Consider the following 115,343-nt stretch of genomic DNA (forward strand, 5'->3'; position numbering starts at 1 on the left):
AGATTCATCCTATTTTTTTGACATTTTATCTGCTGCAAAACCGACGTTAACCCAGCCTTAACCCACCTTGTCGATACACTCGGCTCCATCAGACTGACGAAACCCCAAGATGTCGTCGGTCCCGGATTTAGACAAGGAACCTGCCATGAAAATCGCCGCAACACTCTGTGTTATAACCAGCTTGCTTACCCTTTCAGCTTGTAGTGACACCACACAAAGTCAACGTTCTGCGCCCCGCGCCACCGCCGTTAGCGCAATTACGATAGCCGCACAAACATTCCCAATTACCCGCACGCTGCAAGGTCGGGTTGTTGCACAACAAACCGCTCAGATTAGGCCACAGGTGGGCGGAGTACTCGAACAGCGTTTGTTTGAAGAAGGCAGTTTTGTAGAAAAAGGACAACTACTCTATCAGATTGACGATTCGACCTATCGCGCCAGCGTGAACGAAGCAAAAGCAGACTTGGTAAGCGCCAAAGCGTCTGTGGAGTCAACCCGGCTTATTGATGAGCGCTACCAGAACTTATTAAAAATAGAAGGCATTTCCCAACAGGATGCCGATAACGCCCATGCGGACTATCTGGTCGCGCAGGCCTCACTGGCGAAAGCCCAGGCAGCGCTGGATTCTGCCAACGTTAATCTTGCTTTCACCCGTATCACTGCCCCCATCAGTGGCCGTACGGGCATTTCTAATGTGACCGAAGGCGCATTACTGACTCAGGGGCAGGACACGGCGTTAACCACCATTCGCAAGCTCGACCCGATTTATATTGATATGACCGAAACCAGCGAAGGTGTACTTGCCCGCCGCGCCATGATGCAGCGGGATGGCGTAACATCTGGCTCCCGGGACGTGGTCGCCATGCTGGAAAACGATACCGAATATGACGAAACCGGATCTTTTACCATGCATGAAGTGGCTGTTGATGAAGCCACCGGCTCTATTACCTTGCGGGCAACGTTTCCTAATCCGGACGGCATTCTCATGCCTGGCATGTTTATCCGCACCAAAGTCACCGTGGCGGTAGACGAAAACGCGATTCTTGTACCCCAGCAAGCCGTGCAGTTTGACAATAAAGGCAATGCTTTTGCTTGGGTAGCTTCCGGGAATAAAGCAGTGAAAAGGCCGCTGACATTGCAGGAAGCCACCGGTAATAAATGGCTGACTGAGTCCGGCATCAAGGCCGGTGAAAAAGTGATAGTGGAAGGCATCGACGGTTTACAGGACGGTACAGACATCACCGTTACTGAAGTCACGCTGAACGAAGATGGCAGAGTGGCAGCGCCGAAAGCGAAAAATCAGGGAGGAAATGAGTAATGTTCGCCCGATTCTTCATCGACAGACCGGTTTTTGCCTGGGTCATTGCGATTATCATCATGCTTACGGGCGCTGCCTCTATCATGTCAATGCCAATTTCCCAGTATCCCGATATTGCACCTCCCACGGTCAATATCAGTGCAACTTATACCGGCGCTGACGCCGAAACAGTGGAAAACAGCGTTACACAGGTACTGGAACAGCAGCTTACTGGTCTTGACGGATTGTTGTATTTTTCTTCTACCAGTTCATCTGCCGGCAGTGCCAGCATCTCACTGACTTTTGAACAAGGAACAGACGCCGATTACGCGCAGGTCCAGGTTCAGAACAAAGTACAGCAAGTGAATTCCCGACTCCCCTCCTCTGTCCAATCACAAGGGGTCACGGTCACCAAATCTCAATCTGACATGCTATTAATTGCTTCCGTCTATGACGATTCCGATACTGACTCCGTGTTCGATATTTCAGACTATATTGCGTCGAACATGCAGGACACCATCGCGCGGGTAAGTGGTGTGGGTAATATTCGTGTATTCGGTTCGCAATACGCAATGCGGATCTGGCTGGACCCGGGCAAACTCGCGGGCTACGAGCTGATGCCTTCGGATATCACTTCAGCACTGGAAGCCCAGAATGTACAGGTGCCGGCAGGAAGTATTGGCGCGATGCCTTCAAATAATGAACAGGAACTGAATGCTACCGTCACCGCGCAGTCCATGTTGCAAACTGTAGATGATTTTAAAAATATCGTCATCAAGTCAGATTATGCCGGTACCGATGTCCGCCTTTCTCAGGTGGCGCGGGTAGAAATGGGCAGCGAAACATACAGTTCCGTTCCACGCATGGACGGTCATCCGGCATCCGGTATTGCTATCATGCTGGCTCCGGGAGCAAACGCAATGGACACCTCTGAGCAGGTTAAGTCGGTGTTAGCTGATCTGCAGAACAATTTTCCAGATAACTACAAATTGGCATTTCCCAAAGATGTCACCCCGTTTATCAAACTTTCCATACTGGAGGTCGTCGAGACCCTGCTTATTGCTATCGTTTTGGTAGTACTGGTGATGTGGCTGTTTCTGCAAAATTGGCGGGCTACTATCATCCCCACAATTTCTGTACCTGTGGTATTACTTGGTACTTTCGGAGTCCTGAGCCTCTTTGGCTACTCCATCAATACGCTGACCATGTTTGGCATGGTGTTATCCATCGGTTTATTGGTTGATGATGCTATTGTTGTCATCGAGAATGTTGAGCGGGTAATGAATGATGAAGGCCTGCCTCCCCGCGAAGCAACAATCAAGTCCATGGGTGAAATTACTTCTGCACTGGTTGGTATCGCTGTGGTACTAAGTGCGGTATTCCTGCCCATGGCATTTTTTGGAGGTTCAACGGGAGTAATCTATCGTCAATTCTCCATAACAGTAATTTCTTCCATGCTGCTTTCAGTGCTGGTAGCACTGACGCTCACACCTATGCTTTGTGCCACCATTTTAAAACCCACAGGCTCAACGCACAGCACCGGAGGCTTTTTCGGCTGGTTCAACCGTGCTTTTGATAGCACGACTCAGCGCTACACCGCGCAAACTAACAAAGTTATTCAGCACCCCAAACGCTGGGTTGCTGTGTACTTGTGTATCGTGGCGGCCATGGGCTATTTAATGATGTCATTGCCAACCAGCTTTCTACCGGAAGAGGATCAGGGTGACGTTATGATGATGGTGAACTTACCTACTGGCGCGTCTATTGAACGCACAAAGGCGGTGGCAGAACAAATTCAGCAATACATTAACGACAACGAATCCGATCTCGTAGATCATACCTTCACGATTTCAGGTTTCAGTTTTTCAGGGAATGGTCAAAACACTGCCATGGGCTTCTTATCGCTGAAAGACTGGAGTGAGCGAGAGAATGACAGTCAAGGGGCAAGGGAAATCGCAAACCGGTTGATGATGAACCTGTCGGGTATTAAGGATGGCACCGTCATCGCCATGTTGCCTCCTACTATTCATGGCCTTGGTCAAAGTAATGGTTTTACCTTCGAGCTCCAGGCCACTGCAGGAACGACCCGGGAAGAACTCACTGACATTAAAAATCAGATCCTTCAAAAGGCCAGAAGTAGTCAGCTCCTGACCAGCGTCCGGGAGGGTACGCTGAGCGATACACCGCAACTGGATATTGATATCGATAACGAGAAAGCACTGGCGATGGGTTTAAGTCTGCCTGACGTCGCCGACACACTTACTACCGCCTGGGCTGGCAGCTATGTGAATGATTTCATCGATGATGGTCGGGTAAAAAAGGTGTATGTCGAAGGAGATAACACTTTTCGTTCCAGTCCGGACGATCTGCGTCAATGGTATGTACGCGGTACGAACAGTGACGGTGACAGCACGATGACGCCATTCTCTGCATTTTCCACTGCCAGCTGGTCTCAAATGCCCCAGACACTCAGCCGGTTCAATGGCCTGGCATCTTTTGAAATTCAGGGAAGTGCCGCTGACGGTGTAAGTTCAGGCGAAGCCATGGATGAATTGGAAAAGCTTGCTCAGGAAATTGGTGGTAATAAAATCTCTTACGCTTGGTCAGGTTTGTCTTACCAGGAAAAACTGTCCGGTGGCCAGACCGGATACCTGTATGCTGTATCAATACTGGTTGTATTCCTGTCGCTGGCAGCACTGTATGAAAGCTGGTCTATCCCGTCATCTGTGATGCTTGTTATTCCGCTCGGCGTAATCGGAGCTGCGCTGGCCGCTACGTTCCGGGGCCTGGAGAACGACGTGTATTTTCAGGTAGCGCTACTGACCACCATCGGCCTGTCAGCAAAAAATGCCATTCTGATTGTTGAATTTGCCGAGGCAGGTTATCAACAAGGAAAATCCGCCACTAAAGCAGCCGCAGAGGCGGCCAACCTGCGCCTTCGCCCAATCATTATGACGTCGCTGGCATTTATATTCGGTATTCTGCCCCTGGCAGTAGCCAGTGGCGCAGGAGCAAACAGTCGGATATCCATAGGAACAGGTATCTTGGGCGGTACGCTAACCGCGACTTTGCTGGCCATATTCTTCATTCCCATGTTTTTCGTACTGGTAAGAACCGCGTTTCCGGCCAGAAAGCCCGTCTATGACACTGCTGCGGATAAGGAGTAATCAATGCAACCTACACGTCATTTTAGCAAGTTATCTCTGTGCGCCGTCGTTGTCGCCCTGTCGCTGAGCGGGTGTGCAACTCTGGCGCCGGACTATGAGCGCCCTGCATCACCGGTGCCCGCTGAGTGGCCAACAGGCGAGGCTTACACAGATACAACGAAGGTTGATCAAACTTCGATGCAGGACGCTGACACCAAGGAAGACAACGCCATTTTACAGCTGCCCTGGCAGTCGTTCATTACTGACGACAGAATGCAGAAAGTGATTCAGACGGCACTGGATAACAACCGCGATTTGCGACAAACCCTTGCAGATGTAGAGGCAGCAAGAGCCACCTATCGCATTCAGCGGGCTGAATTGTTTCCTACTGTTAATGCAAGTTTAACCGGTACGCGGGCGAAATCGTCAGACGGTTCTGTAAGTACCAGTTATGAAGCGGATGCTGGCTTAAGCGGATATGAAATTGATCTTTTCGGCAAGAACCAGAGTGCAACAGAAGCCGATAAGCAAAGTTGGCTTTATTCTGTGGAGACCGCTAGAGCGGCAAAGATCACGCTGATTGCCGAAACCGCCAATGCCTGGCTGACACTAGCGTCGGACCAAAGCTTACTGAAGCTGGCAGAAGAAACCGCAGAAAACGCGCAGAAAGCCATGGAGATCACCCGCCGCCGTAATGAACTGGGCGTGGACTCAAAAGTCGATGTACTGGATGCGCAAACCACCTATCACACCGCAATGGCAGATATTGCCAGTTATACTACGCAGGTCGCGCAGGATATTAATGCCCTCATGTTGCTTGCAGGCAGTGGCGTAGACAAGCAATGGTTGCCTGATGGCCTGCCAGAAAGCGATGATTTCATCAGCGTGATCCCGGCAGGGTTAACTTCAGACATTCTGCTTAACAGACCAGATATTCTGGCCGCTGAGCATAACCTTAAATCGGCCAATGCAGATATCGGCGCCGCCAGAGCAAACTACTTCCCGTCTATTACGCTAACCGCTACCGGAGGGCTGGCCAGTAATGTGCTTGCTGACATTTTTACCGGTGGTGCTTCCACCATCTGGAGCCTTATCCCTTCTGTTTCGGTGCCCATTTTCACCGGTGGCGCCAACGATGCACAACTTGATTACGCCAAGGCAAACCGGGACAAAATGGTTGCCGCCTATGAGTACAGCATCCAAACCGCATTTTCTGACGTGGCAGATGCGCTGGCAAGACGGGGCACCATTGCCCGTCAGCTTGGCGCGCAGCAGGATTTAGTCGATGTAGCATCAGACAGTTACCATCTGTCACTGGCCCGCTATGAAAATGGTGTGAACAGTTTTCAGGATGCCCTCACCTCACAACGCACTCTTTACAGTGCTCAGCAGTCACTGATTTCTACGCAGCTAATTGATTTAAGTAACCGCATTACTCTTTACCGGGTGATGGGTGGTGGTTTAGGTGACTTCGATGATGGCAGTGCAGAAACTGCCGGTGAGTAACAACTGAGGCTTGTTGTTTTTACGTGTATAAAAAAACCGCCGTAGAGACGGCGGTTTTTGTGCTTTATCTAAGTCAACTTAGAAGGTGTAGCGAACACCAATACGCATGAACCACAAAGAAGAATCCTGATTGATACGCTGACCTTGGTCACCATCGAAGTTGGTGTACAGGTAAGTGCCATCGTCAAGCAGTGATGCATCAACAACAGGGTTGTTGTATTCGAAGTTAACCTGACGGTATACACCCCACTCATCATTCAACAGGTTGCCCAGGTTTCTGATGTTGAAGAAGATTTCGCCTTTGTGACCATCCATCAGCCCAGGAACTTCCTGAGTGAATTTAAAGTCAACGCGAGACCACCAGTCAGAGTTTTGCTCGTTACGGTCTTGGATACGACCACGCTCTAAGCCATTCTCAGCAACGAATGCGTTGAATGCTTCCAGGTCGAAACCTTCACCGTAAGATACGATTGGATCGTTCTCCAGTGGAACGTACAGCAGGCTGCGGTCTTCCCAAGGCGTTTGGTCACCAAAACCTGGATCGTAGTCGAAGTTATAGCTGTAAGGCTTACCTGCTACGCGTTGAGCGAAGATGGTGAAACGAGAAGCATAACCTTCAAACAACTCAGTAGAGTAAGTCAGGTTCAATACGAAACGGTGCTTAGTTTCGTAGTTACTGGTTGCTACGCCTGGTTCGTTGTAATCAACAACAGACTGGTTACCGTAGTTAGAAGAAGCTGTTGAACTGGTCATTGGGCTACCTTCTTCTGCATCAGTGTATGCATACGAGAAGTTAGTGCTCAGACCAAACTCGAAGTCTTTCTTCACGAAGAATGAACCAACAAAGCTATCGCCATCTTCATCTGAGTTAGTCAGCAGGAAGTCTGTTGCAGAACGGCTGCTACAATCAGCAGAATTTACATCAGCAATACATGCTGGGTCCAGCATGTCGGCATTGGTGTAGATGATACGACCATCAGCACTACGCTCACCGGTATCGATAGCGTTAAGCGCGATAGTTTTCGCAGTGTTCTTCAGCTTAGAGTAGATTACGTCAGCACCAACAAGTACTTCATAACCCAGTTCTTTTTGAACACCTACGTTAAATTTCCAAACGCTTGGTACTTCGAAATCAGGGTCTAATGCATTTACAGCACCGTCACCACCTACCAGTTGCGTTTCTAAGTAGCCAGGAACTTCGTAACCGAAGTTAGCAGTGTTAGAAGCGTCAAGAGCGGCCAATTCCGCCGCAGTATTACCTTCACCACGAGTTACGGTAGTAGACAGAATGCGCATACCATCGTTTGAATAGTTGTTAGACAACCAAACATTTGGGTTACCGCCAGCGAACAGACCGACACCACCGTATACAAAGGTAGAGTCGTCAACGTTATAGTTGAAGTTGAAACGCGGTTGCAACAGGTCGAAATCAGGCTTGGTACCGTTAGTGAAACCGTAGCGCTGTTCAAAACGGCTGTTAGCGTCTGGCGCATCATCACTAGACCAGCTGTCGTAACGCAGACCAAAGGTAACAGACAGATCAGGTGTTACGTACCACTTGTCTTGTAGGTAAACAGCCATGTTCTCGAATGTGAAAGACGCAGCTGCATCGTTCGTGTCAAGTGAACCAGGGATGCTCCACTCGATTTCTTGAGCCAGGCCAGCTTCAAAGTCTTCAAGAGTAGCAAATGTGAACAGACCTTCTGAACCAGGGTTAAACAGGTTAAATACGTCTGTTGAACCGTATTCGATACCACCAAGAATGGTGTGATCGCCAGTGTAGTAAGTACCTGCAAATTTCGCGCTGGTTGTGTCGTAGTTCAGAACGTTAGACTGACGATATTCGTCTGCACCGAAGTGAACTTCGTAACCATTTACGTCTTCAATCAGGAACTCACCAAAGTCTGGGTTGTCAGTGAATGAACGCTGACCATTTTTAATCTTCAGGTGACCTAAACGCATTTCAGTTTCGAAATCGTTAGTCCAAGTAGAGAACAACTGTGCAGACCAAGTAGTCAGTTCGTTACCGCGCTGATAGAAGTGGTCAGTAAATGCGTAACCGTAAGAACCAGAGTCAGTAGTAGAAACGGTATTACCGTCTGTGTTCTGGTAAGTCAGTGATGCACGGTGGTCATCATTGATGATCCAGTCCAGTTTCAGAAGTACTTTTTCTTCTTTCTCAGCACCAGAGCTAGCGATTGGACCTACAGTGTAACCGTATTGGTTCTGAGCAATAGAAGCGATTTGCTCCAGAGTTGCGGTAGTCAAACCGTTCAGAGGGTTAGCGAAATTACCGTCTTCAGGGCCAAACTCAAAAATTTCGGTTGGGTCGTGCTTTTCGTAAGCACCGAAGAAGAACAGTTGATCTTTAAGAATAGGCAGACCAAGCGTTACACCGTAACGGCTTTCGTCATAATCAGGAACGTCAATGTCACTACCGTCAATGCTGTCGCCTTGCATGCTGTCGCTAGTGTAATCGTAGAACACGCTACCGTGAATCTCATTGGTACCAGAACGGGTAACAGCGTTGATTGCACAACCTGTGAAACCACCGTACTCAACGTCAAACGGAGCAAGCTCAACAGAAACTTGATCGATTGCATCGAATGGGAAAGGTAGACGCTCAGTAGGGTAACCGTTGCTGTTCAGACCGAAGTTATCGTTCTGTTGAACACCATCAACACTCAGGCTGTTGAAGCGGTTGTTTGCACCACCACACTGAATAGCGTTGGAGTTTGTTTGGTCGATAGTGATACGTGGGTCAAGTGCCACGATATCTTTAATATCACGGTCAACTGTTGGTTGTGCTTGCAAGTCTTCAGCAGAGAAGAAAGAAGCAGGACCGCTGGTTTCAGTCATCATGGCAGAAGCACGGCCAGTAACTGTGATTTGCTCAACGTCTGTAGAGTTTTCTAATTTAACCGTAAGGTTAAGAGGCTCACCCAGGTTCAGGAAAACATCTTCAATGATGCGCGAACCTTGTGCATCTTCAACTTTCAGAATGTAAGGACCACCAACACGAAGACCACGAGTGTTAAATACACCGTCGGAATTACTAGTTAGTGTTTTTACAGATCCCGTACGGGTATCAAATAAGGTAATAGTTGCGCCGCTTACAGATTGACCTGAAGCAGATACAACCGTACCGCTGATACCAGATGATGTTTCCTGAGCCATTGCTGCTGTGGATAAACCAACAGACATCGCCACGGCCAAAGCTACACGATTTAGCTTAGACTTGTTAAACATGTGTGTGTTTCCCTATCGTAATAAAAATGTACCTGAACGTTGGCTAATTATTGTTGTCCAACATTACGAGATAACTTCTCCCCGCGATTTTGAGCATTCATAATGTCAGAAATGTGACATTGTTTGGTAATTTTTTGCCCGAAATTCACGCAATCCTCTTAAAATCAGAACATATTCCCAGGCTGACTGCCTTGTTTATAATGAGCTGATTTTAGAAATTCTATCTAGTCCTAGTTTTGCAGATACTTGCCAATTCCAAAGATAAGGAAAATGACCAGCCATCCTTGCGAATGGCTGGACTAAGTTTCTGACGCCAGGTGACCATAATTCTGACCACATTGGCTGCTACGGGTCGGCTTCTTTTAGTAATGGTGTGCGCCCGCATTGTGACTATGACCCAGGAAAAGTCATGCACTTTGGATAATTGACTTTTCCTGAGGTCAGAATCAACAAACGGTAACAACATCAAAACAGAAAAAAATGTTATTACCGGCATAGACTGATAACCGGCAGCAATTCTTATCGAGTTTTATTTCAGCTTTATGACAGTGGAGAAAAGATATTCAATTCTAACGCACTGACTATACTGATTTTTTTATTATTTTTCCGAACACTTGGTCTGGAAAATTTACGCAAAAGCCCGAGAACTAACTGCATGCTGTCAGCTAGGCTTATTCAACGATTAAATTGGTTAGATAAACACCGTTTATTGGAATTCAGCTTTATTGATTAAAAAACCAATAAATACAAAACCTTACCCAACTAAAATAAACTTACCTATTGCATTAAATAAGCTTAACTGGTGAAATCCCCTCATTAAATAAGGCTACGTAACTTAAATCCGTTGAGCAGTTTTTCATTTCTACGCCAATTTCGCACGTCACTAACAATACTCATTGCAGTTTGTTGCGTTGTGGTGGGATTTTTTCAAAGATATGAAGAATTTCCTGAGATTTCTCCGCAAACTGGTGAAATTATACGCTGCAATGAACGCCTTTCTATTAATGGCGATGACTTCGACGTGTATCTCACTGAGCAAACATTCTCGGAGAGTATATTAACAGCCCTATGCACAAACTCAGTGATAAAGCGACAGTTCGGCGATGTGAAAATCACCGTTGGGCAAAATGACTACGACACTTTTCGTTATATAAATCATGGCGTTAGTGATTTAGCGCTGGTAAAGAACAATGTGGTGAATGCGTTCGGCGCCAGTGAAATATACGGTTACCAAGAGCTAGCCTCCCATCCCGACTACACCGCTTACTTCATAGCGTTGCGAGAAAAGCCCGAGCTTTCTAAAGAGTATTTATTAGGAAAACGTATCGGTATTCTCGATTATCCCAGCAGCCGCTCCGGGCATATTGTTCCTAAAACCGTACTCAAATCACTCGATTTAAACGACAATAATGTCAGCCTTCACTATTACAGCTCGCACAAAGAATTACGCCGTGGTTTGTTATCTGGGGAAGTCGATATCATTTCTTCTTATTGGGATAAGAATGATGCTGAGACGCTGTCGAAAAGCTACATTACTGCGCTTGAAAGCAGTGTCAGTGGGATGCGTTGGTACCTCAAAATGCAAACCCGCAACACCGACTTAAAATGTGCCGTTCAGAATATTATTAAGGAAGTGGCTGCGACACAAACTAAAAAGTACTACCAACAAGTAGATATAAAGGAGCCATGTGCTGATGCAAACGCTCAGTGAAATGACCGCATCCCAATGGAGTAAAGCGGCCGCGGTTGCTTTATTACTGTTTGCACTGTTTCAAACTTTTATAATGCTGGGCCAGACCGTTGGCGCCTATACTGAGCGTCACAATGCCCTTGATCGGATTGAGCGTCGGGTAAGCCTCGACCTCGGCTACCTGGATGTGGGCAATCAAACACTCAACACGCCGGTAAACGATGCCGCTGTTCTGCGCTACTTATCAAGAATTAACGGCTATCTCTACGAACAAGACTATCCCCTTTATCTTAATCAGATTCAGCATGTCAGTATAGATAATCAAACGGGTCACGAATGGTCATCGACCATGTTGATGAAACTGCAGACAGCCGAGCAGCAAATCATAATCGGCCTCACTATGAAGCCTTTATACGCTTCGGTAAGCCTGCACCCGTTAGCGATTCTAGCGGCGTTAATAATGGCCCCCATACTCGTGGGCGTTAAGCCAAGAACGCGAAGCAAAAAAGCGGCCCTGAAGGATATTCCACCGCCGCCCGAACCGAAGTTAATTATTGATTTAAATACAAAATCAATTGGCAATGGAGTGGATGGCCGGGCCATTCTTATGCAAAACAAGCCGTTTTGCTTCTACACCGCTTTAGTGCGTTACTGCATTGAAAACCCCGATGCCAACCTGCCTCAGAACAAAGATGTTCCTCAGGAACTGATCAATCTCGCTAATCGCGTTTTCTTACGTCTGATCGAGTTGGGGCATACCAAACGTAAAAAACCCGACTTTAATGCCAATCTCGATAAAACCTTAAGTGAAATACGAGCAGCATTAGACGAAACCTTCGAGCCGTTCCTTGCTGAGAAGGAAAAGTATTACCCGCCTAGAGCACAGGGCGAAGGCTCTCGTTCTAAGCAGCATTCTTTTGCGTTACCGCCGATTACTGAAGAGGACATTATTGTTATCGGAAAATAGTTAACGAACACATAACCACACCTAAATACAGCAAAAATAAGCGTTCAGACTCTCTTCACTGACACGCAAAGTTAGCTGTTCTTCCATCTTATCGTGAATTTTACATTGATTCGCGAGGGTCAAATGCGTATCTTTGCAAGAGATAAATTTTCCCTCTTGAGTTATGCAGTCACCATTAATTATTGCTATTTCCGGCGCTTCGGGCTCTGGTAAGTCACTTTTTACAGAAAATCTGTTAAATGCATTTAGCGCGCAAGGCCGCCCTGTACAGGTACTTCGCGAAGATCATTACTATCGCGCACAAGATCACTTGCCCATGGAAGCCCGCGAGAAGAATAACTACGATCACCCAAATGCATTTGAGCACGAACTACTCAAAGCGCATTTACAAGCGTTGCGTAAAGGCGAACCCATTCATTATCCGCATTATTGCTTTAAAACGCATACCCGGTTACCCGATACTGAAAGGCTTAATCCTGCTCCAGTAATAATTCTTGAAGGTATTATGCTACTAGCAAGACCTGAATTACTGCCGCTTTACGACGTCAAGATTTTTGTCGACACACCACTCGATATTTGCTTAATGCGCAGAATGATGCGAGATGTGAAAGAAAGAGGCAGAACCATGGAATCCATCGCCAAGCAGTATGAAGCGACCGTGAAGCCCATGTATCATCAGTTTATTGAACCCAGCCGATTCACAGCGGATGTGGTTGTCACCCAAGGTGGCAAAAACCAAATAGCCCTGGATGTGATCAAGTCACACATACAACAGGCATTACAATAACAAAGGAAAATCAATATGGTGAGTTTACTGGGCATCGTGCTTTTGCTCGGCATTGCGTTCCTGCTGTCCTCAAATCGTAATAAGATTAACTGGCGCACGGTAGGCGGAGCATTTGCAATTCAGGCGTTAATAGGCGCCTTCATTCTTTACTTCGAGCCTGGTATTCAGATGCTGCTGGCGATGACTGAGTTCGTCGGTGACATAATCGGTTACAGCCAACAAGGTATCGATTTTGTTTTCGGTGCTGTGGGCAATAAATCTCTCGGCTTTATTTTTGCTTTTAATGTGCTGCCGGTCATCATCTTTTTCTCCTCCTTAATTGCCGTACTTTACTATCTCGGCATTATGAACTGGGTTATTCGCCTCATTGGCGGCTTTTTACAAAAAGTACTCAACACCAGTCGTCCAGAATCGATGTCTGCCGCGGCCAATATTTTTGTTGGCCAGACAGAAGCGCCGCTGGTTGTTCGCCCGTTTATACCGCACATGACGCGTTCTGAATTGTTCGCTGTAATGGTAGGCGGACTCGCGTCTATCGCCGGGTCGGTTATGGCGGGTTATGCCGGGATGGGCGTAGAGTTAAAGTACCTGCTTGCTGCTAGCTTCATGGCAGCGCCGGGTGGACTGTTAATGGCAAAAATTATGTTGCCCGAAACAGAAAGTGCTAAAGACGACCTTAAAGATATTGATGCGTCTGAAACCAGCTATGCGAATGTTTTCGATGCAGCCGCCAGTGGCGCAGCTTCAGGCTTACAGCTGGCTTTAAACGTGGGTGCTATGCTGTTGGCTTTCGTCGCGCTGATTGCCATGCTTAACGGCCTGATTGGCTGGGCCGGCGCACTATTTGGGTATGAAGATGTCACTTTCCAGGGCATTCTCGGCTATGTGCTTCAGCCGCTTGCATGGGCAATTGGTGTACCGTGGAACGAAGCGCAGCTTGCTGGAAGTTTTATCGGTCAAAAGTTCGTGGTAAATGAGTTCGTTGCCTACCTTGACTTCCTTCAGCATCAACAAGAGCTCTCTGAAGTATCACAGGCTATTATTACTTTTGCGCTTTGTGGCTTCGCTAACTTTTCATCTATCGCTATTTTAATGGGTGGCATTGGCGCCATGGCGCCCACAAGACGAAAAGAAATTGCGCAATTAGGACTGAAGGCCATCTTTGCCGCCACCTTGTCCAACTTGCTGAGCGCCTCGTTGGCCGGTTTCTACCTTTCACTAGGCTAATACGACAGAAAATCTGAAGAAGTGAGCAGTGCTCACTTTTTTAGCACTATAAATCAGACTAACTGGTCAGCTTTTGTAACGAAAACTGGCCATAGATAAGGCCCGGAATTGACTTATGTCAACCGCATAACCTTTTCGGAAAGGCCGGTATTACCTATAATTCGGCATTCATTTTTTTGAGGGTATCGTAATGCAATTAGAAGCTGTTGATTATCAGGCTCCCAATGCCCAGGAAGCGTTTGTGGAATCACTACGCGAAACCGGATTTGGTGTACTGAAAAACCACCCAATCAGCCAGGCAATGGTTACCGGAATTTACCAGAACTGGCAGACATTCTTCGATAATGAAGACAAGAATAATTATGTTTATAACAAAGGGACGCAGGATGGCTTTTTTCCGCAAAGCGTTTCTGAAGTTGCCAAGGGCTTCACTAAAAAAGACATAAAAGAATATTACCACTTCTACCCGTGGGGTCAGTGCCCAGAAGCGCTGCGTCCACAACTGGCTGAATACTATGACAAAGCCAACGATCTGGCTCGCGAATTGTTAGGCTGGATTGAAGATCATTCTCCAGAAGATGTCAGTAAACTCTACAGTCAGCCATTGTCGAATATGATAAAAGACAGCGATCAAACGCTACTGCGTGTACTGCACTATCCACCGCTGCAAGGCGATGAAGAACCTGATGCGATTCGTGCTGCCGCCCATGAAGATATTAACCTTATTACCATTCTGCCGGCAGCGAACGAGCCTGGTCTGCAGGTAAAAGGCAAAGACGGCAATTGGATCGACGTGCCCTGCGACTTCGGTAACCTGATAGTTAACATTGGAGATATGTTGCAGGAGGCTTCTGGTCATTACTTCCCATCAACCACACACCGGGTAATTAACCCTGCGGGCACCGATGTGACTAAATCACGGATCTCACTGCCGCTGTTTCTGCATCCGCGACCTGATGTTGTGCTGTCAGAACGTCACACGGCGAAATCCTACCTGCATGAGCGCCTGAAAGAACTGGGCGTGATCTAAAGGGCACTTTGCAAACTGGGCAATTTGCTCAAATAACGCTTCTCATCGTGGCGGCCTGGTGCAAACCGGGCTGCCAACTTTATATACGTTGCCGCCTTATCAATTTCACCCAACTCGAAATACGTTTTACCCAAGCCAAAAAGTATTTCATGGCGCTGCCGATTTAAACGCATAGCGCGGGAATAATGCTTTAACGCCAATTCCGACTCCCCCAACTCGTACGCTTCTTCGCCAAGCATAAAATGATAAAACGGATTGTTATCGCGTTTGGCTTTCAGCGTTGTCATTATTTCTTCAGCGTCGCTATTTTTGCCTTGCAGTTCGTAAAGCAGCGCCAAGTTTTCCCACGCCGTAAAATTCTCTTCGTCTAAGGCTATGGCCTGCTGATAACTCGCTTCAGCAGCCCGATAAGCGCCTGCACGTCGATAAAGCACACCGAGATTAGCCCAAGTACCACCGAACCCCGGATACACTGTAGCCGCCTCAGAAAAATAACGATAAGCCAATGATTCATCACCAACCAGTAGCGCATCCGCTCCCTTGTTGTTATAGAACATCGCAAGAATCTTTTGCTTACTGACCTGAATGCGAGGGAAACGTTGTCGAATCGTTTGTGGATCGAAATCTACATCGACATAATTTTTAGAAGGTACTGTTTTACGGATCCCTGTAGGCACTGTAATGCGTAAATTGACATGACCATTAAGTAAGCTGGTGCCTTCCCGTCGAACCCAGTATTCCGGAATTTTGACTTCATATAAAGTAGGATAGAAGCCTGCAAACTCGGCCATGGCAAACGCCATAATAGTCAGTGACAGACAATTGGCCTCGCGGTTCGCAAAGGTATCTGCAGCAACCGTATTGGCATTGGTGAGATAGCGTATGCCCGCCTGCTCTTCATCAAAAAAGGCCTGTACCAGCCCGCGAATATTCTCCAATTGTTTTTTATTGGCATTTTGTGAGTTTATAACGAATTGCTGTGCTTCCGGGCTGAGTGAAAACACCTGCTCTGCAGTTTCAATTGCATGATTTTGGGCGTGCGGGAAATACCCATCTTTCAAGAGTGCCTGTTGGTCAACTGTAGATAGGCGCCCTGCAGTGCAGCCGCTAATTAAAAGTAAAAGGCCGGTCACTAAAATAGCTTTTAAAACTTCAAACATAATTGCTACCTTTATTCTCGAGCACTCAGTAAGTATAACCAGTCAGAGAATAATTAACATATTTATTACATTAAGCCTAAAAAATGCCTTTCACTGGTCATATCCTGATTTTTTTCATTCATATCTAACTGGCCACCTTTACAACGGCCGCCAAAGCTGTGCATATTTTAAACTTGAAACTCACATTCTCACCGAGGGACGAGATGAAGCGCGTTGTGTTTAATCAAAAAGGGGGCGTGGGCAAATCCACTATCAGCACGAATCTGGCTGCTGAAAGTGCCCGCAATGGCCTTCGCACGTTACTGGTAGACCTAGATGCGCAAGGCAACAGCACACACTATTGTGGAATAGACATTAACGATGATGGTGTGACGGTGGCTGATATGTTCAAACAGGTAGTTGGATGGTTTTCTAAACCTCAACCTCCCTCGGCATTTGTGCGTCCAACCGCATTCGAAAACTTATATGTTCTGCCAGCTCATCCAAGCCTGACAGAGCTAGAACGGGAACTTGAAACCCGCTACAAAATGTTCAAGTTGAAAGAGACCTTACAGGCACTCGAAGCAGACTTTGACCGGGTTTACATTGATACCCCGCCAAACTTTAATTTTTATTCAAAGGCTGCACTGATTGCCGCCGACAGTTTCGTTATCCCTTTCGACTGTGACGATTTTTCCGTGCAAGCGATAGATCGCTTACTTGATAATGTTCTTGAACTCCGTTCTGACCATAACCCGGAATTGCAATTAGAAGGCATTATCATCAATCAATTCAACCCACAGGCAAAACTCCCCACGACTTTGATTGACTTGTTAAAGGAGAAATCCCTGCCTGTCATGGAAAGTAAGATAAATAGCACGGTAAAGGTGAAGGAATCGCATTCTAAACGCGTGCCATTACCCTTTTATGCACCGTCTCACAAAGTCAGTCAGCAACTCGCTGCACTGTGGAAGGAGCTAGAACACGTAGATTAAACTATGTATTAGTTCAGGCCGCCGAAGATCCGAGGCGTTAGGCAAACTTTTCAGGCAAACTTTTCAGGCAAACTATCGTAGATAATGTTAGCGCGGCTTTCCCGACTTTTAGATGCGCACCATTTCAACACAACAATATTCTGGAGGTATTATGCCAACCATACATCAGTATCTACACTGTCCATTCTGTGTTCGCGCCGATATGGCAGCCAATTACTTTGGTATTGAGCATAAGAAAAATTACCTGCTTAATGACGATGCGGAGACCTGCGACAGACTTATTGGCGCGAAAATGGTGCCGATCCTAGAATTCGATGACGGTACCGCCATGGGTGAGAGTTTAGATATCGTTGCCAAACTTGAAGCAATGGCACCAGAAGATAAAAAACTGCTGCCTAAGGTCGAACCGGAGAAATATACCCGTCATCTCGATAATGTCAGTGGTGAAATCAATGGCTTGCTGTTTCCCCGCAATGTTATGATTAAGCAGCCTGAATTTGCCACTGAATCAGCAAAAGATTATTTCCGAACAAAAAAAGAAAAGACGCTCGGCATGTCTTTTGATGAAGCATTCTCGAATTCCACCAGTTACAAAGAGCGTGTTGAAGCTGCACTTGCTGAAATGCCTGTGCCGCCGCTCCCTGCGCAGCAAATGAATCAGCTAGGCTGGAACGACATTATGGTATTTCCAATTTTGCGTAACCTGACTATGGTTAAAGACATCAACTTCCCGGATGCACTAGACCAATATGTTCATGCTGTAGCGGATTTAACAAAAATTCAGCTCTACACAGACGTCGCGGTTTAAACGGCGACAGTAATTAAACACTCAGTTCAGGCAGAGTAGATTCTGCCTTTCATGAGAAGAGGAGGTACGTGTTTGTACAATAAGAAGACTTCCCGAACCCTGCAAGACTGCAATGTTCTCATTGTCGACGACCAGACGGCCAGCAGACTCATCATGACGACGCTGTTGGAGCCGCTGTTTACTTGTCACTCGGTAGATAGTGCGTCGGAGGCTATAGAATTTTGCCGTGAGACACCGCCTGATTTGGTGCTCATGGATGTTTATATGCCCGATATGGATGGCCATGAAGCCTGCATTATACTTAGCAACGACTCCCGTACCGAGGATATTCCGGTAGTATTCGTTACGGCATCAATATCTGATGAAGAGCAAGAAAAGTGCTGGAATGCTGGCGGCGCGGATTTTGTGCAAAAGCCGGTTAACGCCACCACGCTGATTAATCGTGTAAAATTTCACTTAAGCAGTAAGCTCAAAACTGATTTACTTGAACAGCTTATTTATACCGACAGACTTACAGGTTGTTTTAACCGTCACTACCTAGAAGAGCATCTTCCACAAATGGTGAAGGATGCAGAGCGGGAAAATCAGGCACTTTCTGTCGCAATCTTCGATGCGGATCTGTTCAAGCAATTTAATGATCATTATGGGCATATCAAAGGTGACTCCTGCTTGTGGAAAATTGCTAAATCGCTACAAGAATCCCTATTACGGCCTCGTGATAAACTCATTCGCGTAGGCGGTGAAGAATTCCTCATCCTTCTTCCCCATACCAGCGAACATGGAGCGCGTACGGTTTGCGAGCGCATCTTGCAAACCATTTCACACCAGTATATTGAACACTCTGCGTCTCCCACCGGTTACCTTACTGTCAGCGCTGGCGCAGCCACCTACCACCCCAACACCGATACCAGTATTGATAAAGCGCTCATGGACGCCGACAAGTGCCTGTATCACGCTAAAGCAAATGGGCGAAATTCTTATGCTTTCATTGATGAACATGGCGACATGCTAGTAGGCGCAGGATAGGATGACAGAATTAGCGGTTCTCGATGCAGAGCAAGCGTTATATCGGTTAGGGAATCATCACGTATTGTATTCACGTTTGCTGGCGTTGTTCGAACAACAAGCCGGAGAACTGCTGGCACAGCTTGAGAACAATCAACCTATTACGGTGTTAAGCGCACACACGCTCAAAGGCTCAGCAGCAGAGATCGGTGCTGAGAATTTACGTAACGTCATGCAACACACTGAAGAAGACTTAAAGGCGAACAAGGCTTTAAGTTCGCAGCAACTTGCGCAAATTAAAGAGGCGCTCACTTTGACTCAGCAAGCTGTTATTACCTATCAACACAGATAAATGCTTAGTGTACATTAAGCTCTGAGTTTGACCTGTGTATCTAAGCGGCGCGAATTTTTCACTTCGCTGCAAATCTCCACCAGCTTTTCAAATGAATCAGGCTTAGCGATGAGATACCCCTGGAAATAGCGACAACCCAACCCGGCCAATTTGTTCAATTGTGCTTCGGTTTCAATGCCTTCTGCAACAACGTGGTATTGACAAATCCCAGCAATAGATACGATTGCATCAACAATTACAGCACTCTTCTCATTGTCTAGCGTCCATACAAAACTGCGATCGATCTTAATTTCATCAATAGGCATGTTTAACAAATGCTGAAGCGACGCATGACCAGTACCAAAGTCATCTAAGGACAGTTGTACGCCAAGATCGCGAATTGCCTGAATAGACTCAAAACAAATACCATTTACATCCAGAAAGAAGGTTTCCGTTACTTCCAGGCACAGTTGTGACGGGGTGATATGGTATCGTGTGATGAGGCACCTCAGCTCTTCAGCGAATTCAATATCCATGAGCTCCCGGGACGAAATATTCACTGCCATGACAAAGTCTTTTTGATTCAACTTCTGTAAGGCTTTCATGGCCTCCTCCAGCACCCACAGATCGATCTCCCTTATCAAACCAGCCTGTTCGGCCACCCGCACATACACTTCCGGAGAGAAACTCTTAAGCGGTAAATGGGAAGTACGCAATAGTGCCTCAGCACCACAAATACGCTGTTCTGCCGCGTCATAAATAGGCATAAATGCTAAGTGAAACGCTTTTTGCTTGAGGGCAATTCTGAGTTCTTGTTCGACAAACCGTGCCTGACGCCATGCCTTTCGTAACTCTGGATGATAAAGCTTGTAACTAGCTTCACCTTCATTAATAGCATCGATGGCAATCGTGCTTTGGGCAAGCAATGCCTCCATGGTCATGCCCTTCTCTCCTTTGGCAATCCCCATTTTCAGGTCCAGTCGCAGGTGCCCTAGTGACTCCATTTTGATGCCTTTTTTGGATGCTGAAATGAGCTTGCCAAACAACGACTCATCGCAAGCACCTCCAATCAACAGAATGTTTTCGTCTTGCAGCTTCACCATTAATAGTCGCGCCCCTTGCTCTGAGGTGAAGGGTTGAAACGTTTGCTGAATAAGACTGAAGACGGTTTGTCTGGAAAACTCTTTTTGTAATGAGAAGAAGTTATTTACCCGAATATTAATCACGGTTACGGGTAACGTCAGTTTCCCAGGATATAAGCGACGCAGTCCACTCATATTCATCATGCCCGTTTCAGGGTCGGTATCGCTCTGTACACTGAGCTGATGCACCTCCGCACGTTTCATTAACAGGTAATGGGTGAGAAAAACAAGCATGGCCGTAGGCCAAACTAACGCCAGAATGAGGTTCACTGAACCGGGGGAAACTAAGTGCTGATTGAACATCAACCGATCAATAGTGACTTCATACCGGCCTGGTTGCAATTCAGCAGAACTTTCCAGATATAAAGACAATCCAGTTACGCTCGATAGGTCAGACGCCTCCAGCGCGGTGGATATATCAAACTGTTCGTTCCACCAGCTATCTGGCACAACACGTTCCCGAGGCAGTAATTGCGGTGTATTGGACATAAAGTGCGCCGACTCATAACGAATGGATCGCAAACCATTAAGCTGTCCCATCGAATTATGGCGAGCAAGATGAAAAGTAAGGGTAACCGGAATGTTTACCAGCACACCATCTCGGCTCGCAGACACACTAGCATTAATGGTTTCAAGATTAGCAAAAGACGGAAGCGCATCGATGGAAGCCGAACTGGCGGCTTTTACAAAATCAAATTCCAATCCGCATTTCTCATTAGGCAGAACACTTTGAATGGCACAGCTCAGTATGATGCTACCATTTTGATCCACTTCAAATTGGCTTCCCGCCCGATAGCCGGTCACATCAATACTTTCCTCTTCCGTCAGCATATTAAATTCGCTGTTGTTAAATGAGGAGTAGTTAAAGACGATCAGCAAAAGGCTAATTAGCGCCAACACTAAGAATGCATAGCGATAGAAAAGCAGTGACGTAGCTTTAAATTGTAGAAAGGGCGACGAACTGAAAACCATTTCCTTTAGAATTTCTCGGTAGTATTTAAAAAAACCAATGCAAATTGGTAAGGATCTATGATTCTACTGAGGTAATTTTTTTATAAAGTATGATTTTCAATAAGTTGTTATTCGCGACTAGACGAGGAATTAGCCTTTAGTCTAATTTAAAGGGAGATTTATTAATGACTATAGTCAGTTACGAAAACCTGTACTTTTGCGCGCTATAGACACGAATGACAAAAAATTTAGTAATTTAGACAGTTAACTTTGGATATAACGAAAAAGATCAATGAAACCAACACCCTAAACGGGTTGATTTATAATCAGACGATAAGTTTTTATTTAAAGCACTTGCGGACGCAAGAAGAAGAATGGTGCCCAGGGGCGGACTTGAACCGCCACGCCCGTTAGAGCACTAGCACCTGAAGCTAGCGTGTCTACCAATTTCACCACCTGGGCATTACTTACGATACTTGGTTTGTTTCTAAACCCCGTCTCGTTGTGGGTGCGCAATTTACGGATATTCGATGCACTTGTCAATCAACAAATTCAACTTTTTTCCATTTTTTTGCAAGAAACTGCCTGAGTGTGCATTAAGTCGCCAATAGCGATATTTTTTGCGCGATTCAGCGCCTGATTTTGCGCAAACCAGAGTTGCATGGTTGCCATGGCGTCGTCTAACGCATTATGAGCGGGCGCAGCAGGAAGGCCCATGCGCTGACGACAAACAGATAAATTCGCACTGTTTGATGGCAGTACCTCATGGTGCTTTTTCAATTGGTACACAGCTACCTTTAATGTATCGAGCACGACAATGTCTGGGCAAACGATGCCCGTATTATTAAATACCCGTTTTAATATTCCAAGATCCAACGCCGCATTATGACAAAGCCATAGATGCGTCTCGGCAAATGGCACCAGTTCAGCCAGCACGTCGCGAATATGCATACCCTCGGTGAGCGCTTCCTCGGTGAGACCATGGATAACCGGGCTCTGCGCCAAATCACCGGACGTTCTAATCACGTGATAGCCGCAGCGTTCGATATTGATACTGTTGTCGCCCCCCTCTACCCAGCCAATAGAGGTTACCTTCGCCTCTGCAATGTCTAAAGACGTGAGTTCCAAATCTACTGCCAATAGCGGCGTATCGCGAATAAGCTTTTCTGCCCAGCCTTCAGGAAGCGCGGGCGTGCCACTCAGCCAACGTTTTAACTTTGCAAACATAAACCTAGCTCATACCACCTGAAAAATTCATCACTGCGCCTTGCTGCGCTCTGTCGATAGCTTTGAAGGCAGCTTTTAACTGATGTCGTTCAATAGAAGATAATTCTGAGACCGATACCCTGTTGTCTGTTACGTTGTTGGTAAGCTGATGACGCCAGCGCAGGCGATTGAGGAACAACCAAATATCCCGCAGATTCTGCGCGTCTTTGGTGGAGAGCCCTGAACCTGACGGCAACGCTGCTAGTCGTGCCAGTGTGGACGGCATAGCCAGACCATTTGCCAACGCATAGATACGTGCCAGATTATTGATAATTGCAATCGCTTTAACTTTCAGGTCGATAAGATCTTTCTGCTCATAGCCTTTTTCATACACAAACTTCTGGAACACAGAAAGGGGAATGCCTATATCATTATTGTGGCGCGCCAATGCGGCCAGAAACATTTTCTGTTTCAGCAATGGCCCGCGAGCGAGTTGCATGCGCCGGAACAGATCAAGATCTCCGGCTGCACAGCGGGCATCCAGGAAAATATTAAAATGCATGATCGCCATGGGCGTAGGTTGCCTCACCCATTCCCTCGCCTCAGCCTGGGCCTCTTCGATGGATAAGCGCAATTCTGGGTTTGAGGCCATAATATTGCCGTCGCACAATTTAATGCCGCACTTCGCCAAACCATTACATACATACTCGGCCATCTCAGCAAAATAGCGGGCTTCTGACTCGTTGGGTGTTCTCTCCATGAGTAAGCCGTTATCCTGATCGGAACCCATGGTCTGGTCTTCCCTTGCCTGCGACCCATAAACCACCCAGCTATATTTCATCGGCTCGGCCCCATGCTCCCGCTGAAAAAAATGGATGAGTTTGCGGGTCATGACATCCGTGGCCTGCGACAGCACTTTTCCGGCAATATCAAAATCGCCCGGGCGTTTGGCATGAGAAGCAAAATAATGCGGCATTTGCCAGGAAAGGCGGGTAAGCTCGTATAGGTTTTCTGCTTTAGCAAGCTCACCGATAATGTAAAGTACATTGCCCCGTTGGTGTCTTACCACGTCAGACGCCGTAATCATGCCCATGGGTTGACGACTGTGACGGTCGATGACAGGCAGGTGATGAATGTTACGCTCGCTCATCATAGACATAGCATCAAACATAGTGCGGTACTGATGAATCATAGCCGGGCCTTCAGTCATAATGGCCGATACAGGCAGCGACAACGCTGTCCCTTTTGCTACCACACGGTTTCTGAGATCCCGGTCGGTCACTATTCCCACCAGCTTATCTTCGCGGGTGATCAACAGCGACGACACTTTATTCTCTGACATAATTTGTGCGGCCTGCTGTATGGTGACGTCTTCCGAGGCCTGCACCGGCGCATGGTCAATCACTTCGTGAACCGGCTTGTACAGCCACATAGAGTTGGAATCTACCACGGCCTGGTTCTGCAATGCGTCAGTGCGGGAGCCATGAAAGAAGTCAGCAATTGCAGGATAACTGCATGCTTGCTCAAAGGCGTTAGCGGTAAAACAGTAAACCAAGCCTGGTTTGTCTACGGTGACTTCAAGCTGATAATCCACTTTGTCGAGCAAGGCGTGATAGCCAAAGTAATCGCCTTCACTAAGATACCTTTCACTCTGCCCTGAGTCTTTCACCGAGAACTGTCCGTTCTGAATAAGGAAAAGCCGTCCTGCGTTTTCCTTCAGTAACGATGATTTATTGTCATCAGTAAGATAAATTAAATTAGCCTGTTTAGCTAAAGCAGTCATTTCGTCGTCGTTCAGTTGATCGAACGGCGCTGACGTTTTTAGAAAATCAATTACCTGCTGGGGTACGACACTCATTGAAAATCCCTCCCAATAAAAAAGAGCCCACCTTCACAGGTGAGCTCTATTCACTGTCGTTATTTAACGCGTATTGTCAAACTTAGTGACCTGAGGCTTCACCCGCACCTTTAGGGAAACGGATACTTTCAACCATATCCTGAATTTCCTGAGGCGCTTCACCTGTCATCTTGTACACAACGAATGCCACTACAAAGTTAACCATCATTCCCATGGTACCAATACCTTCAGGTGAGATACCGAACCACCAGTTATCAGGCGTATTCGCAGCAGGGTTCACAAACTTGAAGTAAATGATGTAGGCCGCGGTGAAAGCAATACCTGCAATCATACCGGAAATCGCACCTTTACCATTCATACGCTTGCTGAAGATACCCATGATAATTGCAGGGAAGAAACTCGATGCCGCCAGACCGAAGGCAAAGGCCACCACCTGCGCCACAAACCCGGGCGGATTAATACCGAAGTAGCCTGCAATCACGATGGCGACACCAGCCGCCAGTCGGGCATAGAACAGTTCTGCTTTATCGGTAATGTTCGGTGCAAAGTTACGTTTCAGCAAGTCGTGTGAAACCGAAGTTGAGATAACCAGCAGCAGACCCGCCGATGTTGACAATGCTGCAGCCACACCACCGGCAGCCACCAGTGCGATAACCCAGGCAGGCAGATTCGCAATTTCAGGGTTAGCCAGTACCATAATGTCGCGATCGACATCTACTTCGTTAGCGCTAGCAGGATCAGACGCTTTACCCGCGCTGTAGTACATCTTGCCATCGTTGTTCTTATCATTAATGGTGATAAGACCGGTTTTCTCCCAGTTGCGGATCCATTCTGGACGCTCAGAGATCTCCGTACCCGCCATATCTGGGCCGTTAATGGTTTCAATCATGTTTACACGACCGAACGAAGCCAAAGCAGGAGCTGTAGTGTACAGAATAGCGATGAACAGTAGCGCCCAACCTGCAGACTTACGAGCGTCGCGTACTTTAGGTACGGTGAAGAAACGTACGATTACGTGAGGCAGACCAGCTGTACCTACCATCAGTGCAAAGGTGATGAAGAATACGTCAATCGTGCTCTTACTGCCGTTGGTGTATTCCGTAAAGCCGAGATCCACCGAGAGTTGGTCGAGCTTGTCGAGCATATATATCCCCGACCCGTCAGCCAGCGTCGCACCGAATGCAGTTTGTGGCAGAATGTGACCAGTAACCATCATGGAAATGAACACACAAGGAACCAGATAAGCAAAAATCAGTACACAGTACTGGGCAACCTGGGTATAAGTGATACCTTTCATACCACCAAGTACGGTGTAGAAGAATACAATCGCCATACCGATAACCACACCGGTGACAATGTCGACTTCGAGGAAGCGGCTAAATACCACACCAACACCACGCATCTGGCCTGCTACATAGGTGAAGCAAACGAAGATGGCACAGAATACCGCCACGGTACGGGCAGTCTGTGAATAGTAGCGGTCACCAATGAAATCCGGTACAGTGAACTTACCGAATTTACGCAGGTAAGGTGCCAGACAGAGCGCCAGCAGTACGTATCCACCGGTCCAGCCCATGAGGTAAACGGCACCGTCGTAACCCATAAAGGAAATCAGACCGGCCATAGAGATAAACGATGCGGCAGACATCCAGTCGGCGGCCGTTGCCATACCGTTCATAACGGGAGGTACGCCACCACCTGCAACGTAGAAATCGGTAGTCGAGCCAGCACGGGCCCAAATAGCAATTGCAATGTAGAGCGCGAAGGACGCACCTACGATGATAAAGGTCAGTAATTGAACATCCATGGGCCTACTCCTCGTCTACGCCGTATTTTTTGTCGAGCGCGTTCATCTTTGCCATGTACACAAAAATGAGAACCACGAACACGTAAATGGAACCCTGTTGCGCAAACCAGAAGCCCAGCTTAAATCCAAAGAATCGGATTTCGTTAAGTGCATCGACGAACAATATGCCTGCGCCGAAAGATACTACGAACCAAACTACCAACAATTTGGCTAGGAGGGAGAGGTTCTCCTTCCAATATGCCGCTTTGTCGTCATCATTTTTAAATGCCATCTTTCCGTCCTCACTGTCAGGTTAAGTGGATGTTTTATTTTTACATTTATCTAACGACCAGGTTTTTGTGTGATCTCAGTAACGTTTTTATTGTTTACTTTTTTTAGGAAACCACGCAAAAACCCTGTCGCACCTTGGTTTTTACATACTCTAGTCGCGGCTAGGCAATCAAGGAATGAGACCATGGTCGTAGGTAGTAGGATTGGAAGGTGAGTATAATACATACAGATATGTTAAAGGGATGTATATAAACCAATGACGTTCGCCTGGGTTTCACTCGCATTAGTCTATTTATTTTTTCTGTTTTACATTGCCAGTTGGGGAGATAAAAACTCCCCCACCGCGAGATGGCTTACCTCTCATCCGGCAATCTATTCTCTGGCACTGGCAATTTATTGTACCGCCTGGACTTTTTTTGGTGCCGTGGGCTCTGCCAGCCGCGATACCTGGATTTACCTACCCATTCTTTTAGGGCCGGTATTGGTTTATGTGCTGGGATACAAATTTATTTATAAAATGACGTTGGTGAGCAAGAAGCAACACATCAATACCATTGCTGACTTCATCGCCTCGCGCTACGGCAAACGTCAGGGAGTGGCACTGCTGGTAACGCTCATTGCTCTATTAGCTACGGTGCCCTATATCGCGTTACAACTAAAAGCCATTGGTTCAACATTCCAGCTACTGACACAGCAACCTAACAGCCATTTCATTATTATTGTGGCTACCCTATTTATTGCTATCTTCGCGATTTACTTCGGCACCAAACAAACCGATGTTACGGAATACCGCCGGGGGCTAATGCTGGCCATTTCTTTCGAATCCAGCATTAAACTCACCGCGCTGGTACTGGTTGCCATTGTGGGTTATAGCGCTTGGCAAGCCACCGACAACCCTGAGCAATTTAATACATTTTTCAGCGACGAAGCGTTGTCTCAGTTTGGCTCCTATTCGTTTATATCCCAAACCATAATGGCCGCCGCAGCGGTAGTTTGCCTACCAAGACAATTTCACGTGGCCATCATAGATAACCTGAGCTTGGGGCATTTGAAAACAGCACGCTGGCTGTTTCCACTTTATCTGGGGATCACCGCCGCGGTCATTCCCGTCATCGCCATTGCTGGTAATGCCATATTTGCAGGCCAGAATGTAGAGCCAGATACTTATGTACTGAGCATGGCGATTTACTCGGAATCGGCGCTGTTGCAGATCATCGTATTTATTGGTGGATTATCCGCAGCTACCGCAATGATCATTGTTGCCACGCTAACACTCAGCACCATGCTGACCAACGACGTGATTCTGCCCCGCGTGCTGTTAACCAAACACAGTAATCCGGGCAATAAAGATTATGGCCGACGTATTCGACTTATTCGGCGTATCGTTATTGGCCTTATTCTGTTACTTGCGTTTCTCTACCACCAGCAGATGACCAACAGCCGCTCGCTCCACTCGATTGGTCTTATCGCCTTTTCACTGGTCATACAGCTTATTCCCGCCATTGTGGGTGGTCTTTACTGGAAGCGTGCCCACGCCCATGGCGTATATGCAGGCCTGATTGCGGGCTTGGTTACCTGGATGCTATGGCTGGTTCTGCCATTGGTAAACGACGGCGCTACTACCCTGGAACAAAACGAACAACTCAGTCAGGGCGCCCTCATAAGCCTGGCGATGAATTTTGTGGCCTACTACGGCTTTTCGTTATTTGCGCCAGCAAGACTCATTGACCGCATTCAGGCGGAGGCTTTTGTCTCTCCCACCGATGTCCGCAGTGTTTCTACCCGCAAACACAGCACCGACGTTATTGTGTCTGACCTCATTACCCTGCTGTCGACATTTATGGGTAGTGGTCGCTGCGAACAATTGCTAGAGGAATATCAGCACCTCAACGACTGTAAAATTAACCGCGATGAAACGCCGGATGAGTCATTCCTGGCCTTTGCCGAACGCGCTTTGGGCGGGGTAATTGGTGCCGCCAGTGCCAAAGCCCTGATTGATTCAATCCTCAAAGGTAAAAAGCTCGACTTTACAGAGATCATTAATTTCTTCGATGACACTACCCAGGCCATGCAGTTCAACATGACCGCCCTGCTCACTTCTCTGGAGAATATGGATCAGGGGATAAGCGTTATCGACAAACACCTTAACCTGGTGGCATGGAACAAGCGTTACACCATGCTGTACAACTACCCTGAAGAGTTGCTTGCTGTAGGTACACCGATAGAAAAGTTGGTGCGATACAACGCGGAGCGGGGAGAGTTTGGCCCCGGCGATGTGGAAGCAAAAATTGAAAAGCGTCTGGAGCACCTTCGTTCCGGCACGCCTCACCGATTCACCCGCCAGCGCGTGGATGGCCGGGTAATTGAAATGGTCGGGAATCCGCTACCAGGCGGTGGCTTCGTAACCAGCTTTAACGACATTACCGGCCATATTGAAATTCAGCAGGCACTGGAAGAATCCAACATAAACCTGGAAGCACGTATTAAAAAGCGGACGGAAGAAGTGCATTCCATCAATGCGGAATTAAGGCTGGAAATTGAACGGCGCTCCGAAGCGGAAAAAGAGCTTATTCGGGCGCGAAAGGCCGCGGAAGATGCCAACGCCAGTAAAACCCGCTTTCTTGCGCTTGCCAGTCACGATGTTCTACAGCCGTTGAATGCTGCCAAACTTTACGTGACCGCGCTAAACGAGGCCGATGTGTCAGACTCGGTAAAAGAAATCGTGACTAAGCTCAATCACTCAGTAACCTCCAGTGAAGCGCTGATTGGTACCTTGCTTGATATTGCGCGACTAGATCAGGGCGAACTTAAGCCGTCTACCGAAGCCATTCATCTGAGTGCCCTGCTTTCGCCGCTATTGGACGAAATGCGAATGAGCGCAAAAGAGAAAGGTTTAGAACTTCGTGCCCGGGTGCGGGATTGCTGGGTGCTGGGAGATAAAACCTTCGTTTATCGTATTGTGCAGAACTTACTTTCTAATGCCGTAAAATACACTGCCAAGGGGAAAGTGCTGTTTACCGTACGCCCACGGGGAGATCGGGTTTTAATTGAAATCAGAGATACGGGTATCGGTATTTCAGAAGAGCAGCTGGGCATGATTTTCAGCGATTTTTATCGTACCCATGACTCTACTGAGCACGGCGTAGGTTTAGGGCTTGGCGTGGTTCGTCGTCTTAGCCAGCAAATGCAAAGTAAAATCCAGGTTAGCTCCAAAGCCGGTAAAGGCAGTTGCTTCACACTGGTGATGGGCAAAGCCGCACCACGCCGACACAGCGACCCGACAAAGCTCTCCCGCGTTCAGTCTTTCCGAGGATTACGCGTGCTATGTGTTGATGACAAACAAGAGAACCTGGATGCTTTACAAACCCTACTTGAAAAATGGGGCGTTACCGTTGTTCTTGCTAATAATTGGGACGATGCCATTCGCCAGGCTGATATCTTCTCGCCACAAATTCTATTAATGGATTATCAGCTTGGTCCTGATCAGAATGGTTTAGATTTGATAGAGGCTATCAGGCAACATCTCGACATTGTGGTACCGGCTTCTCTGGTTACCGCAAATCACGAAGAAGACTTGATAGCTCAATGCCGTGAACAAGGCGTAAATTACCTGACCAAGCCGCTTAAGCCTGCCAAGCTCAGAGCCTTATTACAGAGCCTTTCCCGGAATATTAAAGACAGCAGGGTAAAGCCGCGGTAGGTGAGCTGCAAAAGCTCTGGCTGAAATCTAGGCTAAAGCCTAGGCTCAGTGGTTTTTTCGGCGCTTGCAGCAACGGGCTGAGAGCTTGCCGCGGTTACTTTACCCAGCGTGCCCCAACGTCCTTTGGGGTTCACCAATACCGGCCTGGTAAGGATTAGGTTATTGGGATACAGCACCGTTTCGCGATCTTGCGTCACTAAGCGGGTACTGAATAAATTGATGTCGGCAATAAAGCCCTCAATAAAATTGTCGCCATCGAGAATGCGCACATAGTTACCCCGACGGTAGGTAACGTTAGTCAGCAAAATAAAATAGGCAGTGATGTTACTGATCAACGACCAGTTTGCGAACAAGGCTACCCCTAGCAGCGTGAGGATAGATGTAGACAACACCAACAGGCCAGATATATCCACACCCCAGGCGATGAGAATGAGCGCTAAAGTCACCGTGGCGCTGAGAATGCGGGCAGTGAATAACCCCTTCAGTGCACTCGAAGATTTAAGCTTGCTCTTCTCGACATTTTTCTCAAGCCGTGGAATGGCGAAACGCGTCATCAACAGATAAAGAAGCAGCATTACCACAGTCCAAATTACATTGGTCTGGTAGGTAATAAACCAGGCAGAAATTTGTTCCAGCCACATCATGGTAAGTTCCTGAACAGCAGAAGATTTGTCATTTGTTGAAGGCATAGTTCCTGCTCGTGGAGGTCATGCATCGTTGATTACGGAGAAATTGATCCAGATAGTACAGAACGACAAATAAAAGTTATCGATGAATCAAAAAATTATATCACCTCTTTTTCGAGGTTCGTATTATATTATCAGATTAACATGTTGATCCGTCGGGCACGTTTCCGCAAGGGTCACACTCTTTACCACGACAGGTGAAATTTTTATTATGCGTATCGCAATACTCTCCCGTAATCCCAAACTTTATTCCACTCGCCGGTTACTTGAAGCGGGACTGGAAAAAGGCCATGAAGTCGACATTATCGACACCATGCACTGTTACATGGACATTACCAGTGCAAAACCTTCGGTACGCTATAAAGGTAAACGCCTGCCATTTTACGATGCCGTTATCCCGCGCATTGGCGCTTCTGTGAGTTTCTATGGCACTTCGGTAGTGCGCCAGTTCGAAATGATGGGCACTTACAGCATCAATGAATCGGTAGCAATCAGTCGTTCCCGTGACAAACTGCGTTCGTTGCAACTGTTATCGCGTAAAGGTATTGGCCTGCCTCGTACCGGTTTTGCTCACCACCCTGACAATATTGAAGACTTGATCAAGAACGTGGGTGGCGCACCAGTGGTAATTAAACTGCTCGAAGGCACGCAGGGCATTGGCGTGGTATTGGGTGAAACACAAAAAGCCGCTGAATCCATTATTGAAGCCTTCATGGGCTTGAATGCCAGTATTCTGGTACAGGAATATATTAAAGAAGCGGGCGGCTCAGATATTCGTTGTTTTGTAGTTGGAGACAAAGTGGTCGCAGCTATGAAACGGCAAGCGGCGCCGGGCGAGTTTCGTTCAAACCTGCATCGGGGTGGATCAGCAAGCCTGGTGCGTTTATCACCGGAAGAGCGTAAAACGGCGGTGTCAGCCGCCAGAACCATGGGCTTAAACTGCTGTGGTGTCGACATTCTTCGCTCTAACCACGGCCCGGTGGTGATGGAAGTGAACTCATCTCCAGGTCTCGAAGGTATTGAGTCTGCGACGAAAAAAGATGTTGCCGGCATGATTATCGACTTTATCGCTAAGTCAGCAAAACCACACAATACGCGCACCAGAGGCAAAGGTTAATGGCAGAAGATATTCTGGAAATTGGCGGCCAGAGCGTTCGTCCCGGGGAATCGAAAAAAATCGAGCTCGAGATGCCTCCGTTGTATACGGCCACCAATATGAGTATTCCGGTTTATGTGAAAAGAGGAAAGCGTCCAGGGCCGACAATGTTTGTCTCTGCCGCGATTCACGGCGATGAGCTTAACGGCATTGAAATCGTGGGACGGTTAATTCATTCAAAAGCCATTGAGCGTTTGAGAGGCACGTTAATCGCAGTGCCTATGGTGAATGTGTATGGCGTACTAAACCAATCGCGCTACTTGCCGGACAGACGGGATTTAAACCGTAGTTTTCCGGGAAGTAAGAAAGGCTCCCTGGCCGGACGCCTTGCTAATTTGTTTTTTAAAGAAATCGTGAGCAAGTGCGACATTGGCATCGACCTTCATACCGGCGCCATCCACCGCAGTAATCTACCGCAGATTCGTGCGAATCTGGACGACCCGGAAGTACTGGGTATGGCCAAGGCATTTGGTGTTCCTGTGCTATTAAATGCAGATTTGCGTGACGGCAGCCTGCGCCAATCAGCCAGCGAAGCCGGTGTGAAAATATTACTGTATGAAGCCGGCCAGGCGTTGCGTTATGACGAATTTTCAATTCGTGCGGGGGTTCGAGGCATTATCAACACCATGCGCCACGTAGGTATGCTGAATAAGAGTCGCAGCAAGGGCCACGACATCAAACGCTTTATTGCGCGGGAAAGCGGCTGGGTTCGTGCTCCGGAAAGCGGTTTAGTTAATCATATTTCGCAGTTAGGCGATCATGTGGCGAAGGGTGACAGACTCGCGACTATTTCAAACCCCTACGGCGAAATTTTAGAAACCATGTACAGCCCGACAGACGGCGTAATTGTCGGTAAGCAAAATATACCGCTGGCCCAGGAAGGCGAAGCAATTTATCACATCGGCTACTTCAAGCAGCCCGACACCGTTGCTGAGCACGTTGAGTTACTGCAGGATAACCTCGTAACCACCGACCAGCCTCAGCCGTAGCGAGAGGATATTTGATGGAACAGCAAAAACGACTTATTGGCGCGCTGGAGTATTGCGATTTACCGGAGCTCACCATAAATGATCTGACCATTCGTGTGGATACAGGCGCAACAACGTCGTCGCTTCATGTCGACAACATTGATGAATTCGAGCGTGACGGTGATCTGTGGGTGAGTTTTGATATTCACCCAGACATTCACAACGTGGAAAGCATCGTGCGCCGTGAAGCGAAGGTCGTGGCGCGAAAGAAGGTTAAAAGCTCTACTGCGACACTGGAACGTCGCTACGTTATCGACACCGAAGTGGTTATGTCGGGCGAGCGTTGGCGCATTCAGCTTACCCTGACAGATCGCCGGGAAATGACCTACCTGATGTTATTTGGCCGTGAAGCCATGAACGGCCGCTTTATTGTCGACCCTGAGCATGAGTTTATCCTCACCGCCAAACGGCCAGCAGAATAAACTACTTGGGTGGTTCTAGTTCCAGCTGAGAGGCAATCAGTACCGCTTGTGTACGGTTATTAATTCCCAGCTTTTTGAAGATGGCCGTGACATGGGCTTTCACGGTCGCTTCAGCAATATCTAAATTGTAGCCGATTTGCTTGTTCAGCAAGCCATCCCGCATATAGCAAAGGACTTTGTATTGTGAGGGCGTGAGCGTCGCTATTCGGTCAGCCAATTCAGAAAATTCCTCATCGACTTCTTCCAACTCTTCGCTCACCGAATCTGGTAACCAGATATCACCATCAAGAATAGACTGTACCGCATTCGCAATATCACCGGAGCTAGCGGTTTTCGGAATAAACCCTAACGCCCCTACCCCGACTATCTTAGAAATTAATGTCGCATCTTCGGTACCGGAGACCACGGCAACAGGCAATTCAGGGAACAGTTTGCGGATATGAAGCAAGCCAAACATATCGTGGCTGCCAGGCATGTGGAGATCAAGGAGAAGCAGGTCGATATCCTCTTTTTCAAGAATATCGACCGTGGTGTTCAGATCGCCGGCCTCTCTGAGGATAAGGTCCGGCAGGGTTAACGATAACGCCCCCCGCAAAGCATCCCGGTATAGCGGATGGTCGTCAGCAATCAGCAGCGTTATCATTATTTTCCCTTATTTGTTTAAGCGCTCCTCGATGAGTGTATCAACAACCGACGGATCAGCCAACGTTGAGGTATCACCAAGTTGCTCGTGCTCGTTGGCAGCAATCTTACGCAGAATACGGCGCATGATTTTACCAGAGCGGGTTTTCGGCAGGCCGCGTGACCACTGAATCATATCCGGCGTGGCAATTGGGCTCAGTTCCTGACGTACCCAGGCACGCAGTTCTTTAGTTAGTTCATCATCAGGCTCGATGCCTTCATTCGGTGTAACATACACATAAATGCCCTGACCTTTGATATCGTGCGGGTAACCCACTACGGCAGCCTCAGCCACTTTAGGGTGAGCAACCAACGCGCTTTCAATTTCCGCAGTACCTAAACGGTGACCAGAAACGTTCAGTACGTCATCCACACGACCGGTAATCCAGTAGTAACCGTCTTCATCGCGACGGGCACCGTCACCGGTGAAGTAAACGCCTTTGTAAGCACTAAAGTAAGTCTGAATGAAACGCTCGTGATCGCCATAAACAGTTCGCGCTTGGCTAGGCCAGCTGTCCTTGATAACCAGGTTTCCTTCAGCTGCGCCTTCCAAATCGTTACCGTCGGCATCGAACAAGGCAGGCTGAATACCGAAGAATGGACGGGACGCAGAGCCCGGCTTCAGCGCAGTCGCACCCGGCAGAGGCGTGATCATCATGCCGCCGGTTTCAGTTTGCCACCAGGTATCCATGATAGGACAACGGCTCTCACCAATTACACGGTAGTACCATTCCCACGCTTCAGGGTTGATTGGCTCACCCACTGAACCAAGCAGGCGCAGTGATGACAAATCACATCCTTCCACCGGTGCTTCACCGTGTGCCATCAACGCACGAATTGCGGTTGGAGCGGTGTAGAGGCTGTTTACTTTGTACTTTTCAACAACCTGGGCAATACGACGCACGTCAGGGTAAGTCGGTACACCTTCAAAGAATACCTGTGATGCACCGTTAATGAGTGGCCCGTAAACCATGTAGCTGTGACCAGTAATCCACCCCACGTCGGCGGTACACCAATAGATATCGTCTTCACGGTAATCGAATGCATACTTGAATGTCATCGATGAATACAACAGGAAACCACCGGTGGTGTGTACCACGCCTTTTGGTGTACCTGTAGAACCAGAGGTGTAAAGAATGAACAGTGGATCTTCTGCGTTCATGACTTCGGGTTCGCACTGTGCAGAACAATCTTCTACCAGTTGATCCCACCACACATCCACATCGCTGTTAAATTTAACATCACCACCAGTCAGTTTGTGTACCACAACATTGGTGATGGATGGGCATGCACCGTTTGCCAGCGCTTTGTCTACATTAACTTTCAACGGCACAGAACGACCAGCACGACGGCCTTCGTCACAGGTAATGACAACCTTGGCTTTACTGTCGTTAATACGGTCGGCAATAGCGTTTGGCGAGAAACCGCCGAAGATAACAGAGTGAATAGCACCAATACGGGCACAAGCCAGCATGGCATAGGCAGCTTGTGGCACCATTGGCATATAAACCGCAACACGATCGCCTTTGCCAACACCCAGTTTTTTCAGGCCGTTAGCAAGTTTACATACTTCATAGTGCAGTTGTTGATAAGTAATTTCTTCGTTGTCTTCTGGCGAATCACCTTCCCAGAAAAGGGCAACTTTCTTGGCATTTTCAGCCAGGTGACGATCGATACAGTTGTAACTGGCGTTGATCTCGCCATCTTCAAACCATTTGATAGAGACGTCGTCTGCACCAAAGTGCGTATTCTTAGTTTTTGTTGGATTCGTGTACCAATCTAATGTCGAAGCGTACTCGCCCCAGAAGCCTTCAGGGTCTTCTACCGACTGTTTGTACATCTTCTCGTACTGTTCCTGAGTCAGATGTGTTTGTTCTAGAATATTTTCCGGTACAGGATACGTCTTGCTGGCAGTCATGGATTTATGCCTCCGATGTCATGTTAATCCAGTAATAATTGTCTGTTAAACAGAGTAGCTATTCCCTGATAAAGCAAAATGAGACTTTGGTCTTAGCGATTTTGCTCTTTTAAGACAAAAACATAGTACCTTAGTCTCATGATCTAACTGGTTAGTTCAGATTGCCTGCGCATTGCTCCGGCTGACCGGGGAATAAAGCGGCACACCCTGCATTTTTTTCCGCTATGCCACCGATTCATGTTGGCTATAGGGACGAACAGGGTGAACCTTGTCTCACCAATACAGGTTAGAACTTGAAGACCACACCGGCGCGAATAACGGCCGTAGTAAAGCTCTCGTAGTCTGAACCATACTCGGTATCGAAGTGTGATAACTGCGCAAAAGTAGTCAGCCCTTCTGTGGCCTGATAACCATAGTTAATATAAGCCGTGCTGTTTTCATTCAGGCTGGTTGCAGACAAACGATCGCGATCGCCCGAGTCTACAGAAGCACTACCGTAACCCACTTTAATATTGTGACCTGCTGCTGGTGTCCAGCTCGCGTATAGCATGTAACCACTTTCCGAGAAGCTTTCACTTACCATACCACTACTGATAGTTACCGCAGGCGCCACACCCAAAGCGTTTTGGTTATTCAGAGCTTCCCCGGTGTAGTATTCACCGTTCAAACTTACTGTTCCAAAGTTCAGGGTTGTATACACTTTAAAGAGGTTTGCGTCTTGGTTTCCGCCGCCAACATAGCTGGGTTCATCTTCAAATTGCAGCTCAGCAACGTGGGCTGCAAAACCAAATACATGGCCAGATACTTTGTAGTTAGCATCGATTGCAAATCCAGGCATACCGCCCAGTTCATTGTTGTTTACACCGCTGCTGCTCAGGTTACGGCCTTTACCCGTAACGGCGCCGGTGAGTGTCAGGTTATCAACCTTATAGGTCGCACCGGCTTCCATCGCCAGGAAGCCTGTATTACCGGCGCGGAAACCATTACCCACCCAGTTATAGCTGCCGCTGGATTTTATACCTGCCGCGGTAGACCATTTTTGGCCAGCAAACAGTGTCAGGTTATCGCTGTAGTCGTAATAAAGGGTCGCTAAGCGCAGTCGTGGCTCCTGAGCCTGCAGCGCGGTTTGGTTGGTAAAGCCGTCTTCACCGTCGATGAAATCGAGTTCCAGCACACCACGGATTTTATTGTGCTTCATATTCAGGGAGAAACGGGACTGGGCTGCCTGGAAAGACGTCGATTGGGATTCTAGGTAGTTCGTCTCCTGATCGGTAGCAGGCGCTCCATTAAAAATATCAGTTCTCAAAGCGTGGGTAGGTGCAACATGGCTATAAGTGCTGCCGTAACTTCCGACACCTTCAGTGGACGCAACGACTTCTGTTTTAATCATACCTTTAAAACTAAAATCAAAGGCACTTGCCTGAGTACTTGCCAATGCCAGTGCGCAACAAGCTGCAATACGTGTATACATGTGTTCTCTCCCGATTAATTTTACAAAAATCAGATTTATTTTACGTGTGTGAATGGATCTCTCAGAGGGACACCAGTCAAATGACGTTCTCAACCAGCCCCTAACCAAAATTTAACATCAATGAAACAAATTCATTGTGTGACAAAATGTGGGGAATTACTCCATAAAATATGGATGCTGCGACCAAAGTCTTACGATTCAGGGACTAGAGCGTGGTGAGTCATGGCTCTCTGCACTATGTATATAGCAGAGTTCGGCGAAAATGCGCGAATTGGTCGCGATCCATTGCCATTTAAAGCAAAAAGTTCAATAACGTGTTAGGAAGTACCAAAAAGAGGCGCAATTTGACGCTGACCGGGACAGTCAGCGCCATGCAAAAAGTTATCGCGAAAGGAAAATAACAGAGAGCGGAACGACGAAAAATAGTCCGGCAATATAGGCTGCACCGTATAATTTTTGTTCAGCGGCCAGGTTCGCCAGTCCTGATGACAGCTTTAAAGGTACGTCACGCAGTATGGGCAGGCCAAATATCAGCACTACCGCAAACACGTTAAACAGTAAGTGCACGAGAGCTATTTGCATTGCCAAACCGGCGGTCGACCCGGTAACGGCAAGCGCAGCAATCACAGCGGTAATACACGTACCGATATTAGCGCCGAGGGTAAAAGGGTAGATATCTTTGGCTTTGAGAATGCCGTTGCCAACCAATGGCACCATTAATGATGTGGTCGTTGAAGAAGATTGCACTAGCACGGTTACCACAGCACCAGAGGCGATACCAGAAACCGGACCTTTGCCAATACTGGTATGCAAAATATCTTTGGCTTTCCCTACCATCAGCGTTTTCATTACTTTACCCATAAACGTGATGGAGGCAACAATTAGCATCACCCCAAGGATTATTTTAATAACCCCTGCATACTCAGCGGAAAGAAAGCTTAATGCGTCTGAAACCATATTCACCACCGGTGCAGTGATAGCTTTTATCGGATTAATCCCTTCTACCGCTACCACTGAATCCATATGGAATATACCCACCAGGTAACTGCTCGACTTTTCCAGTAAACCGGTAAATATCTCCAATGGTAAAAACACCATTACCGCCATAACGTTAAAGAAGTCGTGTACCGTGGCCGCGTGAAAGGCACGTCTGAAATCATTTTTATTAGCCACATGACCCAAACTCACAATCGTGTTGGTAATGCTGGTGCCGATATTTGCGCCCATGATCATGGGGATCGCCACTGTGATAGGTAATCCACCCGCAACCATGGCAACGATGATTGATGTCACTGTACTCGACGACTGCAACAGCGCCGTACTGACCATACCAATGATAAGCCCCATTACCGGGTTGGAGGCAAACTCGAACAGTCCGCTTGCATGATGAGCAGTAGCCAGTTTGAAGCCGCTGCCGATCATCGATACAGCCAGCAACATGAGATAAATAAGAGAAAGGAGTAAAAACCAGTTCTTTGAAGACTGACGGGGCGTACCTGCCGCAACGCGTACGTCCACTTCTGTGTGGGAAATCGCCATAATACATACACTCACTGAATTTATAGCAGTGAGTGTATGGCGAATTTATGACAGTGAAATGACTAACCCATCATTTAGAATGGTTGTGGGTAGGTGCGGTAAACCTCGTCAATCTGACGTAAAATGGCAACGTCCAACGTGATATCAAACGCTTTTATATTTTCTTCGAGCTGGTTGGTGGTGGTTGCACCGATAATGGTAGAGGTTACCCCTGGCACTTGCTGACACCAGGCTAAGGCAAGTTGCGACGGTGTGATACCCGCACGACCTGCAATTTCAACATAACGCTTCGTTGCGTCATGAGCTGATTGCTTGTCGCGAAACAGTCCCTGACGTTGTACAAACGTCCAGCGAGAACCTTTTGGTCTGTCGCCATCCATGTACTTGCCTGCCAGCATACCGGTCGCTAATGGCGACCACGGTAAATAAGCAATACCTTCCAGGTGACACATTTCAATTAAATACGGCCAATCTTTCCCGTGCAACAAACTGAATTCGTTTTGAATCGATACCGGTTTGGGAATATTCATCTCGTCACACAAACGCAGAAACGTGTGGATTCCCCAAGGCGTATCGTCAGACAAGCCCCAATGACGGATTTTACCCGCGTCGATAGCCGCTTTAAGACCAGTAAGAATATTGCGCATCCCTTCTACTTCTTGCTCGCGGTTCGTTTTCGTGGGGTTAACCATGCCAGGCCAGTGCTTGGCGAAATGAGGAGAAGTGCGATTTGGCCAGTGTAGTTGATATACATCGATGTAACTGGTCTGTAAGCGCTGAAGCGAACCTTCAATGGCCGCAGCAATATTCTCAGCATTAATAATATCGCCGTCACGAATCCAGCGAATACCACTACCTGCGATCTTGGTCATAATAATGAGTTCATCACGCTGGTTTTGGTTGCGACTTAACCAATCACCTAGCTGACGCTCTGTATCGCCGGAAGTCGGCTCGTTCGGCGGAATCGGATACATTTCAGCGGTATCGAGAAAGTTAACGCCTGACGACAACGCAACGGCCATCTGAGCATCGGTATCTTGCTGTGTATTTTGAATGCCCCAGGTCATGGTGCCTAAACATACTTCTGACACTTGCAAGCCACTATTACCTAGTGATGTATATTTCATATCCTGTTAAAACCTTTTCTATCGTACCTGCTAGTTGGCAGGCGTGTTATGTTCTTCGAGTTTTGCTTCAGCTTTAGCCAGTTTCTTTTCAATATCGCGGCGCGACTCAACCATCTCATTGGCAAGCTCCGCCAGAGACTTAAACTCAGCAAATCCCAGCTGACGGGTGTCTATTTTCTGATATTGCCGCTTACAACGGTAAAAGAACATGACGAAATTAGCAAAGGCACGATGAAATGTGGCAAAACTTTTCACCAACAACAAGATAAGCGCCAGCGACGTAGCAGCGGCAATAGACAGGCTATAAACCCGCACCTGCTGTTGTTGTGCTTCGATTAGCGGTTGCAGTGCCACTTCAATACTATTCAGTTTGTCTTCCACATCGTGGGCCTGGCGACGGAATTCACCGCGAAGACCTTCGTTGTGACTCAACCCCATAGAGAATATGGCTTCAGAAAGTTGATTAAAGTTACTCGCGTAATTATCAATTAAAACCCCCGCCGCCTTATTATTGCTAATAGCCGCAGACTGACGAAGTTGCTCTAAGGCTTGAGCCACTGTCTGACGGTAAAAGCCTTCGTGGGTCAGTAAATAATTACGGGTAGCCAGTTGAAGAATTACCTTTTGCTGATAAGCCGGTTTTCCGTAATCAAAAAACGCATCCCGCTCCATACTGGTTTCAATTTCAGTGAGCTTGCCTTGCAGGCCACTTTGCCGGGTGAGCCCAATCTGGCTTTGCAAGGTGACCACTTTCTGAAACAGGCGCTGGTAGTCGTCCATGCTTTGGGCAAGAACGCCTGTTTGCTCAACAGGAAGCGCGTAATCTTCTAGCAGAGGTGACAACCTCACCAAATCTTGTGCGAAGCGCTCAGAGCGCGCGGTAAACCGGTGGTAATAGTCCATTTGATGGCGCAAAAGGAAGTCTTTCTCGTGGCGCCTGAGCTGCAACAATTCCTGCTCGAGATGCAGCAGTAAGTTATGTTGCTCGTGAAGCTTGAACAAGTGCTTAGTGAATACGTGCTGATTCAGCACTAACAGTGTCATACCAACAACACAGATCAAGGTCATTAGCATCAGACGGGATTTTATAGAGTCAAAGCGCATGGCAAACACCACTTTATTTATCAACAGCTCAAAGTAACGCAGCTTTGTTAAGAGAATGTTTCAACTTCAACCGTCATAGCGTCCTTATTGCTCTAGTGACATGGTGATCTGGGTGTAACCCCCTATAGCGGCGCAAAAACCAAACAGCGACACTGGAAGCATAACAACGACAAGGCCATCTGTAACGGCCAGTAAACAACATGTGGTGGAGCGACGAAGATGAAAAAATTTACCCTCTCAGCCTTAGCGGCGGCGATGATAACACTTCCTGCACAAGATGCACTTGCTGATGCTTATATTGGCGAACAATTACAGGAAACCCTGCTGACCTTAGCAGACAACCAGCCCGTCATGGCGGTGGTTACCTACGAGCAATTAGATCCTTTGGCTGAAACCCAACTTCAGCAGCTCCTTGACCTCGGGATTACTGAGGGCGTTCAGTTCAACACCCTGCCAATCATTGGTGTGCTGGCAACAAAAGCGCAAATTTCTGAGATCGCGGCCATGGACGGTGTGCGGTCTGTTTTTGCCAACCGCACGGTCAAGTTCTACAACGAAGAATCCCGACAAATCACTGGGGTCGACCAACTGCAAAGTGAAGATTTCATTAGCCGAAATGGTATGGCTTACACAGGGAAAGGTGTAACCATCATGGTGAATGATTCGGGTATTGATGCCACCCACCAGGATTTATTCTTTGGCGACAAGGTTGTCGAAAATGTTCAGGCCGTTACACACGCATCTGCATTATCTCTCACTGGCGTGACCAACGGCTTTACCTTAACTGGACAGCCGAATACCGATCTCAATTCCGGTCACGGCACACATTGTGCAGGAACCATTGCCGGTACAGGCATGATGTCTGATGGTAAACACCAAGGCGCAGCGCCTGATGCTGATCTTATTGGCTATGGCTCCGGCGGCGGCGTATTAATACTCGACTCACTGGGTGGTTTTGATTTTGCTATCAGCAATCTCTACAGCTATGACAGCCCCATAAAAGTGATCAGTAATTCCTGGGGTTCCAGTGGTAAATACGATCCACTTGGCCCGGTTTCTATGGCCACGTATAAAGCACACAAATTAGGGATTATGAGTGTGTTTGCAGCGGGTAACTCTGGCCCGGGTGAAGACTCACACAATCCTTATGCACAAATTCCCTGGGGCATCTCTGTTGGTGCTGGTGATAAAACAGGAAAACTTGCCGATTTCTCATCCCGGGGTTTAGCGTCTGAATCAGGTACGTTTACGATGCCAGACGGCACAGAGTGGACCTACAACAATGACGTCACCATTGTTGCACCCGGCGTAGATATCATTTCTACCCGGGCATCCACTAACCTGGTCGCCAACGGCGGGGACGCTGATCTTGCAGCCATTGAGCCTGAATACATTCCTTTCTACACCATGATTTCCGGTACCTCAATGGCTACGCCCCATGTAGCCGGTATCATTGCGTTGATGCTGGAAGCGAACCCTGAACTGGATAACCTGACCATCAAAAAGTTACTCCAAGAATCTGCCACCAACATGCCTGGCTATGAGCGCTGGGAAGTGGGTGCGGGTTATGTTAATGCTAAAGCTGCCGTTGCCGCCTCGCTGAATTACGACATGAACTATGACGTCACAGTGAATAATCTCGAAGACAAAACCTTCAATACCAATGCATTAACAACCCCTTCTGATGATGTGACCACACTGGATGTATTTTATTCCCCTGTGGGCGAACCAGAAATTCAATATTTCGAAGTGGCCGAAGACGTGGCGCTGGTTAAGGCTGCAAGTAGTACCCTTGCCAACCTGACCAAACTGGTACTGGTTGCTCCTGACGGTACAGAATATTTTGGCAACCTGACAACACCGGTACTGACTGAGAGCATGCGCGTGTCTGCGCCAGGCATGGCGGGAACGTGGGGCGTTTATGTATATGGCCTAACATCACTATCTGGCGTAACGGCCGATCCACTTGGGTTAACAAATGGCCCGGGCCTGCCTGAAAACTTTTCTGTTGATGTCACTTACGAGATATCAGGTGGTTTCCAGGGTCTCGATGACGTTGAAGGCCACCCGTACGCCGGTGCTATTGAGTTCGCTATCAGTGAACGTCTGGTTGACGGTTTGAATCACCGCAAATTCTTCCCGGAAACGCGGTTGAAGCGCAGCGGATTTGCTAAATACGCGACCATGGGCGGCGCGGTAAGACAATATAGAGATTTGTTAAACGAACCATTGCCAGCAGCTTCTGGAGTGCCTGCTGCGCACCGTCCATTTATGGAAGCGGTATTAAGTCCTGGTGCGGCACTCAAAGACATGACAGGTTCACAGGCGCCGCTGTTGCTCTCGCCTTCAGGCACTGCTGATAGCAACGGTTTATATACCAAACTCGATGCGGCTTACTCATTTGTACAAATGTTAGGGCTCGAAAATTCAGCTACAACATTTGATCCTATCAATGATATAGTCGTTGAATATAGAGGAGAGCAAATAGTTTTGGCCGATCAGGACAGCATCCCTGATGAATTAAAAGGGTATGTACAGTTAGCCATCGACTTGTCACTGGTTAACGTTGAGTTTGGTATTGAACAGGGAGCGTTTGATTTATCGCCTACTTTCACTGCCACATTCTCACCTGAAGAAGCGGTAACACGCGCACATTATGCCGTGTTGGCTTCACGCTTTTACACTCAATACTATCAATGAGTTAGTTTCCGGTGCAGCCCGTTTTAGTGCTGCACCGGACGTGATTAAGTAAACCGTTTTTAATGAGGTGATAATATGCAAACAAACATTGTGCGATCGCTCACCGCCGTAGCGGCGATGTGTTTTACCTTGGTATCGGCGGCAAAAGCCGACGTCGTATTGCCCCAAACGCTAAATTATTCTGATAACGCCGTCACCGCCTCTATCCAGGTAACTGACACAATTGCCGTCGACCTTTCCATCGAGTTTGAAAAAGTCGTAGGACTGAATCCTGAAACATTCACTATTAGCGCTGAAATGCTCTCCCCCAATGCGTTATCTATTACTGAGCGTCTGAATTCGCTGCTCGTCTCGCCCACAACTGCGTTTCCCGTTGTGGTGTCTATTACCCCCGATCCTGACAGCGGCTTTGCGTTTGAAGGCGTGGCAACAGTAGAGCTATATACCAAAGCTATTCATTACACCCCTGATTTACCGCTGCGTCTATTTACCTCTCACGCTGATGGTACATTCACTGACATGACCACGCTGGTTTCTGCCGGCAGTATTCGGGCCAGAGGCAACACGGGTAAATTCTCTGATTTTATGATCATGCTAGATACCCGCACACCTGCCAATATTGTAAGTGACAAGGTATCAGATATTGAGAGTTTCCTATCTCTGCATGGCAACCTTATCCAGCCAGTTACACTTGCAGCCATTGAACATAGCATGACTTTATTGTCTTTCGCCGTGTCTGATCAGGATTTTGATAGTGCACTGGAAGAAGTAGACAGTCTGGTAAGCCTTATCAGTGCGGCTCCTGCTGGTGCAATGCCTGATGTATGGCAAGCGTCTGATACGCTGGTAAATGTTGAAGGTGAACTGAAGTCAAAATTCTCCAGTTTACGGTATGCCCTGCGGGTAATGTAATCTGACCGGAGCAGATAATTATGCCTTTGCAGGTTGCCCTTGCTGAACAAAATGGGATTGTCACCCAAAGAACACTGATGCCGGGACGACATTATGTTCTCGGCCGCAGTGAACTAGCTGATATTGTTATCCCTCATCCTCAGGTGTCACGTCAGCATGCCATTCTGATTGCCCAAAATGACGACCGCTGGAGCCTCCAGGATACCAGTACCACGGGTTGTTTTATCCATGGAAAATCCGTTTCGTCGTTGATGCTGGATTCCTCTGTTGTTTTACACTTTGGTCCGGTAGCGTGTGAGCTAACAACCACCAGTGTTGATTCTGAAATGCAGGCTGCTTCGCTTGATATCTGGCAGCAATCCAGACTCAAAGCACTGAAGTCTGCGCTCTCTGATTGCGCGGACACCCAGTCACTCATCGACATGGCGCAAAACTGTTTCGCTCAAACGCTTCGTTGTGAACGAACTGCGGTACTCCTTTGCGATAACGATGCGAATATTTCGCAGGCTACGGGCTACCAACCCTGGATGGATGAAAGCCGATTTACCGGCAGTCGAACCGTAATAAGGAATGCCATATCCCAGAAGCAACCGCTTGCACTGGGTAATATCATGCAGCTTGACGATTACAATACGCAGCAAAGCGTTATCGCGAATCGAATTCAGGCAGCCGTTTGCATCCCCCTTTTTGACGAGTCCAATGTCATTGGCGTGCTATATGGTGACAACATTTCCGGTAGGCAGTATTTCACCGAAAACGAAGTTGCCTTCGCGCGACAGATTGCTGATTTATTATCTTTGCGATTGTTATTCCACTCTATCGAACATAAACTGAACCTGATACGTCAATCCTGACAGGTGCCCCACTGGGCAATTACAGGGTAAGTTTTGCATAATAATAAAGGTGCTTCCCAAGCGGATGCACTACATACACAACAATTGCAAAACGCTTCCTTACCGGAGGCAGGTTTAGTCCTGTCTGATCGTTTCAAGGTCATCCGTCAGCTTGGAAAAGGCGCTCAAGCCAGTGTTTTCCTTGCCTATGACATGTTGCTCCAAACAGATGTTGCGCTGAAGTACATTCCCGACGCGAATACGAACCCTGCCGGCATGGAGGTGCTTCGCAACGAAGTGAACATAGGTAGAAAGTTACAACATCCCCGCATCATTCGCATTCACGACGTCTACACCCATTTTAACGATGCCTTTTTCACCATGTCGTTTGTGCCGGGTAACCCGCTTTATCTGCGCATGGAAAAGCCAGTATCGTTAGCCCGTTATCAAGTATGGCGGGATCAATTACTTGATGCACTCATGGCCTGTCACATTGCCGGTATCAGCCATGGCGATATCAAACCGGATAACATTCTCATTGATGAACACGATGAGCTGCTGTTAATTGATTTTGGTATCGGTCACGAGGCCAGCCAGAATGAACACACCAGCGGTCATGTTGCATTCACCGCACCTGAAGTCATCGCTACGGGTAAGGCGTCAGCGACCTCCGAGATTTATTCTGCTGGCAAAGTGCTTGAACAGGTTCTCGACGCTGTTACTGTAAACACAACGGCGGATAAGCGAAGCCTGAATGCTGAACGTAAATTACTCAGCAAATTGACCAGCCATTCGCCTCAGGCTAGGCCGCAATATAGTGATTTCCCGTCAATTAAAGACGGAAGCTATCAAGTGAACACCTATTCATTTTTAGTTGTCGGGGCGGTAATTCTCGCTTCAATATACCTGATGCTGATGGTGTTTAAGTTTTACTCCACAGACTCAGTACCGCCAGTAACAACATCGGGTACAAAGCGATTGCTGCTATTAGCTGCTGATGATGTACCGGTACTGAAAACCATTAACGCCATGGTCGCACTGCCTTTGAGTACATCCCCGGAGATTGACGTCATCGATCAACATACGACCTTTGAAGTTGCCAAGAATCTATCGCTACAGCCGTTCATCAATCAGCATGATCGGGTCGACCTTGCCACTACCATGAGTGCAGATATTGTCGTTAATGTTGATGCATCCGAAGCCAGCGCGACACATTGGGTGATTCGGGCCACCGGCAGAAGTATGCCTGCAGATAGCGTACTGTTTGATTTCACCCAACCCTTTTCAATCGAGCAGTTGTCTGCCGACGCACAAGCATTTGCCAGCCAACTCAGTGAGGCCCTTCTCACCTCTTCATCCACAACAGTCACATCTAAGCAGGACACAGCATTCATATCGAGCTATTTCCTCGATAGTGATCGGTTTAACCAAGCTGACAGCAGTGCCGCATTATTTCAGTTAAAAGAAGCCGCCCCGACCTACCCCGGCGGATGGCTTTTTGCAGCCCGTCAGGCTCTTAATCAAAATGACATCAGTGCCTGTCGAGAATATCTTGATGTATTGTTTAGCCTGCCTGACGTTGACCCATTCTTTACCCTCAGTGGTCAATACATAAGAGCACTCGCGAACGACGATCTTGAACTTGCCATAAGCACCACTACTGAACTCAATAAGCGCTATCCAGATCGCGCCAGCCTTTTAGTTGAGCTAGGTATGGTAATGGAATGGTCGGGAGACATGGATGCGGCTGCCCACGCCTATGAGCAAGCAACCCAGCAGGCGCCAGGCGAAGGCCAATATTGGTTTGAGCTGGCCAGAATAAAAATCATTAACGGCGACATCAGTGATGCCATCAATCATGAACTAACCAAAGCCCTTGTGGCTTTCAGAACTCGTGGAGATCATGAAGGCCAGGGATTGGTGCTAAATGCATTTGGAGTCGCCCACTTAAGGCTGGCCGAATATGATACCGCCAGCAAGTATTTTTCTGATGCGCTGGCATTTCGCACTGTTAACGATTACCCGGCGCAGCGAGCAACAACGCTGGCGAACTTAGCCAACGCCGCGGCGGTGCTCGGCAACTATGATGAAGCGGCAGCGTCACTCAACGAAGCTTCAGACATTCTCGCTGAGCTGGGCGACAACGAAGAATTAGCCCATGTACTGGATACCCTTGGTTTCCTTTACGAGGAACAGGGACAGTACGCCAAGGCACTCACTTATTATAAGCGTGGTTTGGACATACGTGTTCAGGAAAGTAATCGAAGTGAAAAAGCGGCAAGCATGAGCAATGTGGCTTTCATGCATTTTCTCACCGGCGATTTTTCTCTGGCCGATATTTATTGGCAACAGGCGCTTAATCAGTTCATTTCTGCTCAAGACAAGGCACATGTGGTGCGCACTCAACAGAATATTGCCCAGCTCTCCCTCGTGAAAGGAGACTGGATCGCCGCCAGCAGATTACTGCAGAACACATCCGGAGAAATCTCAGGGAACATGCAGCAGGAAGCGATGATTAATCATCTGCTGTTCAGTTATCTACAATTTGCCAGGGGCGATTTAACAGCCAGCACATTAGCACTGCAACAGGCTGAGGCGCTGGCATTGGAAACGACAGACCCACGCTCCCAGGCTGAAATTCAATTATGGCATGGTGAGGTGTGTTTGATGATCGCTGACTTTGACTGCCTGAGTGAACAAATCAATGATGCTGAGTCATTTATTACTGCGCAGATGAGCGAACAGACCGCCATGCTAACCTGGCTAAAAGTGGCATTAAGCATTGAAACTGAGGGCGTATCTTCAGCGCCCGAACGAGATACCATGCAAACTCTGTTTCCAGGAAATATACCGGTACTCACAGAAATAAAGATTGCGCTCGATCTTCAACAACGCTTAGCGTTAGGTAAAGACAGCGACCTCATGAAACGTGCATCATCGCTGATGAAGCCCATTTATTATCAGTATTACTTACAATTACTGTACCTCAAAGCCCGCAGTGGAGAAGATGTGTCAAACGCGCTTAAGCAAGCACTGGCTGCCCATCCTGATTTCTGGCGCAGTCATTTGTACTACAGTGTATTAGGTGACGCAGGTAGCCAGCAACTGATGCAAAAAAGCCTTGAAGACTGGCTTTTACAACTCAACGAAGAACAGGCAAAACAATACAGGGCTGCATATCTTGGGCAACGATAAACAGGACATCATCTCCGATATACTTAAGCAACAAGCCTTCCTCAAACAACGGTTAGATGAGGAGCAGCTTCAGCTTACCAGTATGGCTAAGCGGCTGTGGGCTCAGCAAGAAGCCGATAAAGCCAACCTCTCCCGTGAGCTTCACGATGGGATTGGCCAACTGCTTACCGCTCTCACTCGCCGATTGAGCACGTTAGGCAATCGTGATCCTGAGTTTGTTGAGCTTGCAGAAATAGCCAATATGGCATTGGAAGATGTGAGACATCTTTCACGAATGATGAGCCCAACCATTCTTGACGACTTGGGCCTAAAGCCGGCACTAAAGTGGCTGTGCCGTTCATTATTTGAAGACACCGATATGCAATGCGACTGTCAGGTTCAGCTTCATAGTGATATCGCCGACGACCTAAGCATGCTGGTATTTAGAATTTCCCAGGAAGTACTTACAAATGCATTGAAGCATAGTGGTGCTGCGCATATTTCCCTGAGCTTGCAAAGCAGTTACAACTCGCTATTGCTAGAGATCCATGACGATGGCAACGGATTTGACTATGAGCAAGTGGCAAAGGGCGTCGGGCTGACAAGCATTGCTGACCGCGCTAAGGCCTTCGACGCTAAGCTGAACATTATTTCTCGCCCAGGAAAAGGCACCCAGACAAGAGTAACCATTCCCCTATGAGCATTAAAATTATCATTGCAGATGATCATGTCATCATGCGCCAGGGCCTGATCCAAATGTTACAGGCCAACGGCCATTTTACAGTGATTGGAGAATGTGGCGATGGTGTCAGTTTAATTAATCTCGTGCTGACCGAGAGCCCAGATGTGGTATTGATGGATATCTCCATGCCCGAAATGAGCGGTCTCGTGGCAATCGACAAAATACTCGCACAACGGCCGATGACACGTATTCTAGTGCTGTCGATGCATAACGAACGGGAATATATGGAAGCAATGCGCGATGCTGGTGCCAAGGGATATCTGCAGAAAGAAACCTCTGCTGATGCGCTGGTTCAGGCGATTAAACAGGTCGCTGCAGGTAAACAAATTTTTCCGGGATTGGAATCATTAACCGCAGAGACGTCACCGGCAACCATTAGTCCACTCAGTGTACTTACCCGCAGAGAACGTGAAGTGTTCTTTCTCGTGGCAGCCGGTAATACCAGCAAAAAAATAGCGGAATTGCTTACGATGAGTCTCAAAACGGCTGAAAATCATCGTAGCAATATTTACAAGAAGCTGAATGTTTCAAGTTCTGCTGAGCTTATCAGGCTGGCCGGCAAAGCCGGCCTCCTTGAATAACTTACAGCTGATCTTTCAGTGTTAGACTGAAAGCCACATCGGCGCGGGTTACTGCATTATCTGGTACAAACGATGCTGCAACCGTAGGTTCCAAATCGAATCTGCCCTGACTCACTGACACCGACACCTGCATAATGCCTGAAGCCAATGCCTGCTGCACATAGCCTCGCATGGAAGGTGAAATTTCGGCGCTATCATCAATTTCAATCGCTTCGCCAAAAACAATGGCAACAATCGGAGACTCTGGAGCAAACGCTTCTGCCGCCTCTTGTAATCCCATAGCCTGAACCAGTGAATAAGCCAGCGCTTCACGGCTAACCGTATCATCGCTTCCGAATACCGATGCCGAGTCTGTGAGCATGACAGGGTTCATCGACTGTACACGGTCTGATAGCAGCGTCCCAGGCGTAGATACGCTGTTTAAGACTGCGCCAAATTCTCCAGCGTCACTGAATGTACTGTTATTGCCGGTCAAAGTTTGACGCAAGCTTGAAGAAAGCGACAATGCATCTGCAAGTTCAACCCGGCTGATAAAAATGTCTGGCTTGAATCCATCAGCCGTACCGTCCATCAAGTGCTTACCTACAACATATTCCACGTAGCTTTGTGCTGGATGGCCATCGACATCGTCTAGGCCAGTATATCCAGCGGTCTCGAGCAAGCGGATATTCACCTCTGTTGTGCTCGGCACACCAAGGCCATTTGTGACACCAAGGGGATCGACAGATACACCACTGATACTGCCAATACCGCTGCTATACAATTTCCAGGTTCCAGCCATGCCCGGTGCAGATGTACCTACGGCAGAACCCAGTGCAGGCAAGCCAATTCCTGAACCATAACGGTTACCTGCAGGATCTTCGAGAACAAAAGCGGTACCGGTTTCAATTGATGCAGATGCCAGCACCATGGAAACATTATCTGCAACAATGAATGTTTCTGTGGGCCTCTCGCCTACTGGCACATACGTAGTTTCAAGGGTAAAACTGTCACCTTCAGTGATATTGGCATAAGCGTTAAACTCGCGGTCTATTTTCAGCGTATCGCCGAAAACCTCTTCCCCGTTAACCACTGCACTCACTGCCGCGTGTGCATTCACATAGCCGGCACCGGCCTCCCAGGCAGCAAGTCCAGCCATGGGGGTAGCCGTTTCTTGAAGGATACGTTTAACGTCAAACCATTGCAGATTAGGATCAGCTTCGAGCATCAGTGCAACAATCCCTGACACATGCGGTGCTGCCATAGATGTACCACTAGAAACCGTATAGAAGGGCAGATGCTGAGGCTCAATCATGGCAGCATCATCCTGGGCGCTGAGTCCGCCTAAACTGGATGTTGACGCTCTCACCGAAATGACATCCACACCAGGTGCGGTAACCGTTGGACGGTCTTCCCATGTAAACACTTCGCCATTAACAACCACTTCGCCCCCCTTACCATCGACACCCCGAGAACTAAAGTCTGCCAGATTGCCCTCTTTATCGCCTGCTGCTACGGTAATAACCCAAGGTGCCTTTTTGAAGTTACCTGTAATCGTTGACTCACCAGCACCTGAATTACCCGCCGAGAAAACCGTTATGATGCCGCGATCAGCAAGCGCTTTGGTAGCCACGTTTGTAGGATCATCCGGATTAAACGGCGTACCTACATCACCGGTATTGCCGAACGAGTTTGAAATAACGCGGATGTTATAATCAAATTGATGGGTAAGCGCATAGTCAAAGCCGCCAAGCGTATCTAGGATAAAAAGCGCTGCACCAGAGCCGTAACCAATAATATCAGCACCAGGCGCTACCCCGGCATGTAGGCCGCTACTTTGTGCACCGTTGCCGCCAACCGTACCAGCAACATGACTGCCGTGTCCGCCACCAATATCACTATTCGCGACATTCTCCTGGTAGGTGATGGGAAGAATACTGCTGAAGCTTGCTAGATTCGTCTGGGCAAGTACGTTTTGTACAACGTGATCAGGATAAGCGATGTCTGAATGTGTGCCATCTACGCCAGAGTCATTCACTACTACGCCAATTCCACGGCCTGAATACGGCACACCATTGTGACGAAGGTTACGATCAGCGCGCATAGCCTGTACGCCTGTGATTTCAGTAGACTCGTAATTTTCTAATTCGAGTTGAGCATTGTCATAAACTGACACTACATCATCACGAGCATAGAGTGCTTCAACCTGCGTTTTAGTGGCCAGTATGCCAACGATAGGTAAGTTCTGTAGTTTTACCCCTTGAGAAACACCCAACGCAGCAAGCGCATCAAGCTGTAGAGCACTTACCGGTCCGGTACCGTCGAAAGTAACGATGACTTGTTGTAATTGTTCTGGCGCTTCTGCGAGTTTATCCGCTAATGCGATATCAAACGTTTTTGCAGACACTGGTGCCATAGGAAGAGCACAGGCGACAGTGATTGAGAGTAGTGTTTTTTTAGTTAGATTTTTCATCAGGAACCCCTTGTTGTTTACCTGATGAGTATTGTCTTTTGACTATTTTATGGACATAGGTATTTACCCCTATTAATCGAAAATGCATTCACTCTGCCATATGTATCGATTAATTGCGGGCATAAAAAAAGGCCGCTTGCGCGACCTTTTTTTGGACTAGCTTGAAGCTATCAACGATTACTCGATGATTTTAGCAACAACACCAGCACCTACAGTACGACCACCTTCACGGATTGCGAAGCGCAGACCTTCTTCCATCGCGATAGGCGCGATCAGGTCAACTTCGAATTTCAGGTTGTCACCTGGCATTACCATTTCAACGCCTTCTGGCAGTTGAACAGCACCAGTTACGTCAGTTGTACGGAAGTAGAACTGTGGACGGTAACCTTTGAAGAATGGAGTGTGACGACCGCCTTCATCTTTAGACAGTACGTATACTTCCGCTTCAAATTTAGTGTGAGGAGTGATTGAACCAGGCTTAGCCAGTACTTGACCACGCTCAACGTCGTCACGCTTAGTACCACGCAGCAGAACACCAACGTTCTCACCTGCACGACCTTCGTCAAGCAGCTTACGGAACATTTCAACACCGGTACAAGTAGTCTTGGTAGTATCTTTGATACCAACGATTTCTACTTCTTCACCAACTTTGATGATACCTTGCTCAACACGACCAGTTACAACAGTACCACGGCCTGAGATTGAGAATACGTCTTCGATTGGCAGGATGAACGGCTTATCGATAGCACGCTCTGGCTCTGGAATATAAGAATCCAGTGCTTCACCCAGTTCAATGATTTTCTTTTCCCACTCTGCGTCGCCTTCAAGAGCTTTCAGAGCAGAACCTTTGATTACTGGCAGATCGTCGCCTGGGAATTCGTATTCAGTCAGAAGTTCACGAACTTCCATCTCAACCAGTTCCAGCAGCTCTTCATCATCAACCATGTCACATTTATTCATGAATACGATGATGTAAGGGATACCAACCTGACGACCCAGCAGGATGTGCTCACGAGTCTGTGGCATAGGACCATCAGTCGCCGCAACTACCAGGATACCGCCGTCCATCTGAGCAGCACCAGTGATCATGTTTTTAACGTAATCAGCGTGTCCTGGGCAGTCTACGTGCGCGTAGTGGCGAGTAGGCGTGTCATATTCTACGTGTGAAGTAGAGATGGTGATACCACGTGCTTTTTCTTCAGGCGCGTTATCGATTTGATCGAAAGCCTGAGCTGAACCACCGTAAGTCTTAGACAGTACAGTAGTGATCGCAGCGGTCAGAGTGGTTTTACCGTGGTCAACGTGGCCGATAGTACCCACGTTTACGTGGGGTTTCGTACGTTCAAACTTTTCTTTTGCCATTTTTCTCGTTTCCTAAGTTAAAAGTCCGACCCAATACAGACCGGACCGAACCTTCATTAAGATTTAGTTTCTTGATTCGATAATCGCTTTTGCAACATTGCTAGGCGCTTCAGAGTAATTGAAGAACTCCATAGAGTATGACGCGCGACCCTGCGTTTGTGAACGCAGATCGGTGGCATACCCAAACATTTCTGAAAGCGGAACCTTCGCGCGAACAATTTTGATCCCGCCAATTCCGTCTTCCATTCCTTCGATCATGCCGCGACGACGATTCAGATCGCCTACAACATCACCCATCCAATCTTCTGGAGTGGTTACTTCAACTTTCATAGTGGGTTCGAGCAATACTGGATTTGCCTCAGCACAACCTTTCTTGAAACCCATAGAGCCGGCGATCTTAAACGCCATTTCAGAAGAGTCAACATCATGGTACGAACCATCGAACAAAGTAACCTTTACATCAAGTACAGGATACCCTGCCAGGACACCATTTTGCAGCTGCTCCTGAATTCCTTTGTCTACCGCAGGAATGAATTCTTTTGGTACAACACCACCAACGATTTCATTAACGAATTCGTAGCCTGCACCTTCTTCCTGTGGCTCGATACGCAGCCAGACGTGACCAAATTGTCCACGTCCGCCTGACTGACGGACAAACTTACCTTCCGCTTCGACCTTACTGCGAATGGTTTCACGATAAGCAACCTGGGGTTTACCCACGTTACATTCAACCTTAAATTCGCGCTTCATACGGTCGACAATAATATCGAGGTGCAGTTCACCCATACCGGAAATAATCGTTTGGCCGGTTTCGTCGTCGGTTTTCACCTTGAACGACGGGTCTTCTGCAGCCAGTTTACCCAGCGCAAGACCCATTTTTTCCTGGTCTGCCTGAGATTTTGGCTCTACGGCGATGGAAATTACCGGATCAGGGAATTCCATACGCTCAAGTGTAATAACATGATTCGGATCACACAAGGTGTCTCCGGTGGTCACGTCTTTCAGTCCGATTGCGGCGGCGATGTCACCAGCACGAACCTCTTTTAATTCTTCGCGGTCTTTCGCGTGCATTTGCACGATACGACCAAATCGCTCACGTTTTGCTTTCACTGGGTTGTAAACAGTGTCACCGGTGTTTACCACACCTGAATAGCAACGGAAGAACGTGAGGGTGCCCACGAACGGGTCTGTAGCAATTTTAAATGCCAGCGCCGAGAATGGTTCGTCATCATCTGCATGACGTTCTGCGTGCGTTTCTTTGCCATCATCGAGCACACCATCAATGGCCGGAACGTCTACTGGCGCCGGCAGGTATTCGATTACAGCATCAAGAACGGCCTGAACACCTTTGTTCTTGAAAGCACTACCACAGGTAGCCAGAACGATTTCGTTGTTCAGTACGCGGGTACGCAGACCCTGACGGATTTCCTCTTCGGTCAGCTCTTCGCCTTCCAGGTACTTTTCCATCAGTTCTTCTGACGCTTCGGCAGCCGCTTCGATCATCTCGGTGCGGTACTTTTCTGCTTTATCAGCAAGTTCAGCCGGAATGTCTTCATAGGTAAATGTCATACCCATATCTTCTGCATTCCAGTTGATGGACTTCATCTTGATTAAATCGATGACGCCACGGAAATTTTCCTCTGCACCAATATTCAGTTGAATCGGTACACAGGTAGCGCCCAAACGTTTGCGGATCTGACCCACAACACGTTCAAAATCCGCACCGGCACGGTCCATCTTATTGACGAAAACCATGCGCGGCACGTGATATTTATCAGCCTGACGCCAGACTGTTTCTGATTGAGGCTCTACCCCGGAAGACCCACAAAATACAACCACCGCGCCATCGAGTACACGCAAAGAACGTTCTACTTCAATAGTGAAGTCAACGTGTCCCGGTGTATCAATGATGTTGATACGGTGTTGATCGTACTGCTGCTGCATTCCAGACCAGAAGCACGTGGTGGCAGCAGAAGTGATCGTGATACCACGCTCTTGCTCCTGCTCCATCCAGTCCATAGTGGCAGCGCCATCATGCACTTCACCAATTTTGTGTGATAGTCCTGTATAAAACAGAACACGCTCAGTAGTTGTGGTCTTACCCGCATCTACGTGGGCGACAATACCAATATTACGATAACGCTCAATTGGGGTCTTACGAGGCATACGTCTCTCTCAGTTTAAACGTTGATTACCAACGGTAGTGTGCGAACGCTTTGTTCGCTTCGGCCATACGGTGAACGTCTTCACGTTTCTTAACCGCAGAACCTTTGTTGTCTGCTGCATCTAACATTTCAGCTGCAAGGCGTTGTGCCATGGACTTTTCGCCACGTTTACGTGCCGCTTCAACCATCCAACGCATACCCAGCGCGTTACGACGAACAGGACGAACTTCTACAGGAACCTGGTAAGTAGAACCACCCACACGGCGTGATTTAACTTCCACTGTAGGACGGATGTTGTCCAGAGCGTCTTCGAACACGTCTAAGTGTGCTTTGCCGGTTTTTTCAGCAACAATATCAAGCGCACCGTAAACAATCTTTTCAGCAACTGATTTCTTGCCGTCGAGCATTACGACATTCATGAATTTAGCAAGCAGTTGTGAACCAAATTTTGGTTCTGGTAGGATTTTACGTTGACCTACGACTCTTCTTCTTGGCATTTTACAATTCTCCGTATGAATTCAGGGAAATCCCAAAACTCTAATTACTTCAGTTTGGCCTTACTAACGGAGAACCGTTAAGATTTAGGCCGTTTTGCGCCGTACTTAGAACGGGCTTGACGACGATCGTTAACGCCTGCGCAGTCCAGAGTACCGCGAACAGTGTGATAACGAACACCTGGTAAGTCTTTAACACGACCACCACGGATAAGAACAACGCTGTGCTCTTGCAGGTTGTGGCCTTCACCACCGATGTATGAAGACACTTCGAAACCGTTAGTTAAACGTACACGACATACTTTACGCAGTGCAGAGTTTGGTTTCTTAGGCGTAGTGGTATATACACGAGTACATACACCACGACGTTGTGGGCAAGCTTGCAGTGCAGCTACGTTGCTTTTTGCAACTGGCTGACGACGTGGCTTACGCACTAACTGGTTAACTGTTGCCATTAACTAGCTCCTGTTAGTAAATAATAAAAACCCGATACCATGGTCGGGTCTGCTAAACGGCTTAAGAATTCTGAGACTTTATGTAAATGTGCTCTACATTTACCGGCCCTCAAATAAAAAAACCGCGCCCCTCGTTCAGACTGTCTCAGTTAAAAATAACGGACTTACCTGAAATTGGGTCGCGGAATTCTAATGATCTCATAAGCCAGTGTCAAGGTGTACAAAGGATAACCAAGGGATTATTCACTGTTCTACACCAAAACATCGTTGAGCAGCAGTTTCCTGCTACTCAACGAAAGGTCTTACTCGCCTGAGTCATCTCCGGCGTTTAATGCTTCGGTTAGTGCCTGTTCTGCTTCAGCCGCAGACACAGACATTTCCTCGATAGCTTCAGCACGCTTCTGCATACGACGCTCGTGGTATGCGAAACCGGTACCGGCAGGGATCAGTCGACCAACAATTACGTTTTCTTTCAGACCACGTAAATCGTCTTCTTTGCCCTGTACCGCAGCTTCTGTCAGTACGCGTGTTGTTTCCTGGAACGATGCTGCAGAGATGAAAGACTCTGTAGACAGTGACGCCTTGGTAATACCCAGCAACTGTGTTTCGTACAGTGCAGGCAGTTTACCGGCTTTTTCCATTTCACGGTTCGCGATCTTAACGTGAGCCACTTCAACCTGTTCGCCTTCCAGGAACTGCGTATCGCCTGGTGCAGTGATAATACACTTACGCAGCATCTGACGGATTACCACCTCGATGTGCTTATCGTTAATTTTTACACCCTGCAGACGGTAAACTTCCTGAACTTCGTTCACGATGTAGTTAGAAACCGCACTGATACCACGCAGACGCAGGATATCATGTGGAGACTCAGGACCATCGGCCAGAACTTCGCCGCGCTCTACAGATTCACCTTCGAACACGTTCAGCTGACGCCACTTAGGAATCATCTCTTCGTAAGCATCTGCACCGTCTTTCGGTGTGATAACCAGACGTTTCTTACCTTTGGTTTCTTTACCGAAACCAATGGAACCGGAGATTTCAGCCAAGATTGCAGGTTCTTTCGGCTTACGCGCTTCGAACAAGTCAGCAACCCGCGGCAGACCACCGGTGATGTCACGTGTTTTCGAGCTTTCCTGAGGAATACGTGCTAACACGTCACCGGCGTGAGCCAGTTTGCCATCTGCCGCTTCGATAGTCGTAAAGCTAGGCAGACGAATTTCCTGCAGACCAGTCTCATCACTTTCCAGGATCAGCTTAGGCTCTTTAGCGTTAACTTTAGCCAGGTCTTTAACCACAACACGGGTCAGACCGGTCAGCTCATCCTGCTGCATTTCGGTGTTGGAGTCGTCGATATCGGCAAACGAGATCTTAGACGGACGCTCAACCACGATTGGGTGACTATGCGGATCCCAGTTTGCTACTACTTCACCGGCCTTAACTGCTGCGCCATCATCTACAGACAGAATTGCACCGTAAGGCACTTTATAGCGCTCTTTCTCACGGCCGAAGCTGTCGATAACCGTCAGTTCGGTAGAACGTGAAACGATAACCACTTTGTCGTCCTGGTTGCGAACGAACTTAGCGTTATGCATTTTCAGGCTACCTTCAGTTTTAACCTGAACGCTGCTTTCTGCTGATGCTCTTGATGCCGCCCCCCCGATGTGGAACGTACGCATGGTAAGCTGTGTACCTGGCTCACCGATTGACTGAGCAGCGATAACACCAACAGATTCACCTTTCGCCACCATGTGACCACGTGCAAGGTCACGACCGTAACACTTGGCACAAACACCGAAGTCATTGTCACAAGTGATAACCGAGCGAACCATCATCTGGTCAACAGAGTTCTGCTCCAGCATGTCTACCAGTGCTTCGTCCAGCAGCGTGTTACGTTCAACCAGTACTTCATCAGTACCCGGCTTGATTACGTCTTCTGCTACCACACGACCCAGTACACGCTCACGCAGCGGCTCAACAACGTCACCACCTTCAATCAGTGGTGTCATCTTCACGCCTTCAAACGTACCACAGTCGTCATTGGTGATAACCAAATCCTGTGCAACGTCTACCAGACGACGAGTCAGGTAACCCGAGTTCGCAGTTTTCAGTGCCGTATCGGCAAGACCCTTACGAGCACCGTGAGTTGAGATGAAGTACTGTAATACGTTCAGACCTTCACGGAAGTTTGCCGTGATTGGCGTTTCGATGATAGAACCATCTGGCTTAGCCATCAGACCACGCATACCAGCCAGCTGACGAATCTGTGCGGCACTACCACGAGCACCGGAGTCGGCCATCATATAAACAGAGTTAAATGACGCTTGCTCTTCTTCTTCACCGTCACGGTTGATTACGGTATCAACCTTCAGGTTATCCATCATCGCACGGGCAACTTTTTCGTTGGCGTTTGACCAGATATCGATAACTTTGTTGTAACGTTCACCAGCAGTAACAAGACCGCCTTGGAACTGTTCCTGAATTTCGATAACTTCAGCTTCTGCAGCTTCGATAATGTCTTTCTTCGCAGCTGGGATAACCATATCGTCGATACCAACAGACGCACCCGCGATCATCGCGTAGTGGAAACCGGTATACATGATTTGGTCAGCGGCGATAACAGTATCTTTCAGACCCAGCGTACGGTAACACTCGTTAAGCAGTTTAGAGATCTGCTTTTTACCCATCGCTTGGTTGATAATTTCAAACGGCAGACCCTTAGGCAGGATCAGAGAGAAAATCGCACGACCAACTGTGGTGTCAGTTAATGTTACTTTCTCAGTTTTGGTGCCGTCTTCAGCAATGTCATATTCAGTAATACGTACTTTTACGCGTGCGTGCAGTTCTGCCGCATCGGTACGATACGCTTTTTCAGCTTCGTGCGGGCTGGTAAATACCATGCCTTCGCCACGGCCGTTTACTTTGTCACGGGTCAGGTAGTACAGACCCAATACAACGTCCTGTGAAGGTACGATGATTGGCTCACCGTTCGCAGGAGACAGGATGTTGTTGGTAGACATCATCAGGGCGCGTGCTTCTAACTGTGCTTCGATAGTCAGAGGTACGTGAACCGCCATTTGGTCACCGTCGAAGTCAGCGTTGTATGCCGCACACACCAGTGGGTGCAGTTGAATCGCTTTACCTTCGATCAGGGTAGGTTCGAATGCTTGGATACCCAGTCTGTGCAGTGTTGGTGCACGGTTAAGTAATACCGGGTGTTCGCGGATTACTTCATCCAGAACGTCCCATACTTCCGGTGCTTCGCGCTCTACCAGCTTTTTAGCAGCTTTGATGGTAGTCGCCAGACCACGACCTTCCAGCTTGCCGTAGATGAATGGCTTGAACAGCTCAAGTGCCATCTTCTTAGGCAGACCACATTGGTGCAGACGCAGTGTAGGACCAACAGTGATTACAGAACGGCCAGAGTAGTCAACACGCTTACCGAGCAGGTTCTGACGGAAACGACCTTGCTTACCTTTAATCATATCGGCAAGTGATTTCAGAGGACGCTTATTAGAACCGGTAATTGCACGACCGCGACGACCGTTATCAAGCAACGCATCTACCGCTTCCTGAAGCATACGCTTTTCGTTACGTACGATGATATCTGGCGCGGCCAGATCCAACAGACGCTTCAGACGGTTGTTTCGGTTGATAACACGACGATACAGATCGTTCAGGTCAGAAGTCGCAAAACGTCCACCGTCCAGTGGTACCAGAGGACGCAAGTCCGGTGGCAGAACTGGCAGTACAGTCATGATCATCCACTCTGGCTTGTTGCCAGACTGTTGGAATGATTCAAGCAGCTTCAGACGCTTGGTGATTTTCTTACGCTTGGTTTCAGAGTTGATTGAAGGCAACTCTTCACGCATTGCTGCAACATCAGCATCTACGTCGAGCACTTTCAACAGATCGAAAACGGCTTCAGCACCCATTTTCGCATCGAACTCGTCACCGTGCTCTTCCAGCGCATCCAGGTATTCTTCTTCGTTCAGAAGCTGGCTACGCTCTAACGTTGTCATACCAGGTTCGGTAACAACATAAGATTCGAAATACAGTACGCGCTCAATATCACGCAGGGTCATGTCCAGCATCAAACCGATACGTGACGGCAGTGATTTCAGGAACCAGATGTGGGCAACCGGACTAGCCAGTTCGATGTGACCCATACGCTCACGACGTACTTTGGTCAGTGTAACTTCAACGCCACACTTCTCACAGATAACACCACGGTGCTTAAGACGCTTATACTTACCGCAAAGACATTCGTAGTCTTTCACAGGTCCGAAAATACGCGCGCAGAACAGACCGTCACGCTCTGGTTTGAACGTACGGTAGTTGATGGTTTCAGGCTTTTTCACCTCACCGAAAGACCATGAACGAATCATGTCCGGTGAAGAAAGACCAATTCGAATATTATCGAATTCTTCGGTCTTGTTTTGTTGCTTTAGAAACTTTAATAAGTCTTTCACATTACTCTCCCAGCGGAGTCAGTCTCTATAGCCCGGCGAACCGGGCCATCAAATCATACTATGGCGTTAGCCGTATTACTTTTCTTCCAGCTCGATGTTGATACCGAGTGAACGAATTTCTTTAAGCAATACGTTGAAGGATTCAGGCATGCCCGGCTCCATTCTGTGATCGCCATCAACAATGTTCTTGTACATTTTGGTACGACCGTTAACGTCATCCGACTTAACAGTAAGCATTTCCTGCAGGGTATATGCCGCACCGTATGCTTCCAGTGCCCACACTTCCATCTCACCGAAGCGCTGACCACCGAACTGTGCTTTACCACCCAGAGGCTGCTGTGTAACCAGGCTGTAAGAACCAGTAGAACGCGCGTGCATCTTGTCGTCTACTAAGTGGTTCAGTTTCAGCATGTACATGTAACCTACCGTTACCGGACGTTCGAATTCGCGACCAGTACGGCCATCGAACATTTGAATCTGTCCGCTTTCTGGCAGGTCAGCCAGTTTCAACATTGCTTTAATTTCTGCTTCCTTCGCGCCAGAGAATACTGGTGTCGCAACCGGAACACCTTTACGCAGGTTCTCTGCCAGGCGAAGTACTTCGTCATCAGTGAAGCTGTCGATATCCACTTCCTGGTGGTTCTCACCTAAGGTGTAAACCTCTTTCAGGAAGTCACGCATCTTGGCAAGTTCCTGCTGCTCTTTGATCATGCGGTCGATTTTCACGCCAAGACCATGTGCAGCCATACCAAGGTGAGTCTCAAGGATCTGACCGATGTTCATCCGCGACGGTACACCCAGCGGGTTCAGAACGATGTCTACCGGCGTACCGTTAACATCGTAAGGCATATCTTCAACAGGGATTACGGTTGAAATAACACCTTTGTTACCGTGACGACCAGCCATTTTATCACCAGGCTGGATGTGACGTTTAACCGCCAGATAAACCTTAACAATTTTCAGTACGCCAGGAGCAAGGTCGTCACCTTGGGTGATCTTACGACGCTTGTTCTCGAACTTCTTATCGAAGTCAGACTTGATTTCGATGTGCTGTTCTGCGATTTGGTCCAGTTCCAGCTGTGAATCTTCGTTAGACAGCGGAATTTCCAGCCACTTCTCACGAGGCATAGAATCCAGACGCGCTTCGTCAACACCGGCATTCAGCAGCAGGTTACGTGCACGAGAGAAGATACCGTCGGCCAGGATATTGAATTCGTCAGACAGGTCTTTCTTAACCTGACGTAACTGCATGTCTTCAATTTCCAGAGCGCGTTTGTCTTTCTCAACGCCGTCACGGGTAAATACCTGAACGTCGATAACGGTACCGTGTACAGAGTTAGGTACGCGCAGAGAGGTATCTTTAACATCAGACGCCTTCTCACCGAAGATTGCACGCAGCAGTTTCTCTTCTGGTGTCAGCTGGGTTTCACCTTTTGGTGTTACCTTACCAACCAGGATATCACCGCCTTTCACTTCCGCACCGATATAAACAACGCCGGATTCATCTAGCTTGCTCAGTGCAGCTTCACCCACGTTAGGAATATCAGAAGAAATCTCTTCTGGACCCAGCTTGGTGTCACGAGCAATACAGCTCAGTTCCTGAATGTGGATAGTAGTGAAACGGTCTTCCTGAGCAACACGCTCTGAAATCAGAATCGAGTCTTCGAAGTTGTAACCATTCCAAGGCATGAACGCGATACGCATGTTCTGACCAAGTGCCAGCTCACCAAGGTCTGTAGAAGGACCATCAGCCAGTACGTCACCAGCAACGATTGGGTCACCAACGTTACAGGTAGGCTTCTGGTTAATACAGGTGTTCTGGTTAGAACGGGTGTACTTAGTCAGGTTGTAGATATCGATACCTGCTTCACCTGGAAGCATTTCGTCTTCATCTACCTTGATTACGATACGGCTTGCGTCAACGTAATCAACCATACCACCACGCTTAGCAACAACAGTTACACCAGAGTCAACCGCTACGGTTTTCTCCATACCGGTACCTACCAGCGGCTTATCAGCACGCAGAGTTGGTACTGCCTGACGTTGCATGTTCGCACCCATCAATGCACGGTTGGCGTCATCGTGTTCCAGGAACGGGATGATGCTCGCAGCAACAGAAACGATCTGCTGAGGCGACACGTCCATATATTTAATTTCTTCCTTCGGCATCAGCGTAGTTTCACCACGGTGACGTGAAGGGATCAGGTCGTCGATCAGGGCACCGTTCTCATCACAAGCAACGTTTGCCTGTGCGATTTTGAACTGGCCTTCTTCGATGGCTGACAGATAATCGATTTCGTCAGTGATAACACCGTCTTCGATGCGACGGAAAGGTGTTTCAAGGAAACCGAAGTCATTGGTACGGGCAAAGCTCGCCAATGAGTTGATCAGACCGATGTTCGGACCTTCAGGGGTTTCGATTGGACACAGACGACCGTAGTGCGTCGGGTGTACGTCTCGAACCTCAAAGCCTGCACGCTCACGAGTCAGACCACCCGGGCCTAATGCAGAAATACGACGCTTGTGCGTAACTTCTGACAGCGGGTTGTTCTGGTCCATAAACTGAGACAGCTGAGAAGAACCGAAGAACTCTTTAACTGCTGCAGAGATAGGCTTCGCGTTGATCAGGTCCTGAGGCATTACGTTATCGAGGTCGCCCAGAGACAGACGCTCTTTAACAGCACGCTCAACACGTACCAGACCTACACGGAACTGGTTCTCGGCCATTTCACCAACAGAACGGATACGACGGTTACCCAGGTGATCGATATCATCTACTTCATCTTTACCGTCACGGATAAGGATAAGTTGTTTCATTACAGAAACGATATCGTCTTTGTCCAGTGTACCGGAACCAACTAACTCTTCACGACCTAAACGACGGTTAAACTTCATACGACCAACAGATGACAGGTCGTAACGATCTTCAGAGAAGAACAAGTTGTCGAACAACGTTTCGGCAGCATCTTTTGTTGGTGGTTCACCAGGACGCATCATGCGGTAGATTTCTACCAATGCTTCCAGGCGATTTGTTGAGCTGTCGATACGCAGCGTATCTGAGATATAAGAACCGTGATCCAGTTCGTTAATGTACAGCGTTTCGAATTCTTTGATACCGGCCTGGCTTAATTCAGCCATAGTTTCCAGTGTCACTTCATCGTTAGCGCTTACCAGTACTTCACCGGTTTCTTCGTTAACGTAGGTGCGACCATATACACGACCGATCAGGTATTCAGCAGGAACTTCTAGTTCTGTAATGCCTGCTTTTTCCAGCGCGCGAGTATGACGTGCAGACACACGACGACCTGTTTCTACGATAACTTCACCGTCTTTACCGATGATGTCGAACTGTGCAGTTTCACCACGCAGACGATCAGGCACAACTTCCATTAACAGTTTGTTGTCCTGAATACGGATTTGTACTTTCTCGAAGAACAGATCAAGGATCTCTTCGGTAGTCATTTCCAGTGCGCGTAAGATAATCGTTGCAGGCAGCTTACGACGACGGTCAATACGTACGAACAGGTTATCCTTCGGATCGAATTCGAAATCTAACCATGAACCACGGTAAGGAATAACACGTGCGTTATACAGTACTTTACCGGAAGAGTGAGTCTTACCTTTGTCGTGATCGTAGAATACACCAGGTGAACGGTGTAACTGAGATACGATTACACGCTCGGTACCATTGATGACGAACGTACCGTTCTCTGTCATCAGTGGGATTTCGCCCATGTAAACTTCCTGTTCTTTGATGTCTTTCACCGTACCCGGTGCAGCATCTTTATCGAACAGTACTAAACGCAATTTTACTCTTAATGGTGCCGAATACGTGACGCCGCGAATCTGACATTCTTTAACATCGAAGACCGGTTCGCCAAGGCGGTAGCTCACATACTGCAGCTCTGAACTGCCAGAGTAGCTTTTAATTGGGAACACAGAACGGAAAGCAGCTTCCAGTCCGTACTGACCATCTGCATCGATTTCAATAAATTTTTTGAATGAATCTAGCTGAATTGAAAGGAGGTATGGAATTTCCAATACCTGTGGGTGTTTGCCAAAATCCTTACGGATACGTTTCTTTTCGCTATAAGAGTAAACCATGGGTTCCTCAGCCTGCTGATTTTTGACCCAACCTGCTGTCTGAAACTTCACCAGACAACAAACTTCCACGACCCTTTTTCGGGGTAATTGCATAGCATACACCAAAATTTAACCAAATAGTTAGTTAAGACTTTGGTTTTCTGCCGAATTATTTTTATCCCGATGTGCTTTTGGTGGTTACAGTAAAGGGTTAAAAACTGTACACCCTACAGCGCAAAAAGGCTGGTGGTCAATATTAACCACCAGCCTTGCCGTTTCAGGCAGGTAATCTAAACAAATTAGATTACTTAACTTCTACTTCTGCACCAGCTTCTTCAAGCTCTTTCTTCAGTGCTTCAGCTTCGTCTTTAGCTACGCCTTCTTTGATAGCTTTAGGAGCTGATTCTACCAGTTCCTTAGCTTCTTTCAGACCTAAGCCAGTCGCGCCGCGAACTGCTTTGATTACTGCAACTTTGTTTGCGCCGAATGAAGTCATTACAACGTCAAACTCAGTCTTTTCTTCTGCAGCAGCAGCTTCGCCGCCAGCAGCTGGACCAGCAACTGCAACAGCAGCCGCAGATACGTTGAATTTTTCTTCAGCTGCTTCGATCAGTTCAACCAGTTCCATTACTGGCATTTCAGCGATCGCGTTTAAGATATCTTCTTTAGTCAGAGCCATTTCTCTAAACTCCCGGGATTAAATAGTTAAAAAAATCAATATGCCAAAAACGCCAATTACTTGGTGTCTTTGACCGCCGCCAATACACGCACAAATTTGGCAGGAACTTCGTTGATAGTTTGAACGAACTTGCCAACTGGTGCTTTGAAGGTCGCAAGAAGTCTTGCAAGCGCTTCGTCGCGGGTAGGCAGGGCTGCTACTGCGTCCAGTTTTTCTGGACCAAGTAAACCACTACCAATCGAAAGTGCAGTAACTTTCAGCTTATCGTTAGTCTTACCGAAGTCTTTGAAAAGACGTGCCGCACCGCCTGGTGCGTCGATAGAAAAACCATAGATAAGCGGGCCAGTTAAGGCGCTTTCCATATCTGCAAAATTGCTGTCTGCCAATGCACGCTTAGCCAGAGTGTTACGTACAACCTTCAGGTATACGCCTTGCTCACGGGCTTTAACACGCAGGTCAGTCAGTTCTGCAACTTCCATCCCACGGTATTCAGCAACGGCTACGGATAGAGCGCGAGACGCAACTTCAGAAACTTCTGCTACGATCTCTTTTTTTGCTGCTAAACCTAGTGCCACTGAGTTCACCTCATAAAATCTGATGTCTGTTCAGGTTTCCCATTCCGTTCATCAGTGTTCACAGATTGATACTTCTACGTAAAGTAGTTGTACCGCTCTACGGTGTTCGTTATCCCAGAGAGTCTGAGTCGAAACCACCGTCTGCGCAGGCTGTTGTATTAAGTTAAGCGTTGGTGCAAAAGTTCTCTTACCTCTTTTGCCGCTTAGCGCCTGCGGTCTTGGACGGGAGCCATCGTTATTCGCTTTTGGCGATATACAACAGCTCCAACCCATAACCTTTAAGAGACAGACGGGCTATGCCATCTGTAAAAAGTCTTAAAGACCTACAGTACCTTTATCAACAGATACGCCAGCGCCCATAGTGGTGCTCAGGCTTACCTTCTTGATGTACAGGCCTTTAGCTGAAGAAGGCTTAGCTTTCTTCAGTGCTTCCAGAAGGGCTTCCAGGTTCTCTTGAATCTGGTTAGCTTCGAAAGCAATCTTGCCGATGCTAGCGTGGATGATACCGTTCTTATCGTTACGGTAGCGAACCTGACCAGCTTTAGCATTCTTAACTGCAGTTGCAACGTCAGGCGTTACAGTGCCAGTTTTAGGGTTAGGCATCAGGCCACGTGGACCTAAGATTTGACCCAGTTGGCCAACAACGCGCATTGCGTCAGGGCTAGCAACTACTACGTCAAAGTCCATCTCCCCGGCTTTAACTTTCTCAGCCAGGTCGTCCATACCTACGATGTCCGCACCTGCTTCTTTAGCAGCTTCAGCATTTGCACCTTGAGTGAATACTGCAACGCGAACGTCTTTACCAGTACCGTTAGGCAGTACAGTTGCACCACGTACGTTTTGGTCAGATTTCTTCGCATCGATACCCAAGTTGATAGCAACGTCTACGCTTTCTGCGAACTTAGCAGTAGCCAGTTCTTTCAGCAGAGCAACGGCTTCGTTGAAATCGTAATCTTTAGTCGCGTCTACTTTCTCGCGGATCAGGCGAGCGCGTTTAGTCAATTTAGCCATTCGATTAACCCTCTACGTTCAGACCCATGGCGCGAGCAGAACCCGCGATAGTGCGTACAGCAGCGTCCAGAGAAGCAGCAGTCAGATCTGGCTCTTTAGTCTTGGCAATTTCTTCCAATTGAGCGCGAGTAACAGTACCAACTTTCTCAGTGTTAGGACGGCCAGAACCACTCTTGATGCCAGCTGCTTTTTTCAGCAGGTAAGACGCGGGAGGAGTTTTGGTTTCGAATGTGAAAGAACGGTCTTCGTATACAGTAATTTCTACTGGTACCGGAGCGCCTTTCTCAAGACTTTCAGTTTTTGCGTTGAAAGCCTTACAGAATTCCATGATGTTCACACCATGCTGACCCAGTGCAGGACCAACTGGTGGAGAAGGGTTAGCAGCGCCAGCTGCAACCTGAAGCTTAATTAAGCCAGTTACTTTCTTAGCCATTTTAATGCTCTCGTTAGTGGGTATAACGCCTCGTAAATACTCGAGAATATTTACTCAATCGGCTTCCCGTTCGGTTTCGAAGGGCGCGTAATGTACAACAAATGTTCGGATAACACAACCCTGCAGTGTAAAAAAGTCGCTATGCGCGATAAAAAATAACGTCCATCAGTTCAGTACTCATCACTGACAAACGTGGGCACAATTTAATCGCTCAATAATGGGCAACTCAATAAGATAAGGATATTAAGTATGAAAGTTTTATCAAATGATGAAGTTCACGAGATTAGCGGCGGCTTTGTATTGCCTTTCGCGGTAGAGGTAGGTTTAGGTATTCTTACATACGTTGGGGCTATTGATGCAGCTCGATCGTTTGGAGAAGGTCTTGGTTCTGGATTTTATGATGGCGTAAACGAAAGGGATTAAATCATGTATCAGATTACTGAAGAACAAATATCTCAAGTATCTGGTGCAGCCGATACTTGGGAAGATATAGGTTACGCTGTAGGTTACGCATTCGGGTATTTTTACAGAAACGTAATGATTGGTAACGGCGTTGTTGATGATATAGCTGAAGTCGTTATTGAAGATTAATTTAGTAAAAAGTTTATTAGGTTCAATATGAAAAAACTGATTTTTATTTTGCTTGGTTATGCTGTCTTTGAAATGTTGGACGGCCTCTATCAGCGCTTTCAGGGCGCGACGCATAGTGAAGCGATTATCCATTATATCTATGCTTTCGTGATTGCAAACGTTGCTGTTAGCCTGAGTATTTACCTTCGCCTATCGAAGCCTAAAACAGAGACAAGCGAAATCTAATCAGTGCCTTTAAAACAAAAACCCAGTCTGAGCTGGGTTTTTCAATTTTGCTTGGAAAACTTCGATTAGCCTTTTTCGACCTGACCGAATTCCAAATCTACCGGCGTAGAACGGCCGAAAATCAATACTGATACTTTCACGCGGCTCTTTTCGTAATCCACTTCTTCGACAACGCCGTTGAAGTCTGCGAAAGGACCGTCGGTAACACGAACCACTTCGCCTGGTTCGAACAATGTTTTTGGTCTTGGCTTGTCAGTATTCTCTTCCAGACGGTTAAGAATCGCGTCTGCTTCACGCTTAGTGATAGGCATAGGACGGTCAGACGTACCACCAATGAAGCCCAGTACACGCGGTACACTTTTCACTAAGTGCCATGACTGTTCGTTCATTTCCATTTCTACCAATACGTAACCTGGGTAGAATTTACGCTCAGACTTACGTTTCTGCCCTGCGCGCATTTCAACAACTTCTTCAGTAGGTACCAATACCTGGCCAAAGAATTTTTCCATCTCGTGCATCTTGATGTATTCAAGCAGTGTTTTCTTAACACGAGACTCGTACTGTGAATACGCCTGTACCACGTACCAGCGCATCTTGTTTTCAGATGTTTCTTTCTCTGGCGCAGCGGTTTCTGCTGCTGCCTGATTTTCTTCTGGTGTTTGATTTTCTTCAGACATATTACATTCCAATTCCGGTAATGAAGCCAACTAAACGAACGATGATGCCGTCCAGTCCCCACAGCAGAAGTGCCATGATGAGGGTTGCGGCCATAACGATAAGTGTAGTCTGGTTTGTTTCCTGGCGTGTTGGCCAGATAACTTTACGTACTTCCATACGTGATTCTTTGGCGAAGGTCAGAAACGCGCTACCCTTCACTGTTGTTGCCGCAATAAAGCCTGCTACAACCACTACCGCCACAGCAACTAGTGCACGCACCAATACCGAAACCTCACCGTACATGTGGTTTGCAGCAATCAGACCAGCCAGCAATGCAAAGATAACCAGCCATTTCATCATGTCCAACGGATTGGACGTACTTTCCGTTTTTTCGCTCATTTCACGATCCTAGCAATACTGCGACATCAGTCTTTGCGAGATGCTCACAAAGTTAAATTCTGGCAGGGGTGGAGGGACTCGAACCCCCAACCATCGGTTTTGGAGACCGCTGTTCTACCAATTCGAACTACACCCCTGTTGTCAGTACAGACAAATTTCAGTTGCACTACCCTTGTGAATATTTGGCGTTTCTTTAAGGAAAATCGCGGATTCGCAAGGGAGGGACGCGTATTATACCCATCCCGTCCACAGATACAAGCTAACCAGTCACATCTGCTGTAATAGGTATTCCATTTCGTTATTCAACACCAATAAACCCGCCGGTTTGGTGTGCCCATAATTTTGCGTAAATACCATTTTTTTCAACCAGTTCTGTATGAGTACCAGCCTCTATAATTTCACCCTTATCCAGCACCAGCAAACGATCCATTTGTGCGATGGTAGATAACCGATGAGCAATGGCCAGCACAGTCTTATTTTCCATGACAGAATTTAAACAATCCTGAATAGCGGCTTCTACTTCTGAATCCAGTGCCGAGGTCGCTTCATCAAGAATCAAAATTGGAGCATCTTTCAGCAGAACACGGGCAATAGCGATACGTTGGCGCTGACCGCCAGAGAGTTTCACTCCTCGTTCACCCACATGGGCATCGTAGCCGGTACGCCCTTGGCTGTCTGATAACGTCAGAATAAATTCATGGGCTTCAGCCTGCTTTGCTGCGGCAATCACCTCTTCCTCTGTGGCGTCTGTCCGACCATAAATGATGTTATCGCGCACCGAACGATGCATTAGCGAGGTGTCCTGCGTCACCATACTGATTTTTTCGCGCAGGGTTTCCTGTGACACACTCCGAATGGGCTGACCGTCAATAATAATCTGACCGCTGTTGGTGTCGTAAAAGCGCATCAACAGGTTCACCAATGTGGACTTCCCGGCACCAGAACGTCCCACCAGGCCGACTTTCTCACCGGGTTTGATGCTGATGTTCAAATTTCTAAACACGTCTATTGCGCGTTCGTCGCTGCCGATATACGAGAAGTTCACCTTATCGAAGTCGATGGCCCCGCCTTTTACAGTCATTGCGTTGGCATTGTCAGCGTCTTTCACTTCTACCGGCTGAGCAAGGGTATTCATACCATCCTGTACCGTCCCTAGGTTTTCAAATAGCGAGGAGACTTCCCACATGACCCAATGCGACATACCGTTGAGGCGCAGCACCAGACTAATCGCTACGGCAATATCGCCGGGAGAGACAATCTCGTGCATCCACAGGTAAACAGACAGCGCGCCAATGGCAAAAATGAGGATGGCGTTGGCCATTTCCACACAATTTTCCAGAATCGTTACTAACCGCATCTGCGGATAGACCGTCTGCAGGAAGCCGTCCATGCTGTCTTTTGCATAGTCTGCTTCACGACGACTGTGAGAAAACAGTTTTACCGTTGTAATGTTGGTGTAGCTGTCGACTATCCGGCCGGTCATGACCGCTCGGGCATCAGCCTGAGCCTGAGACACCGCTTTCAGTTTTGGCACCAGTACACGCAGAATACATAAATAAACAACGAACCAGATAAGTAACGGTACAGCCAAACGCCAGTCAGTGGAGAAAATTAGCACCACCATGGAGATGAAGTACACACAGATGTACACCATCAGGTCGAGCAATTTCATCACTGTTTCGCGTACCGATAATGCAGTTTGCATTACTTTGGTTGCGACGCGTCCAGCAAATTCGTTATGGAAAAAACTGAGACTTTGCCCGAGTAAATAGCGGTGCGCCTGCCAACGAATGCGCATGGGGTAATTGCCCATCAGCGACTGACGGTTAAACAGTGAGCGCAGCAAAATACAGCCAGGGATCAATAAAACTACGACAAATCCCATTCCCATGAGGGTCCAGAATTCGTCCTGCAGAAAGGTCTCTCGATCATGTTGAGAAAACCAGTCGACGAGTTGACCCAAGAACCCAAATAACGTGACTTCCAAGGCCGCAATCACAGCACTCAGCAGTGACACGATGGCAATAATGCCCCACATCCCCTGAGAGTAGTAACGGCAAAATGCAACAAGCCCCTTCGGCGGTTGCGTTGGGGCTTCGTCTGGGAACGGTTTAGTTAGCCGTTCGAAAAATTGAAACATAGGTGAGCTCGGGAGTTATTCTTTGAACCCTAGCTTAGTGAGGATAGATTGCACTTTTTCAAGATGATCATCCCGCCATTGTGCTAATGATACTGATGAATCCTTTTCATTTCTCTTTTTAGCCGTCTCTAGTACGCTTGCTGCATCTGCCAGTGGAATAACCGCAATTCCCTCTTCGTCAGCAACAATAATGTCACCAGGATTCACGGTTACGCCGCCACATTCAATGGGTTGATTAAGAGGAGAAAGCACTTTTTTGGCGCCCGGCTTAGGGCAAACGCCGCGCGCAAACACAGGAAATGCCATCTCTCGCACTTCCTGTACGTCTCGGATCACGCCGTCGATGATAAATCCTGCCACTCCCCGCTGCTGGGCGATGGCACACACATTTCCACCCGCTAACGCGTACATATCATCGGCTTGGGCAACAATGATGTCGCCAGGATTTGCGCGATATATTGCCGCATGAAGCATGAGGTGATCGCCGGGTTCACACTTTACCGTGAAGGCGGGCCCCGCAATGCGTGGAACAGGTTGCCAAAGTGAATGGATGTCGTAATGAATAAACTGACTACGTGGCAATGCATCGGCATAATCGCACACAGAAACGGATAAAAACGCATCGTACATGGAGCCTCCTTTTCAGCCTGAGGGGTGAGTTGCTCACTCACACTATATCAGGCTGAAAAATAACCGCTGCCAAAATTCATGAATAGCGGCTATAACTGGCGCTTTCTACCCGTTGTCGGCCAGTTGTTCCATTAACGCCACCGCTTTTTCGGCAGATTTCTCTGGTACAAAGATATGATCGTGAAAGTAAGCGGCAACTACGTTGGCGCTAATGCCGTGCGCTGCCAACTGAGTAGAAATTGCGGCGGTCATGCCGACCGCTTCAAGACTCGAATGAACTTTGCAAATGATCTGACGATAGTAACCGTCATACGCATAGCCTAGCTGGTCTGCCAAATCGGCATCAAGAATAAAGGTCGTTCCTTCTGTTTCTTTGAATACACAGAGCGCTTGTTCATACAGAGATGGACTTAGGGAGTCCGGCAAAGTGACAAACACATAGCGATTTTCAGCCAGTACAGGACACAAGTTAGCCAGCAGATTATCTAAAGAGGTTTCACCAATAGCCATTGTACAAACCTGCTAAAGCTTACGTGCGCGAACGCGCTTCCCTTTGATTCTGCCTTCCCGGAACAACTTCAGAGCCCGTTTCGCACTGCGCTCTTTAACAGACACGAAACTTTGTGAGTTTTGAACCTGAATTTTACCGATATCTTCAGCAGCAATGTCCGCATCTTTCACTAGCGAACCAAGAAAGTCACCTGGACGAAGCTTCTCTTTTTTACCTGCATTCACGTGCAGACAAACAAACACTGGCTTTGTGATACGGTTTGCATGGAAGCGTAAGCTTTGCGCCCCTTTCACCGGAATTTTAATTTCTGCAAAGGCTTCAATTTTGTCGAAATGGTCTTGTTCACGATCGCTGACCAGTGTTACAGCGAGGCCTTTAGCACCCGCGCGACCGGTACGCCCAACTCGATGAGTGTGGGTATCGGCATCTTCGCTCACATCAACATTAATCACACAATCGACTTCTTTGATATCGAGACCACGGGCAGCAACATCTGTTCCTACCAGCACCGAAAGGGCCTCTGCAGCAAAACGCGCCAGTACATCAGTTCGCTCACGTTGCTCCATTTCGCCTTGCAGCCCTGCCACGGAAAAGCCAGCGGCAGCCAACTCTTCCACCACTTCTGTCACTCTTTTACGGGTATTACAGAACAAAATAGCTTTTGTTGGTTGAATGGTAGTTAACACCGCTTTTAACGCATTAAGACGCGTATGCTCTTCTACCGAATACGCTTGCTGCTCGATATCGGGGTTGGCCACAATGTCAGCTTTAGCAGTGAACGAGAGCGGGTCGGCAAGGTATTTATTTGCCATTCGTTTGATGCCGTCGGTCCAGGTAGCGGAAAACAGCAATGTTTGTACGGGCTCTGCGGTATACGAAAAAATTTCATCGACATCATCGGAAAAGCCCATATCCAGCATGCGGTCGGCTTCATCTAACACCCGCGACGACACTTCGCTTAAATCAATACGCTTTTTCTGTAGGTGATCAAGAATACGACCTGGCGTTCCCACAATGACATGGGCGCCATGTTTAAGCGACTGAATTTGCGGCCCCATTGGCTCACCACCGCATAGCGTCAGCACTTTTAAATTAGGCATACACTGCCCTACGGCGCGATATTGCTCAGCGACCTGGGCGGCCAACTCACGAGTTGGGCACAACACCACCACCTGAGTCGCAAAACGGGTGACTTCTACTTTATTAAGCGTTGCCACCGCAAACGCGACGGTTTTTCCGCTACCGGTTTGACCCTGTGCCATAATATCGCGGCCATTCAGGGCGTCAGGTAATGTGCCCGCCTGCACCGGAGTCATGGAAGGAAAGCCCAGTCTTTCTAACGACTGACTTAAAGAAGAAATAATGCCGGTGAGTTGGTTAAATTGTGTCATTCTAATTGTTCGTTACTGTAAAGATAGATGATGCCATCCCTGACTGAAAATGCAGTGTTGTTTCTCAGATTGATATCTGAAACCCAACGTTCTGCCCATTGCACGTATTTGTCTTCGCTTTTTACTTTTTTAGCTGCCGCCGTTAATTTTTCCACCAACGCCATACTGGTGCCCGGTTTAGATAGCACTAACCAGGTAGTAACTTCCTGGTAAGGATAGTCCATCGAAATGTCCTGACACGAAGACTGAACCTGACGACATCCTACCCTTAACGTCCAGGGTGAGGTGAAAACGAAATCAACGTCATCGTTATACAGGGCGCTAATGGTTGCTCCCCAGGAATCATATTCAAGGGTAGGCAAATTGGCGGCGGCAGCAATTTCAGCACGAAAATCGTGTTTTAAGGTACCCACGATTTTGCCTGTTGGTATTTGGTCTATTCCTGCCCCCGCTGACTCACCCAGTCCAAAGAGCCCATAGGTGTTTCGGGTTATTGGGGTAATCCAGTGGAAGCGCTCTTCCCGCTCAGCCGTTCGCGCTACTGCAAAAGACAACACATTAGGCTTATGCAGGGTCTCCCGCAACAGTCGTTGCCACGGTACCGCCAATACCGACGCACTGATGTTGGCCTCGCCCAGTACTCTTCTAACTAAGTCAGCATTGTAGCCAACCATTTCGTTAATGGAATTCAACTTGGCGAAATCGCCTGATAACTCTCCTAACACCCAAAGATGTTCGTTCTTTGGTGCTTCACCGTTATCAACAACAAAAAGCACGCCATTTTCCAATTGTCCCGACAAACCTGATGTCGCCAGTTGTTGATTAACCTTTTCGGTTAGCGTTTCGAATTGCTGTTGAGATTTGAATTTTGCCGCAGCCGCGCTAAGTACATTGGCAAGTTCCGCGTTCTCTGGCACTTTGGGTAGCACGATATAACTAACAACCGTGCTTCGAGTATAGATGGGGTTCAGTTCACTACAGTCCATGTGTGCGTTTTCACACATTAACCTTAGGCCAGCAGAGGAATATAAAAGCGCACTAACCCTGTCGGCGAGTAATAATTCTATGGCTTGTTCCCAACTGTTAACCGCGAGAATATCGGCGACTTCCGCTTGTTCAAGCAAGGTATGACGGTAATCATTTCGACGAACGGCGACACCCGATAATTCAGAAAGCGAGGTAATGCCCGTTTCAGCCAACTGGCTATTGGCTTTCACATAAACATGATTGGGAATAGCCGTAACCGGCGATATCCAGTAATACTGATCTTCTCGTTCAGGTGTTCTGACCAGCGACGCGCCCAATTGAGCGGGGTTATTTTTAAGGTCGGTTAGCATTCGAGCGAGGGGTTCAGGGCGGATCTGACCTTCAAGCTCGGCTTCTTCAAGCATGCCCCGAATGAGATCGACGGTGTATCCTGAAAGTTCACCATTTGCATTCACCTCATTAAACACCGGTACCGGCGTAACAATGATAGAAATGGCGTCTGCACGGGCATCGAACACCGTGCAGCAATATATCAGAACACAACAGGCGAACCGGCTCAGGCCAGAGACTGCTCCAGTTTCCATTTTAAGGTCTTCCCTGCATAGAAAGGCACCATTTCGGAGCCATCAGCTAACGTTACCACCTCTGGTACCTGCCAAGAAGAATTTACCAGTGTAATAGTGCCCTCATTTACGGGTAAACCGTAAAACGCCGCACCATGCAGACTGGCAAAGCCCTCGAACTTATCGAGAATACCTAACTCATCAAATATTTCTGCATAGAGTTCAATGGCGCTCCATGCGCTGTAGCATCCTGCACATCCGCATGCATTTTCTTTGCGGTGTTTAGCGTGCGGCGCAGAGTCGGTGCCTAAAAAGAACTTTGGTGAACCCGTTGCCACGGCTTCCTGCAACGCCTTTTGATGGGTATTTCGTTTCAACACAGGCAAACAGTAGTTGTGCGGACGAACGCCCCCAACGAGCAAGTCATTTCGGTTCAGCAATAAGTGCTGCGGTGTGATAGTGGCTGCTACGTTGTCGCCAGACGCCATAACAAATTCGGCCGCATCGGCTGTGGTGATATGCTCAAAAACCACTTTCAAATTCGGGAATGCATCCACAATCGGACGAAGATGAGTGTCGATAAACACCTTTTCACGGTCGAAGATATCAATATGGTTCTCGGTAACCTCACCATGAATAAGTAACAGGACACCCTGTTCCTGCATGGCTTCAAATACCGGGTAAAGTGCCTCGATACCTTTTACGGCAGCGTCAGAGTTGGTGGTGGCACCTGCTGGATACAGTTTGCAAGCCACAACACCCGCGGCTTTTGCATCGGCGATGTCCTGCGGCGTGGTTTGGTTTGTCAGGTACAGTGTCATCAACGGCTCAAACTGACTACCGGCAGGTCGAGCCGCTTCAATACGTTGCTTATATGCCATCGCCATTTCAGCGTTAGTCACAGGCGGAACTAAGTTAGGCATCACAATAGCACGGGCGAAACACCGTGCAGTGGCGGGTACAGTTTCAGCCAGCATCTCGCCATCGCGGAAATGGAGGTGCCAGTCATCAGGGGTACGAATGGTAAGCGTTTGCATCGTTTAAAATTTGCCTGTGTAAATAACATCTGATGCAATTATGCCTGATTAGAAACAATGCTGCATCCAATCAGGCATGGCTTTTCGCGTAAACTTGAGGATTTGTTAGATCAGGATTTTTTCGTGTAGGCAGCAATGATTACGATGCGAGTACCGTTTACCCGGCCTTCGATGTGCAGCGGATTGTCGCTAAGGCCAATGTTGCGAACAGCCGTACCACGCTTAGCAGTAAAGGTAGCACCTTTTACGTTTAAGTCTTTCACAAGATGAACCGTATCACCGGCAGCCAGCGGCGTACCGTTGCAGTCGAGGGTTGGCTCACGGTTTAAATCAACCAATCCTGCTTCACCCCACTCACGAACGTTATCTTCCAGATAAGCAATATCCAAAAGATCCTGCGCCCAAGATTCTGATTTCAACTTGTTGAGCATCCGCCAGGCAATTACCTGTACCGGTGCTGTAGGCGACCAGATTGCATCATTCAGGCAGCGCCAGTGAGCCACGTCTACATCGGCTTCACCGTTTAACTGATCGCGACAAACCTGGCAGGCAGCGATATGTGTGTCGGCTTCGCTGTCTGGGGAAAAAGGCACTTCGTACAGTGCAACAACATCTTTACTGCCACATAGTTCGCAGGTATTACCTGCGCGATCCATCACACGATTTTCCACATTTTACTCCGGTAGAAAAAGCCGCAATTGTAGCAGGGTTTTTCATGTCGCGGAGAAAATTCAGTAATCTATTGATCTTGCTCTACATAAATTAATTTGCTGGTATCAAAGCCCAGTGAATCCGCTTTGCCAACGAGTTCCTTCAACGTGGCTTCATCTAATTCAGGCGTTCTGGACAGCACCCATAGGTAATCCCTGTCTGGCCCGGTTACCATGGCGTAGCGATAGTCTTTGTCCAATTCAACAATGATATAGCTAGCGTAAAAAGGCCCAAAGAAAGACACCTTTAAAAAGCCCGTATCTGCGTCTTCAACAAAATAGGCTTTACCTTCCGCTTCTTCCCATTTTCCACTTTCACGGTTAAAGCCGCGATTTACCACGGTTACCCCGCCATCTTCACGTAAACTGTACGAGGCCGTTACGCGACTCAAACCTTCTTCAAAAGAATGGGGTAAGCGGACAATTTCGTACCAGGAACCAAGATATTGCTGCAGTTCAAAGTCGACTACCGGCTCAACGCCGTCAGGCTTCGACGTACACGCAGACAAGGAGAAGAAACAAGCAAACAAAAGCGCCAGTGAACGCATGGAAAACTCCATTTCGGTTGATGCACAAAAAAGGTTGTAAATAACTCACACATATATGCGATACATGAGAAAAAAGATCCATTCCATTACATTCGATTGCAGGCTACTTTCGTCTGTCAAAAAACGTGGTACTCTGACCTATCAACAGGTTACAGGATTAATTATGCTGGAAGATTACTTCGCTGACGCAAGCCGTCTGGTTTATGGGTGTATGGGATTAGGCGGAGACTGGGATTCATCACCAGTGACCGCTGCACACATTAAGCAGGCTGAAGACATGATTGAAACTGCGCTGGATAATGGCATCACCGTATTTGACCATGCTGACATCTACACCCTCGGCAAAGCTGAACAGGCTTTTGGTCAGGTGTTGAAAAACACCCCGTCACTCCGAGACAAAATGATACTGCAGTCAAAATGTGCTATCCGCTTTGCCGATGATGCAGGACCAAAGCGTTATGACTTTTCTGCAGCCTGGATCACGGGGTCTGTGGAAGACATTTTACAGCGTTTAAACATTGAGCAATTAGACGTACTGCTTTTACACCGCCCTGATCCACTGATGGAACTGGATGAAGTTGCCACTGCGATCAGTGATTTACAAGCCAGCGGAAAAATTAAGCATCTTGGTGTATCCAATATGCATGGCCACCAAATCAACTATCTGCAAAGCGCGCTGGGCACCCCGGTAGTCGCTAATCAACTGGAGATGAGCTTGGCTTTCCGCGACTGGCTGGAAGACGGCATTACCACCAATAGCGCGCTCAATCGCCAAATTGGCTATGCTCCAGGTACGTTGGAATACTGCATGATGAATAATGTGCAGTTGCAAGCTTGGGGTAGTCTGGCTCAGGGTAAGTTTACCGGCGGGAAAGCGGAGTTTGAAGAAGAGGTAGCTACCGCAGCTTTGGTGAGTGAACTGGCTGCAGAATACGGTGTTTCCGCAGAAGCCATTGTCCTTGGGTGGTTAATGCGCCATCCAGCGAACATTCAGCCAGTTATCGGCACCACCAATCTCACCCGCATCCGTAATTGTGTTCAGGCAAATTCGGTAAATCTAAGCCGGGAGCATTGGTATGCCTTACTCGAATCTGCACGCGGCAGCGATGTGCCATAAGGAAAAATATGTTAGATGGATTTCACCACGTCGCTGTTATTTGCAGCGACTATCCTACATCCAAAGCGTTTTACACAGAAACGCTTGGGTTCACCGTTCTCGATGAGAATTATCGGGAAGCCAGAGATTCGTACAAATGTGACCTGGTCCTGCCTGACGGTTCACAAATCGAGTTATTTTCATTTCCTGGCGCCCCCGCTCGCCCTTCACGCCCGGAGGCCCAAGGCTTAAGGCACCTGGCCTTTCGAGTTCAGGATATTGATGCGGCCGTGACTACGCTTACAAGCAAGCATGTAGAGTGTGAAGATATTCGCACAGACCCCTACACTGGCAAGCGCTTCACCTTTTTTCAGGACCCTGACGGTCTGCCTCTTGAGCTATACGAAATAAGTTGACGGTGAGCACCGTCAACGTCTTAGCTATCTAACAAAGCCAGCGCACCCAGTAATCCTGAGCGCGTGCCCAGACCGGGTAATACAATAATATCGTTCAGCCCGGTTCCATCTGGAAAAACAATGTAGTCAGCCAGACTGTCAGACGTTTTAGCGATGATCTTCTCCAGCATGCCGTCTTTCTGCATAACGCCGCCGCCAAATACAATTTTTTCGGCGCTGAAACCTACCAGTAGGTTATGACTAAGCTGTGCCAGTACATCAGCGAGTTTGTCCCACGCCTCATGATCATCACCGAGGGTTTCTGACGGTTGCCCCCAGATTTTACCTAATGCGGCGCCAGACGCTAAACCTTCAACACAGTTACCATGGAACGGGCAAACCCCTTCGATGCCTGCCGGCGGAATGACCTTAAAGTGGCCGATTTCCGGGTGAACCAAACCATGTAGCGGTTTGCCGTTAATGACGACACCGCCGCCGACGCCGGTCCCTACAGTGACATAAATCACCACATTGGCGTTTTGACCGGCCCCCCAACGATGCTCTGCCATCGCTGCCGCGTTCACATCGGTATCAATGGCAACCCGACATCCAAGGGCGTCACCTAGATAGGGTGCCACGGATGTAAAGCTCCAGTTCGGTTTTGGCGTTTTGGTTATGTAGCCCCAATAGGTCGAATCGGATTTTAGATCCAGCGGACCAAAACTGGCGATGCCCATTTCACTGAAATCTCTTCCAAGTGTTTTTTGATGCTTGAAGAAGTCCACGCAGGCCGAAAGGGTCTCGGCCGGCGTGGTGGTGGGGACTCGTAGTTCTTCAACAATGTTCCGATTTTCATCGACAATCGCACAATTAAATTTTGTACCACCGGCTTCGATGACAGCATAAAACGGATCACGCAATGCCATAGTCACTCGCCTCAATTTGTTGCAGCCTTTGCTGCGTGGGGTTACGAAGATAATTAAATAATAATCCGACAAACAGTAGCGAAGCGAAACCTGTAGCAACGATAAAACCATACTTCGCATCGCCACCCATTGCATCACTCACTACGCCCATGATGAACGGCCCAGCAGCGGCACCGGCGGCAGTGAAAAACAGGATGACGCCCGCCACCGAGCCATGCTGGTGACGAGGGAAGCAGCTGATACCTTTTGAATTGAACGTGGGATAAATGACTGACATAAAGATGCCGGTCAATGGGAAAAGGTACAATGCCACTTGTTTGCCGCCAACCAGGCCGCCAACAAAGCAAACCAGAATGGCACCACTGAATAACAATAACACCAGCGCCCAATTAAAATGCGCCATCATCCAAATACCGACAAAACGTCCGGCAGCACGAAGAATAAAGAACGCAGTCACTGAATAAATGGCTAACGTACGGGCTGCACCGTCACTGTAACAGTCGTAGGTCGCTTTCAATGAAGTGGCATCGCACACCAGATAACTTGGCATCCACACATAAATTGCACTTTCAGCGGCAACATACAAAAACGCGCCAACAGAGAAGCCCAGTGCGTAAGGGTTTTTGACCAGCGCCAAACTCTGACGCACGGTGACCTTTTCACCATTGTTGTGGGCAGCAGGTTGATAAGTGGGATACTTCACCCATACAGCAATAACAATGAGCAAGGTACAAATACCACCAGCAATTATATAGAGATACTGCCAGGGCACACCTTTATGGATAAGATAAGCCACAATAAGGGGGCCGATAATGGCGCCGACGCCAAAAAATGCTTCAGCACCGTTCATCGTTGCGGTGTGTTGCTTAGTTGAACCAGAGATATCACCAATAAGTGCCAGGGCGCCGGTCTTGAATATACCCACAGCGATACCGGATAAGGTCATCAGGCTAACAATAAACACAAAATTGTTGGCCATAAAAAAGCTGTAGCATGCCAGCCCAAAAACACTCAAACCAATAACGATGGTGGTCTTTCGCCCTAACCTGTCAGCCAGGAATCCGAGCAATAATCCGGACAGTGCAATGCCAAGCATGGGCAGAGAATGCATCAGACTGGCCTGCGCGTTAGTTACTTCAAAGGCAACTTTCACTTCTTTTATAATTTCACCCACTGAATCCGATGTCATCGCAAACATCATGAACATCAGATAAGTTAACCAGCGTATAAATTGACTGTTAGATTGCTGCATACTGCCGCCTCTGAAATAATTGGTCGAGCCGCCGACCCATTAACATAGTTTTATCATCACATAAGAAACAATTAGCACGCATTATTTCTTTATCACAAACCCTATCGCTCTGCACAACCTGTAGCTACTGAGCAAAAAGGCATTTATAAAATTTTGCAAAAACAACTTAATCGTTTAAGATAAAGTAACAGACATGGTTAAATCTGTAAACATCGTTGTGAATTTTATGTGAACGAAGCAAGTCTAATTCGATACTGTTTCGTCCGGGAGTTGAAAATGAATTACGCCGCAGACAGCAAACAGTGTTTAGAAAGAATAGTAGAGTCCCTCGACCTGTCTATGCTGAGTAAGCGCGACAGCGCGCTGTTTCTAAAACGCCTAGAGCAACACTTTCCTGCATTATTCGAGCGCTATACGACTGTCTACGGCCATCAGTTTGACTGCTATTATCATTTGCAAAAACTGGTCGAGTTGCTTCGCGACGGCACTAAGAGCCGCAAGGCGAAATTAAAGCAGCAAGATACCGCAAAGGAAAAAAATCCTCTGTGGTATCGCAGCGAAGAACAAGTCGGTATGGCATGCTATGTGGACTTAATCGGCCCCACTCTTAAAGATCTGCATCAAAAAATCCCGTACTTCAAAGCTCTGGGGGTAACGTATGTTCACCTCATGCCATTGTATGCTTCTCCGGAAGGTGACAGTGATGGCGGCTACGCGGTATCTGATTATCGTAAAGTTAATCCTTCGCTGGGTACCATGAAGGAATTGGAAGCCCTGTCGACGGCACTGCTTGATGAAGGCATCGACTTGGTGCTGGACTTTGTATTTAACCATACGTCAGATGAGCACCCGTGGGCCAAAGCCGCGTTGGATGGTGAGAAAAATTACCAGAATTTCTACTATCTGTTTGATGACCGCACGGTGCCTGACCTCTACGAGCAACATCTTCGCGAAATTTTTCCGCAAGTACGCCGTGGTAGTTTCACCTTTAATGAAACGATGCAAAAGTGGGTGTGGACGACCTTTAATAGCTTCCAGTGGGATTTGAATTACAGCAACCCAGCTGTTTTTAATGCCATTGTGGGTGAAATGCTATTCCTCGCCAATATCGGTTGTGCCGGTTTACGCTTAGATGCCCTGGCATTTATCTGGAAAGATCTTGGCACTGACTGCGAAAACCAGCCAAATGCACACCGCTTAATTCAAGCGTTCAATGCTTGTCTGCAAATCGTTGCGCCTGCCGTTGTCTTCAAATCAGAAGCCATCGTTCATCCCGATGAGGTACTCAAGTATATTCATAAAGACGAGTGCCAATTGTCTTACAACCCATTACTTATGGCATTGTTGTGGAATTCGCTGGCAACGCGGAAAACCCGCCTGCTCACCCGCTCGCTTAAAAAGAGTTTCAGTATTCCGCAAAATACTACCTGGGTGAACTACGTTCGCTGCCATGATGACATTGGCTGGACATTTGATGACGGTGTCGCCCACGAACTCGCCATGAATCCACATGATCACCGGTTCTTCCTTAATCAGTTCTTTACTGGGCGCTTCGACGGCTCTTTCGCCAGCGGCGTGCCATTTGCAGAAAACCCATCCAATGGAGACTGCCGCGTATGTGGCTCACTGGCCTCGTTGTGTGGGCTTGAAAAAGCACTGATCATTCTTGACCCTGCTGAAATAGAGTTGGCGATTAAACGCATGCTTTTACTCTATGGCATCACATTCTCCATTGGCGGCATTCCACTGCTTTATTCCAGCGACGAGTTAGGTTTGTTGAATGACTACAGCTATCGCGAGGACCCGAGTAAAAAGCATGATGATCGCTGGGTAAATCGTATTGCGGTAACCAACGAGCAAATAGCTAACGTGCTGAACCAAAAAGCCGATCCGGCTGATTTACGACATGCCTGCCAGCGCACTGTTTTTAATGGCCTCACTAATATGCTGGCCATAAGAAAGCAAAATGCCATTTTTGGTGATGCCAATACCCAGATTCTGGATACAGGGAATGTGCATTGTTTTGGATTTGTTCGTTACAACCGCGCGGGTGAAAAGCTACTTGGCCTTTGTAACTTCAGTGAACAACAACAGAATATAAGCGGAGACATTCTGACGACGGTTCAACGTCGTGCGATAAAGGATTTGCTGTCTGACGGTCAGCTCACCGGCAATGAAAACACACTCACCCTTGAACCTTATCAACTTTCCTGGTGGATAACTGACGCTAAATAGCGTCAGTTTCGGTTATTTTTTCCACAAACGAAACTTTCGCTGCATTTTATCGTAATGAATTGAAAATTTGTGGTGAATGGTTCTTTACAATTCTGTAATTGCGCTATACTTGCCCACATGCCGCTTTTTATCGTTTGTTAAAGCCGTCAAACAAGACGGATGCAGTTTGCAAAATGATAAACAGCACCAGGATACTGAGCGGTACTGCATGTTGTCACACATTTTGCAGTAACGATTTCACGGATTAGAAATCGGATTATCATCTACGATTAAGGAATTATTATGAATGCTACCCACGAGCAAGAATATCTCTGCCCGCACTGTGGTCATATCAACGCGCTTCAATTAGATACACTCCGCGAGATGTATCAGGAAAAATATACCCAGTGTGCGAAATGTGACTCCAGGTTAGAAATTGTCCCTGCCGACGGTATCGGCGAAAAAATCAATTTGATTGTATCCTTAGCCTCTTCTGAAATTGCTTACAGATAAGCTTTCTTCTTCATTTTCTCGAATCAATCAGCAAAAAAAAGCCTGACTCAAGAATCAGGCTTTTTTAATATTTATTTTCAACTAGTTGCGGAAGAAATCTTGTCTCAGTAGTGGGTCGGTGAGGAACTGACCACCAAGCGCTGATGTGCGCGTATAGGAATTCGTATCCCGAATACCCCGCGCTTTTACGCAATAGTGCGTAGCATTAATCGTCACGGCTACATCTTCGGTTCCCGCAAGGGTTTGAATAGCGACCAACACCTGCTGTGTTAAACGCTCCTGAACCTGAGGGCGCTGTGCAAAGAAACCGACAAGGCGATTCAGTTTTGATAGCCCAATTACCGTATCCTTTGGAATATAAGAAACCGTTGCTGTGCCATCAATAGTGACAAAGTGATGTTCACAGGTGCTCGTTAAACTAATATCCGAAACCTGAACCGGCTGATTAAGCTGCATCTTGTTTTCGATAACCGTAATTTTAGGAAAGTTACGGTAGTCCAGGCCACTGAAAATTTCATTCACGTACATTTTGGCAATACGTGCTGGGGTATCAGCCAGGCTGTCGTCTGCGCGGTCGAGGCCTAACGTATCCATAATGTCAGTCATAGCGGCTTCTATCCGTGCGCGTTTTTCATCATCAGATAAGCCGTTACGCACCATTGGCGTTTCCAGACCTTTATCTTCAAGTGCCTTTCTTACCATGATCGCCGAAGCCGACAATCCAGGTTCAAGTGCATCACGTACTACCACTGCTTCATTTGATAACATTAACAATTTCCGAAATAGCCTGATTGAGATTTAACGTAAAGGCTATAATTACAGACCACTTAAATTCATTAGATGACAAATGTTTCATATTGGACATTTAATCACCCAAGGAGTTCGATTTGCCTAATCCAGTGCTCATCACCGGCGCTTCCCAGCGTGTTGGCTTAGCTCTGGCAGAAAACCTGCTGAGCAACAATTATCCTGTAATTGTAACATACCGCACCCATAAAGCCTCAATAGCACAGCTTGAAAAAGCCGGGGCAGTGGCAATTTGCGCGGATTTTAGCACCGACCAGGGCATAGCGGAATGCATTAAAGCGGTGAAAAAGCACACAACGGGCTTACGCGCCATCATTCACAATGCGTCGGAATGGAGCTCTGAAAAAAACACCAATGACTACGCCAGTCTTTTTGACAGTATGATGCAAGTACATGCGAAAACGCCCTATTTAATGAATATGGGCTTAAAAGCGTTACTCAATACTCAGCAGGAAGCGGCAGACATTATTCATATCACCGACTTTGTTCAGTCTGTCGGCAGCGAGAAGCACCTAGCCTATGCCGCCAGCAAAGCCGCGCTGCATAATCTCACGCTGTCTTTTGCGCAAATGCTAGCGCCCCATGTAAAAGTTAATACCATCGCCCCAGCCCTGTTGATGTTTAACGACGGCGACGATGCCGCTTACAAGGAAAAAGCACTGAGTAAATCGCTGATGCAAACTGAGCCTGGCGCGGTAGCGGCCGTTGATGCGGTGAACTATCTGCTTAACAGCACGTACGTTACCGGAGAAACCTTACATGTAAACGGCGGGCGCCATCTTAAATTCAACTGATTTCAACGTCATTTGTTTTGGTTGCCGAAAACACTAAGGGTATACTTGCGCCCGTTATTTAACTGACTAACTGGAAGCAACATCATGAAAAGCACTTCTCCACTAATTCCTGAGTGGGAAGCCGTCGACGCTGTTATTCTCGCCTGGCCCCACGATAAAACTGACTGGGCTCCGTGGCTGGAGGAAACACGCGAAACCTATTTAACCGTGATTGAACAAATCAATGCCGCATCCGCTGGCGTATTATTGTTATGTCGCGCCGATGATGTTGCCAATGTTCAAGCGCGCCTGGCCGCAGATGCCCGGGTGCTCATCATTCCGGCAGAATACAACGATACCTGGGCCCGCGACTATGCGTTTCTTACGCGCAAGGTATCTGAAAACGAAGATATGAAAGGTCAACCAGTAGAATTTCAATTCAATGGCTGGGGCCAGAAATTCAACGCGACCAGCGATAACCAAGTGAATCAGCGTTATCTGGCACCGATGTGTCAGTTGCCACTGCTCACCAGTAAGATTGTCGCCGAGGGCGGTGCGCTGGAAATTGATGCACAAGGCCGTTTAATGTCTACCGCTCAGTGTTTACTGAATCCAAAACGTAATGGCGATATCACGCTGGCCGATTACGACGCCGAGTTTACCCGCATGCTCGATTGCAGTAGTTTCACCGTTTTCCATCAAGGCCACCTTGAAGGTGACGACACTGATGGCCACGTAGACACGCTGGTTCGTTTCACACCCGATCATGGCCTGGTTATTCAAGCTGCCGATAATCGTCCTGATGACACCCACTTCGAAGGCTTAAAAGCACTATGCGAAGAGTGTGCAGCTGCATTTCCTGACCACCAGCAATACTGTCTGCCGCTGCCAGAAATGTTTAACGACGACAATGAGCGTTTGCCAGCGTCTTACGCTAACTTTCTGATTTGTAATAATGCAGTATTGTTGCCGGTATATGGTCAGCCGGAAGATGATGCCGCCATTGCGGTTACTGAAGCCGCGTTTCCCCGACACAACGTGGTTCCAATAAACTGTGCGACTCTGGTTCGTCAGTTCGGTAGCTTGCACTGTATTTCTATGCAAGTACCGACAAACACATTAACGCCATCAGTCCTGGCCCAACTCAAACAAGGAGTCACTGTTTATGACTAAGAAAACTCTTAAAGTCGGCCTGGTACAACAATCTGTTGCCGACAATGACAAAGCAACGAATTGGAATAAAAGCGCCGAGCAGGTAGCCAAGCTGGCAGCAGAAGGCTGTGAATGTATTTTGCTGCAAGAGCTGCATTCCACATTGTATTTTTGTCAGGAAGAAGATACCAACGCCTTCGATTTGGCGGAGCCGATCCCCGGCCCGGCAACCGACTTTTTTGGCGAACTGGCAGAAAAGCACAACATCGTGCTGGTGACATCGTTATTTGAAAAGCGCGGTTCAGGTTTGTACCACAATACAGCTGTGGTTTTTGACCGTAGCCGTGAAATTGCCGGTAAATACCGCAAGATGCACATTCCAGATGATCCTGGATTCTACGAGAAATTCTACTTTACCCCTGGCGACATGGGCTTTACACCAATTCAAACCAGCGTAGGTAAACTTGGCGTGCTGGTATGCTGGGATCAATGGTATCCAGAAGCTGCCCGCTTAATGGCTATGGCCGGTGCTGACTTACTGTTCTACCCCACTGCTATCGGCTGGGATATGACGGATACCGAAGAAGAGCGCAGCCGACAGCACGGCGCATGGCATACCATTCAGCGTGCCCACGCCGTTGCCAACTCGGTGCCAGTGATTGTGGCAAACCGAACCGGCTTTGAAGCTTCACCGATTGACGGTGATCCGGGCATTCAGTTCTGGGGGCAAAGCTTTATTGCTGGTCCTCAGGGTGAAGTACTGGCGCACGCTTCCGCCGATAAAGAAGAAACCTTATCTGTTGAGCTGGATATGGAAAGAACGGAAAAAGTGAAGCGCATCTGGCCATACTTCCGTGACCGCCGTATTGACGCTTATGAAGATTTGACCAAACGCTGGAGAGACTAATCTCCAGCAGCTTGCTCTCTGGTGCCAGCCAGAGAGCGTGATTTTGGTGCTTTCGCTGGCGGCGGAAAATCATCATCGGCAATGGTCGACAGCACAAACCAACGAACCGCAATAATATTCCATCCCGCAATCATGATAATAGTAGGAAAAAACAGCACTGTTCCCGCAATCATTATCTTGAATTGAAAAAGCAGAAATGTGCACACCACCATAAGGGGCGGCACACTGTATTTCATCAACGGGTTAACCCGAATCCTTTGGTAACAGTGACGGCAAAGGGTTTCACCATCGTTTGCTAACTTTTTCATACATACGGTAGGTTCATCACAATAGGGACAATGTCGGTGGGTGTGCATGGCGCATTCCGAAAGCTTGATATCTTCCGCAACCATAGCCAATTTAAGGGCCGCAGAGCTACTGTACCAACGGCCGGTTCACACTTTGTAGATGCCGCCTTCGAACAATAAAAATGTTTCCATAGCCTTGCCTTCAAATAGCGCCCTCATAGATTCAGTTTCGATATCCAATCCACCGGTATACTGACCAAAAGCGGGCATGACAAAGACACGGGCGTTGTGCACGAAACATTTTCCAGAGAATCGTTTTCGGGAGACGGTTTTTCTGACTTTCGGGTGGTAATGCCCCACTAATTGAAATGCCTTCCCCGCCTCTGGCTCGTGAGAAAGCACCACACCATCCCATTCGAGATGTAGTGCACTATGGCCGCCAGCCTGCTCAGGAATAGCGGGATCATGATTGCCTAATACCCACATCCATTTTTCGCATTGCGATACCAACACAGACAGCAACCCTTGCTCCTCTTCCGGCATCCGATAGAAGCCGTCTGCATCGTGGAAGCTGTCGCCCAGACAGATCAACTGCCGGGGCGAATAATCGGCAATGATGCACTGTAATCGCAGTAGTGTTGAGCGGGTATCGAGTTGTGGCAACGGATTAGCAAACCGGCTAAGAAAACTGCCTTTTTCAAGGTGTAAATCAGACACCACCAACGCGTCTCGTTGCGGGCAGTAAAGTACGCCCCGCGCATCCAGCAGGAAGAGCTGCCCTGCGAACTTAACGGGTAAAACCCGGTTCGCCGCAACTTCACCATGTAGCCAGGTGTCAGTAATTGCCATTGTTTAGTTACCGCTCAGCAATGCTCTGATATCGGCCATCATGTCTTCAGCTTCCTGATATAAACTCGCCTGCTCAATAATGGCGTGAGCGCCAGCGCCTTTCACCTGCTCGCTGCGCACATCCAGTACGATTGGGATTGCCATGGGCGACACCTTTTCCAAATCCATAAAATGCATTTTATCATCAAACCGGATGAGCATATCGGCGAGACGACGCAAGTCCAACAACTCTCGCTCCGCATCCGCCCGGGTCACTGCCAGAAGAATATGGTCAGGCTCGTGCTCGCGCAAAGTGTCATAAATTAAATCGGTAGAAAAGGTCACCTGCTTCATGGTTTTGTGGCTGCTGTGGTAATGCTGTTCGGTGAGTCCGCTTACCACAGCTACCTGTCGGAATGAGCGCTTAAGCATGGGCGCGTGAAGCATCCAGTCTTCCAATTCATCGCCAAGAATATCGGGCTGGAACAGTTGCCGGAGTTTAGCCTCATCAACCTTTTCAAGCAGGCAAACAGACAGACCATAGTCGGTCACAGAAAAACTCAACGGTTTAAGACGCATTTTTTCCATACGTCGGGTCATCAGCATGCCCAGGGTCTGATTAGCCTTGCGGCCCTCGAAGGTATAAAACAACAAGTAATTGGCTTTGCGATGGGGAAACTGCTCAATAAGCACACGGTTCATATCGGGTAGTGCCGAGAATGCTTGTTGCAACTCCAGCCATTCCTGTACCTGGCCGGGCAGCGTTTTCCAGCTCTCCGGTTTATCCAGAATGTGCCTGACGCCTTCCGCCAGAAAGGTAGACATGGGCATCTGACCACCGGCGTAGTTGGGTATTTTAGGCTCGCCGCCTTTGGTGGGTTTAGCGTGCAACTGCATGTCTCGAATGGCTTCAAATTTAAGAATTTCACCAGCAAACATAAAAGTGTCGCCGGGCACCAACTGCTGGGCGAAGTATTCTTCCACCTCGCCGATGATTTTGCCCTGGTTGCCCCGGCGGATGCGTTTTACTTTCAGGCGTCCAGCTTCAACAATGGTGCCTATGTTCTGTCGGTGACGCTGGATAACGCGCTTTGACGCAGGGCTAAACAAGCCATCTTCGTTTTGCTCCATGCGCTGATAGCGCTCGTAAGCGCGCAATGCATAGCCGCCATCAACCGTGAACTGCCAGAGCTTAGTAAACTCCTCTTCACTCACACTTTGATAAGGTGCAGCATCAAGTACCTGCTGATAAATCTCTTCCGCAGAAGAAGGCTTACTGCAGGCGCAATTGAGTATAAATTGCGGCAAGATATCCATGGCCCCCGGGAGCAGTGGCTCACCATCCAATTCACCGGCAGCAATCGCATTCATCGCCGCGCGACACTCCACCGCTTCGAAACGGTTAGCTGGCACCAACAGTGCTTTACTGGGTTCATCTAGTCGGTGGTTTGCCCGGCCAATACGCTGTAACAATCGGCTCACACCTTTTGGCGCACCAATCTGAATAACCAGATCCACGTCGCCCCAGTCAATGCCTAACTCCAACGCAGAAGTACTAACAATGGCCCTAAGCACGCCCTGACTCATCATGCTTTCCGTTTTCCGCCGTTGCTCTTTCGATAATGAACCGTGATACAGCGCGATGGGTAAACCTTCTTTGTTTTCCTCCCACAGCATTTGAAACACCAATTCAGCCTGAGCCCGGGTATTCACAAACACCAGCGCGGTATCGGCTTGCATCACCGCTTTGTATACCTCTTCCATGGCATAGCGTGCCATGAATCCACCAAACGGCATGCGATGCCGCGAATCCAACAGTGTAATATCCGGCTTCACGGTTTGCGGCACCTGAATCACCTCAGCAGGCTCGCCAGTACGGCCGAGCCATCCTGCAATAACCTCAGGTTGCGCTACCGTTGCAGACAAGCCTACCCGGTGCATATCTGGCGCCAAACTCTGCAATCGCGCCAGTGCCAAAGAAGTAAAATCGCCGCGCTTGTTAGCAACCAAACTGTGTACTTCATCTAAAATCACCGTTTTCAGGTTACCGAATATCTTTGGCGCGTCGGCATAAGACAGTAACAACATCAGCGATTCAGGCGTTGTTAGCAATATATTCGGCGGCTTACGTCGCTGGCGCTGACGTTTGTGCGATGGCGTGTCACCGGTGCGGGATTCAATGGTCACCGGCAGGCCCATGGCTTCAACAGGATCAGTAAGGTTGCGCTGTATGTCGTTGGTCAGTGCCTTGAGTGGCGAGATATAAAGCGTATGTAGACCTTCTACGGGATGGCGATATAAGTCGGCGAGGCTGGGCAGAAAGCCAGACAGGGTTTTACCTGCCCCCGTGGGCGCAATTAATAAAGTAGCGTTGTTCTGAGAAACCGCCGACAGCATCTGACGCTGATAGTCGCGCAGTTGCCAGCCTTTGCTTCGTAGCCACTGGTAGAAAGGAGGGGGAAGTCTTTTTGCCATAAATCTCCATTTTGTGACTTTTTACGCATGAAGCCGGACGAGGGATTATCAGTTATCGATGTAATGCATTACGTTAATTATATTTAACTCACCCAGGTTCATCAGAACACTTATCCAACCATCCGTTTATCATTCCCTGCCGTAGAAGCATTTTCACACAAAAAACCCGGAGTGACCTTTGCACCCACAAGACTGGATATCGGTAGAAGAGGCGGGATTATATTGTCATCCTGCGAAGCTCTATATCGACCCGATGCTGCCGGTAGACAGTGCCGTTGTTACCCATGGTCATGCTGACCACGCAAGGGCAGGCCACCAGCATGTTTTCGCCTCGGCAGAAACCCTGGCGATCATGAAAACCCGCTACGGTGAGGAGATGGCTGAACAGACCACAGCCTTGCGAATGGGGGCACCGGTGAGTCTCGGCGACGCAACCGACCCCGTTACCATGACACTTTACCCTGCCGGTCATATTCTCGGGTCAACGCAGGTTTTATTGGAATACCGGGGCGCACGACTGGTCATTTCCGGCGACTATAAGCGTCGACACGATCCCACCTGCCCACCGTTTGAAGTAGTGCCCTGCGACGTGTTTATCACCGAAGCCACGTTTGGCTTACCTGTATTTACCCATCCGCCGTTGAGCCATGAAATCGATAAACTGCTTACCTCACTGGCGGTTTTTTCAGATCGCTGTCACTTGGTGGGCACCTATGCGCTAGGCAAATGCCAACGAGTGATAATTGGTTTACGGGAAGCCGGTTACAGTAAACCGATTTACCTGCATGGGGCATTACAAAAACTGTGTGATTTGTACCAACAGTACGACATACAGCTGGGGGAGCTTATCCCAGTGAACGATGTGGCAGACAAAGCATCTCTGGCCGGTGAAATTGTTTTGGCCCCGCCCTCAGCACTGGCTGATCGCTGGTCTCGTTCCCTGCCCAATGTACGTACCGTAATGGCATCAGGCTGGATGCAAATTCGTGCCCGCGCCCGGCAACGCCAGGTTGAGCTACCGCTGATTATTTCTGACCACTGTGACTGGCCGGAGCTACTACAAACCATCGAAGAGGTTTCCCCAAAAGAGGTATGGGTGACTCACGGCCGCGAAGATGCACTGGTGTATCAGGCCAACCTGATGGGTTTTAAAGCCAAAGCGCTATCCATGATCGGCTACGATGACGATGAGGAAACCGGCTGATGGAAGCATTCAGTGATTTATTGGAACAGCTTTATTTTACCAGCGGCACCAACGCCAAAGCCGCGCTGATTTCCCATTACATTGCTACCACGCCAGATCCAGACAGAGGCTGGGCAATCGCGGCCATCGCCGGTGAACTTAAATTCGATTTTTTTAAGCGCAATACAATAAAAAACTTGATGCTTGAGCGCATTGACGAAAACTTGTTCGCCATGAGTTACGACTACGTGGGTGAAATGAGCGAAACCGTGGCGCACCTGTGGCAGCCGGAAACTCAGCCTTCGGGCGATGTTGAACTGCCCGGCCTGAATAACGTGGTGGACACTTTTCGCAATGCGAAGCGCACCGAGGTGAAGCCGCTGCTGGTTGCCTTACTCGATAACATGACAGCCTCTCAGCGCTGGGCGCTGATAAAATTGGGCACACGAGGATTACGTATTGGGGTGTCTGCTCGCAGCATTAAGCAAATCCTTGCCAGCTACGGTGACGTGCCCATAGAAGAAATTGAAGCCCTATGGCACGGCGTTGAGCCGCCTTATACTGAACTGCTAAGCTGGCTGGAGAAAAAAGGGCCAAAGCCGGACATTTCTGACCGGGTCACCTTTCATCCTGTAATGCTCTCCCACCCTATCGATGATGACACTCGGGAAAAACTTGCCGCGAGCGAATGGCAGATTGAACCCAAGTTCGACGGCATCCGCGTACAACTGGTATCAGCCCCAGCGGGTAAAGCCCTGTTCAGTCGCACCGGTGACGATATCAGTGGTTCATTTCCAGACCTACTGGACACCATCGACCATAACCTGGTGCTCGATGGCGAATTATTAGTGATGCACGGCGATAAGGTCGATACCTTCAATCAATTGCAGCAACGATTAAACAAGAAAAAACCCTCAGCAAAACTCATGCAGTCACTACCGGTAGCGGTAATGGCTTACGACTTGTTAGAACTTAATGGCGAATCACTGATGGACTTACCGTTAGCAGAACGCCGTCAGCGCTTGGCTGAGTACATTGAAAAGCATCCGGGAGAGCGCCTGCATTTATCCCCCACCTACAGTGTGAGTGATGTAGCTGAACTTGAAAAACTCCATCAGCAAGTCACCGAAGATACCGCCATTGAAGGCTTAATGCTGAAACGTAAAGACAGCACCTATATACCGGGGCGTCCAAAAGGGCTGTGGTATAAATGGAAGCGAGATCCACTGCTGATTGATGCAGTGGTGATGTACGCCCAGCGTGGTCACGGCAAGCGCTCCAGCTTTTATTCAGACTTTACCTTTGGCACTTGGGAAGGCGATACCCTGCTTCCGGTGGGCAAAGCCTATTCCGGCTTCACCGATGAAGAACTGAAAAAGCTGGATAACTGGGTTCGCCGTAATGCAGTGGGGCGTTTCGGCCCCGTGCGGGAAGTGAAAAAAGAACTGGTGGTGGAGGTCGCTTTCGATGCGGTGCATCCGTCCAGCAGGCACAAATCAGGCGTCGCCATGCGCTTTCCTCGCATTCACCGTATTCGTTGGGATAAACCCGCGGCCGAAGCCGACACGCTGGCATCGGTAAAGGGATTAATCGAAACCGCTTAGCGCTTTTTAATAAGAAGTGCTGCTGGAAAGTAAAACCTTAGCTCTGCAACGGGCGTCGCGCGGCCCGCACCGCTTTAGGGTGCATCAGCTTTTCCAACGCAGCAAGGTAACCGGCTATCTGCTGGTGGACTTTTTTGTCGTCGGTAATGGCGTTATAGAGCCAATGATAAGTATCTTCATAATCGTAGGGGCTGCCGTAACCATCAACGAATAGCTGCGCCAATTGTAACTGCGCTTTTAAATTGCCCAATGCCGACGCTTCCCGCAAGTACATGACTGCGCGAGGCTTGTCTTCCTGCACTAATGTGCCTTTGGAGTAATAACGACCAAGCTGTTCAAGTGCCGCCGGTAGACCTTGTTCAGAGGCATCTCGCATAAACCCGATGCCACGAACCGGATCAGCATCAACACACACGCCCCAAGCCAGCATATCTCCCCACAAAAATTGATAAGCGGGTTCTTTTAACACCTCGGCATGGGCTTCGATATCCTGATTCAACTGGCAGCGATCAGCCACAATTCGCTCTAAATGCGTATTCTGATTAATCATGGTTATGAGCTCATCCTGCGAGTACAGTTGAACTGCTTTCAGTTCCTGGGCCTGAAGTGAAACGCTAACCAGCGAGGAAAAAACAATAACAAAAAGTGTAGAGGCGCGTTTTATCATGACAAAAACCTGAAACTAATCCTGATTGAAAACCGACATTGCGTGCCGGTACACACCGGCCTACTCTCAGTATCGACCAACCAGCCTGAATCTGAAGAACAAATATTCAGCAATGTTCGCTCTGGCCGGGTTGCAGACAGAGCGATAATTAAGCTTAGTTCAGTTTCATTGAAAGTGCTGACTGCACATGGCGGGCGTGCTCAGCGAGGTCTACTCCCAAGTCGGTGAGATAACCACCGTCGGGCTGAGTAATAACGCCTTTGGAGTAAAGCCGTTCTGCTGCATGCACTACGGACTGGCTGGCATCATGATGAATCTTAAGCCCCTGCATCAGGCTGGATGCCGGAAACTTAAGAAGAAGATTTAACTCATCGATCATGTCCTGATCTATTAAACCCATCACATTCTCCTGATTGATATTGTTGTTAATCCGCACTTTGGCGAACAGTAATGTAGGCAACTGCCATAACACTACCATTTGCATTCGCTGTCCAGATTAATTTAGGTCAAAATTGTGCACAGTGCACTATGTAGGTAGACAAGAAGCGAACCATTAAGTTTATGAGAGAGAACAAAATCTCATTAAACCGACGGTCAGTTAAAATGGTATACTTCAGCCATATTCCTCAGGATGCGAGAAGCACGGACAAGATGAAATACAAAGATCTGCGAGATTTCCTGGCGCAACTTGAAGCCAAAGGCCAACTTAAAAGAATAACTCAGGAAGTCGATCCGAATCTGGAAATGACGGAAATTGCCGACCGTACATTGCGGGCCAAAGGTCCGGCACTGCTGTTCGAAAACCCCAAGGGCTACGACACACCAGTACTGCTTAATTTGTTTGGCACGCCAGAGCGGGTAGCTATGGGCATGGGCCAGAACTCGGTCGAAGCATTGCGGGAAGTGGGTAAATTACTGGCATATCTGAAAGAGCCTGAGCCACCGAAAGGCCTCAAAGATCTTTGGGAAAAGCTGCCTGTGTTCAAACAAGTTCTGAACATGCCGGCTAAAGAGCTGAAAAAAGCCCCCTGCCAGGAAGTAGTGCTGACTGGCGATGACGTGGATTTATCTAAACTGCCTATTCAACGCTGCTGGCCTGGCGATGCAGCACCGCTGATCACCTGGGGACTAACGGTAACGAAAGGCCCGCATAAGAAACGTCAGAACCTGGGTATTTATCGTCAGCAGGTCATCGCTAAAAACAAAGTGATTATGCGCTGGCTGTCACACCGTGGTGGCGCACTGGATTTCCGTGAGTGGTGCCAGACGCACCCCGGCGAACCCTATCCGGTATCAGTGGCTTTAGGTGCTGACCCAGCAACCATTCTGGGTGCCGTAACGCCCGTTCCCGATACGCTGTCTGAATACGCTTTCGCGGGTTTGCTACGCGGCAGCAAAACCGAGGTGGTGAAATCCATCAGCAATGAATTGCAAGTGCCTGCCAGTGCCGAAATTGTACTTGAAGGTTACATTGCACAGGACGAAGTGGCTCCGGAAGGTCCTTATGGCGACCATACCGGTTACTACAACGAAGTAGATACCTTCCCGGTATTTACCGTTACCCACATTACCCATCGCCAAAAGCCCATCTACCACTCCACTTACACAGGCCGTCCACCGGATGAACCCGCCGTATTGGGCGTAGCATTGAATGAAGTTTTTGTGCCCATTCTGCAGAAGCAGTTCCCGGAAATCGTCGACTTCTATCTACCCCCTGAAGGATGCTCTTACCGCATGGCCGTGGTCACCATGAAGAAGCAATATCCGGGTCATGCTAAGCGGGTCATGATGGGTATATGGTCGTTCCTGCGACAATTTATGTACACCAAGTTCGTTATTGTGTGCGATGATGATGTGGATGCCCGTAACTGGGAAGATGTCATCTGGGCCATCACTACCCGTATGGACCCTGCCCGCGACACGGTTCTTATCGAAAATACGCCCATTGATTATCTGGATTTCGCCTCACCTGTTTCTGGCCTGGGCTCAAAAATGGGTATGGATGCCACCAACAAAATGCCAGGTGAAACGGATCGCGAATGGGGTGTCCCCATCGTAATGGACGAAAATGTGAAAAAGCGTGTGGATGACATCTGGGACAGTCTTGGTATTATGGACTAAATTACGTGGAGCGACTGGGCGAAGGATTGGCTGTCGAAGCCTGTGTGAAATTAAAACACGCGGTAAACCCATCCCTGGGCGCTTCACCGCAGCATCCATGCTGCGGAGAGTTTTAATTTCACACAGGCTCCTCCGCCGCTTCGCCCGCTCACAACACATTCAAACCATAGTGATAGGAAAATATGTCGGAATTTCAATGTAAGGTTACGGCCATCTCGCCGTTAACTGAGGTCGTTTATAAAGTTGAGTTAACGCCTGCACAACCGGTGGATTTTAAAGCCGGTCAGTACATCATGGTGCACATGGGCGAGAAAGATAAGCGCCCGTTTTCCATTGCCAATCCGGCTTTTGACAACGGTCGAATAGAACTGCACATTGGTGCCGATGAGAAAAATGCGTATGCCACCGAAGTGCTCGATAGAATGCGTAGCGAAGGTGAAATCACGCTGAGCGGCGGTCACGGTGAAGCAAATCTGCAATCCGACGGCTCCGACATAATTCTGATTGCGGGTGGTACCGGCTTCTCTTACACCTGGTCAATTCTGCAACAAGCCCTGAAAGACACCCCTGACGCAAATGTCACCTTGTACTGGGGCGGTCGTAATCAGTCAGATCTCTATCTATTCGATGAACTAACAGCATTAGCCGCTAAGCACCCGAACTTCACATTTGCTCCGGTAGTAGAATTTCCAGAAGAAGGCTGGCAGGGTAAAACCGGTTGGGTTCACAAAGCTGTGATGACAGACCATACCGATTTATCCAACAAACAGGTTTACATTGCAGGGCGTTTCGAAATGGCCAAAGTCGCCAGAGACGATTTCGCCGAATGTGGCCTGACTACCGATAAACTCTTCGGTGACGCCTACGCCTTCATATAAAGCCACGCAACCATAAGCGTGGCACTTACAACAGGCTTGAAGGAGTGTTTATGCTACCACGCACACTGGTTGCTACTACGATGCTGCTGTCCGCTTCAGCGATAGCAGCGCCTACCACCAACGACGACCCACGACTACACGATATTGCTAAAGCAATTTCTGCAGACCGTATACAACAAGACATCACCACACTGGTAAATTTCGGCACCCGCCATACATTATCTGAGACAAAATCAGATACCCGTGGCATCGGCGCAGCCCGCCGCTGGATCAAAAAAGAATTCGAACAAATCTCTGCCAATTGCGGCGGATGTCTGGAAGTCATCACAGTGAGTGAAACCATCAGTGGTGAAAAGCGCATTCCCAATCCCGTAGAAGTAGTCAACGTGATTGCCATTCAGCGAGGTACTAGCGACCCAGACCGCTACGTACTCATGTCTGGCGATATTGACTCAAGGGTATCAGACGTTATGGACTTTACCTCTGACGCCCCCGGTGCGAACGATAACGCTTCTGGTGTGGCCGGCACCTTAGAAGCAGCCCGAGTGCTGAGTAAATATCAATTTAACGGTACCATTGTTTATGCCGCGCTATCTGGTGAGGAGCAAGGCTTGTTCGGCGGTAAAATTCTCGCTGCAAGAGCGCAGGAAGAAGGCTGGCGTTTAAAAGCAGTACTGAACAACGACATGATCGGCAACATTGAAGGCGTAAATGGCGTTATCAATAACAGTACAGTACGCTTGTTTGCTGAAGGCACCCGGGTGACTGAAACCGAAGCAGAATCCCGCCTTCGTCGCTTTACCGGCGGAGAAGTAGACTCACCAAGCAGAAACCTGGCCCGCTACATCGACAAAATCGCAGATCAGTACATCGAAAACCTCGATGCCATGGTGATTTATCGTCTTGATCGCTATGGGCGTGGTGGTCATCATCGTCCGTTCAATGATTTGGGTTATCCTGGTATCCGCATCATGGAAACTAACGAGAACTATACCCGCCAACATCAAGATTTACGCACCGAAGATGGCATCGTATATGGCGACACGCTGGACGGCGTAAACTTTGATTATGCGGCGAAACTTACCGGCTTGAACGCAGTAAGTTTGGCTGCTATGTCTTGGGCTCCAACGCCACCGGCTGATGTGTCTATCGAAGGGGCGGTGCAGCCATCCACAACACTGAAATGGAAAGCCGCCGATGCAGATCAAAATCCGCAACTGGCCGGTTACAAAGTGTATTGGCGCTATACCGATGCCCCGCAATGGCAGTACAGTAAATATGTAGGCGACGTGACAGAAACCACACTGGAAAACATTGTTATTGATAACTACTTCTTCGGCGTTGCCAGTGTGAGTAAAGACGGCATTGAAAGCCCGGTGGTTTACCCCGGCGCGGCTGGAAGTTTTGGCGACTAATACCGAAAAATTATCTAAAACCCTCTCGCAGGCTAACGGTCAGTTAGCTTGCGCTTTATTCCCCCATTGTGAATCTCAAAACGGTTAAAAATAAAGCAATTTATACGTTGACTTTTATCAACGTAAAACGCTTAATTAATAAACAAAGGGCTGAAGTATCCAGAATTAACTAGTAACGTTTTACCGTTAAAGCCAAAGGAAGGCTGGTTATCAAAAACTTCATGTTTATTTTTATCATTTTTACGAGCCTCCCATTTTATGTACGAACCACGCTTTTGGTTGGTACTTATCTTCTTGATCCTTTTAAAATATCCTCTGTCACCGATGAAGCCTCGGCAGAAGTGCTAAATCGTATCACATCGCTGTTTTATGACGGTGATGGTCATAACCAAATTACCGTCATACTCATTGACGATACCTACTTGTCGACTGAGAAGACGAGGTGGCCGTTACCGTTTGCTGAGCAGAGTCGTTTGGTACGTCGAATCCTCCGTTATAAACCCGAAGCGCTATTTATCGACTTGCTCTACACCCATGATCGTAAAGGGCACGGCGATAACTTCGCATCACTGCAGAATATTCTCGACAATGCAGGACGCAGAACGCCCATTTTTATTCCTAAGCCAGAAACCACCGAGCTTCCCCCCGAGGCGCTTTTTAAAGTAAATCGCCCGGTGGTCGTGCAATGGGAAGGAGAAGATCATTATTACCCTCGCAAGTATTATCAAGGCAGCGCTGACGACGGTGAATCGTTAAGCACACCTGCCACAGCATTGTTTGATATCTATTGTCAAAACAACGCCTGCGATGAACGCGCATTGTCGAGTGAAGAACCCATTTATCTGCAGTGGGGCGCAACGCCTCATCCTAAGCAGTCTGAGTTCACAGCTGTTGGTGATAATTGCCGCGATATTAGTGGCGCGTTAAGCAAATTGGGGAATCTTGCTGAAATTATTAGAAGAGAGATTTTTTGGAAGGTTACTGGCGATTGGCAACAATCGTGCCCTCATACAAGAACAATTATGGCACAGCAACTGTCTGCAAATTCAGAAACAGCCCGGCTTTTGTTCACCGAGGCCCTTGCGGGAAAAACGGTGTTACTCGGCGCGTTAATTCAAGGCGCGCGAGATGAAGTGATTACTCCGGTAAACGGAAAAATTGCTGGCGTTTACCTTCATGCCATGGCTTTAGACAACCTAATTACCATGCAGAATAACTATTTTCGCCCTGCTCCTTCCGTATTTTATAAATTTGATGCTTGCGACATTGCAGAGTGGATTTTACTAGCCATGGTGGTGGTCTGGGGCCTGTTTAGCGTGGGCAAACTTAGACTGAAGAAAAACAACGCCCTACTTACCAAACAAGACATCGAGCAGCGAAGTCAGTGGGGCGCTGTGGCGCTTACCCTTTTAATTTTTGCAACCACATTAATCTTTATGCTGGTTTTTCATACCCAGCCCATTAATTGGATTGCCGTTTTCATGGTGATCTCCATCGTACGGTATGTTCTGCACCGCCAACTTAAACATCACAAATTTGAGTTGGATATTGATAATTAACAAAAGCTAAATGCAGGGGTAATCGGCATCTCAACCGCTCCCCCCTCTTATCAACACTAAGGAAAGGTAATGATTAAAAAAGTACTCCCCGTCCTGTCACTCATACTTTGTGTTAACGCGTATGCTGACTCCGCCGACCCAGTAAAAATTCTTAGCTTTAACATCGATCCGTTGGAAATCGTCGATGCCACAGGTGCCTATATCGGAGATATTTCGCAATCTGAATTGCCATCGCCGGAAATACTCGTCGAGGAATTTAATAGAGACGAAGAACTGGTTCAGATTAAGGCTTTAGATGGCTCATTAATTTGGCTAGATACCTATTATGTGAATTTAAGTGAGACCAAAGATGTCGATATCCCCTGTACCGTATTAGCCCAGGCGAAAGACTCAAAAAGTGTTGAAGCAGGAACCATGGGATTCGGTAATAACTGCCCAGGCTCAGAGGAGCAATAAAATGAAGAAATTCACGGTTTCACTATTGATGATGCCTCTGCTTCTCTTAGCTGGTTGCCAATCCACCGTTGAAGGCATTAGCAAATCCATGGGCGAACTCATAGGAGGGCCACTCCATGAAGATTTTTCGGGCAAATTCATCGAGCAGGATGACGTAGACGAATACAAACAGCGGGACGATGCACTCACCGGTGAAGGTCGCCTAATCAGTTATTCTGGCCTGGATATTCCCGCCAATCAAATTCGCCAATCCCATCTTGTAGACTCTCCTGAATTAAATGCCTATTTAACCAGTGTACTGGATAAGATTGTGGCGCAGTGGAGCGGCACGCCAGTAAAAATGCAAATTCAGGTAGTACATGCGCAGTCTTTCGCGCCTTATGCCGATGCCTACGGCATGATAAGCATGCCGCTTGGCGCGATTAATAATGTGGAGAGTGAAGACGAACTCGCTCTGCTTATCGCCCATGAGGCAAGCCATATTTTACTTCGTCATCATGAGCGCGATGCGGTTGTCCAACAAGACAAGAAAAATGTGGAGATGCTGGCATCGGTAGTGGTTGCCGCCAACGTGGTAAGAGATACCGAGCTAACGAAGGTGGGAGGAAAACATCAATTAACCTACAACGCCAGTCAGCAAGGACAAAAAAATATCTCCAAAGCCGCAATTTACAACACGGTGATTCAATCACTCTCGGACAGTGTTTGGAATACCGCTTGGCAGCGTACGCAAGAAGGTGAGGCAGACTTGCTCGGCTTCGACATGGCACTGGCAGCAGGCTACTCCCCGAGAGCCAATGCCCACATACTTCAGCGTTTAGCAGACTTCCAAGGTAAGCAGGAAAACATATTGGCTGTGTTTTGGGACCAGAAGAAAGAGGCGTTAAGTGCTGCCTTCGAAGAAATGAACGTAAACTCCATGGTAGTTGAAATTAACGACACTGTGATGGGCGGACTCAAGAATGGATTAGGTTTCGCGTCGGAACAGTTCAAGCAGCTGCATAACTCACCGGAAGAGCGTGATAAGTCGATAAGAGAATATGCCCGACGAGAATATAAACCGAATATTCGTCGCCGTGTAAACAAAGCAAGTTGGAAAGAGGTTAAAGCTAATCCGCAAGTTGCATCACTTTTACAAAGCTATAATAACGCCTTTGCAGCTTCCAATGCGCTGGCCAACAATAATCTGGTAGATGCTGAACGCCTGGCAAGGGCAGCCGTTACCTCACAAACCTCTGGACACCCCTACATTCGTGAGGTCATGTACAACTTAAGAACGGCGCAAGGCAATAAAGTTAAAGCAGAGCAGAATTTGGCTTTAGTTAAACAATGGAAGTATGCATCACCGTCGCTTTTTGAAACAAAGATCCAGCATGATTTTGAACACCATAACTATGATGCCGCATTGGAAAGCATTACGTTGGCAGAGGAAATTTTCGGTAGCAACAGCAAGTTCATCGTGCAAAAAGCCGTTGCGTTATCCAATCTGAGCAAAACTGACGAAGCATTAGCAGAGCTCGATAAGTGTGTAAAATATGACGAGGTAAAAGAAACCTGTGAGGCATTGAAAGCCCAAGTCAGCTAGTTAACCATAGCGGTACCTACAGTCATATGGCCCGCCATGTACCTGTAGGTACTGATTTCGCTAAACGAGATAAAGAGGTAGAAGAATATAACGGGCTAGCGAGATATCGATACCACTATCGCTTTCCACACAATTCACTCTCAACTCCCCCTCACACCATACCAAAGGTGGTTTTCCCCGGATTTCTCGATTAACTACTACACTTTTACAGTAAATACCGATACGGTAGAGACTGACTTATCAGGAAGTAGTTGATGATTAAGGTAATTAATTACGTTTTATTAATATTCATCAGTAGCCTGTCCGTAGCCAACGGTGCGGATTTGAAACTAGGTGCCTCTCCACTTGCCACATACGTAGACGACGAAGGAGAACCGGCGCTGCTCAACGCCATTGTCGGCGAGGCATTTCGCCGGATGGATACCAATGTCGAGTTAAATGTAATGCGTAGGGCCTTTCTTGGCGGTGCGATAACAACAGGGAAGCTGAATGGCGAATACGCATTTATTAGCCTTGATGCGCGAAGTGATAACTACCACTATTCCGCCAGCTATCTACCACTTAATTTCTATGTTGTATCCAAACGCCCTGACGTAAGCGAAATTAAGTTGTTGCCTCAGCTTCAGGATTCTCGAATCGCAATTGAAAACCGCTTCGCCAATACAGATGAATTTCGCAAAATTGCCACGGTGAAGTGGTCGCGTAATCCCACTACGTTCGATGCCTTTCGTCAGTTTGCCGATGAACGCGCACCACTACTTATGACGACCGGGCTATTAGCCGACGAATTTAACAAGCTTTTGTTAGCCGACAACGAAGAACTGACATATCGTTCACCCTCTCCCCTACTACGGGCAGGCTTTCATGTAGCAATAAGCAAGAGTACGGAAAGCAGCAGTTCATTAGTAGCAGCCTTCGATAAAACCATCTCTGAGATGCAGACGGACGGCAGTTACAACCGCCTTTTGCAAATTAGTTGGCTGACAAAAGATATTAATAACGACGGTGTAGCAGACTTCATTTCGAGCTCAGCGGTTGCCCATTTAGATGAAGCACCTTCTAAGGCGAGTACCTATGCCCTTGATCGCACATCACCTTCACCGCAATCGTTGTTTGTGATTGATAATGTACGCTATGCAAATTGGGCGGAGGCCACAGCCGCTCTGGGCTCACAAACCACGTACACTGCCCCTAAAAGCTTGCTTGATGAAGATATATACAAAAAAATTATACACCAGTGGTAGTTTATAGTTAATGCGTATATAGCATAGATATGCTTGAAACTTGCGCTGAACCTCCTATATTTAAAAGGGTTCCCCGCATAAGTATTCGATAAAAATTCTTTATCGTGGTGAACTAAATTTCTCTGTAACACGTTAGACATATTACTGTCATAATTATATGATAGTGACGGGTAAACCACAGGAGGGCTCTTTTATGAATGCATTTACCAAGTCAATTTCGCGTTTTTTTGAGCGGGCCCATCCATATACAGTTGCTTACTATATTGGAAGGAAAAATGCTGAGAAGATTTTTGATTGCAAAATCAAGAAGAAATCCAAGCTGCTCGCTGAATGTGATCACTAGTCTAAACACCCGATAAACAGGTCTTATTTATAAGGCCTGTTTTTATATGAGTAGCTTCTACAGCATTCCCTTCCTGAAAGACCACATCGCCCACACATTTTGTAAATCTTTTCGCCTGTTTCTCATCCAGTCTGTCTGCTAGGTTAAACGATAGGTTTAATAAGACACCGGAAACACCCAATGAATAATTGCAACAAGCTAAAAGTCACCACTGGTATTCTTTGGGCTGCAGCTATCCTTGCCGCAGCCATTCTAGATGCTCCCGCCTTTCTCACTCTTATCCTGCTACCGGTTTTAGGCTACACGTCGGTGAGAGCTGTGGGCAGTCACACGTAATCAAATGGGCATCAGCCCTGAAGTAACGTTGTTAGCTCGTGCGCACCAAACATGATAATTTCAAATGCGATCAGAATAATGATAATCCACTCGAGGAATGAAGAGTGTTTATGTTTCACTTCGTCGGCCAGCATTTGAAACAATTCATGTATCACGTTTAGCTTATTCGATAGCAGATCCACCCGCGGCCTGATATCAAGATACTTCATGGTTGCGTTGTACGCCTCTTCGTATTCCGGGTATTCCCAGAAAAACTCTGGGGTATCCAGCAAACCATAATGCAAAAAGATATCACTTTTCGTGCTGAACAAATGCCCACGAATGCTTGCCAGGCGCTTACTGCTCAGATTAATTTTGCCAGTTTCTGCCAGTGTTTTTGGTAGGTGCGCATATTGCTCAATAGTCTGTTCGGCCTGATATTCAAACTCGTTTAATTTTGTCGACTGCGCGAGAGCGTGACTCACCGCCAATCGCAGCAGCATTTCGTCTCCTGGTAAGGAGATCAGGTCGCCATGTAACTTTAATGCAGGCGCGCCAACTTCGAAACGGACATGCTCCTGATGTTCTCCAGACAATGCTTCGCCACTGATTTGCAAGCGGTGTAAAAAAGCCAGCCTTTCGTCTTCATCCACGCCCCAAAAAACCAATACACCATAATCAAAAATCCAGCCCTCACCACCAGGAAGTAGCAGTTGAACAGCATCGCGGAATCGTGTGCCATGCTGCGACTGATTGATTTTTTGGGTATCAGAAACCGACAACACATACACGGAAACTCGATCATTAGAGAAAATCATATTGATTCCCACAAGTGATTAAAAAACGGCCGATTATGCGCCTTATTTTGGCTTTCTCCTAATAAATTAAATTCATATATTTCAATTACATAAAAGGTATCTATAGTTATCCCGCCTCAAATTCAACCCGTAGTATGCCGCTTTTTCTGATCAACTATGAACCAGCGCCAAATAACGTGGAAACAGCGCATGAAACTGTGGCGTGGAAACTGCAATCCATAGGTGAAATATGGCGCTAGACGGCTGTATCCGGCAAACACTGTTACTGATTAACGACAGAATGGGGGTTTTGCAGAATTTTGTCCGCGTATTGAGGATTACATGGCAACGATTGAGTTATTTGATGGGGATATCACGCAGCTTCGGGTGGATGCCATTGTTAATGCAGCAAATTCGTCATTGTTAGGCGGCGGAGGTGTTGATGGGGCCATTCATCATGCTGCAGGCCCCGAACTGTTTGAGTTTTGCAGAAACCTAAATGGCTGCCCAACGGGAGAGGCTGTACTAACACCCGGCTTTCAGCTTCCCGCATCTTATATCATCCACACAGTAGGCCCTGTCTGGCGCGGCGGCGGTAATAATGAAGACAGTCTATTGGCAAAATGTTATCGCGCTTGTCTTAATATCGCTAGCAAGCATAATTTTCGTACGATTGCCTTTCCTGCAATAAGCTGTGGCATTTATGGCTTCCCCGTGAACATGGCTTGCGAGATCGCCCTTGGCAATATTCGCTTGCATGCAAGTAGAGGCCAAAGCCCTGCTAAAGTTATTTTGTGCTGCTACGGAGACGACGTCAGGAATGGCTTTCGTCGTCTGCTTGGTGACTAGTTCAGCCTCTTCATCGACATAGTTCATTAACTGTCCAATTTACACTTTTATCACACGGCGTAAATCATTCATTCCACACTCACCGCAATTGGGAAGTGCAAAATTTAACCAGCAGCTTACTTCGCATTGATGCCTCCGTATAATACCGGCTTTTAAAAATCAGGGGCTATCAATGCAGAAACCAAAACACAGTGTGGTCGAGGATCTCTTCGCGTTAGTCAGCGCCGGACTTTTTGTCGCCTTTGGGCTTTATCTCTTCCAATCTCAGGATCTTATGGTGGGCGGCGCTGCGGGGCTTGCGCTACTCGGCACATATGCACTGCCAATCAATTTTGGTTTGCTGTTTTTTGTTATCAATGTGCCCTTTTATGCGCTGGCCTGGACACATATCAGTAAGCGATTCACCATCAATACCTTTATTTCCGTTACCACGGTGTCGTTACTCACAGATATCATTCCTCAATTTGTGCAAATCAATAACGCCAACCCCATCTTCACTGCCATTTTCGGTGGGATCTTACTGGGTGTAGGCATGTTGATTATGTTCCGTCACAGCTCAAGCATGGGCGGACTTGGTATTCTGGCTTTTTATCTGCAACAGCGGTTTTCCATTCGCGCGGGTACATTTCAACTGTCTATAGACACCATTATCTTGCTGTCGTCACTGCTGGTGCTCGACTGGAAACTGGTACTGATGTCGGTATTGGCTGCATTCTGTTTGAATATGGTGCTGTCGCTTAATCACCGACCTGAACGCTATATCCTGCCGGGGATCACCAGCGAAGATGAGCAAGAAGAAGCATCACCGATGGATGACCGGGACAGCGCGACATCACGTTAATTAGGGCAACATGAGAACCGGGTGAAATTGAGTTAACTCTGCCCTTCTCTTCCCGCTTTGCCTGTACGATCTAAAAGCCCGGCTAGTTGCCGGGCTTTTTCTATTTGAATTAAGATTTGGATTTGGCTTTCGGCTTCGCCTGTGGCTTAGTCGATTGTTGTTGCGGTACAGGCCGTGAATAAGCACCACGGTTCACTCTCGCTCTACTATAACCAGTTCTCATAACTTACCTCACAATGAATGTCAGAAACGGTTTCCATACTGCAGCAAGGCGTCCAGCATTTATCCAATCAACTATAGGATGGATTTAAGAATCTGGCCGCTATCCTTTCGACTAACCTTGCTGGTACCGCGTCCGCGAGGCGAAATGACAGAACTTGCATCGGAACTGAGAGATTTTATTCTAACGAATTAAGAGAATTAGAATAATAAGCAGTCTGAATAATGGAAATGAGAAAGTGGAATCTTTGCCTGCTCGCGGTACAAAAACATACTGTGGGCTGACTAAAAAGTTTTCAATAAGCGAACGCCCAACCAACATAAATTGTCGCCAAATGGTAGCCTGAGCAACTTTATTTATTTGCAGAATATTCTATGTATTCGCTCGCAACTTAACACTTTAACCTACCGAAACCGGGGGATTAGATGTGTCTGACGATGCGTGGAACCCGTTGAGACACCCGGGTAATAAGTTCATACGAAATTGTCCCCGCACAACGGGCGATTTCATCCACCAGCAGCTGTTTTCCCCACAACTCCACAAAATCACCAATGGCGACATCCGCAATGTCGGTCACATCTATGGTGATCATATCCATGGAAACGCGGCCAGCCAACGCGGCGCGCTGCCCTTTTACGATTACTGGGGTGCCACTGGGCATATGACGAGGATAGCCATCGGCATAACCAATGCCGACGGTTGCAATCAGCGAGTCCCGTTCTGCTTGCCACGTTTGGCTATAGCCCACTGTTTCACCGCTTTTTACTTTGCGCAGCGCAATAATACTGGCCTGCAACGACATCGCGGGCTTTAATGCTAATCCACTGGCTTCTGAAAGCGGCTCGGCACCATACATGGCAATACCAATTCGATTCCAGTCACCTCGGCTTTGTGGCCACCCTACTGTACCCGGCGAACTGGCAATACTCACGTCTAACCCGGTCGCTTCACGCACTTTATTAAACGCGTGCAGTTGCGCTACCGTGAAGGAGTTTGCGGTATCATCGGCGCAGGCCAGATGCGTAACCAGAACAGAATCGGCATCGATAATATCGCTGTACTCGCTTACTAACGCTGGTACACGCTCACAATCAAAACCCAACCGATGCATGCCAGAATCTACCTTCAACCAGACTTTTGGTTTCCGGCCTTCCCGGCACTGCCTTACCCATTCCAGTTGTTCCCGTTGATGAACCACCAGCGTGCAGTTTTCTCGTGCTGCCAACTCACATTCGAGCGCCTGATGCGGCCCTTCAAGCACAACAATAGGTGCACGTACACCGGCTTCACGAAGCAATAACGCTTCTTCAATAATGGCCACGGCAAAAGCAGCGGCTTCATTGCGTAATATCCGTGCAACACTCACCGCACCATGTCCGTATGCATCGGCTTTCACCACCGCCATATTCTGCCCGTTTCCGGCATACTTTTTCATTAAACGGAAATTGTCTTCAATGGCATCAGCGTGAATGATAGCGCGAGTTTGTCTGCTCAACGGCGGTGTGTCCTGTCTGCGGTTGGAAGGTTAAGCATATTACAATGCTGGGCTAGATCCGGCTATACATATTAGCCGGAATACACTATCGTGGGGCAGCTAACAGGCTGATAAATATAGCGGGAAGGTATGCTCGGGCATTATGCGGTAATGGATTTGCTGGTCTTTGCGGGATATGGCCTCCTGCTTGTTACCAGTGGTTGGTTATTCAACCGCAAGAATCATTCAGCAAAGGACTACTTTCTTGGCGGAAACACCATGCCCATGTGGCTAGTGGCAATCTCTGTACTTGCCACCTCGCAGTCTGCCGCAACGTTCCTGGGTGGTCCAGATCAAGGTTACCGGGGCGACCTCACTTACCTCTCAACCAACATAGGTGCCTTCATCGCTGCGTTCTTCGTGGCTGCGTTTCTGATCCCGCGTTTTTATAAACAAAATGTTTATACCGTTTACGAACTGCTGGAGCAACGCTTTGGCGAGTCAGCCAAACAACTGGCTGGGGCCATGTACTTGTTCGGACGCGTGTTTGCCAGTGGTGCCAGACTCTACATGGCCGCACTGGCAGTCGCCATGATCCTGTTTGGTAATATCGATGCTGAAAGCGTGATAATTTCCACCATCATCATTACTGTGGTTGGTTTGGTATATACCGTTTACGGCGGCATTCGCACAGTAATTTACTCCGACGTGCTACAGGCCACGATATATATCGGCGCCGCCGTGGCCGTTATCGTTGCCCTATTAAGCGCGATCCCCGCATCGCTTTCTGAAGTTATTGCCGCATTGGAAAACCCGGCTCCGGGCGAAGCATCAAAACTGCTGTTGTTCAATACCGATATCGACTTCAGTAACAGCGGTGTTTTTAGCCTGCTGTCGGTCTTTACCGGATTTGTGTTACTCAACATTGCCGCATTCGGACTCGATCAAGATATGACCCAGCGTGTACTCACGTGCAAAAATGCAAAAGAAGGCAGCAAAGCGATGTTGCTCTCGGTGGTCATGGTGATACCGGTGATGTGCCTGTTCTTGATCATCGGACTACTACTTTATGTATATTATCAACGCCCTGATCTTATGAGTAGTCTTGGTGCTGATGAACCCGTGCCCACCTTTGCTGGCAAGCCAGTGACTATTTTTATGTACTACGTACTTAACGAAATTCCCGATGGCGTGCGTGGTCTGGTGACGGTAGGCATTCTGGCAGCGGCATTATCAACCCTGAATTCCGGGCTGAATTCTATGTCCAGTGTATTGATTCAAGACATGTATCGCCCCTGGCTGGAACGGCGTAAGCAAAAGCGCAACGATAGCCATTTCGTGAAGGCGGGCCGTATTGCGATGGCATTCATGGCGTTGGCATTGGGCAGCATGGCATGCCTGTGCTTCTATTGGCAGCAATACACCAACACGCCGCTGCTGCAATTTGCCCTGGGCGTGATGGTATTTTCCTACAGCGGGCTGCTTGGCGTTTATTTTATTACCCTTTTCACTGAACGCGGCAGTAAAAACTCAGTGATTTGCGCCCTGTTTGCGGGTTTCTGTGTACCTCTTTTTATGCAACCCTATGTAATGAAAAGCGTGTTGCCTGAAACCTGGGGCATTGAACTCGGCTTTACCTGGCAGTTGGTCATCGGCACAATAGTTTCCACTGTCATCTGTGCCGCGGGTAATACCCGACAACGCAATGAGACAGCAGCATAAACACCGAAAACAAGAGATAAAAAGGCCACAACATGCAGCCAGACAATCATCAGGACACTTCAGCCCTTCTCGCTCAGCTAAACAAAATTGCTTCTGAAGGGCGAAATCCTGACACCATGGATATCGATTTGCTCTCAAGCGAAGGTATTCTGCAGAAAATTAATCAGCAAGACGCGCTAGTTGCAGGCGCTGTGGCCACCCAAATTCCACATATCGCCGCCGCGGTGGATACCATTGTTGAGCGTATCAATCGCGGTGGCCGATTGATTTACATTGGCGCGGGCACCAGTGGCCGTTTGGGTATTCTGGATGCAGTAGAATGCCGTCCCACATTCAGCACGCCCGACTCGCTGGTATTGGGCATAATCGCCGGTGGCGAGAAAGCCATTCAACATGCCGTAGAAGGTGCCGAAGATGACAGCGCACAGGGTATTCGGGATGTAAAAGCGGTGAACATCAGTGCCGATGATATTTTAGTTGGGTTATCAGCCAGTGGTCGTACACCTTATGTGGTAAGTGCGCTCACTTACGCCAACCACATTGGTGCGGGCACGGTTGGCATTGCTTGTAGCCCTGACACGGTTTTACTTCGCACGGCGAAAATCAGCATTTGCCCGGTTGTCGGCCCGGAAAGCCTAACGGGCTCTACCCGGATGAAATCCGGTACTGCGCAAAAGCTGGTACTCAACATGCTGAGCACCGCCACCATGATCCGCCTCGGGAAAACCTATCAAAACCTGATGGTAGATGTGAATGCCACTAACGAAAAGCTACGCGCCCGGGCAGTGCGTATTGTCATGCAGGCCACCGATTGCAGCGAGGAACAGGCAAGTTCCGCATTGGAGGCCGCTGGACAAAAAGCGAAGCTGGCGATCTTGATGATCCTCACCCATTCTTCTGCCGACGAAGCCCGCACTTTGCTGGCAAATAACGATGGTTTTCTTCGCCGCGCTGTGGGTGCCGAATGATGACAAGCAAGTGCACTAAGCCCGCGAAAACCGGACTCGCAGTTAGCCTTCGGCGCATCCGTTGGTGTTTGTCTGCCACAACCTTCTTTGTGTTCTCACTGCTTTGTTTTTCCGCAACAGCGCTGACAATAGGCGCAGCGCAGCCAGATTTATACCTGCACCAACTGCAAGGGAAGAAAGTAGCACTAGTCGTTAATCAAACGTCAGAAGTCAAAGGCACACATCTGGTAGATTATCTGCTTGATAAAGACGTGACGATTACCAAAGTAATGGCCCCTGAACATGGGTTTCGCGGCGACGCCGGTGCCGGGGAAACCATCTCCGATGGTGTGGATACCCGCACCGGCCTGCCGGTTTTATCGCTGTACGGTAAAACCAAAAAACCCAGCCCAGAAATGCTGGCTGATAGCGATGTGATTATCTTTGATATTCAGGACGTGGGAGCGCGTTTCTACACCTACATCAGTACCCTGCATTTAGTGCTGGAAGCTGCCGCTGAGCAGCAAAAACAGGTCATCGTACTCGACCGTCCTAATCCTAATGGCATGTTCACCGATGGCCCTATTCGTGAGGAAGGTTTTGCGTCGTTCGTGGGAATGGATCCCATTCCATTATTGCACGGCATGACCGTCGGCGAACTCGCGCAGATGATGCGCGGTGAACAATGGTTTAATCAGGCCGATGCGCTAGAGCTACTTGTGATCCCGGTGGCAAACTACACCAAATCGATGACATACGATTTGCCGGTTGCGCCCAGCCCTAATCTGCCAAACGCACAATCGATACAACTTTATCCTTCGCTGTGCTTATTTGAAGCCACCACCGTTAGCGTGGGCCGCGGCACGCCGTTTCCTTTTCAGGTTATCGGACACGACAAAGTGGCGCTGGGCACGTTCTCTTTTACCCCGGTGAGTATGCCGAACAGTGCGCCTTCCCCTAAATTGCAGGATGTGAAACTCCGTGGTCAGGATCTCCGCCGTGCAGCAAATGAAGGTTTCGATCTCACCTTGCTGTTGCAGGCTTTTAATCAATTTAAACAGGCTGGCGAGCTATTCATCAACAGACCGGATTTCTTCGACAAGCTAAGCGGCACTGATGCACTCAGAAAAGCGATTGAAGCCGGACAGTCTGAACAGCAAATCCGTGCAAGTTGGCAGCCCGCGTTGAAACAATTCAAACAACAGCGCCAACCCTACCTGCTGTATCCCGAATTCTGAGTCGGCTAAGGAAACCATAACCATGACGGCACATCCTCATATTTCAGTAGCCAACATCGTAGAGGCGTTTGATGCGATGCATTGGCGGGAACTGAACAAAGTGCACCTTAACGCCAGCGACATTGCGCCGGTGATGGAGATATTGGCTCAGAATGAGAATATTCGGGTGGCTGATATTGGTGAATCCTTCGAAGGACGGCCCATTAAACGCTATTCCGTAGGTACAGGTGACAAGGTTATTCTGGCCTGGACACAAATGCATGGCGATGAACCTACCGCGACGGCCGCTGTACTCGACTGGCTGCAAATATTAACCTCTGCCCACGCGTTGGCGCTTTCTGGTTTACCTGCAGACTGGATGAATCAGGTTACCCTGCACGTGGTGCCAATGTTAAACCCGGATGGTGCGCAGCGCCGCACCCGAGTGAATGGTCAGGGAATTGATATTAATCGCGATGCCAAAGCATTGCAGTCTCCAGAAGGTCGGCTGCTGCATGATCAGGTAAGCGAACTTAAACCGGATATCGCCTTTAACCTGCACGATCAGAACCCGTATTACACTGCGGGGACTTCATCGAGCCCAGCGACCATTGCGTTTCTCGCCCCGGCGTATCACGAAGATAAGCATGTGGACGGCCCGCGTCTGCGCGCTAAGCAACTTATTGCGGGAATGGCAGATGTTCTGAGGCACTATATTCCTGGCTGCATTGCCCGCTACGACGACACCTATTCATTCCGGTCGTTCGGCGACAACATCGCCGCAACCGGCGCGAGCACGATACTGATTGAAAGTGGTGCTGCCAAGCAGGACCCTAACCGCCAGGTTGCCCGTAAAATGAATGTGATTGCTCTGCAGTCGGCGCTGGAGGCTTTTCTCAATAATACGGTGAATCGCTATTCCCTGGCTGATTACTATCGCATCCCTGAAAATCGCGAAGATGGCTTGTGTGACATGAAGTTGTATAACCTTACCCTAGGTAGCGACCTGCCCTATCTTGCCGATATCAGCATACTTATTGACGGCAAAACTGACACAGGTACAGTCGGCGCCATTGGCGATTTGCGCACAATCAGTGGGTTTACCAACATAAATGGGCAAGGGCTGAAAGTGCTGCCTGAGAAGGGATTTGAAGTAGATTCCCCGCTAACGCTGAATGATGAAACTTACCTGAACTTGCTAAAAGCAGGGTTTAGTTATTTTATTGATACGCAGAACCAACTCAGCATAACGACCACAATGCCTGTGCAAGTGGTCGCGACAGCACCGGTGGCAACGCCATTACTTCCCGGTGCACCCGCTTATTTTATTGTGGGCGATTCGCACAGCAACCAACCGTCAGCGGCGGTGTTAAATGGTCGCTGGCACGCGCTAGGGTAACCTACTCGTTGTAGCGTATTAGGCAGAGATCATTATACGCTTATACGCCAGTAACGAGCCATCTTCATTCTGTTCAAGGTTGAACAGATACTCGTCATAGTCACTGCCAAATACGGTGTCGCGAGCC

General features: G+C 48.1%; 94 protein-coding genes and 2 tRNA genes (1 of these 96 cut by a window edge). 48 read left to right on the forward strand and 48 right to left on the reverse strand.

Features of this window, described 5'->3' with window-relative positions:
• The first annotated feature begins 145 nt into the window (after positions 1-145).
• Genes ACXAFQ_RS11220 through ACXAFQ_RS11230 form a run of 3 tightly spaced genes read left to right on the forward strand, consistent with a single transcriptional unit; the run spans position 146 to position 5,949 of the window.
• Positions 146-1,318 carry an efflux RND transporter periplasmic adaptor subunit gene (locus tag ACXAFQ_RS11220; protein WP_474821734.1) on the forward strand — a complete coding sequence of 391 codons (1,173 nt, stop codon included), beginning with the start codon at positions 146-148 and terminating at the stop codon, positions 1,316-1,318.
• Positions 1,318-4,464: an efflux RND transporter permease subunit gene (locus ACXAFQ_RS11225; RefSeq protein WP_474821736.1), complete on the forward strand. Its 3,147-nt coding sequence runs from the start codon at positions 1,318-1,320 to the stop codon at positions 4,462-4,464. Before ACXAFQ_RS11220 ends, ACXAFQ_RS11225 begins: the two co-directional genes overlap by 1 nt.
• A 3-nt stretch (positions 4,465-4,467) precedes the next feature.
• Complete coding sequence (locus ACXAFQ_RS11230) at positions 4,468-5,949, forward strand: efflux transporter outer membrane subunit (protein WP_474821740.1); 1,482 nt, start codon at positions 4,468-4,470, stop codon at positions 5,947-5,949.
• Positions 5,950-6,027: 78 nt separating this feature from the next.
• On the opposite strand, the gene ACXAFQ_RS11235 is transcribed toward ACXAFQ_RS11230, so the two are convergent.
• Positions 6,028-9,198, reverse strand: coding sequence for a TonB-dependent receptor (locus tag ACXAFQ_RS11235; RefSeq protein ID WP_474821743.1), 3,171 nt, complete (start codon positions 9,196-9,198; stop codon positions 6,028-6,030).
• 913 nt (positions 9,199-10,111) lie between these two features.
• Between ACXAFQ_RS11235 and ACXAFQ_RS11240 the strand changes: the two genes are divergently transcribed.
• The 5 genes from ACXAFQ_RS11240 (at position 10,112) to ACXAFQ_RS11260 (ending at position 14,899) form a co-directional block, all read left to right on the forward strand.
• Positions 10,112-10,909, forward strand: a complete 798-nt coding sequence (locus tag ACXAFQ_RS11240) for a type 2 periplasmic-binding domain-containing protein (RefSeq protein ID WP_474821745.1) — start codon at positions 10,112-10,114, stop codon at positions 10,907-10,909.
• Complete coding sequence (locus ACXAFQ_RS11245) at positions 10,893-11,855, forward strand: hypothetical protein (protein ID WP_474821747.1); 963 nt, start codon at positions 10,893-10,895, stop codon at positions 11,853-11,855. The genes ACXAFQ_RS11240 and ACXAFQ_RS11245 overlap by 17 nt, the downstream gene beginning before the upstream one ends.
• A gap of 163 nt (positions 11,856-12,018) precedes the next feature.
• Complete coding sequence (udk, locus tag ACXAFQ_RS11250) at positions 12,019-12,642, forward strand: uridine kinase (RefSeq protein WP_070125475.1); 624 nt, start codon at positions 12,019-12,021, stop codon at positions 12,640-12,642.
• 15 nt (positions 12,643-12,657) lie between these two features.
• The gene (locus ACXAFQ_RS11255) at positions 12,658-13,869 is read left to right on the forward strand and encodes a NupC/NupG family nucleoside CNT transporter (protein ID WP_070125476.1); all 1,212 of its coding nucleotides are present in this window, start codon (positions 12,658-12,660) and stop codon (positions 13,867-13,869) included.
• Between the two features lie 190 nt (positions 13,870-14,059).
• Complete coding sequence (locus tag ACXAFQ_RS11260) at positions 14,060-14,899, forward strand: isopenicillin N synthase family dioxygenase (RefSeq protein ID WP_474821753.1); 840 nt, start codon at positions 14,060-14,062, stop codon at positions 14,897-14,899.
• Here ACXAFQ_RS11260 and ACXAFQ_RS11265 read toward each other — a convergent pair.
• Positions 14,896-16,059: a tetratricopeptide repeat protein gene (locus ACXAFQ_RS11265; RefSeq protein ID WP_474821755.1), complete on the reverse strand. Its 1,164-nt coding sequence runs from the start codon at positions 16,057-16,059 to the stop codon at positions 14,896-14,898. The genes ACXAFQ_RS11260 and ACXAFQ_RS11265 overlap by 4 nt on opposite strands.
• A 215-nt stretch (positions 16,060-16,274) precedes the next feature.
• On the opposite strand from ACXAFQ_RS11265, the gene ACXAFQ_RS11270 reads away from it, so the two are divergent.
• The 4 genes from ACXAFQ_RS11270 to ACXAFQ_RS11285 all read left to right on the forward strand — a co-directional run bounded on the left by ACXAFQ_RS11270 (position 16,275) and on the right by ACXAFQ_RS11285 (position 19,198).
• Positions 16,275-17,033 (forward strand): ParA family protein, encoded by a 759-nt coding sequence (locus ACXAFQ_RS11270; RefSeq protein ID WP_474821760.1) that lies wholly within the window; start codon positions 16,275-16,277, stop codon positions 17,031-17,033.
• Positions 17,034-17,184: 151 nt separating this feature from the next.
• Positions 17,185-17,841, forward strand: a complete 657-nt coding sequence (grxB, locus tag ACXAFQ_RS11275; RefSeq protein WP_474821764.1) for a glutaredoxin 2 — start codon at positions 17,185-17,187, stop codon at positions 17,839-17,841.
• A gap of 72 nt (positions 17,842-17,913) precedes the next feature.
• Positions 17,914-18,867, forward strand: coding sequence for a GGDEF domain-containing response regulator (locus ACXAFQ_RS11280; RefSeq protein ID WP_474821768.1), 954 nt, complete (start codon positions 17,914-17,916; stop codon positions 18,865-18,867).
• A gap of 1 nt (position 18,868) precedes the next feature.
• On the forward strand, positions 18,869-19,198 hold the full coding sequence (locus ACXAFQ_RS11285) for an Hpt domain-containing protein (protein ID WP_474821773.1): 330 nt from the start codon (positions 18,869-18,871) through the stop codon (positions 19,196-19,198).
• 14 nt (positions 19,199-19,212) lie between these two features.
• On the opposite strand, the gene ACXAFQ_RS11290 is transcribed toward ACXAFQ_RS11285, so the two are convergent.
• The 6 genes from ACXAFQ_RS11290 to ACXAFQ_RS11315 all read right to left on the reverse strand — a co-directional run bounded on the left by ACXAFQ_RS11290 (position 19,213) and on the right by ACXAFQ_RS11315 (position 26,412).
• A complete protein-coding gene (locus tag ACXAFQ_RS11290) occupies positions 19,213-21,150 on the reverse strand; it encodes an EAL domain-containing protein (RefSeq protein ID WP_474821779.1) in 1,938 nt (645 codons plus the stop codon).
• A 495-nt stretch (positions 21,151-21,645) separates the two neighbouring features.
• Positions 21,646-21,732: transfer RNA gene (locus tag ACXAFQ_RS11295), tRNA-Leu, on the reverse strand.
• Positions 21,733-21,822: 90 nt separating this feature from the next.
• A complete protein-coding gene (locus tag ACXAFQ_RS11300) occupies positions 21,823-22,497 on the reverse strand; it encodes a 3'-5' exonuclease (protein ID WP_474821783.1) in 675 nt (224 codons plus the stop codon).
• Positions 22,498-22,501: 4 nt separating this feature from the next.
• Entirely contained in the window at positions 22,502-24,334 is a 1,833-nt protein-coding gene (locus tag ACXAFQ_RS11305; protein WP_474821787.1) for a DUF294 nucleotidyltransferase-like domain-containing protein, read from the reverse strand.
• Between the two features lie 82 nt (positions 24,335-24,416).
• Complete coding sequence (locus ACXAFQ_RS11310; protein WP_474821789.1) at positions 24,417-26,141, reverse strand: sodium:solute symporter family protein; 1,725 nt, start codon at positions 26,139-26,141, stop codon at positions 24,417-24,419.
• Between the two features lie 4 nt (positions 26,142-26,145).
• Positions 26,146-26,412 (reverse strand): DUF4212 domain-containing protein, encoded by a 267-nt coding sequence (locus ACXAFQ_RS11315; RefSeq protein ID WP_070125486.1) that lies wholly within the window; start codon positions 26,410-26,412, stop codon positions 26,146-26,148.
• Positions 26,413-26,667: 255 nt separating this feature from the next.
• Here ACXAFQ_RS11315 and ACXAFQ_RS11320 point away from each other — a divergent pair, with 255 nt between their 5' ends.
• The gene (locus ACXAFQ_RS11320) at positions 26,668-30,111 is read left to right on the forward strand and encodes a PAS domain-containing hybrid sensor histidine kinase/response regulator (protein WP_474821793.1); all 3,444 of its coding nucleotides are present in this window, start codon (positions 26,668-26,670) and stop codon (positions 30,109-30,111) included.
• 32 nt (positions 30,112-30,143) lie between these two features.
• Here the strand turns inward: ACXAFQ_RS11320 and ACXAFQ_RS11325 are convergent, their stop codons facing one another.
• The gene (locus ACXAFQ_RS11325) at positions 30,144-30,755 is read right to left on the reverse strand and encodes a mechanosensitive ion channel domain-containing protein (RefSeq protein ID WP_474822436.1); all 612 of its coding nucleotides are present in this window, start codon (positions 30,753-30,755) and stop codon (positions 30,144-30,146) included.
• A 253-nt stretch (positions 30,756-31,008) separates the two neighbouring features.
• Between ACXAFQ_RS11325 and rimK the strand changes: the two genes are divergently transcribed.
• From rimK to ACXAFQ_RS11340, 3 genes are read left to right on the forward strand one after another with little or no spacing between them, the layout of a single operon-like run.
• The gene (gene rimK, locus ACXAFQ_RS11330; RefSeq protein WP_474821797.1) at positions 31,009-31,914 is read left to right on the forward strand and encodes a 30S ribosomal protein S6--L-glutamate ligase; all 906 of its coding nucleotides are present in this window, start codon (positions 31,009-31,011) and stop codon (positions 31,912-31,914) included.
• A complete protein-coding gene (locus ACXAFQ_RS11335; protein WP_070125489.1) occupies positions 31,914-32,942 on the forward strand; it encodes a succinylglutamate desuccinylase/aspartoacylase family protein in 1,029 nt (342 codons plus the stop codon). Before rimK ends, ACXAFQ_RS11335 begins: the two co-directional genes overlap by 1 nt.
• Positions 32,943-32,956: 14 nt before the next feature.
• Entirely contained in the window at positions 32,957-33,403 is a 447-nt protein-coding gene (locus tag ACXAFQ_RS11340) for an ATP-dependent zinc protease family protein (protein WP_474821804.1), read from the forward strand.
• 1 nt (position 33,404) lies between these two features.
• On the opposite strand, the gene ACXAFQ_RS11345 is transcribed toward ACXAFQ_RS11340, so the two are convergent.
• The 6 genes from ACXAFQ_RS11345 to ACXAFQ_RS11370 all read right to left on the reverse strand — a co-directional run bounded on the left by ACXAFQ_RS11345 (position 33,405) and on the right by ACXAFQ_RS11370 (position 41,243).
• The gene (locus tag ACXAFQ_RS11345; RefSeq protein ID WP_474821806.1) at positions 33,405-34,046 is read right to left on the reverse strand and encodes a LuxR C-terminal-related transcriptional regulator; all 642 of its coding nucleotides are present in this window, start codon (positions 34,044-34,046) and stop codon (positions 33,405-33,407) included.
• 9 nt (positions 34,047-34,055) lie between these two features.
• Positions 34,056-36,002, reverse strand: coding sequence for an acetate--CoA ligase (gene acs / locus ACXAFQ_RS11350; RefSeq protein ID WP_070125492.1), 1,947 nt, complete (start codon positions 36,000-36,002; stop codon positions 34,056-34,058).
• A gap of 286 nt (positions 36,003-36,288) precedes the next feature.
• On the reverse strand, positions 36,289-37,473 hold the full coding sequence (locus ACXAFQ_RS11355) for a hypothetical protein (protein ID WP_474821812.1): 1,185 nt from the start codon (positions 37,471-37,473) through the stop codon (positions 36,289-36,291).
• A gap of 381 nt (positions 37,474-37,854) precedes the next feature.
• Entirely contained in the window at positions 37,855-39,012 is a 1,158-nt protein-coding gene (locus tag ACXAFQ_RS11360) for a Na/Pi symporter (RefSeq protein WP_474821816.1), read from the reverse strand.
• A gap of 74 nt (positions 39,013-39,086) precedes the next feature.
• On the reverse strand, positions 39,087-40,139 hold the full coding sequence (locus ACXAFQ_RS11365) for an aldo/keto reductase (protein ID WP_474821818.1): 1,053 nt from the start codon (positions 40,137-40,139) through the stop codon (positions 39,087-39,089).
• Positions 40,140-40,169: 30 nt separating this feature from the next.
• Positions 40,170-41,243: a chemotaxis protein gene (locus ACXAFQ_RS11370; protein ID WP_474821820.1), complete on the reverse strand. Its 1,074-nt coding sequence runs from the start codon at positions 41,241-41,243 to the stop codon at positions 40,170-40,172.
• Between the two features lie 219 nt (positions 41,244-41,462).
• Here ACXAFQ_RS11370 and ACXAFQ_RS11375 point away from each other — a divergent pair, with 219 nt between their 5' ends.
• The 6 genes from ACXAFQ_RS11375 to ACXAFQ_RS11400 all read left to right on the forward strand — a co-directional run bounded on the left by ACXAFQ_RS11375 (position 41,463) and on the right by ACXAFQ_RS11400 (position 50,185).
• Entirely contained in the window at positions 41,463-43,943 is a 2,481-nt protein-coding gene (locus ACXAFQ_RS11375; RefSeq protein WP_474821824.1) for a S8 family peptidase, read from the forward strand.
• A 75-nt stretch (positions 43,944-44,018) separates the two neighbouring features.
• The gene (locus ACXAFQ_RS11380) at positions 44,019-44,855 is read left to right on the forward strand and encodes a DUF6689 family protein (protein WP_474821826.1); all 837 of its coding nucleotides are present in this window, start codon (positions 44,019-44,021) and stop codon (positions 44,853-44,855) included.
• 20 nt (positions 44,856-44,875) lie between these two features.
• On the forward strand, positions 44,876-45,709 hold the full coding sequence (locus ACXAFQ_RS11385) for an FHA domain-containing protein (protein ID WP_474821830.1): 834 nt from the start codon (positions 44,876-44,878) through the stop codon (positions 45,707-45,709).
• A gap of 33 nt (positions 45,710-45,742) precedes the next feature.
• Entirely contained in the window at positions 45,743-48,883 is a 3,141-nt protein-coding gene (locus ACXAFQ_RS11390) for a protein kinase domain-containing protein (protein ID WP_474821833.1), read from the forward strand.
• Positions 48,870-49,562, forward strand: a complete 693-nt coding sequence (locus ACXAFQ_RS11395; protein WP_474821837.1) for a sensor histidine kinase — start codon at positions 48,870-48,872, stop codon at positions 49,560-49,562. The genes ACXAFQ_RS11390 and ACXAFQ_RS11395 overlap by 14 nt, the downstream gene beginning before the upstream one ends.
• Complete coding sequence (locus ACXAFQ_RS11400; protein WP_474821839.1) at positions 49,559-50,185, forward strand: response regulator; 627 nt, start codon at positions 49,559-49,561, stop codon at positions 50,183-50,185. The genes ACXAFQ_RS11395 and ACXAFQ_RS11400 overlap by 4 nt, the downstream gene beginning before the upstream one ends.
• 1 nt (position 50,186) lies before the next feature.
• Here the strand turns inward: ACXAFQ_RS11400 and ACXAFQ_RS11405 are convergent, their stop codons facing one another.
• The 11 genes from ACXAFQ_RS11405 to rplK all read right to left on the reverse strand — a co-directional run bounded on the left by ACXAFQ_RS11405 (position 50,187) and on the right by rplK (position 68,366).
• Positions 50,187-52,637, reverse strand: coding sequence for a S8 family serine peptidase (locus ACXAFQ_RS11405; RefSeq protein ID WP_474821843.1), 2,451 nt, complete (start codon positions 52,635-52,637; stop codon positions 50,187-50,189).
• A gap of 177 nt (positions 52,638-52,814) precedes the next feature.
• Positions 52,815-53,999 (reverse strand): elongation factor Tu, encoded by a 1,185-nt coding sequence (tuf, locus tag ACXAFQ_RS11410; protein WP_474821845.1) that lies wholly within the window; start codon positions 53,997-53,999, stop codon positions 52,815-52,817.
• 63 nt (positions 54,000-54,062) lie between these two features.
• A complete protein-coding gene (gene fusA, locus ACXAFQ_RS11415; protein ID WP_474821847.1) occupies positions 54,063-56,165 on the reverse strand; it encodes an elongation factor G in 2,103 nt (700 codons plus the stop codon).
• A gap of 25 nt (positions 56,166-56,190) precedes the next feature.
• Complete coding sequence (gene rpsG / locus ACXAFQ_RS11420; RefSeq protein ID WP_070123208.1) at positions 56,191-56,661, reverse strand: 30S ribosomal protein S7; 471 nt, start codon at positions 56,659-56,661, stop codon at positions 56,191-56,193.
• Between the two features lie 77 nt (positions 56,662-56,738).
• Positions 56,739-57,113 (reverse strand): 30S ribosomal protein S12, encoded by a 375-nt coding sequence (rpsL, locus tag ACXAFQ_RS11425; RefSeq protein WP_070123207.1) that lies wholly within the window; start codon positions 57,111-57,113, stop codon positions 56,739-56,741.
• Positions 57,114-57,415: 302 nt separating this feature from the next.
• Positions 57,416-61,585 (reverse strand): DNA-directed RNA polymerase subunit beta', encoded by a 4,170-nt coding sequence (rpoC, locus tag ACXAFQ_RS11430; RefSeq protein WP_474821854.1) that lies wholly within the window; start codon positions 61,583-61,585, stop codon positions 57,416-57,418.
• Positions 61,586-61,660: 75 nt separating this feature from the next.
• A complete protein-coding gene (rpoB, locus tag ACXAFQ_RS11435; protein ID WP_474822441.1) occupies positions 61,661-65,689 on the reverse strand; it encodes a DNA-directed RNA polymerase subunit beta in 4,029 nt (1,342 codons plus the stop codon).
• 283 nt (positions 65,690-65,972) lie between these two features.
• Complete coding sequence (gene rplL / locus ACXAFQ_RS11440; RefSeq protein WP_474821856.1) at positions 65,973-66,347, reverse strand: 50S ribosomal protein L7/L12; 375 nt, start codon at positions 66,345-66,347, stop codon at positions 65,973-65,975.
• A 56-nt stretch (positions 66,348-66,403) separates the two neighbouring features.
• Positions 66,404-66,922: a 50S ribosomal protein L10 gene (rplJ, locus tag ACXAFQ_RS11445; protein ID WP_119502617.1), complete on the reverse strand. Its 519-nt coding sequence runs from the start codon at positions 66,920-66,922 to the stop codon at positions 66,404-66,406.
• A gap of 315 nt (positions 66,923-67,237) precedes the next feature.
• Positions 67,238-67,933 (reverse strand): 50S ribosomal protein L1, encoded by a 696-nt coding sequence (rplA, locus tag ACXAFQ_RS11450; protein WP_070123203.1) that lies wholly within the window; start codon positions 67,931-67,933, stop codon positions 67,238-67,240.
• Between the two features lie 4 nt (positions 67,934-67,937).
• Positions 67,938-68,366: a 50S ribosomal protein L11 gene (rplK, locus tag ACXAFQ_RS11455; protein WP_070123202.1), complete on the reverse strand. Its 429-nt coding sequence runs from the start codon at positions 68,364-68,366 to the stop codon at positions 67,938-67,940.
• A 249-nt stretch (positions 68,367-68,615) separates the two neighbouring features.
• Between rplK and ACXAFQ_RS11460 the strand changes: the two genes are divergently transcribed.
• The 3 genes from ACXAFQ_RS11460 to ACXAFQ_RS11470 are packed head-to-tail and all read left to right on the forward strand — an operon-like array spanning position 68,616 to position 69,182.
• Positions 68,616-68,789 (forward strand): hypothetical protein, encoded by a 174-nt coding sequence (locus ACXAFQ_RS11460; protein ID WP_474821868.1) that lies wholly within the window; start codon positions 68,616-68,618, stop codon positions 68,787-68,789.
• Positions 68,790-68,792: 3 nt separating this feature from the next.
• Complete coding sequence (locus ACXAFQ_RS11465) at positions 68,793-68,957, forward strand: hypothetical protein (protein ID WP_474821871.1); 165 nt, start codon at positions 68,793-68,795, stop codon at positions 68,955-68,957.
• A gap of 27 nt (positions 68,958-68,984) precedes the next feature.
• Positions 68,985-69,182: a hypothetical protein gene (locus ACXAFQ_RS11470; protein ID WP_474821875.1), complete on the forward strand. Its 198-nt coding sequence runs from the start codon at positions 68,985-68,987 to the stop codon at positions 69,180-69,182.
• A gap of 65 nt (positions 69,183-69,247) precedes the next feature.
• Here ACXAFQ_RS11470 and nusG read toward each other — a convergent pair whose 3' ends face one another.
• From nusG to ACXAFQ_RS11525, 11 genes are all read right to left on the reverse strand, one after another.
• Positions 69,248-69,775: a transcription termination/antitermination protein NusG gene (gene nusG / locus ACXAFQ_RS11475; protein ID WP_070123215.1), complete on the reverse strand. Its 528-nt coding sequence runs from the start codon at positions 69,773-69,775 to the stop codon at positions 69,248-69,250.
• Between the two features lie 85 nt (positions 69,776-69,860).
• Positions 69,861-70,238 (reverse strand): preprotein translocase subunit SecE, encoded by a 378-nt coding sequence (secE, locus tag ACXAFQ_RS11480; protein WP_070123200.1) that lies wholly within the window; start codon positions 70,236-70,238, stop codon positions 69,861-69,863.
• A 60-nt stretch (positions 70,239-70,298) separates the two neighbouring features.
• Positions 70,299-70,375 (reverse strand) — tRNA-Trp (locus tag ACXAFQ_RS11485).
• 161 nt (positions 70,376-70,536) lie between these two features.
• Positions 70,537-72,378, reverse strand: coding sequence for an ABC transporter ATP-binding protein (locus ACXAFQ_RS11490; protein ID WP_474821881.1), 1,842 nt, complete (start codon positions 72,376-72,378; stop codon positions 70,537-70,539).
• A 15-nt stretch (positions 72,379-72,393) separates the two neighbouring features.
• Positions 72,394-73,008: an RraA family protein gene (locus ACXAFQ_RS11495; protein ID WP_474821885.1), complete on the reverse strand. Its 615-nt coding sequence runs from the start codon at positions 73,006-73,008 to the stop codon at positions 72,394-72,396.
• 105 nt (positions 73,009-73,113) lie between these two features.
• Entirely contained in the window at positions 73,114-73,518 is a 405-nt protein-coding gene (locus ACXAFQ_RS11500) for an ACT domain-containing protein (protein ID WP_474821889.1), read from the reverse strand.
• Positions 73,519-73,530: 12 nt separating this feature from the next.
• The gene (dbpA, locus tag ACXAFQ_RS11505) at positions 73,531-74,910 is read right to left on the reverse strand and encodes an ATP-dependent RNA helicase DbpA (protein WP_474821893.1); all 1,380 of its coding nucleotides are present in this window, start codon (positions 74,908-74,910) and stop codon (positions 73,531-73,533) included.
• The gene (locus ACXAFQ_RS11510; protein ID WP_474821896.1) at positions 74,907-76,481 is read right to left on the reverse strand and encodes a substrate-binding periplasmic protein; all 1,575 of its coding nucleotides are present in this window, start codon (positions 76,479-76,481) and stop codon (positions 74,907-74,909) included. The genes dbpA and ACXAFQ_RS11510 overlap by 4 nt, the downstream gene beginning before the upstream one ends.
• Positions 76,454-77,497 carry a dihydroorotase gene (gene pyrC / locus ACXAFQ_RS11515; RefSeq protein ID WP_474821899.1) on the reverse strand — a complete coding sequence of 348 codons (1,044 nt, stop codon included), beginning with the start codon at positions 77,495-77,497 and terminating at the stop codon, positions 76,454-76,456. The genes ACXAFQ_RS11510 and pyrC overlap by 28 nt, the downstream gene beginning before the upstream one ends.
• A 110-nt stretch (positions 77,498-77,607) precedes the next feature.
• A complete protein-coding gene (locus ACXAFQ_RS11520; RefSeq protein WP_070123214.1) occupies positions 77,608-78,153 on the reverse strand; it encodes a PhnA domain-containing protein in 546 nt (181 codons plus the stop codon).
• Positions 78,154-78,236: 83 nt separating this feature from the next.
• Complete coding sequence (locus ACXAFQ_RS11525; protein ID WP_474821903.1) at positions 78,237-78,755, reverse strand: lipocalin family protein; 519 nt, start codon at positions 78,753-78,755, stop codon at positions 78,237-78,239.
• A 166-nt stretch (positions 78,756-78,921) separates the two neighbouring features.
• On the opposite strand from ACXAFQ_RS11525, the gene ACXAFQ_RS11530 reads away from it, so the two are divergent.
• Both ACXAFQ_RS11530 and gloA2 read left to right on the forward strand, forming a co-directional pair.
• On the forward strand, positions 78,922-79,872 hold the full coding sequence (locus ACXAFQ_RS11530; protein ID WP_474822452.1) for an aldo/keto reductase: 951 nt from the start codon (positions 78,922-78,924) through the stop codon (positions 79,870-79,872).
• 8 nt (positions 79,873-79,880) lie between these two features.
• On the forward strand, positions 79,881-80,267 hold the full coding sequence (gene gloA2 / locus ACXAFQ_RS11535) for an SMU1112c/YaeR family gloxylase I-like metalloprotein (RefSeq protein WP_474821906.1): 387 nt from the start codon (positions 79,881-79,883) through the stop codon (positions 80,265-80,267).
• 20 nt (positions 80,268-80,287) lie between these two features.
• On the opposite strand, the gene ACXAFQ_RS11540 is transcribed toward gloA2, so the two are convergent.
• The gene (locus tag ACXAFQ_RS11540; protein ID WP_474821909.1) at positions 80,288-81,172 is read right to left on the reverse strand and encodes an ROK family protein; all 885 of its coding nucleotides are present in this window, start codon (positions 81,170-81,172) and stop codon (positions 80,288-80,290) included.
• A complete protein-coding gene (locus tag ACXAFQ_RS11545; protein ID WP_474822456.1) occupies positions 81,159-82,379 on the reverse strand; it encodes an MFS transporter in 1,221 nt (406 codons plus the stop codon). The genes ACXAFQ_RS11540 and ACXAFQ_RS11545 overlap by 14 nt, the downstream gene beginning before the upstream one ends.
• Before the next feature lie 321 nt (positions 82,380-82,700).
• Here ACXAFQ_RS11545 and ACXAFQ_RS11550 point away from each other — a divergent pair, with 321 nt between their 5' ends.
• Together ACXAFQ_RS11550 and ACXAFQ_RS11555 are read left to right on the forward strand one after the other, a co-directional pair.
• Positions 82,701-84,659, forward strand: a complete 1,959-nt coding sequence (locus ACXAFQ_RS11550; protein ID WP_474821913.1) for an alpha-amylase family protein — start codon at positions 82,701-82,703, stop codon at positions 84,657-84,659.
• 282 nt (positions 84,660-84,941) lie between these two features.
• Positions 84,942-85,151, forward strand: coding sequence for an FmdB family zinc ribbon protein (locus tag ACXAFQ_RS11555; RefSeq protein WP_474821915.1), 210 nt, complete (start codon positions 84,942-84,944; stop codon positions 85,149-85,151).
• An 81-nt stretch (positions 85,152-85,232) separates the two neighbouring features.
• Here the strand turns inward: ACXAFQ_RS11555 and folE are convergent, their stop codons facing one another.
• Positions 85,233-85,919: a GTP cyclohydrolase I FolE gene (gene folE, locus ACXAFQ_RS11560; RefSeq protein WP_070123188.1), complete on the reverse strand. Its 687-nt coding sequence runs from the start codon at positions 85,917-85,919 to the stop codon at positions 85,233-85,235.
• Between the two features lie 119 nt (positions 85,920-86,038).
• Here folE and folM point away from each other — a divergent pair, with 119 nt between their 5' ends.
• The 3 genes from folM to ACXAFQ_RS11575 all read left to right on the forward strand — a co-directional run bounded on the left by folM (position 86,039) and on the right by ACXAFQ_RS11575 (position 88,790).
• Complete coding sequence (folM, locus tag ACXAFQ_RS11565; RefSeq protein ID WP_474821921.1) at positions 86,039-86,752, forward strand: dihydromonapterin reductase; 714 nt, start codon at positions 86,039-86,041, stop codon at positions 86,750-86,752.
• A gap of 84 nt (positions 86,753-86,836) precedes the next feature.
• Positions 86,837-87,904, forward strand: a complete 1,068-nt coding sequence (locus tag ACXAFQ_RS11570) for an agmatine deiminase family protein (RefSeq protein ID WP_474821925.1) — start codon at positions 86,837-86,839, stop codon at positions 87,902-87,904.
• Positions 87,897-88,790, forward strand: coding sequence for a carbon-nitrogen hydrolase (locus ACXAFQ_RS11575; RefSeq protein ID WP_070123185.1), 894 nt, complete (start codon positions 87,897-87,899; stop codon positions 88,788-88,790). The genes ACXAFQ_RS11570 and ACXAFQ_RS11575 overlap by 8 nt, the downstream gene beginning before the upstream one ends.
• Here the strand turns inward: ACXAFQ_RS11575 and ACXAFQ_RS11580 are convergent.
• From ACXAFQ_RS11580 to ACXAFQ_RS11590, 3 genes are all read right to left on the reverse strand, one after another.
• Complete coding sequence (locus ACXAFQ_RS11580) at positions 88,787-89,098, reverse strand: hypothetical protein (RefSeq protein ID WP_474821932.1); 312 nt, start codon at positions 89,096-89,098, stop codon at positions 88,787-88,789. The two genes, ACXAFQ_RS11575 and ACXAFQ_RS11580, sit on opposite strands and share 4 nt — an antisense overlap.
• A gap of 126 nt (positions 89,099-89,224) precedes the next feature.
• Positions 89,225-89,926, reverse strand: coding sequence for a ligase-associated DNA damage response endonuclease PdeM (pdeM, locus tag ACXAFQ_RS11585; RefSeq protein ID WP_474821934.1), 702 nt, complete (start codon positions 89,924-89,926; stop codon positions 89,225-89,227).
• Between the two features lie 3 nt (positions 89,927-89,929).
• A complete protein-coding gene (locus tag ACXAFQ_RS11590) occupies positions 89,930-92,380 on the reverse strand; it encodes a ligase-associated DNA damage response DEXH box helicase (RefSeq protein ID WP_474821936.1) in 2,451 nt (816 codons plus the stop codon).
• Positions 92,381-92,558: 178 nt separating this feature from the next.
• Between ACXAFQ_RS11590 and ACXAFQ_RS11595 the strand changes: the two genes are divergently transcribed.
• Together ACXAFQ_RS11595 and ACXAFQ_RS11600 are read left to right on the forward strand one after the other, a co-directional pair.
• Entirely contained in the window at positions 92,559-93,584 is a 1,026-nt protein-coding gene (locus tag ACXAFQ_RS11595; RefSeq protein WP_474821940.1) for a ligase-associated DNA damage response exonuclease, read from the forward strand.
• The gene (locus tag ACXAFQ_RS11600) at positions 93,584-95,167 is read left to right on the forward strand and encodes a cisplatin damage response ATP-dependent DNA ligase (protein WP_474821944.1); all 1,584 of its coding nucleotides are present in this window, start codon (positions 93,584-93,586) and stop codon (positions 95,165-95,167) included. The genes ACXAFQ_RS11595 and ACXAFQ_RS11600 overlap by 1 nt, the downstream gene beginning before the upstream one ends.
• Before the next feature lie 37 nt (positions 95,168-95,204).
• On the opposite strand, the gene ACXAFQ_RS11605 is transcribed toward ACXAFQ_RS11600, so the two are convergent.
• Together ACXAFQ_RS11605 and ACXAFQ_RS11610 are read right to left on the reverse strand one after the other, a co-directional pair.
• On the reverse strand, positions 95,205-95,834 hold the full coding sequence (locus tag ACXAFQ_RS11605; RefSeq protein ID WP_474821948.1) for a tetratricopeptide repeat protein: 630 nt from the start codon (positions 95,832-95,834) through the stop codon (positions 95,205-95,207).
• A 154-nt stretch (positions 95,835-95,988) separates the two neighbouring features.
• Positions 95,989-96,234: a TIGR02647 family protein gene (locus ACXAFQ_RS11610; RefSeq protein WP_070123212.1), complete on the reverse strand. Its 246-nt coding sequence runs from the start codon at positions 96,232-96,234 to the stop codon at positions 95,989-95,991.
• Between the two features lie 251 nt (positions 96,235-96,485).
• Between ACXAFQ_RS11610 and ubiD the strand changes: the two genes are divergently transcribed.
• The 8 genes from ubiD (at position 96,486) to ACXAFQ_RS11650 (ending at position 105,771) form a co-directional block, all read left to right on the forward strand.
• Positions 96,486-97,955 (forward strand): 4-hydroxy-3-polyprenylbenzoate decarboxylase, encoded by a 1,470-nt coding sequence (gene ubiD, locus ACXAFQ_RS11615; RefSeq protein WP_474822463.1) that lies wholly within the window; start codon positions 96,486-96,488, stop codon positions 97,953-97,955.
• A gap of 182 nt (positions 97,956-98,137) precedes the next feature.
• Positions 98,138-98,833, forward strand: a complete 696-nt coding sequence (fre, locus tag ACXAFQ_RS11620; RefSeq protein WP_474821953.1) for an NAD(P)H-flavin reductase — start codon at positions 98,138-98,140, stop codon at positions 98,831-98,833.
• Between the two features lie 80 nt (positions 98,834-98,913).
• Entirely contained in the window at positions 98,914-100,248 is a 1,335-nt protein-coding gene (locus tag ACXAFQ_RS11625; RefSeq protein WP_474822467.1) for a M28 family metallopeptidase, read from the forward strand.
• Between the two features lie 275 nt (positions 100,249-100,523).
• The gene (locus ACXAFQ_RS11630) at positions 100,524-101,807 is read left to right on the forward strand and encodes a CHASE2 domain-containing protein (RefSeq protein WP_474821957.1); all 1,284 of its coding nucleotides are present in this window, start codon (positions 100,524-100,526) and stop codon (positions 101,805-101,807) included.
• A gap of 69 nt (positions 101,808-101,876) precedes the next feature.
• On the forward strand, positions 101,877-102,263 hold the full coding sequence (locus ACXAFQ_RS11635; protein ID WP_474821959.1) for a hypothetical protein: 387 nt from the start codon (positions 101,877-101,879) through the stop codon (positions 102,261-102,263).
• A gap of 1 nt (position 102,264) precedes the next feature.
• Complete coding sequence (locus ACXAFQ_RS11640) at positions 102,265-103,848, forward strand: M48 family metalloprotease (protein WP_474821963.1); 1,584 nt, start codon at positions 102,265-102,267, stop codon at positions 103,846-103,848.
• A gap of 254 nt (positions 103,849-104,102) precedes the next feature.
• The gene (locus tag ACXAFQ_RS11645) at positions 104,103-105,092 is read left to right on the forward strand and encodes a substrate-binding periplasmic protein (RefSeq protein WP_474821968.1); all 990 of its coding nucleotides are present in this window, start codon (positions 104,103-104,105) and stop codon (positions 105,090-105,092) included.
• 523 nt (positions 105,093-105,615) lie between these two features.
• Complete coding sequence (locus ACXAFQ_RS11650; protein ID WP_474821973.1) at positions 105,616-105,771, forward strand: hypothetical protein; 156 nt, start codon at positions 105,616-105,618, stop codon at positions 105,769-105,771.
• Positions 105,772-105,782: 11 nt separating this feature from the next.
• Here ACXAFQ_RS11650 and ACXAFQ_RS11655 read toward each other — a convergent pair whose 3' ends face one another.
• Positions 105,783-106,568, reverse strand: coding sequence for an RMD1 family protein (locus tag ACXAFQ_RS11655; RefSeq protein ID WP_474821976.1), 786 nt, complete (start codon positions 106,566-106,568; stop codon positions 105,783-105,785).
• Between the two features lie 321 nt (positions 106,569-106,889).
• Between ACXAFQ_RS11655 and ACXAFQ_RS11660 the strand changes: the two genes are divergently transcribed.
• Together ACXAFQ_RS11660 and ACXAFQ_RS11665 are read left to right on the forward strand one after the other, a co-directional pair.
• Positions 106,890-107,396 (forward strand): O-acetyl-ADP-ribose deacetylase, encoded by a 507-nt coding sequence (locus ACXAFQ_RS11660; protein WP_474821980.1) that lies wholly within the window; start codon positions 106,890-106,892, stop codon positions 107,394-107,396.
• A gap of 172 nt (positions 107,397-107,568) precedes the next feature.
• Positions 107,569-108,237 carry a YitT family protein gene (locus tag ACXAFQ_RS11665; protein WP_474821984.1) on the forward strand — a complete coding sequence of 223 codons (669 nt, stop codon included), beginning with the start codon at positions 107,569-107,571 and terminating at the stop codon, positions 108,235-108,237.
• 641 nt (positions 108,238-108,878) lie between these two features.
• Here the strand turns inward: ACXAFQ_RS11665 and alr are convergent.
• Positions 108,879-109,952 carry an alanine racemase gene (gene alr / locus ACXAFQ_RS11670; protein ID WP_474821988.1) on the reverse strand — a complete coding sequence of 358 codons (1,074 nt, stop codon included), beginning with the start codon at positions 109,950-109,952 and terminating at the stop codon, positions 108,879-108,881.
• Positions 109,953-110,081: 129 nt separating this feature from the next.
• Between alr and ACXAFQ_RS11675 the strand changes: the two genes are divergently transcribed.
• Genes ACXAFQ_RS11675 through ACXAFQ_RS11690 form a run of 4 tightly spaced genes read left to right on the forward strand, consistent with a single transcriptional unit; the run spans position 110,082 to position 115,216 of the window.
• Positions 110,082-111,653 carry a sodium:solute symporter gene (locus ACXAFQ_RS11675; RefSeq protein ID WP_474821991.1) on the forward strand — a complete coding sequence of 524 codons (1,572 nt, stop codon included), beginning with the start codon at positions 110,082-110,084 and terminating at the stop codon, positions 111,651-111,653.
• A gap of 32 nt (positions 111,654-111,685) precedes the next feature.
• Positions 111,686-112,621 carry an N-acetylmuramic acid 6-phosphate etherase gene (gene murQ / locus ACXAFQ_RS11680; protein WP_474821994.1) on the forward strand — a complete coding sequence of 312 codons (936 nt, stop codon included), beginning with the start codon at positions 111,686-111,688 and terminating at the stop codon, positions 112,619-112,621.
• Entirely contained in the window at positions 112,618-113,838 is a 1,221-nt protein-coding gene (locus ACXAFQ_RS11685) for an exo-beta-N-acetylmuramidase NamZ family protein (protein ID WP_474821999.1), read from the forward strand. Before murQ ends, ACXAFQ_RS11685 begins: the two co-directional genes overlap by 4 nt.
• A 22-nt stretch (positions 113,839-113,860) precedes the next feature.
• Positions 113,861-115,216, forward strand: coding sequence for a M14 family zinc carboxypeptidase (locus ACXAFQ_RS11690; protein ID WP_474822003.1), 1,356 nt, complete (start codon positions 113,861-113,863; stop codon positions 115,214-115,216).
• Between the two features lie 18 nt (positions 115,217-115,234).
• On the opposite strand, the gene ACXAFQ_RS11695 is transcribed toward ACXAFQ_RS11690, so the two are convergent.
• Positions 115,235-115,343, reverse strand: partial view of a dioxygenase family protein gene (locus ACXAFQ_RS11695; protein WP_474822007.1) — the 3' portion only. It continues 812 nt past the right edge of the window; 109 of the gene's 921 nt are visible here — the last part of the coding sequence; its start codon lies off the right edge, out of view — the gene reads right to left on this strand; it ends in the stop codon at positions 115,235-115,237.

This window comes from Alteromonas sp. ABH2_165, assembly GCF_056159945.1.

Coding starts and splice junctions, on each gene's coding strand:
- ACXAFQ_RS11385 (WP_474821830.1), top strand. CDS start 44,876: ATGCCTTTGCAGGTTGCCCTTGCTGAACAAAATGGGATTGTCACCCAA.
- ACXAFQ_RS11655 (WP_474821976.1), bottom strand. CDS start 106,568: ATGATTTTCTCTAATGATCGAGTTTCCGTGTATGTGTTGTCGGTTTCT.
- ACXAFQ_RS11650 (WP_474821973.1), top strand. CDS start 105,616: ATGAATAATTGCAACAAGCTAAAAGTCACCACTGGTATTCTTTGGGCT.
- ACXAFQ_RS11300 (WP_474821783.1), bottom strand. CDS start 22,497: ATGTTTGCAAAGTTAAAACGTTGGCTGAGTGGCACGCCCGCGCTTCCT.
- ACXAFQ_RS11625 (WP_474822467.1), top strand. CDS start 98,914: ATGCTGCTGTCCGCTTCAGCGATAGCAGCGCCTACCACCAACGACGAC.
- ACXAFQ_RS11460 (WP_474821868.1), top strand. CDS start 68,616: ATGAAAGTTTTATCAAATGATGAAGTTCACGAGATTAGCGGCGGCTTT.
- ACXAFQ_RS11660 (WP_474821980.1), top strand. CDS start 106,890: ATGGCAACGATTGAGTTATTTGATGGGGATATCACGCAGCTTCGGGTG.
- ACXAFQ_RS11525 (WP_474821903.1), bottom strand. CDS start 78,755: ATGCGTTCACTGGCGCTTTTGTTTGCTTGTTTCTTCTCCTTGTCTGCG.
- ubiD (WP_474822463.1), top strand. CDS start 96,486: ATGAAATACAAAGATCTGCGAGATTTCCTGGCGCAACTTGAAGCCAAA.
- rplA (WP_070123203.1), bottom strand. CDS start 67,933: ATGGCTAAATTGACTAAACGCGCTCGCCTGATCCGCGAGAAAGTAGAC.
- secE (WP_070123200.1), bottom strand. CDS start 70,238: ATGAGCGAAAAAACGGAAAGTACGTCCAATCCGTTGGACATGATGAAA.
- nusG (WP_070123215.1), bottom strand. CDS start 69,775: ATGCGCTGGTACGTGGTACAGGCGTATTCACAGTACGAGTCTCGTGTT.
- ACXAFQ_RS11325 (WP_474822436.1), bottom strand. CDS start 30,755: ATGATGTGGCTGGAACAAATTTCTGCCTGGTTTATTACCTACCAGACC.
- ACXAFQ_RS11360 (WP_474821816.1), bottom strand. CDS start 39,012: ATGGCGATTTCCCACACAGAAGTGGACGTACGCGTTGCGGCAGGTACG.
- ACXAFQ_RS11490 (WP_474821881.1), bottom strand. CDS start 72,378: ATGTTTCAATTTTTCGAACGGCTAACTAAACCGTTCCCAGACGAAGCC.
- ACXAFQ_RS11665 (WP_474821984.1), top strand. CDS start 107,569: ATGCAGAAACCAAAACACAGTGTGGTCGAGGATCTCTTCGCGTTAGTC.
- ACXAFQ_RS11265 (WP_474821755.1), bottom strand. CDS start 16,059: ATGTTTGAAGTTTTAAAAGCTATTTTAGTGACCGGCCTTTTACTTTTA.
- ACXAFQ_RS11235 (WP_474821743.1), bottom strand. CDS start 9,198: ATGTTTAACAAGTCTAAGCTAAATCGTGTAGCTTTGGCCGTGGCGATG.
- rimK (WP_474821797.1), top strand. CDS start 31,009: ATGCGTATCGCAATACTCTCCCGTAATCCCAAACTTTATTCCACTCGC.
- rpsL (WP_070123207.1), bottom strand. CDS start 57,113: ATGGCAACAGTTAACCAGTTAGTGCGTAAGCCACGTCGTCAGCCAGTT.
- ACXAFQ_RS11610 (WP_070123212.1), bottom strand. CDS start 96,234: ATGGGTTTAATAGATCAGGACATGATCGATGAGTTAAATCTTCTTCTT.
- ACXAFQ_RS11635 (WP_474821959.1), top strand. CDS start 101,877: ATGATTAAAAAAGTACTCCCCGTCCTGTCACTCATACTTTGTGTTAAC.
- ACXAFQ_RS11315 (WP_070125486.1), bottom strand. CDS start 26,412: ATGGCATTTAAAAATGATGACGACAAAGCGGCATATTGGAAGGAGAAC.
- ACXAFQ_RS11470 (WP_474821875.1), top strand. CDS start 68,985: ATGAAAAAACTGATTTTTATTTTGCTTGGTTATGCTGTCTTTGAAATG.
- ACXAFQ_RS11380 (WP_474821826.1), top strand. CDS start 44,019: ATGCAAACAAACATTGTGCGATCGCTCACCGCCGTAGCGGCGATGTGT.
- ACXAFQ_RS11570 (WP_474821925.1), top strand. CDS start 86,837: ATGAAAAGCACTTCTCCACTAATTCCTGAGTGGGAAGCCGTCGACGCT.
- ACXAFQ_RS11580 (WP_474821932.1), bottom strand. CDS start 89,098: ATGAAAAAGTTAGCAAACGATGGTGAAACCCTTTGCCGTCACTGTTAC.
- ACXAFQ_RS11255 (WP_070125476.1), top strand. CDS start 12,658: ATGGTGAGTTTACTGGGCATCGTGCTTTTGCTCGGCATTGCGTTCCTG.
- ACXAFQ_RS11245 (WP_474821747.1), top strand. CDS start 10,893: ATGCAAACGCTCAGTGAAATGACCGCATCCCAATGGAGTAAAGCGGCC.
- ACXAFQ_RS11575 (WP_070123185.1), top strand. CDS start 87,897: ATGACTAAGAAAACTCTTAAAGTCGGCCTGGTACAACAATCTGTTGCC.
- ACXAFQ_RS11335 (WP_070125489.1), top strand. CDS start 31,914: ATGGCAGAAGATATTCTGGAAATTGGCGGCCAGAGCGTTCGTCCCGGG.
- udk (WP_070125475.1), top strand. CDS start 12,019: ATGCAGTCACCATTAATTATTGCTATTTCCGGCGCTTCGGGCTCTGGT.
- ACXAFQ_RS11550 (WP_474821913.1), top strand. CDS start 82,701: ATGAATTACGCCGCAGACAGCAAACAGTGTTTAGAAAGAATAGTAGAG.
- fusA (WP_474821847.1), bottom strand. CDS start 56,165: ATGCCTCGTAAGACCCCAATTGAGCGTTATCGTAATATTGGTATTGTC.
- ACXAFQ_RS11640 (WP_474821963.1), top strand. CDS start 102,265: ATGAAGAAATTCACGGTTTCACTATTGATGATGCCTCTGCTTCTCTTA.
- ACXAFQ_RS11320 (WP_474821793.1), top strand. CDS start 26,668: ATGACGTTCGCCTGGGTTTCACTCGCATTAGTCTATTTATTTTTTCTG.
- rpsG (WP_070123208.1), bottom strand. CDS start 56,661: ATGCCAAGAAGAAGAGTCGTAGGTCAACGTAAAATCCTACCAGAACCA.
- rplK (WP_070123202.1), bottom strand. CDS start 68,366: ATGGCTAAGAAAGTAACTGGCTTAATTAAGCTTCAGGTTGCAGCTGGC.
- ACXAFQ_RS11225 (WP_474821736.1), top strand. CDS start 1,318: ATGTTCGCCCGATTCTTCATCGACAGACCGGTTTTTGCCTGGGTCATT.
- ACXAFQ_RS11345 (WP_474821806.1), bottom strand. CDS start 34,046: ATGATAACGCTGCTGATTGCTGACGACCATCCGCTATACCGGGATGCT.
- ACXAFQ_RS11370 (WP_474821820.1), bottom strand. CDS start 41,243: ATGCGCTTTGACTCTATAAAATCCCGTCTGATGCTAATGACCTTGATC.
- pyrC (WP_474821899.1), bottom strand. CDS start 77,497: ATGCAAACGCTTACCATTCGTACCCCTGATGACTGGCACCTCCATTTC.
- ACXAFQ_RS11605 (WP_474821948.1), bottom strand. CDS start 95,834: ATGATAAAACGCGCCTCTACACTTTTTGTTATTGTTTTTTCCTCGCTG.
- murQ (WP_474821994.1), top strand. CDS start 111,686: ATGCAGCCAGACAATCATCAGGACACTTCAGCCCTTCTCGCTCAGCTA.
- ACXAFQ_RS11465 (WP_474821871.1), top strand. CDS start 68,793: ATGTATCAGATTACTGAAGAACAAATATCTCAAGTATCTGGTGCAGCC.
- ACXAFQ_RS11495 (WP_474821885.1), bottom strand. CDS start 73,008: ATGTACGATGCGTTTTTATCCGTTTCTGTGTGCGATTATGCCGATGCA.
- ACXAFQ_RS11310 (WP_474821789.1), bottom strand. CDS start 26,141: ATGGATGTTCAATTACTGACCTTTATCATCGTAGGTGCGTCCTTCGCG.
- ACXAFQ_RS11675 (WP_474821991.1), top strand. CDS start 110,082: ATGCTCGGGCATTATGCGGTAATGGATTTGCTGGTCTTTGCGGGATAT.
- ACXAFQ_RS11545 (WP_474822456.1), bottom strand. CDS start 82,379: ATGTTCATGATGTTTGCGATGACATCGGATTCAGTGGGTGAAATTATA.
- ACXAFQ_RS11285 (WP_474821773.1), top strand. CDS start 18,869: ATGACAGAATTAGCGGTTCTCGATGCAGAGCAAGCGTTATATCGGTTA.
- ACXAFQ_RS11260 (WP_474821753.1), top strand. CDS start 14,060: ATGCAATTAGAAGCTGTTGATTATCAGGCTCCCAATGCCCAGGAAGCG.
- gloA2 (WP_474821906.1), top strand. CDS start 79,881: ATGTTAGATGGATTTCACCACGTCGCTGTTATTTGCAGCGACTATCCT.
- ACXAFQ_RS11230 (WP_474821740.1), top strand. CDS start 4,468: ATGCAACCTACACGTCATTTTAGCAAGTTATCTCTGTGCGCCGTCGTT.
- ACXAFQ_RS11685 (WP_474821999.1), top strand. CDS start 112,618: ATGATGACAAGCAAGTGCACTAAGCCCGCGAAAACCGGACTCGCAGTT.
- ACXAFQ_RS11555 (WP_474821915.1), top strand. CDS start 84,942: ATGAATGCTACCCACGAGCAAGAATATCTCTGCCCGCACTGTGGTCAT.
- pdeM (WP_474821934.1), bottom strand. CDS start 89,926: ATGGCAATTACTGACACCTGGCTACATGGTGAAGTTGCGGCGAACCGG.
- ACXAFQ_RS11400 (WP_474821839.1), top strand. CDS start 49,559: ATGAGCATTAAAATTATCATTGCAGATGATCATGTCATCATGCGCCAG.
- ACXAFQ_RS11305 (WP_474821787.1), bottom strand. CDS start 24,334: ATGAGTGTCGTACCCCAGCAGGTAATTGATTTTCTAAAAACGTCAGCG.
- ACXAFQ_RS11645 (WP_474821968.1), top strand. CDS start 104,103: ATGATTAAGGTAATTAATTACGTTTTATTAATATTCATCAGTAGCCTG.
- tuf (WP_474821845.1), bottom strand. CDS start 53,999: ATGGCAAAAGAAAAGTTTGAACGTACGAAACCCCACGTAAACGTGGGT.
- rplL (WP_474821856.1), bottom strand. CDS start 66,347: ATGGCTCTGACTAAAGAAGATATCTTAAACGCGATCGCTGAAATGCCA.
- rpoB (WP_474822441.1), bottom strand. CDS start 65,689: ATGGTTTACTCTTATAGCGAAAAGAAACGTATCCGTAAGGATTTTGGC.
- folE (WP_070123188.1), bottom strand. CDS start 85,919: ATGTTATCAAATGAAGCAGTGGTAGTACGTGATGCACTTGAACCTGGA.
- ACXAFQ_RS11520 (WP_070123214.1), bottom strand. CDS start 78,153: ATGGATCGCGCAGGTAATACCTGCGAACTATGTGGCAGTAAAGATGTT.
- ACXAFQ_RS11220 (WP_474821734.1), top strand. CDS start 146: ATGAAAATCGCCGCAACACTCTGTGTTATAACCAGCTTGCTTACCCTT.
- ACXAFQ_RS11375 (WP_474821824.1), top strand. CDS start 41,463: ATGAAAAAATTTACCCTCTCAGCCTTAGCGGCGGCGATGATAACACTT.
- fre (WP_474821953.1), top strand. CDS start 98,138: ATGTCGGAATTTCAATGTAAGGTTACGGCCATCTCGCCGTTAACTGAG.
- ACXAFQ_RS11340 (WP_474821804.1), top strand. CDS start 32,957: ATGGAACAGCAAAAACGACTTATTGGCGCGCTGGAGTATTGCGATTTA.
- ACXAFQ_RS11405 (WP_474821843.1), bottom strand. CDS start 52,637: ATGAAAAATCTAACTAAAAAAACACTACTCTCAATCACTGTCGCCTGT.
- ACXAFQ_RS11365 (WP_474821818.1), bottom strand. CDS start 40,139: ATGAAATATACATCACTAGGTAATAGTGGCTTGCAAGTGTCAGAAGTA.
- ACXAFQ_RS11500 (WP_474821889.1), bottom strand. CDS start 73,518: ATGGCTATTGGTGAAACCTCTTTAGATAATCTGCTGGCTAACTTGTGT.
- ACXAFQ_RS11290 (WP_474821779.1), bottom strand. CDS start 21,150: ATGCTGACGGAAGAGGAAAGTATTGATGTGACCGGCTATCGGGCGGGA.
- ACXAFQ_RS11590 (WP_474821936.1), bottom strand. CDS start 92,380: ATGGCAAAAAGACTTCCCCCTCCTTTCTACCAGTGGCTACGAAGCAAA.
- ACXAFQ_RS11690 (WP_474822003.1), top strand. CDS start 113,861: ATGACGGCACATCCTCATATTTCAGTAGCCAACATCGTAGAGGCGTTT.
- grxB (WP_474821764.1), top strand. CDS start 17,185: ATGCCAACCATACATCAGTATCTACACTGTCCATTCTGTGTTCGCGCC.
- ACXAFQ_RS11355 (WP_474821812.1), bottom strand. CDS start 37,473: ATGTATACACGTATTGCAGCTTGTTGCGCACTGGCATTGGCAAGTACT.
- ACXAFQ_RS11600 (WP_474821944.1), top strand. CDS start 93,584: ATGGAAGCATTCAGTGATTTATTGGAACAGCTTTATTTTACCAGCGGC.
- ACXAFQ_RS11540 (WP_474821909.1), bottom strand. CDS start 81,172: ATGGCATTGCGTGATCCGTTTTATGCTGTCATCGAAGCCGGTGGTACA.
- ACXAFQ_RS11510 (WP_474821896.1), bottom strand. CDS start 76,481: ATGGAAACTGGAGCAGTCTCTGGCCTGAGCCGGTTCGCCTGTTGTGTT.
- acs (WP_070125492.1), bottom strand. CDS start 36,002: ATGACTGCCAGCAAGACGTATCCTGTACCGGAAAATATTCTAGAACAA.
- dbpA (WP_474821893.1), bottom strand. CDS start 74,910: ATGACACAATTTAACCAACTCACCGGCATTATTTCTTCTTTAAGTCAG.